Genomic DNA, 109,963 nt, shown 5'->3' with positions numbered 1-109,963 from the left:
TGGAGGAAACAAGTAGTCATGCGTTCGTTTAGCGTAAAAGCCGCCCTGCTGGGTGGCGTGTTCGGCCTCGCCGCGCTGCCGGCGATGGCGCAGCAGACCAAGGTCACCAATCAGGGCATCGCGCCCACCGAGATCGTGCTGGGCACCCATCAGGATCTCTCCGGCCCCATCAAGTCCTGGGGCGTTCCCGTCACCAACGGCATGAAGATGGCCGTCGACGAGATCAACACGGCGGGCGGCATCAACGGCCGCAAGCTGAAGCTGATCGTCGAGGATGTGGGCTACGACCCCAAGCGCGCCGTTCTCGCGACGCAGAAGCTCGTGGAGAAGGACAAGATCTTCGCCATGCTGGCGCCGCTGGGCTCGCCCACGGTGCTCGCCGCGCAGGACACCCTGCTCGAGGCCGGCGTCCCGCAGCTCTTCCCGGTCACCTCGGCCGAGTTCACCTACAAGATGGACCCGAAGAACCCGCAGGACCGGCTGAAGTTCAACAACGTCCCGCCCTACACCGAGAGTGTGCGCGCCGGCGCCCGCGACCTGATGAAGGAAAAGGGCATCAAGAAGCCCTGCGTGATCTACCAGGACGACGAGTTCGGCAAGAACGTGCTCGACGGCTTCACCCAGGCCGTGGCCGACGTGAAGCTGACCGCCGGTGCGACGACCAGCTACAAGCGCGGCGCGTCGGACTTCTCCTCGCAGGTCGCCAAGATGAAGTCGGAAGGCTGCGACTTCGTCGTCATGGGCACCGTGGTGCGCGAGACCGTGGGCGTCATGGCCGAGGGCCGCAAGATCGGCTTCTCGCCGATCTACTTCGGCAGCCCCGCCGCCAACGTCGTCGAGGTCCCGGCGCTGGGCAAGGACGTGGTCGAGGGCTTCTATGCCGTCGGCGGCATGGAGATCCCCTACCGCGACACCGCCACGGGCAAGGCCAAGGAATGGGCCGACGCCTACTTCAAGCTCTACAACATGGAGCCGAACACCCAGGCGGCCCTGGGCTACAACGACGTCATGACCTTCGCCCATTACGCCAGGCTGGCGGGCAAGGACCTGACCGGCGCCAAGCTCCTGACCGCCATGGAGTCGGGTGACGTCTTCCAGGACATCTTCAACTCGCCACCGGTGAAGTTCTCGCCCACCGAGCACCTGTCGGCCACGATCTTCCTGCAGCAGCAGATCAAGGACGGCCGCTGGGTCGTGCTGAAGCGCGACCTCAAGAACTGATCCCAACGCCCTCGACGGCAAAGGCCCGTGCTGTCCCGGGCCTTTTCTTTTGCCCTCCGGAATCCGCCGTTTCGCCGTGCATAACGGCTGCGAAACTGCTCTACTCCCGTATAAGTCGCAAAAAGCGACGACGGACCGGGTCGTGTGCGCCACCCGCCGGAGAGTCAAAGAGCGCAGCAGTGGAGGAAACGGACAATGCATCTCAAGGCATTCGCGGTGACGCTTGCCTGCTCGACGGCGCTGGCAGTCACGCCCGCGCTCGCGCAGACCAAGGTCACCAATCAGGGCATCACGCCGACCGAAATCGTCATCGGCACGCACCAGGATCTCTCGGGCCCGATCAAGACCTGGGGCGTCCCGGTCGCCAACGGCATGAAGCTCGCCGTCGAGGAGATCAACGCCGCGGGCGGCATCAACGGCCGCAAGCTCAAGTTGATCATCGAGGACAGCGCCTACGATCCCAAGAAGGCCGTGCTCGCCAGCCAGAAAATGATCGAGAAGGACAAGGTGTTCGCCATGATCGGCGGCATGGGCTCCGCTCCGGTCATCGCCGCGCAGGACATCCTGTTTGACGCCGGCGTGCTGCAGCTCTTCCCGCTGACCGCCGCCGAGTTCACCTACAAGTTCGACGCCGGCAAGCCGCAGGAGCGGCTGAAGTTCAGCAACCTTCTGCCCTATGTCGAGAGCACCCGCGCCGCCGTGAAGTACATGGTCGAGTGGAAGAAGCCCACGAAGCCCTGCCTGATGTACCAGGACGACGAGTACGGCAAGAACGTGCTCGACGGCTTTACCCAGCAGCTCGACGCCATGAAGCTGAAGCCCGCGTCCATCACGACCTACAAGCGCGGCGCCTCCGACTTCAGCGCCCAGGTCGCCAAGATGAAGTCCGACGGCTGCGACCTCGTCGTGCTGGGCACCATCCTGCGCGAGACGATCGGCGCCATCGCCGAAGCCAAGAAGCTCGGCTGGGACGTCACCTTCCTGGGCGCGACGCCGACCAACATTCCCGACACGATCACGCTCGGCAAGGACGTGGTCGAGGGCATGTATGCGGCCGGCGCCTTCGAGACGCCCTATGCCGACACGGCCAAGGGCAAGGTCAAGGACTGGGTCGAGGCCTACAAGAAGGCGTTCGGCACCGACGCCAACACGCAGTCGGTCATCGGCTACAACGCCGTCATGACCTTCGCCCACTATGCCAAGCTGGCGGGTAAGGACCTGACCGGCCAGAAGATGCTGGATGCACTCGAGTCGGGCGATCCGTACCTAGACATCTTCAGCTCACCGCCCAGCAAGTTCTCCAAGACCAACCACCTCGCGAACACGATCACGCAGGTGCAGCAGATCAAGAACGGCCGTTGGGTGGTCGTCAAAGAAGGCCTGGGCTTCTAGCCCTCGGCGCCCGCCACAAACACGAAACCCGGACGAGCAACCGTCCGGGTTTTTCTTTGGTCATTCCGTCGTCTCGACGACGGGCTAGACCGGCGGCACCGGCACCTTGTTGCGGCGGAGTTCCTGCTGCAGCACCGGGATCGCAACCCCGGTGTCGCCCTCGTGGCACTGGGCTATGGCGAGGCGTGCATTGATGTCGGCGTCGCTGCTGGTATCGCCGCCTGAGCTGTCGCCCAGACCGCTGGCGACATACTCGCCGTAAGCCCAGCTGAGCTTGGTGCAATAGGAAGCAGCCTGCACCGCCGTCATGCCCGGCGGCGGGCCGCTGGCCGTCTGGGTGCAGGCCACCGCGAGCAACGGCAGGAGAGCAAGCCCGGCAAGACGGGCGAGCGCATGGGATCGAAAGGTCATGGTGTGGATCACGGCGGCGGCACGTCGACCTTGTTGTCGCGCAGCTCACGCTGCAGCACCGGAATGCCGGCAGCGGTGTTGCCGTCCTGGCACTGGGCGATGGCGACGCGGGCGTCGATGTCGGACTGCCCGCCGCCCCTTCCAACGCCGCCCATCGACGAGCTGACCCCGGCGACATATTCGCTGTAGACCGTCGTGAGCTTGGTGCAATAGGCCGCGCCCTGGGCCGGCGTCATGCCCGGTGGCGGACCGCCAGCCGTCTGCGTACACGCCGCCAATACGAGCGGTGCCGCCATCAGTCCCAGAACATGCGTCAACTTCGCCATGCGATCCTCCTGCCGATACGCTAACGCACCGCGCGGTTAGCCGCTATGGTCGCATCGATATGAGCGATGAACTTTCCGGGAGAGTAGCGGTCGTCACGGGCGGCGCTTCGGGCATCGGCGCCGCATCCGCCGCCCTGCTCGCCGCCGCGGGTGCCGCCGTGATCGTGGCCGACCTGGCGGAGGGCTCGAAAGAGACGCCGGTCGGCCGTTTCGTGACACATGACGTGGTGTCGGAGGAGTCTTGGCAGTCGCTGCTTGCAGACGTCCTGCAGCGCGAGGGCCGGCTCGACATCATGGTCAACAATGCCGGCATCTCTGGCGGTCCGGGGAATCCCGAGAACACCACCGTCGAGAACTGGCAGAAGGTCCAGGCGATCAATTCCGAGGGCGTGTTCCTCGGCTGCAAATGCGCCATCCAGGGCATGAAGCACCTCGGCGCCGGCAAGACGGAATCGGCGGGCTCAATCGTCAACATCTCCTCGATCGCCGGCCTGGTCGGCGGCGCCGGCCCCACCGCCTACACCGCCAGCAAGGGCGCGGTACGGCTGCTGAGCAAGAGCGTGGCACTCTACTGCGCGGAACAGAAGTACGGCATTCGCTGCAATTCCGTTCATCCCGGCGGCGTCGACACGCCGATCTTCAATCCGCTGTGGCAGGCGGTCGGCCACGAGCAGGGCAAGGCGTTCCTGGGTTCCCGCCATCCGATCGGCCGAATGGCCGAGCCGCAAGACCTGGGCGAACTCGTGCTGTGGCTGGCCTCGGACCGCTCGTCCTTCGTCACCGGCGCGGAGTTCGTCTCCGACGGCGGCGTGACCGCCGGACTCCTGAGGAGGTCGCTCCTTGCCCCGTCTTGAGAACAAGGTCGTCCTGCTGAGCGGCGGCGCATCGGGCATCGGCGCTGCGACCGCCCGCATGGTCGTGCGCGAGGGCGGCAAGGCCGTGCTGGCGGATCGCGACGAGGCCAAGGGCCAGGCGCTTGCCACCGAACTTGGCGCGTCGGCGCATTTCGTGCCGCTCGACGTCATTCAAGAAGAGAGTTGGCAATACGCTGTTGCGGCTTCGGTCGAGAAGTTCGGCGCCTTGCACGGGCTGCTGAACGCCGCTGGCGTCGGCGTGCGCAACTCGATCGAGGATTGCACCTTGGCGGAATACCGCAGGGTCAACGACATCAACTCGCTAGGCACCTTCCTCGGCTGTAAGCACGCCATCCCGGCGATGAAGGCCGCGGGTGGCGGCTCGATCGTCAACATATCGTCGGTCCTGGGCCTGCGCGGCGCGTCCTACGCCATGGCCTACTGCGCCTCGAAGGGCGCCGTGCGCACGCTCACCAAGAACGTGGCGCTGCACTGTGCACAGCAGAAGTACAATATCCGCTGCAATTCAGTGCATCCGGGCTACATCGACACGCCGATGATCGCGCCGCGGCTCGATACCACCGTCGGCAACATGACCGGCCGCCAGTCGCTCGAAGACCTCCACCCGCTCGGCCGCCTCGGCCAGGCCGACGAGGTCGCGCACATGATCCTGTTCCTGCTGTCGGACGAGTCGACCTTTTCGACCGGGTCGGAGTTTGTCTGTGACGGCGGGCTGACTGCGTAGGTCGAAACAAAAGGTCCTTCGCTGCGCTCAGGATGACAATTGGGTGGAAGTGGCGCAGTGCGCCAATTCAGAAAATGCTGTCATCCTGAGCGCAGCGAAGGACCTTTCGTCTTCCTCGCTTAAGACTTCATCCCGGTAATCGATCCCGAGATCGCGCGCGGGTCGCGCTTGGGCCAGCGGCCGGCTTCGACCTGGATGATGAAATCGCCGACGATGCGGTTGAACTGATCCGGATCCTCGAGATTGATCGTGTGGCCGCAGTTCGGCATCACCACCAGTGCCGCCGACGGGATCTCGCGCTTCATCAGCATCGAGGGCGCAAGGCAGGGCCAGTCCTCGTCGCCCGTCAGCACCAGGGTCGGAACCGTCATCGCCCGCATCTTATCGACGAGATCGTAGAGCGAGGGCCGCTCGCCCTGGCAGCCGATCTGGGTGTTGGCAGAGCCCAGCGCCGAATGCTCGGCCAGGGCTGCCTTGAACTCGGCGAAGCCGCGCGGGTCCTTGTTCTCGAACTGAACGCGGGTCGGGCCATAGGCGTATTTTCCGGCGAAGGTCGCCATGCCCTCTTCCAGCAGCGACTTGGCGACGATGCCGACCTCGGCCTTGAACTTGGCCGTCTCGTGCTTCTCCGCGCCGTAGCCAACGCCGGCCACGACCAGCGAGCGTGCGCGCGTCGGATGGCGGAAGCCGAAGTGCAGGCTGGCGAAGCCGCCCATCGACAGACCGACGACATGCGCCTTGTCGATCTTGAGGTGATCCATCACCGCCAGGATGTCGTCGGTGGCGCGGTTCTGGCTGTAGCTCTCGGGCTTCTCCGGCACATCGGACGGCGGATAGCCGCGCGCGCTGTAGGTGATGCAGCGATAGCGCTGGCCGAAATGGCGCATCTGCATTTCCCACGAGCGGTGATCGGCCGCGAACTCGTGCACGAACACGATGGGCGCACCCGTCCCCGTCTCCTCGTAATAGAGCTTCACGCCATCGTCGGTCGTTGCATACGGCATCAATCAATCTCCCTGTCGGCGCCGACCAGCCCGCGCAGTTCACGGGCCAGGGCGACGAAGCCCGGCGATTGTGACGTACGCGGGCGCGGCAAATCCACCTTGATGTCAGCCGCGATGCGGCCCGGCCGCGGGCTGAAGACCAGAATACGGTCGGCGAGCAGCAGCGCCTCGTCGATCGAATGGGTGACGAACAGCACGGTCGTGCGCTGCTTCTCCCAGATCTGCAGCACCTCGTCCTGCAGCTTGCCGCGCGTCTGGGCATCGAGCGCACCGAACGGCTCGTCCATCAGCAGCGCCTTGGGCCGCGTCGTCAGCGCGCGCGCGATGCCGACCCGCTGGCGCATGCCGCCCGAGAGTTCGTGCGGATAACGGTCGGCGAATCCGGTGAGGCTCGTCATCTCGATGAACTGCGTGGCCGTCGCGCGCCGCTCGGCGGCCGGCACGCCGCGCGCCTTCATGTTGAACTCGACGTTCTTCTGCACCGTCATCCACGGGAATAGCCCGTGATCCTGGAAGACGATGGCCGCCTCCGGCGACGGACCGTCGAGCTCGCGGTTGGCGATCACGATCTGGCCCGAGGTCGGCGTCTCCAGTCCCGCCACCATCTGCAACAACGTGGACTTGCCGCAGCCCGAGCGGCCCAGCAGGCAGACGAAGTCGCCCGCGTCGCAGGTGAAGTCGATGCCGCGCAGCGCCTCCACCGGTTCGTTCTTGCCGGGATAGATCTTCCCGACGCCGATACATTCCAGGAACTTGCTCATTCGGGCGATGCCGTGAGGCCCTCCTGCCAGCGGCAGACATAGGCGCGGACCATGCGCACCGCCTGGTCGGCCAAGAGGCCGATCGCGCCGATGACGATGATGCCCGCGATGATGAGATCGGAGCGGAAGGTGAGCTGGGCGTTCAGGATCATGTAGCCGAGACCCGACTTCACCGCGATCATCTCGGCCGTCACCACAGTCAGCCAGCCGCCGCCGACCGCCAGGCGAAGCCCGGTGAAGATCGCCGGCAACGCGGCGGGCAGGATGATGTCCTTCATTACCAGGAACTCGCTGGCACGCGCCGCCTTGGCGACCTTCAGCAAAGTACGCTCGATGCCGCGCACACCGAAGATCGTGTTGATCAGCAGCGGCCAGGTGCCGGCCAGGAAGATCAGCGCGATCGCCGGCTTGTCGCCGATGCCGAGGAACAGCAGCGCCATGGGAATGAGCGCGATCGGCGGGATCGAGCGGAAGATCTGGATCGACCAGTCCGTCATGGTGTCGAGCAGCCGGTAGCGGCCGATCATCAGACCGAGCGGCACGGCAAAGAGAAACGATAGCGAAATGCCCACCGCGACGCGGCTGATGCTGGCCAGTGCGTTGCCCAGCACGGTGTCCCAATCGTCGATGAAGACCATCAGGACCTTGGCCGGCGGCGGCAGCAGGACAGGTGGATAGACCTTGGCCTGCACCGCCAGTTCCCAGGCGAGCAGCAGCAGCGCCAGGGGCAGAAGCCCCAGCGCCCTTCGGAACTGCATCAGACGTAGCCGAGGTTCAGGAAGTTATCCCAGTCGGGTTCCTTCTCGAGCATCTTGTCGTCGATCATCATCTTGGCCAGCGACTTGAGGCCGCTCACGAAGGTGGGACCGGAATCGGCGCTGAAGAACAGGTTCTTGGTCGAGAGCTCGGCCACTTCCTTCGTCATCTTGAACTGCTTGATCGTGGTCTCGATGGCGATCGACGGATTGGACGCCATCTCCTTCGTCGCCTTCACATGCGCCTGCACCATCTTCTTGGTGAGGTCCGGGTCCTTCTTCACGAAGGCCGAGGAGGCGACGAAGCCCAGGTTGGTCTTGCCCATGGGCGAATCGTAGGGAACCCACAGGCGCTTGCCCCAGCCGTTCACCTCGGCGAGCGCAGCGTAGGGCTCGAACACGCAGATCGCCGCGACGTCGCCGCGCATCAGCGGGATCGGCTGGTCCTGGTTGTCCATGAAGGCCAGCTCGACCTTCCCGAACACGCCTTCCTGCTTCAGCTTCCAGTTCAGCGACACGAGGCCGATCGAGCCGTTCTGGACGGCGATCTTCTTGCCGACGAGATCCTGGAAGCTCTTGATCGGGGGCTGCGCCAGCACCATCCAGCCGCCATCGCAGCCATTGGCCAGCACCTGCATCGGAAAGCCCTTGGTCGCGACCTGCATGGTGGCCGAGAGACCGCCATTGCCGATATCGACATCGCCCGAGGCGACGGCCTGCATGCGCTGCACCAGCGAGGGGAACATGACCAGCTCGAGGTCGATGCCCTCGGGCTTCAGCAGCGCCGGCATCAGAAAGGCCGCGTTGGTCGTGGTGGTAAAGGCCGAGCCCATCTTCACCTTGCGCAGGTTCTGGCCCAGCGAGGCGCGCGAGACGATGGCAGGCGCGGCAAACGAGGCGGCAGCGGTGGCGAGGAGCTTGCGTCGCAACATGTATGAATCTCCATGAGCCGCGAAGGCGGCGTAACGGAGCGCGATCTGCAATCCCCGCGCCAATCTGCGTTAATCCCTAGAAAGCTTCATGCCCGCCGGATGACGAATGATGGATATGTGATGTTAGAGTTACTCTCATGAGCGAAATCGGTACCGGTCTGCAAAACGCCTCAGGCATTCGCACCGCCATTGCACGCGCGGGTTATGCCTTCGTCGAAGCTTCCGACATGCGCACGGCGTTCGCGCGCTTCGGTACGCTGGCCGACTGGCCTGCCTTCGCCGAGAGCTGGAACGATCTCGACGTCGACACCTACATGGGCGACGGCGGCCGCTACCGGAAGCGCCGCTTCGGCGTCTACGCGGCCGAGCGTCAGGGCGCCATCGTGCGCGGGCCGCACCAGCCGCACTACCAGGGCCTCAGCTACAACAACCTGAACGGTGGCATCGAGCGCTGGTTCAAGCCGGTGACGGACGAGATTGGCAACGGCGCATCGATGCGCACCATCCTCGAATATTGCCGCGCTCTGTTCGGCCGCCTCGCGCCTGATGCCGCCAAGTGGCACATCGAGGTCCACCAGTTCCGCATCGAGGCCAAGACCGGCGTCCAGGGCAAGCCCACGCCCGAGGGCATGCATCGCGACGGCGTCGACTATGTGCTGGTGCTGCTGATCAACCGCCGCAACATCGCCAGCGGCACGACCACGGTGCACGACCTCGACAAGCGCGCGCTCGGCAGCTTCACCCTCACCGATCCGCTCGACGCGGCGTTGGTCGACGATGCCCGCTGCTATCACGGCGTGACCCCGGTCGAGCCGGAGAACCCGGCCCTCCCCGCCTATCGCGACGTGCTGGTGGTGACGTTCAAGAAGAAGCCCTGACGGTATCTCTCACGCCGCGATGTGCATGTGTGCGAGCGTGCAGCTCACGGCGAAGATCGGGACCGGCTCGCAGAAATCGACCGTTCCTTTTGCTCCCTTCGCCGCAGCGGCCGCCGCAATGAACGTCCTGATCTCGAAACCACCCTGCCCCGCCTCGCGATAGGTCTCGGCGTCCGTATAAGAGAGCAGCGCCTCGCGGTCATTGGCCGACCAGCGGCGCAGGAATTCGCGGTCCCAGTCCTGGTTGATCTTCCCGGAGTCCGGCGTCGCCGGCCAATGCGAGAGGCCGCCGGTGCCGATCAGCGCGATGCGTTCGGGCACCGCATCGGCCGCGCGCCGCAGCGCCTCGCCGAAGGCCCAGGCGCGCGCCAGCGGCGCGAGCGGCGGGCCCTGGCAGTTGATGTTGGCCGGCACGATCGGCAGGTCGTAATCCGGCGTCAGGAAGTGCAGCGGCACCGAGATGCCGTGGTCGAACTTCCATTCCTCGGCATAGGCCACGTCGACCGTCTGCATCACGGTCTCGATCAACTTGCGCGACAGTGCCTTGTTGCCGGGCACGGTCGTGCGCCTGATGCGCAGGAAGGCCTCGTCCTCGATCGGCCCTTCGTAGCTGTCGGCCATGCCGATGGCGAAGGCCGGCATGTTGTTCATGAAGAAATTGGCGAAATGCTCGGCCGCGATCACGACCAGCGCATCGGGCTTCGTGGCGCGGATGTCGTCGCCCATGCGGCGGAACGCGCTCTCCAGCGCCTGCCGCGTCTGGGTATCGGCGCGCTCGGCGCGGCCGGTCATGCCGGGGGCGTGGGAACAGGCGCCGCAATAAACCAGGGGCATCAGCGTGTCTCCCGTTCGGTCTTGAGGCGGGCATCGTGTGCCTCGACGCCTTCGTAGCCGGTGGCGGCATAGACGCCCTCGCGCACCGGACCGTGCTCCACCAGCCCTCGCCGCATCCGCTCGAGATAGTCGGTCCACTCGATGCGATGCAGCGCCGCGAAGTGCATCAGGAGCTGGCCGTTGACGCCCAGCACGTAGAGAAGCCCGATATCGGGCTTCGCCAGCGCGCCGGTCTCCTCCGGCGTGAGATCGTACTCGACGAGAACCGCGTCCCGCTCCTCGGCATAGCGCTGCCGCGTGTGCGGGTCGCGGTTGAGCTGATAGATCAGCTTCTGGACCTGATAGAGGCTCATCCGCCCCTCCTCCCGAGGCCGCGGGCTAAAAGATCTTCCTTAGCCGCCGCTCGTGGTGCCGCCATCGGCGATCAATGTCTGGCCAGTGATGAACGCACCACCTTTGCCGGCCAGCAGCACCGCGAGGCCGGCAATGTCGTCCGGCTCGCCGATACGGCGCAGCGGTGTGCCGGCTTCGCGCTTCTCGCGGTTCTTCGGGTCTTCCCACAGCGCGCGCGCGAAGTCGGTCTTCACCAGTCCCGGCGCAATGGTGTTCACGCGGATATTGTCAGGGCCGTACTCGGCGGCGAGGTTGCGGGCCATCTGCATGTCGGCTGCCTTGGAGATGCAGTAGGCACCGATCACCGTGCTGGCGCGCACGCCGCCGATCGACGACACGATCATGATCGAGCCGTCCTTCTTGGCGCGCATGTCGGGCAGGCACTGGTTGATGAGCCACATGTTCGACAGGATGTTGTTCTGCATCACCTTCATGAACACGTCGTCGGGCAGCTTCTCGTTCGGCCCGTAATAGGGGTTCGAGGCGGCGTTGCAGACCAGCACGTCGACCGGGCCAAGCTGCTTGCGCGTCTGGGTGATCAGGTTCTCGATCTGCGCCTTGTCGGAAATATTGCAGGGAATGACGATCGCCTCGCCGCCGGCCGCCTTGATCTCGGCCGCGGCTTCTTCACAGGCTGGCGCCTTGCGCGACGAGACGACGACCTTGGCGCCGGACAGCGCGAGATGCAGGGCGATCGCCCTACCGATTCCTTTGCTCGAGCCGGTGACGACGGCGACCTTGCCGGTAAGGTCGAAAAGCGGCGATGCCATGGAACTGTCCTCCTGAAGATTTCAGCTTCATGTGTCGCATGAAATGCGGAAAACAGAAAACGGCACCGAGGGAGATATCTAACTTTATAAAATAATCATAACTTATTGAAATGTATTAATAAAATATGCGGTTTCAATAAGAAATGTCAGCTATCCGCAGAGCAATATTACGCGCTCCTTCATCCTGACGTCCAACCTCAGAACACGCTGCTAAGCGCTACTTGAAGTGTTCCATGGACTGCGACGAGCGTATCGTCGGTCCAACGAATATTCACTCCCGGAGGAGTACGCCCATGAACCGGATCGTCTCGGCCCTGCTGGCCGCCTCGGTGTTCTCGACCGCCGTTCCCGCCGCCGCCGAGGTCGTGCGGGTCGAAGTTACGTCGAAGGCACCCTATGGAATCTTCCGGCCGGGCGAATACGTGCTGTGGCGCGGCAAGATGCATGGCGAGTTGGCGCCGACCGAGGCCATTCCCGACATCGACAAGGCCAAGCGCAATGCGCGCGGCAAGGTCGAGTATGTCTCCGAGGTCATGCTGCTGCTGCTGGCCGATCCGGCCAAGGGCAACGGCACGCTTCTGGTCGACGTGCCCAATCGCGGCCGCGTCTACGGCATCGCGCTCTACAACGGACCGCGCAACGAGCCGTTCAACTCGGGCAACATCCAGCAAGGCACGGGCTTCCTCCAGGATCGCGGCTATGCCCTCGCCGAAGTCCAGTGGGAGCTGGGCACCGGCGTCACCCTGCCGAGCTTCGACGGACCCGACGGCAAGCCGCGCTACGTCGAGGGGGCGGGTTTCGCCATCATGCGCGACGTGTCGGACTTCCTGGCGCGCCGGGCGAAGGATTCCGCCGGCACGGCCAATCCGCTGGCCGGCTCGATCGAGCGTGTGCTGGGGACCGGCAAGTCGCAAAGCGGCCGTTTCCTCAAGACCTACCTTCTCAACGGCTTCAATCAGATCGACGGCCGGCGCGTCATGGATGGGATGCACGTCTTCGTCTCCGGCTCCGGCCTGCTGCCGATCCTCACTTCCTCGGCCGGACCGAAGTCGAGCGGCGACGCCTCGCCCTCCTTCGCCGATCCCGAGTTCCGCGGCGTCCATGAGAGCCCGCTGACCATCGGCGAGATCGTGACCGCCGTTGAGAAGCGCGGCGAGATCGCGCCGAAGATCGCCATGGTGAGCAGCACGACCGACTTCCTGTCGCTGCGCGCCTCGCTCGGCCGCACCGGCGCCGAGGGCACGCAGGAACAGCCGATCCCGGCCAACGTACGCATGTACGATATTGCCGGTGCGTCGCATGTCGTGCAGCCAAGCCTGCCGAACTGCAAGCTGCCGCCCGCCCATCTCGACTGGGCGCCGGTATCGCGCGCCACCTTGGTGGCGCTCGACCAATGGGTCGCCACCAACGCGACGCCGCCCGCCAACCGGCTGATGCCGCTCGAAACGACGACCGACACCGATGTGCTTGCATCCCCCAAGCATCTCGCAAAGGCTGCAATGCAGCGGCCGAAGCGCGACGCCGACGGCAACGTCATCGGAGGCGTACGCCTGCCCGACATGGAAGCGCCGCTGGGTGTCCATGCCGCGCAGCAGGAGCCCAAGTCGTTCGCATGCTCGTTGGCCGGCGCCTACCTCGCCTTCGCGCCCGAGAGGATCGCCGCGCTCTACAAGAGCCGCGACGACTATGTGCAGAAGATCCGCACAGCCGCACGGGCCCTGCAGGTCGAGCGGCTGCTGTTGCCCGAGGATGCGGCGGTGATCATCGATGCCGCGGCGTCGATCCCGTGGCCGCCGGCAGAGAAGAAGTAGCGCAAGGTTCACGAAGGCCTGATTTGCGGGTGTGAAGATCGCGACCCTAGTTTGGCACTCAGCCACAGGAGTTCGCGATGCGTCTCACCTCCAGGATCGGCGTCTTCCTCGCCAGCCTCGTAATATTCCCGGTCCTCGCGGCCGCGGCGACGATTGGCGGCGTCTATTACGCGCCGCAGTATGACTATCGCGACTTCTTCGCCGCGACCGACGGCAAGAACTTCCCGGTCATTCTGGCAGGCAATGCCTTTCCCGGCGTCGATCCGGGCGTCGTCGCCCGCGACCTGCTGCCCGCGATGCAGCGCGCCAAGCCGCGCCCGGCCCTCACCTTCACCTACGACCGCCTGATTCCGCCGGCCAGCCCCGACTATCGGCTCGTGCTGGTGTTCGATCCCGCCAACAACCTCAACGCCGATCCGGTCTGTGCCGGCGAGCCCGCGCGCTTCAAGCCGGGCACGCCCGGCCGCTTCTATGTCTACGCGATCTACTGCCGGAACGACCGGGCCATGTCCTTTACCACCGCATGGACACAGGCGACCGGTCCGACCGATCTGCGCATCGAGCAGCTCTTCCGCGAGCTGTTCATGGTCATCTTCACCGATCAACAGCGGCGTTTTGCCGAGCTCGACCCGAGCCTGGTCCCGTGATGAGTCATGATGGACGGCCGGCCACGACGGAATAGTGGCCGGCGGGAGGCATCCCTTTCCACCGCCGCGCGTTGTATGGCTTGCGTGGCATGGTGTCTGTAAACCACGAGTTCCTTCGCTGGGTGCGCATATGCTGCCTCGTCTCTCTGGCGTGGGCATGCATGGCGAGCCTTTTGACGCGCGTTGCCGAAGCGCGAACCGGCAAGGTCGCCCTCACAGTGACTGGGGACGAGCGCATGAGCGCCGATCTCAAGGAACTGTCGGAAGATTTCGAGAAGCAGCAGCCTCTGGAAGGTGATGCTTTGGGCGTTTTGCAGGGTGCCCAGGCCGTCGCTTCCCGCCTCAATACCGCGTTGCGGTCGCGCGGCTACTATGACGCGACGCTCAACGCCACGATCGACGGCAAGCCGATCGCCGACGCCTCCGCGCTGGAAGCTCTCGAATCGCGGCCCGACACCGAGGCGACGACCGTCAACATCACCATCGATACCGGCCCGCGCTATCGCATCGGTACCATTGCCATCCGGCCGCCCGGCGCCCAGCAGTCCCTGCCCGGGATCGACCGCGCCGAGCTTGGCATCGCGCCGGGCGACCCGGCCGACGCCACAGCAATCATCGCCGCGCAGAACAAGCTCCTCGACGAATTGCGCAAACAGGGCCATGCGCTGGCCGCCATCAAGGACCGCGAGGTCATCATCGACCACGCGACGCGCGAGGCCGAGATCACCTTCGTGGCCGAGCCCGGCCCGCTCGCCAAGATGGGCCCGGTGCGCTTCACCGGCACCGAGAAGGTCGACACGGTCTGGCTGCAGCGCCGCGTGCCTTTCAAGGAAGGCGAGCCTTACAGTCCGGCCAAGGTCGAGGAGTTGCGAGGAAAGCTCACCTCACTCGGCACCTTCAACGCGGTACGGCTGAAGCCCGCGACCGAACTCGATGCCAATGGCGAGTTGCCGATCGAAGCCGAGTTGACCGACCGCCTGCAACGCTCGTTCGGCTTCGGCATGAGCTACGAGACCCAGCTCGGCTTCGGGGTCGAGGGCTTCTGGGTCCATCGCAACTTGTTCGGCCAGGCCGAGAGCCTTCGCCTGTCGGGCGAGATCAACCATATCGGCCAGGGCTACGCGATCCTCGACACGGGCTTTGCGTTCCGGGCCGCCTTCCGCAAGCCCGACTGGTGGCTGCCGGGACAGGATCTGCGACTGGAAGCGGCGGCGCTGCGCGAAGTGGTCCCGGCTTATACGAGGAAGGCCGCCACCTTCTACGGCGGCTTCGACCGCACCTTCTCGCCCCGCTGGCAGGCCCGCGTCGGCTTCGCCGCCGAGATCGCCGACATCACCCGCAACGGCGTTACCCAGAGCTATCGCATGCTCGGCCTGCAGGGGACGGTGCTCTATAATCGCGCCAACAGCGACCTCGACCCGACGCGCGGCTATCGCATCGAATTCAACGTCCAGCCATGGGTCGACACCGGACCGGGCGGCGACATGTTCACCATCCTGCGCCTGACAGGCCGCCACTACTGGGACATCGCCGAGCCCGGTCGCACCGTGCTGGCGACCCGCGCCTCGTTCGGTATAGAGCCCGCCCTCAGCATCGGCGGCATCCCGCCCGACAAGCTCTTCTATGCCGGCGGTGGCGGCTCGGTGCGCGGCTTCGTCTACCAGACCGCCGGACCGCTTGATGCCTGGGGCAACCCGCTGGGCGGCCCGAGCGTGGTCGAGGCCAACATCGAATTGCGCCAGAGAATCGGCAAGTCGTTCGGTGCCGTGGCTTTCGTCGATGCCGGCAGCGCCTACCCTGATCTCCTGCCGAACTTCTCGCAGCTCCCGCCGAGAGTCGGCGCCGGCGTCGGCATCCGCTACTACACCGACTTCGGGCCGATCCGCGCCGATGTCGGCATCCCGCTGAACCGCCGGCCAACCGATCCGCCGTTCGGCATCTATGTCAGCCTGGGGCAGGCCTTCTGATGCGCGCACTTCGCATCGTTGCCTATGTCCTCGTCGCCTTCGTCCTAGTGCTAGGCCTCGCCTTCGCCGGCGTGCAGACGGAGGCCGGCAAGCGGTTCCTGGCCTCCACCGCCTCCGACCTCGCGTCATCGCCCGATCAGAAGATCACGATCACCGGCATCGATGGCTTCGTGCCGACCGACCTTCACGTAGCACGCATCGAGATCGCCGACCGTGCCGGCCCGTGGCTGCAGGTCGAGGATGCGCGTGTCGCCTGGTCGTTCGGATCGCTGCTGCAGCGCAAGCTGCGCATCGAGATCGTGTCGGCGGCGAAGATCGGCGTGCTGCGCGCGCCGCAGCCCGATGAAAAGAAAGACACCAAGCCCAGCAGCGGCGGCGTCCGGCTCCCGTTCGACATCGACCTGCAGGCGCTGCGGATCGACGATCTTCATCTCGCCGCCGCTCTCGGCGGCATCGATTCGCACTGGAAGATCGGCGGCAGTGCCGCGGTCGCCGGCGATCTCGGCGAAATACGGGCCAAGCTCGCCGCGGATCGTCTCGAAGGACCGAAAGGCAAGCTGACCGCCGACATCCGCGTCGACCGCTCGCCGCGCATGATCGCGGCCGACATCACGCTCGACGAGGACCCGGGCGGCATGGTCGCGGCGCTGATGCAGCGGCCGGACCTGCCGGACATTTCGCTGAAACTCTCCGCACAGGGCGATCAGCGTGATGGAACGGCGGAACTGACCGCCAAGGCCGGCGACAAGGCGAATGCGAAGGGCAATCTGCGCTGGATGCCGGACGGCAACGACACCGGGTTCCAGGCTGCCCTCGAGGCCGGTCCTATCGACGTGCCTGCGCAAGGCGTCGCGTGGAAGGGCCTGCACCTCAAGGCCGACGGCAAGCTGACCGACAAGATCCGCGTGCAGGGCAATGTCGAGGAGCTGAAGCTCGCCACGCTCGATCCGCGCCTGCCGCAGCCGGGCACTGTCACCGTCGATGCCACGGTCGCGGGACTGACCGGCGGCAAGATCACGATCCAGTCGTTCGACGTCGGCATGCCGCTGGTGCACGTGAAGGGTGACGGCGACTATGTGCCCGCCGACGACAAGGGCGAGGTACGCGCGACCGTCGACCTGCCGAGCCTCGAGCCGCTGTCGGCGATGGCCGGCCAGGCACTCACCGGCAAGGCGCAGGTCCAGCTCACGGCCAGCATCGACAAGGGCAACCTCACCGCAAGCTGGCAGGGCCGCATCGACAATTTCGGTTCGCCGAGCGTGCCGCCCGGGCTGATCGCGACGGTCAACCTCGCCGGCAACGCGACGCTGGCGCCCGACGGCAACTGGACGATCCGCGACGTGAAGGTTGGCAGCGACAGCGGCACCCTCACCGTGTCCGGCCGTGGCCGCGAACAGGCGGGTACACTCGACCTGCTGGTCGACCTGCCTCGCCTCACCGCCTTCCGCGCCGAGGCGGCCGGCGCAGCGACCGCCAATGCCACCATCGGCTTCGGCGGTCCCGAGACGTCGCTAAAGCTCAAGGTCGAAACGCGCGACGTCGCCTATCAGGTCCCCGGCCAGACCATCGCCTCGCGGCGTCTCGTGCTCGACACGACCGTGTCGCTGGCGGCCGACGGCAAGGTCGGTGGCACGATGCAGGCCGAGGGTGACGTGCAGAACCAGCCGCTGACGCTGAACGGCCGCTTCGCGCACGACGCGACGACGGGCCTCGCCGTGCCGAACTTCCAAGGCCGCTGGTCGAGCGCGGTGCTCGACGTCGCCAACCTCGTCGTCGCCCAGGCGCGCACCACGGGGCATGCGCGCCTTGCCGTCACGCAATTGAAGGACATCGAAGCGCTGAAGGCGTTCGGGCTCGAAGGCTCGCTCGTCGCCGAGGTCACGGCCGACCCGAACGCACCAGCGGGCCGTCTCGACATCTCCGTGAAGGGCAACGACCTCGCGGGCCAAGGCGCGGGTGCCGGCACGCTCGATCTCAATGGCCATGTCGACGATCCGGCCGGCCGCGCCGCCGCCGACTTGACCCTCAATGCTACTCGTCTGCGCGGCGTCGGAGGGCTCTCGACCCTGAAGGCGACCGCCAAGGGCGATCGCGAGAGCGGAATCGACGTCACGCTGCAGAGCTCGGGGCCGGAACTGGCGGCCGACCTCGCCGCGAAGATCGATTTCGCCGCCGCGGAAATCCGTGTCGCGCTCTCGAAGTTCACCGGCCGCTACCTCAACATCCCGATCGGCCTGAACGCGCCGACGAAGATTGCCGTCGCCGGCGCGCGTATCGTGATCGATCCGACCAACCTGCGGGTCGGCGCCGGCCGCGTGGCGCTGCGCGGCACGCTCGATCCGGTCGCCAGCGATCTCCAGACCGACATCGCCGGCCTGCCGATGGCGCTGATCGACACGTTCGCGCCGGGCACCGGTCTCGAAGGTACGCTGCAGGCCAAGGTGCGTGCGACGGGCGCGATGGCCGCGCCGCGGCTAGAGGCGAGCTACACCGCGACCGGCGTGAGGGTCCGCCGGCCCGACACGGCGCTGGTTCCGTCGCTGTCGCTGCAGGGCACGGGCTCCCTCGTCGGCCAGCAAGCGAGCCTCGACGCGCGGCTGTCGGCTGGGGCCAACACGAACTTGACAGCGAAAGGCACGGCCACCCTGCCCCGCGGCGGCGGGGCTGTCGCTGCCCAGATTGCCCTGGGCGGCGCGGTCGACATCGCGCCCTTCGCGCCGCTGCTGGGCAACGACATCCGCAACATCACCGGCCGGCTGCGGCCCAACCTCACGGTCAGCGTGGCCGGCCCGAGGATCACCGGCACCGGGACGGTCGATTTCGAGGGCGGCGCGGTGGCGATGCCGGAATCCGGCCTCAAGCTCAGCGGCGGCCAGGGCCGGCTCGTCCTCCAGGGCGACACGCTGCAGATCCAGCGCCTCACCTTCCAGGCCGGCACGGGCACCGTGAACGGCAGCGGCTCGATGCGTTTCGACGCCGAACGCGGGCTGGTGCTCGACATCGGCCTCGCCACTCAGCGCGCCCTGCTGGTCAGCCGGCCCGATCTGGTGGCGACCGTCAGCAGCACGCTCAAGATCACCGGCGCGACCTCCTCAGGCATCGAGGTCTCGGGGCCCATCACCATCGACCGCGCCGAGATCTCGGTGGGCGGCGGCCAGACCGCCTCTTTCCCCACCCTCGAAGTGCGCGAGATCAACAAGCCGGGCGCCGCCGTGGCCGCCACCCAGCCGACGCCGGCCCGGAAACCCACGAAGACGCCGCCACCGCCCACGGCGACGCCGATCAAGCTGGCGCTCGACGTGCGCGCGCCGCAGGCGATCTTCGTGCGCGGTCGCGGCCTCGATGCCGAGATGAGCGGCCAGCTCACCGTCAGCGGCACCCCGGCGGCCCCGGCCGTCATCGGCGGCTTCACGATGCGGCGCGGCACGTTCAGCCTGGGCGGCCGCCGTCTTACCTTCTCCAAGGGCATCGTCAGCCTCGACAATCTCGACACGATCGATCCCAGGCTCGACTTCCTGGCCTCCGTGCCGGCGCAATCGGCCACGGTCAGCATTGCCGTCACCGGCACCGCCCGCGAACCCAAGATCGAGATCACCTCGAGCCCCGCCATGCCGCCGGACGAGGCGATGGCGCTGCTGATCTTCGGCAAGCCGGCCTCCCAGCTCGGCGCCTCGGAGCTGCTGCAGGTGGCGCAGACCATGGCGGAGCTGGCCGGCCAGTCGCCGGGCGAGGGCGTGCTGGGCCGGCTGCGCAAGGGGCTGGGTCTGGACCAACTCAGCATCGGGTCGTCATCCTCGAAGGGAGAGCCTACTGGGCAGAGCGCCCAAGGCGTGTCCCTGGAGGCCGGCCGGTATGTGGCGCCGGGCGTCTATGTCGGGGCCCGCCAGGGGGCCCAGGGCAATTCCAGCCGGGGCGTCGTGCAGCTCGACGTCTTCGACAACATCAAGGTGGAGGGCGATATCGGCGCCAATTCGAACGGCAGGGTCGGGGTCAAGGCGGAGTGGGACTACTGAGCCAAGCCAGTGTCCGGATCGCCATCCGGACAGTAGAAAGTTCTTTATGCACGGGAATGGAACTTCTTGCAGGGCCGTGCGTTTAAGCCCTCGGACGGACCCACCGTGGGTTTAGATCCGGAAATCGAGGGAAACCATCCATGCTTAGAAAACTCCTGGTCGTCGCCGCGGCGACATTCCTCTTGGGCGCTTGCGCGTCGGAGCCGCCTCCGCCGCCGCCTCCCCCGCCGCCGCCGCCGGTCCAGGCGCAGACCTTCATGGTCTTCTTCGATTGGGACCGTTCCAACCTGACCACCCAGGCCGTCGACACGGTCCGTCAGGCCGCCCAGGCCTATAAGACCCGCGGCAGCGCCAACATCGTCGCCACCGGCCACACCGACACGTCGGGCTCGCCGCAGTACAACATGGCGCTGTCCCTGCGCCGCGCGAACTCGGTCAAGCAGCAGCTCGTCCGCGAGGGCGTGCCGGCCACCGCGATCACGGTCAACGGCCGTGGCGAGGAAGGCCTGCTCGTGCAGACCGGCGACAACGTCCGCGAGCCGCAGAACCGTCGCGTCGAGATCGTGATCGGTGGCCAGACGACGGTGAGCACGGTGTTCTCCGACCCGCGCTCGTACTGCAAGGCACTGAGCGACAAGTGGCGCCAGTACAAGACCTCGCAGGTCGACACGATCGAGCAAGCCGCGATCGCGAAGTGTGAAGCGGGCGACTATGCCGCCGGCATTCCGACCCTCGAAGACTCGATGATCCGCGACAAGATCCCGCTGCCGGCTCCTGGCTATCGCTGGCCCGGCCGCCCGGTCGGCCCGACCTAAGACCTAGACCTCAATCACGACAGAAGGCGGCCCCTCGCGGGGCCGCCTTTTTCGTTGTAGGCAGGGCCGATGTTCGCCGGCGACCTTGCCTCCTTTCTGGATTTCATCCGCCAGCACGGCGACGCCGTCTACGCGTTCCTCACTATCTATTCGATGGCCAACAGCCTCCTGCTGGCCCTGTTCGCGGGCTATGCCGCCCAAGCCGGCGCGCTGGGCTACGAGCAGGCGTTGGCAGCCTGCTGGGCCGGCACCTTTGCCGGCGACATCATCCGTTTCTGGGTCGGCCGGCGGTTCGGCACGCGCTGGCTGCGCGGCATCCCCCGCCTGCAGCGCGCCGTCGAGACCGCCGCAAGGCTGGCCGACCGTCACCACGCCTGGATGATCCTGATCCATCGCTATCCGCGCATCATCCGCAACGTCGCGGGCTTTGCCTACGGCGCCTCGACCCTGAGCTGGCCGCGCTTCCTGGCGCTGAACTTCGTCGCTGCCGGCCTGTGGGCGGGGATCGCCGTCTCGGCAGGCTATGGCTTCGGCTTCGTCTCCGAGAAGACCATGACCGACGCGCTCTCGGTCTTCGGCATCGCCATGCTGGTCGCCTTCCTGGCACTCGGGTGGTTCCTGACAAGACGGCTGGAGCGCGTGATGGAGCGAAACTAGGATGAATCCCTTCTGGAGCCAGCTTGCCCGCGACCTGTCGCCCTACACGCCGGGCGAACAGCCGCGCATCGCCAACCTGGTGAAGCTCAACACCAACGAGAGCCCCTATGGTCCCTCGCCGCTCGCCGAGGAAGCGATGCGGATGGCGGCTTCCGACTCCCTGCGTCTCTATCCCGATCCCGAGGCCGTGGAGCTGTGTCAGGCACTGGCCGACCATCACGGTGTGAAGCCGGAGCAGGTGTTCGTGGGCAACGGCTCCGACGAGGTGCTGGCGCACGCCTTTGCAGGCTTGCTGAAGCAGAAGCGGCCGCTTCTCTGCCCCGACATCACCTACAGTTTCTACCCGGTCTGGGCACAGCTCTTCGGCATCACGCTCCAGACCGTCCCGCTCGACGACGAAATGGGCGTGCGCATCGAGGACTATCGCGAGGCGGGCGCGATCGTGATCGCCAATCCCAATGCGCCGACCGGCATCGCCCTGCCGCGGGCCGCCATCGCCCGGCTGCTCGAGGCGCATGCCGACATTCCCGTCCTGATCGACGAGGCCTATGTCGATTTCGGCGGAGAAAGCGCCGTGCCGCTGATCGCCGACCATCCGAACCTGCTGGTCGTTCAGACCATGTCGAAGTCGCGCGCCCTGGCCGGCCTGCGCGTCGGCTATGCGCTGGGCGATGCCGGTCTGATCGAGGCGCTGCGCCGCGTGAAGGACTCCTTCAATTCCTATCCGCTGGGCCGCATCGCCCAGGCCGGCGCCACGTCCTCGGTGCGCGACGATGCCTGGTTCCGGGAGAGCTGCGCCAAGGTCGTGGCGACGCGCGAAGCGATGACGCACGAGCTGACGGCGCTGGGCTTCGCCGTCCTGCCCTCCAGCGCCAACTTCGTCTTCGCCCGGCATCCGTCGATGGGCGGCGGTGCGTTCGCTGCTGCCCTGCGCGATCGTGCGATCCTGGTCCGGCACTTCAACAAGCCCCGCTCCGCACCCTACATGCGCATCACCGTCGGTACGCCGGATGACGTCCGGAAGCTGATCGCGGCGGCAGCGGATATCGTCAAGAGCGCCTGACTCGGCCGATGCGACGGCGACGCATGTTGAAGGCATGGTCCCGATTGCTATGGTGGCGCCCAGCCCGCGTACCATAACCAGCAGTCTGGACACATGCCTTCTGGGCCCACTTTCGAAGACGAAATCACCTTTCTCGTCGGCGTCGACGATGCCGGAACAGTCGTCTCCCCGAGCTTCCAGAGCTGGGATTTCAGGATCCCGCCTGCCTATCGCACCGAATCCTATTCCATCAAATGGGGCGATCCGGCGCCCGGCACGTACGGTGGCGACGTTACCTACTGGTTCACCGACGCCTCCAACTGGTCGAACACCGAGAAGGCCGCCTGGGAAGGTGGTCTCTCGCTCTGGTCCGCGGTTGCCGACATCGACTTCTCTCTGGCGACCGATGCGGGTTCGGCCAACTTCGTCATCACGCGCGGCAGCGACGGCGGCGCCTATCAATATTTCGGCAGGCCGCGGACCGTCGTCGAGATCGGCAGCGATGTCCTGAACACGCCGAAGCCCACCGGCTCGGGCCTCTCGATCGACCCCGTCTTTCCCTTCGGGCCCATCGGCGAGGGCCTCGGCGTCGCCGGCGGCTATCCCTATTCGACGATCCTGCACGAGATCGGCCATATGCTCGGGCTCGGGCATGGCGGCAACTACAATGGCGGCACCAACGTCACGGCCCAGCAGTACAGCGCCTACGACACGACGATGTGGACGATCATGTCCTACATCTCGCCCTGGGACGTAAGGGCGACCTATTATTCGGATTACACGGTCGCCGGCACGAACTGGGGCACGATCCTCCCCAATACCCCTGCCAACGTTCCCGCGAACATCAACTATGAACCGCTCACCCCGATGATGCTCGACATCCTCGCGGCGCAACGGCTCTACGGCACACCGGACGATGGGCCCTTCGACGGCGGCGAAGTGTTCGGCTTCAATGCCAACATCGATGGCTACATCGGCAAGTTCTACGATTTCACCATCAACACCCATCCCGTCGTCACGCTGTGGGACGCCGGCACGGGCAATACGCTCGACCTTTCGGGATTCACCCAAGGCGCTGTCGTCAACCTGACGCCCGGCACCTTCTCGAGCGCCGGCGGACTCAGCAACAACATCGCCATCGCGCTCGATACCGTCATCGAGACGGCGGTCGGCGGCAGCGGCAACGATGCCATCGTGGCGTCGGATGTCGACTCGTCGCTGACTGGCGGCGAAGGCGGCGACCTCCTTGTCGGTGGCGCCGGGGACGACACGCTGATCGGCGACAATGGCAACGACGTGCTGGTCGGCGGCGCGGGAGACGACCGGCTGTTCGGCGATCCGGGCAACGACATGCTGAACGGCGGCGCCGGTGTCGACGAGCTGACCGGCGGACTCGGCACCGACACCTTCGAATTCGGCGCCGGCGAAAGCAACGGCGACACGATCGCTGATTTCTCCGGCAGCGCCGGCCAGGGCGATCACCTTGTCTTCTTCGGCTATGGCCTGGCCAGCCAGGGGGCCACCTTCACGCAGGTCGACGCCACGCACTGGAGCATCAATTCGTCGGACGGCGCCGTGCACGACGTGCTGACGATCGAGAATGGCGCGTCGATCGCCGCCGGCGATTATGAGTTCGCGCCGGAATATGTCGAACTCGAGAACTCGAGCTACCTCGATTTCGCGAGTTGGGGCACCAACGCCACTGCACCCAGCGGCGGCACACCACTGGAAAGCTTCTCCTTCAACGTGGCCCTGGTCCTCGACCGGGCGAGCGATCCGACCGAGCTGCTGGCCTCGAACTGGGCGACGCGGCAGGCCGCACTGTCCGACCAAGACACCATCTGGTCGACCTATGGCGCCGATGCGACGGAATACAGCAACGTGGTGAGCTACCTCGCCGATCTCGGGATCACGACCTACTACACGCCCGACGCACCGGCGAACCAGCAGTACGTCTCCTCGCCCGAGTCGCGCACGATCTGGGTCAACGTCAACGAGGGAAACTTCACGACGCTGTTCGGCCCCGGCGCGACCCTGATGACCACGGAAGTGCCGTCGCCTCTTCCCGGCACGACGACCCAGACCGTCCACTACTGGAACGGCAATCTGTCGCTGCCGGTCGAACTCGCGAACAACGACGTCACCGGCCTGTGGTTCGACTACGGCGATTTCGGCCAGTATACGGACAACACCCCTCCGCGGACGCCGGGCGGCGCCCTGCCGCAAGGCTGGCAAAGTCCGGGGAACGCCGCGGGGGCCGCGACGGTCCATGCCGATCCGCAGACCATCGCGCAGGACTACTACAATTTTCCGCTCCAGGGCGCGCTGGCATCGGTGGCCACCGGCGCCATCGGACTTATCGAGCCTGGTGTCGGCACGGCCTTGCCCGACGATCCCACCGGATCGGGCTTCCTGGCCGCGCTCAACGCCTATCGCGCCTCGATCGGCATCTCGGGCTCGGCCGACGTGATTTCGATCGCGGCGGGCGGGCAGGAATATCCGAACGTCACGCCCCCCGCCTTCAATCCCGCCGGCGAACGCTCGCTCGACGTCGGCATCGTGACGGCGATCAATCCGCAGAGCCAGCTGATCGTCTATGCCGGCTCCGGCACCGACGACGACGCCCACTTCAACGCCTTCACCGCCTACCAGTCGGCATTCTGGGACACGGCCAACAATCCCGGGGTCATCACCTCGTCGTTCAGCTATGCGACGCGGTCGGCGCCCGGCTCGCCGTTCCAGATCGCGTCCAACGGGCTGTATGTCGACGCCGCCCTTCGCAACATCTCGGTCTTCAACGACGCCGGCGACGGCGGCTCGGGCGAGACGTTCGCCAACGGACTGCCCAATGCCAGCTCCACGCACAACAGCCCGTATGTCGTCTCGGTCGGCGGTACATCGATCAGCACCGTGTCCGCCGCGCGGGCGGACAGCACGCTGAACGGTTGGATCGCCAATGCCGGAGCGGGCAATCTCCCGACGCTGTGGCAACTCATCGCCGGCGGACTGACCCAGCTTCCGGCCAGCGGCGACATGAACCGGCTCATCGAGACGGTGTGGAACCGTTACTACGTCGACGGCACCACGATCGCCAATCCAGGGGGCACCGGCTACCTCCATAACAATACCGGCGCGAGTGGCGTCGACACCAGTCAGTCCACGCCCGGTTACCAGATCGATTACGGCCTCGATCCCAGGACTTCCGATCCCTCGCGCCAGCCGGGCCGCGGCATTCCCGACGTAGCGGCCAACGCCGGTGGGAACATGCTGTATGTCGTTCCCAATCCGGAGATGACGGCGAACCAGAACGACGACGGCACGAGCGCGGCGACGCCGCTGTGGGCCACGCTCGCCTCGCAGATCAACGCCATATTCAACGATCAGGGCCTGCCCAACCTGGGCTATATGAACGACCTTCTGTACATCGCCGCCGTGATCGCGCCGGGATCGTTCAGCGACATCACCATCGGCAACAGCACCTCGTCGTTCCTGTACGGCGGCAGCTACACCAGCGACGGCGTCTACATCACACCCACCGGCTACGGCTATTCGGCCGGCACGGGCTACGATCTGGTGACGGGGCTGGGCACGCCCAACGGCACGCTTCTCGCGCGGGCGCTGACGGAGATCGCGCACACCCAGACCTCTTTCTCGACCACGCCGGACCTCATCGACTCCGACGGCGCCGGCGGATGGACGGCCGGCACCTACCAGAGCCTGCTCATCCAGAGCAGCTCGGGCGCCAATGCCGGCGTGCACGTGACGCTCGGCGGCGAGGATATCGGTTTCTCCACCGGCGTCAGCTCGAGCTTCGCCTGGACGGCCCGCATGGCGCAGCAGGTGCTACAGGCAGATTTCGATCCCAACCTCGTGCGCATGTTCGACAAATACGGCCAGGGCTCGCTTGCCCAGGCCGATGTCGGCATGGGCGACATTGTTTCCGTCTCGATCGGCGGCACCGATGCCACCGCCACCCAGGCCGGCCTCAGCGCCTCCTACGGTTTCGCCGACTTCAACCAGGGCGGCAGCACGGTGCGGCTGGCGCTGCCGGTCGCCATCGCCGAGACGGCCAACGGCGCCGAGGACCAGAACGCCGTCGTGCGCATTCGCCAGAACGGCCAGGACAGTCTCGCGGTCAGCTTCTACAAGGTCGACGATCTTGCCGGCACCATCGGCGGCCTCGCCCCGGGTGCCGCGGGTTATGCCGCAGCCGCCGCGGCCCGCGCCTACGAGACCATCGCTGGCGGGACCGTGATCGGCGGCCCGGGCTACGGCAACTACACCCAGACCGAGCTCACCCACGTCGACGCCGGTGACTTCGTCGCCATGCAGCTCATGAACGGGAGCCAGGGTCAGGTCTACTACGCCTTCTCGCAGGGCAATTCCGACGGCCTTGCGCACCTGTGGAACTACGGCTCGAACACCTGGGGCTGGGAAGACACGCGCGGCGGCGGCGATCGCGACTTCAACGACCTGATCGTCCAGCTCGACTTCACCAGCGCCTCAGGCCACCACTTGCTCGTCTAGGCTAGGCTGCGGCGGCATGCGATGAAGGTGTGCGGAACATGATCACGCGACGACGGACTCTTCTCGCAGGCACTTTGTTGGCCGTCGCCGGTCCGGCCCACGCCCAGGAGCCGCGAGTGCTGGACTCGGCCCCGAAGGCGGATGCGGTGATCGGCCGTCGCAGCAGCGCCTTCTATGTCCGCTTCGACCGTCCCGTCGATCACGAGGATTCCCGCCTCGCCGTCAAGCAAGACGGCAGGATCATTGAGGTCCTGCATCCGCGGCTGGAATCGACGCCTGACGTACTGTTCGCTCGCGCGCCCACCCTGCAGCCGGGCAGTTACAAGCTGCACTGGCTGATCGGCGGCTCGCCACAATTCGACGGCGAGATCCCCTTCACCGTCGGCAACGATTAGAGGCTTTCCGAGCCGCAAAACCCGGAATCTCTCCTTGGGGGTGAGTCCGTTTCATTTGTTGCGTTTATTTCGGTTATTTCGTTTATGCGCCCCGGCGATATTGCCGGGCGTTTCAGTCGAGCAGCTCGCGCAGGACGCGGCCGGTAGCGGTGATTGCCAGCAGGGTCGGCACCTTCACTTCGGCCTTTACGGCCGCCTTGGTGGCGGGCCCGTAACTCATGCAGTCTAGCGCCACGAGGTCGGGTTTGGAAGACGCGAGTTTCTGCGCGACCGCCGCCGCCTCGTCCGGCCCGGCGCTCGGCACCAGCGCCTCGACCGTGACGGCGACGCCGCTGCGCGCCCATTTCGTCGCGAGCTTCTCGCCCTGTTCGGCAAACGGCACCAGCAGGCCGAGCCGCCCACGGGGCAGCAGGCCTTCGGCGATGCCGCTCAAGACTCGCGATGGAAACAGCACACCGGCATCGCCTTCCATCGCCGGGAATTCGCCGGTGCAGGCATAGACGATGGCGTCGCAGCCATCGGCGCGCAGCTTTGCCAAGGTCGCCGGCGAACGCGCGATCACCGCCTGCTTGGAAATCTTCACGTCGCGGCCGCCGCGCAGACGCGTGTAGAGCGTGTCGGCGCCGCTCAGCGGCGGCACCGCGTCGACCTCGGCGTCAGTCATCCCATCGAGCGCGCCACGCAGGATCACCTTGGTGCCGGCCGGCGCCTGGGCCGCGAACAGTTCGACGATGTCGTCGCGCGGCGCCTGGCCGATGGTAACGATACCCAGCGTGCTCATAGCTCAGCCCTCCAGCGCGACGGTGTCGGTGTCGTTCCAGGCGAGCCCCACCGCGTCGCCCGGCGCGCGCGAGGCGCGTTCGCCGGCATGCGTTTCGCGTACCAGCATCGAGGGGCCCGCGACCGGCCGCACACGCAGCAGGGTCGAACCGCCGAGATAATTCGCGGTCTCGACGGTGCCAGCCATGCGCGCACCATCGGGTGCCACGAGCCGTATCTTCTCCGGTCGCAGCGCGCTGAGGCCGCCACTCTCTTCCAGGATGTTGATCTCGCCGATGAAGTCGGCGACGAAGCGTGTCTTCGGCCGCTCGTAGATCTCGGTCGGCGTGCCGACCTGCTCGACCTTGCCGCCATTCATCACGGCGATGCGGTCGCTCATGGCCAGCGCCTCTTCCTGGTCGTGGGTCACGAACACAAGCGTGACGCCAAGGCGCTTCTGCAGCTCCTTCAGCTCGAACTGCATCTGCTGGCGCAGCTTGCGGTCGAGCGCGCCCAGCGGCTCGTCGCAGAGCAGCACCGGGGGCTCCACGACCAGCGCGCGGGCGAGCGCGACGCGCTGCTGCTGGCCGCCCGAAAGCTGGCCGGGCTTGCGGGTCTCGAAGCCGGTGAGCGCCACCTGCTCCAGCGCCGCCGCGACCCGCCGCTCGATCTCGGGCTTCGGCACCTCGCGCATGCGCAGGCCGAAAGCCACGTTCTCCGCCACCGTGCGGTGCGGGAACAGCGCGTAGGACTGGAAAACCATGCCCATGTCGCGCCGATGCACCGGCAGGTCGGTGATGTCATGTCCGCCGACATGCACGCGCCCCGAATCGGGATGCTCGAAACCCGCGATCATGCGCAGGCTCGTCGTCTTGCCGCAGCCCGACGGTCCCAGCAGCGAGAAGAACTCGCCGGCGGCGATATCGAGCGTCACCGCATCGACGGCCATCACGCGGCCGTCGAACGTCTTGGTTACCTGGTCGAGTTTGATGGCGGCAGAAGTCATGAGTCCGCGTTGTCATCCCGAGGCCGTAGGCCGAGGGATCCTTCCTGATCCGTAAGGATCCCTCGCTGCGCTCGGGATGACACGCTCAACCTTTCAGGATCTTGGTGACGCGGGCGTCGATGTCTTCGCGACGCGCATTGTACCACTTCCAGTCGGGCTGGATCAGCGTCGCGACCTTCTCCGGCGTGGTGAGCAGCTTCGCGTCGTACTTGGCGTCGAGCTTCACCTTCTTGTTGGCCGGCGAATACCACACCGCCTCGGCCAGCAGCTTTTGCACGTCGGGCCGCAGCATGTAGTCGATATAGGCGAAGGCAAGCTCCTTGACCTTGGAGCCCGGGGTGACGTTCAGCACCTGCTCCAGCGCCAGCACGCCCTCGGAGGGGCTGGCGAAGTCGACGGGCTGCATGTTCGCACCCTCGTAGCGATAGACGCCCGAATCGTGGATGACGCCCATCGACACCTCGGCCGATAGCAGCATTTTCTCCATCTGGCCGGTAAAATCGACCAGCTTGATCGGCTTCAGCGCCTCCAGCGCCTTATAGGCCGCGTCGAGGTCGGTGAGGCCCTTGCCGTACACCTTGCCCAGCATCATCAGGTGCGCCTGACCGAGGCTGTTCACCGGGATGAGATAGCCGCCACGGGCGCCGGCCAGCTTGGGATCGGCCAAGTCCTTCCACGAGGTCGGCTTGGTCAGGCCCTTGTCGGTGCGATAGCCCAGGCCGATGGCGCTGGTGAAGATCGTGACGCCCACGATCTTGTCGCTGACCGCATAGGGATAGACGTCGGCGATGTTGGGCACTTCCTTGGTCGTGATCTTGTCGATCACCAGCCCCTCGGTGACAGCGTTCCACTGCTCGTTCGAGTTGGCATGCAGCACGTCGTAGATCGGGTCGTTCTTCGGGCTGACCTGCAGCTTGGGCAGGAACGGGAAGGCCTGGTCGGCCGACACCGTGCACTTGAACTCCTTCTCGAAGGCCGGCAGCACGGTGGCCTTCATGACCTCGCCCCACTTGCCGCCCCAGGTCGTGATCTTGAGCGTCTTGGTCTGGGCATGAAGGATCGACGGCGCACCCACCGTGGCCAGGGCCGCGAGGCCAGCACCGCTACGCAACGCTTTGCGACGTGAAATCATGGCAACCCCCTTGTTCGTTCCCATCAGAGCTTAACGTAGGCCTTGAGGCCGATCAGCCTCTCCAGCACCAGAACCACCGAAAGTGCGAGCAAGATCGAGACCATCGAGGCGGCCGCGATGGCGCCGTCGAGGTCGAATTTCATGTAATTGAACAGCACCACCGGCAGGGTCTCGCCCTTCGGCACGACCAGGAACAGCGACACCGGGAACTGGTCGAACGACACGATGAAGGCGAAAACGCCGCCCGCGAACACGCCCGGCCGGATCAGCGGCAGGGTGACCTCGAAGAACACCCGGACGGGGCTGGCCCCCAGCACGGCGGCAGCCTCCTCGATGCGGCGGTCGAAATTGTGCAGCACCGCCAAGGTCGTGCGGATGACATAGGGCACCGCGACCAGGGTATGGGCCGCAATCAGCCCCCAGACCGGCCGGCCGATTCCGGACAGGAGATAGGCCTGGAACAGCGCCAGGCCGGTCAGGATCGCCGGCACCATCAGGGGCGACATGAAGAAGGCGGTCATCACCGCCCGCCCCGGCAGGTTGCCGCGCGCCAGGGCGAGGGCGCAGGCGGCGCCGATCACGATCGACAGGATCAGCACCACCGTCGCCACCCAGAGCGACAGCCAGAGCGCGTTCATGAACTCGGCGCTCATGAAGAACTTCTCGAACCAGCGCAGGCTGACGCCAACCGGCGGGAAGGAGATGTAGGGCGTCGGGTTCAGCGCGAACACCAGCACGATGGCGATCGGCAGCAGCAGGAAGACGAGCAGCAGCGCGTTCAGCGCCAGATAGGCCGCGCGGCCTGCGTCGAACGGTCGGCGGTTCGGAGCGGCGCTCATGCCATGCCCTGCCCGCCCGCCAGCCGGGCCAGGATGCGATTGTAGGCCACGACGATGGCCAGCGAGACCAGCAGCAGGATGACGCCGAGCGCACCTGCAAAGTTCGGGTTGAAACTGGTGCCGACCTGCTGGGCGATCAGCATGGGCAAGGTCAGGACGTCGGTGCCACCCATCAGCGAGGGCGTGACGTAGGCGCTGATCGACAGGGCGAAGACCAGCAGCGAGCCCGCCAGGATGCCGGGCAGGCTGAGCGGCAGGGTCACCTCGACGAAGGCGCGAATGCGGCCGGCGCCCAGGCTGCGCGCCGCCTGCTCCAGCCGCTCGTCGATGCGGCCGATCACGCCGGTCAGAGTCAGCACCATGAACGGCACGTAGATATGGACCAGCGCCACGATGGTGCCGAATTCATTGTACATCAGCGGCAGCGGCTTCTCGATCAGGCCCCACTGCATCAGGGTCGTGTTGATGACGCCCTTGTCCTGCAGGATGGTCATCCAGGCGAAGGTGCGCACGACGATGCCGGTCAGCATCGGCGCGATCACCGCCATAAGGACCAGCGCGTGCCCCAGCCGTGACTGCATGCGGGCCATCCAGTGCGCCAGCGGATAGCCGATCAGCAGCGCGATGACCGTCGTGATGAGGCCGATGCGCAGGGTCGACCACAGCGCATCGTGGAAGATGCCGGCCGGGTCGAAGATGAAGCGCTCGTAGTGGCGTGTCGTCAGGAAGGCGTTCGGATTGGTGACCGGATTGCCGGAATAGAACGACATCGCCGTCATCACGGCGAACGGCAGCACGAAGAACAGGACGAACAGCAGCGCGGCCGGCGCGATCAGCCAGGCAATCGGGGACGGGCGCGCGGCGTTCGTCATTTCGTGGAGATCACGAGGTGGCCGCGACGTCGCCCACGACGCGGACGCGCACGCGGACCGAGTTGCCGGGCAGGTAGGCGAGCGGCATGTCCTCGCTCTCGATCGTGTGGAGCGTCGCGCGGTCGGCGCCGGCCGCGACGGCGCGGTCGTTGGCGATGGCTTGCGCCGCCTCGATCGCCTGGACGCGGGTCATGTCCTTGAAGATCTGGTCGCACTCGCCCGAGACCTGCGCAATGGCGGCGCCCACGGCGTTGGCACAATCGCCATGCTCGACATGGATGACCTGCGACACGCCCGCCATCTTGTCGGGGATCAGGAAGGCGCCGCCGCCGACCGCGACCAGCGGCACGTCGCCCGCCTCGGTCTTCATGCGGTCGATCGCCTCTTCGGCAAGCCGTGCGGCTTCGGCGAAGACCTTGGCGCAGGTCTCGGCGTCGAGATGGGCGACCTTCGACTTGTCGCCGAGGTCGAGCACGCCGGCCGCGATCGCGACGTCCGTGGTCGTGAGCTGCTTGCCGCCGAAGGCGATGCCGTCGGTCAGCAGGCGATAGCCCACTGAAACAGGCCCGATGGAGAGCGGATCGAGCACCACGTGGCTGCCGCCGCCCAGGCCGATCGACAGCAGGTCGGGCATGCGGAACAGTGTGCGCACGCCGCCGACCTTGACCACCGAATTGGCCTCGCGCGGGAAGCCGAGCTTGAGTTGGCCCACGTCGGTCGTGGTGCCGCCGACATCGATCACCATCGCGTCGCTGAGGCCCGAGAGATAGGCCGCGCCGCGCATCGAGTTGGTGGCGCCCGAGGCGAAGCTGTAGACTGGCAGGCGCCGCGCCTGGCTCGCTTCGGCAACGGTGCCGTCGTTCTGGGTGATGAACAGCGGCGCATCGATGCCGGAATCGCGGATCGCCTTCTCGAAGGCCGCGATCGTGTCGCGCGACAGGTCGGCGAGCGCCGCGTTCAGCAGCCCGGCATTCTCGCGCTCCAGAAGGCCGATACGGCCCAGGTCGGACGAACAGGTGATGGCGGCGTCCGGGATCACCGAAGCGACCAGCTCGGCCGCGCGCTTCTCGTGGCTGGGATCGAGCGGCGAGAAGACCGATGAGATGCCGACAGCGGTGAGACCTGCCGCCTTCATCTCCTGCGCCGCCTTCAGGACGGCGGCTTCGTCGAGCGGCATGAACGGGCGGCCGTCATATTCGTGGCCGCCCTCGACCATCCAGACGCCGCCGCGCACCAGCGCCGCGAGATCCTCGGGCCAGTCGCAGAATGGCGGCAGCGACGCGCCCGACGGCAGACCGAGCCGCAGCGCCGCCACCTTGGTGAGATGCCGGCGCTGGACCACGGCATTGATGAAATGCGTGGTGCCGATCATCACACCGTCGACCTTCTTCGGCGTCCCGTCGGCGCCCTTCAGCACCCCCGTCCCGCCGAGCTTCTTCAGCGAATCGAGGATGCCCGTGGTCACGTCCTGGCTGGTCGGCGCCTTCACCGCGCCCACGACCTTGCCTTCTTCGATCAGGACGGCATCCGTATTGGTGCCGCCGACGTCGATACCGATCCGCCTCATGATGCGAACACGCTCCTGAATTCAAGATCATAGCCAAAGGCCCGCGGTCCGACATGGGCCAGTCCCGCAGGCGTGAGAAAGATGTCCGGTCCGGGCAGCGCGATCACGGTGACCCTCTGACCGTAGCGGATGGTTTCGGTGCCGACCGCTTCGCCTGACACGGAATCGAGGACGCAGATCAGGTCCGGCGTCATGGCGATCGGCTCGCCGTCGCGATTCGCCACGATCCATTCGTTCTGGAAATTGATCTGCAGCGCCGACCCACGGCACTCGTCCATCCCCTCGAACCGCGCGACACCGCGCAGAAAACCTTCGGTCGCGCGACGCTCCACGTCGACGACCTTGCCCTTGTAGAGGAGCTTTCCCGGTTCGACGGAGAGGATGGCCGCGACCGGATCATCATGCGTCCGCTGCGCTTCGCGCACGGCGCGGCCGATGGCGATGGCCTTGGTCGTGGTACCGTGGATGCCCCACGCCTTTACCTCGGCGCCGGTGCGGGGCGGCTGGCAGGTCGGCGCCGTCGAGCCGTACTCGACACAGATTTTGCGCACGATCCTCTCCGCCCACTTCCAGCTCGGCACCGTCTCGACGATGGATTCAAGGCCGCGCACGTCGACCGCGGTGAGAGGACAGGGCTTCAGGCCACCGACCGCAACCGACGTCATCTGCGCCTCGGGATAGGCCCGGCCCATCGTATCCGAGTCGACGACCGGCACGCCGAGATGCGCCGCCACCATCAGCGGACGGACGCCGTTGCCGCCGCCGATCTCCATGCCCATCACGGCGTCGAACCTGCGTCCGGTATGCTCTTCCATCAGCCGCGCCGCGCGGGCGATGGTCTGGTGATCGGTCAGGCGCTCGATGCCGACCAGCGGCGCACCCATGTTGGCGATCACGCCGACCCAGTCGTCGTCGTCCAGTTCGGAGGCCGGCATGAGCTGGACGCGCCGGCCCTCGCGATAGAGCACCCGCATGTTGAGCAGCGACAGATACGGGTTGCCGCCGCCGCCGGTGCCCAGGATCCAGGCGCCGACGGCGAGCGATTCGATATCGTCCTCGCTGATGTCCCGTCGGCTCAAGCGAAAACGCTCTTGAACTCGATGTCGTAGCCGAAAGCCTTCGGCCCCACATGCTGCAACCCCTTGGGGCTCAGGAACACCGGCGGCGGCGGCAACGCGATGACCGTCACGCGCTGGCCGTAGCGAATGGTCTCTGTGCCGACCGCCTCGCCCGACACCGAATCGAGCACGCAGATCAGGTCGGGCGACATGGCGATGGGCTTGCCGTCGAGCCACGCCACGATCCATTCGTTCTGGAAATTGATCTCCATGGCCGAGCCACGATACTCGTCCATGCCATCGAAACGGGTGCGGCCACGCAGGAAGCCTTCGGTCGCCCGGCGCTCCACGTCCATGACCTTGCCCTTGTAGAGGACCTTGCCCGGCTCGACGGAGAGAATGGCCGCGATCGGATCGCCGTGCGTGCGTTGCGCCTCGCGCACGGCATGGCCGATGGCGATGGCCTTGGTGGTGGTGCCGTGGATGCCCCACTTCTTCACCTCGGCGCCGGAGCGCGGCGCCTTGCAGGTCGAGGCGATGGAACCGTACTCGACGCAGATCTTGCGGCTGACCCGCTCCATCCACTTCCAGGTCGGCACCTTCTCGACGACCGATTCAAGACCGCGCACGTCGACGGTGGTCAGCGGGCACGGCACGAGATCGCCGACCGCGACCGACGTCATCTGCGCCTCAGGGTACGCGCGGCCCATCATGTCGGAATCGATCACGGGCCGCTTCAGGTGCGCCGCCGCCATCAGCGGCTGGATCGAATTGCCGCCGCCGATCTCCAGCGACATGATTCCGCGGAAGCGATAGCGCGTGTGGCGCTCCATCAGGTCGACGGCCCGGGCAATCGTGCGACTGTCGGTGAGACGCTCCTGCCCGACCAGGGGCGCGCCCATGTTGGAGACCGCGGCTACCCAGTCGTCATCGGCGAGTTCGGACGCCGGCATGAGCTGGACGCGATAGCCCTCCTTGTAGAGGGCGCGCATGTTGAGGAGACCGAGATAGGGACTGCCGCCGCCCCCCGTCCCGAGGACCCAGGCGCCAACGGCCAGCGATTCGATGTCGTCTATTGTGATGTCGGTCAGGGGCATGGTCCGATGCTTCGAGCGAAGTCGCTCTTGTCAGGGTCGACGAGGGTCCGCCGGAGCGAGGCCTTGCAAGATCGGGACCACCGAAGCGGCGTGTTTCGTCGCGCGATGAGTTCCTGCCGGCATGACATCTTGCCCCGTATTCAGGCATGACTATGGAATAAACAGGAACGCCATCAATACGTGCGAGCACGTATGGGGAGAAGACAGGTGGAGACCAGGCGCACGCCGCGCATCGCCGTGATCACCATGGGCCAGGCACCGCGTCCCGATGTCATGCGGGAAATCCGTCCCCTGCTCGGCGACGCCGAACACGACGAGTTCGGTGCTCTCGACAACGACTCCGATGCGCTGATCGAGAGCATGGCGCCGCGCGGCGATGAGCTGCGCTATACGACGCAATTGCGCGACGGCCGTCACGTCATCGTCGATGCCGGCTTCGTGACCAGCCGCGTCGAGGCGCTGGTCGCCGATCTCGACGGCCGCAATTACGACCTTCTCATCCTGGCGATGACCGGCATGCGCGCGCGGCTTTCGACCCGGACTCCGCACATCCACGGCCAGGACACGCTCGATGCCTGGATCTCCGCGCTGACCGCCAGCAACTCCCGGATCGGCATCATCTTCCCCCTGGCCAGCCAGCAATCCGCGGCCAGCGAGAGCGACTACGGCACGATGCTCAAGAGCTCGCTGGCGACCATCGGCGGCGGCCAGAGTTCCGACCTGACCGAGGCCATCGACCGCGTGTCGGGCGCGGACCTGATCGTGATGAATTCGGTCGGCTACACCGGCGAAATGGCCCAGCAGGTCGCACGCACCAGCGGCAAGCCGGTCGTCACCGCCTGCCGCATCATCGGCAGCACGGCGCGGCTCCGATTGTCCGAGATCGCCGGCAAGCCGCTCGATCTACAGGCCACGACCTATACCGGCACCGAACTGCTGCGACGGCTGCCCCAGGTAGCCCTCGACCAACTCACGCGACGCGAGACCGAGGTGCTGGTCCAGGTGCTCGAAGGCGCCGCCAACAAGTCCATCGGGCGCACGCTGGGCATCAGCCATCGCACCGTCGAGATCCATCGCGCCCGCGCGATGCTGAAGCTCGGCGCGACGTCGACGCCTGAACTCATCCGCCGCGCCTTGAGGCAGTCGTAACGTCTCAAGGCGTGAGCGGCGGCAGCGCGGTGCGGATCGACGAGCTCGATATCTGCATGAAGCCGCTGAATGGTTCGCCCATTTCGAGGATCAGGAACAAGGCCGCCGAGGCCGAAAGCGCGACCAGGACCAGCGCGACGGCCGATGTCGGATTGACCGGCGAGAACAGGCAGTAGCTGGCGAACAGCACGGTGAGCCAGAAGAGCAGCACGATCAGGATCGGCGCCGGCAGCCCGGACTTCGAGCGTTCGTAGAGCATGAGGCGGGCCTGCGAGATCGGGATCGCCATGTGCAGGGCTTGCGTGACGAGCGCTTTCTTGACCTCCGTCTCCGCCTGCAGGCCATGGATATCGGTATAGACCCGGGCGCCCATCGTTCCCACGCCGTAGGTCACGGCAAGGCTTCCCGACGCTCGATCGCTCCAGATCCTGTCGACCATCTGGGCAACGGCTTCGCGAAGCCGCACCCGGACCGGATTGGCCTCGGGTCCGAATTGCTGCAGCAGGTCGTCGAGCAGGATGATGTCGGTCGCGATCTGGCGCACGTCGTTGCGCTGGGCCTCGTAGCTGCTGCTCGCCGAGGTGATCAGCAGACCGAGGACCAGCGCCGCGATGGTGCCCACCAGTCCAGCGCCCAGCCGCACGATGTCCCTTGTATGGTCGTTCAGGTGATGGTCCGGCAGCCATCGGCGCAACAGCACGCCCAGCACGGCGCCGAGGAGCATGACCGCGCAGGCCACGAGCGAAATCCAGATGGGCTGCACGGGTTCGACCTTTCATGGGAGCGCCGGACGGCGGCGGACCGCGAAATCCTAGCATCTGCGAAACCGGGACGGCTTGGTTTTTGCAGAGGCTCCGGCGCACATGTTAAGCGTTCGCGCAGCGTATTCTGGAGGTCGACCGATGCAGCCAACTATCCAAACCGTGAGCCGGCAGCCCGTCGCCCCGCCCCTCATCGGTGGCGAGATCCCGCTGATCGACGTCGCAGACTATCTGGCCGGCGTGCCCGGCGCCGCCGAGAAGGCTGCGGCCGAGCTGCGTTACGCTTTCGAGAATGTCGGCTTCTACTATCTCGCAGGCCACGGCGTGCCGCAGAAGCTGATCGACGACACCTATGCCGCGGCTGCGCGCTTCCATGCCCAGCCGATGGACGCCAAGCTCGCGGTCAAGGTCGACGAGCACAATATCGGCTACATGCCGATCGCCCAGAAGGCGCCGCCCAATGCCGCCGCGCAGGGCAAGAAGCCCAGCCAGAACGAAGCCTACTTCCTGCGCCGCGAGCGCGAGGCCAGCGATCCCGACGTCATCTCGGGCCGCCGCTTCCATGCGCCGAACAAGTGGCCGGCCGATCTGCCGGGCTTCCGCGAAACCACGCTCGAATACATCTCCACCCTGGAGAAGCTCTGCCAGAAGCTGGTGCGCCTCTACGCGCTGGCGCTCGACCTGCCGGAAACCTACTTCGACGCCTGCTTCGCCAAGCCGCACATGATCCTGCGCATGTCGCGCTATCCGCAGATCGACGGTGCCGACGAGAGCGTCGAGAGCCTGGTGCCGCACACCGATTCCGGCTTCATGACCCTGCTGCCGCCCAACAAGGTGCAGGGTCTCTCGATCCTTCTGCCCAACGGAAACTGGATGGACGCGCCCGGCCTCGAGAACGCCTTCGTCGTGAACGGCGGCGACATCCTCCACCGCTGGAGCAACGAGCGCTTCCTGTCGACGCCGCACCGCGTGCGCAACGTCTCGGGCCAGCTCCGCTACGCGATCCCCTTCTTCTGCGATCCCGACCACGACACGATGATCGAGTGCCTGCCCTCCTGCCAGTCGGCGGAGAAGCCGGCCAAGTATCCGCCGATCAAGTTCGGCGATTACGCGCTGTGGTTCGCGGCCCAGCGCTACGGCCACATGTCCAAGGTCGCCGCGCCGACCGAAGAAGAGATCGCGCCGGGCGAACGCGCCACCTCGCGCTGGCAGGCCTGATCCCCATGCGTTTGCGTACCCTCCTCGCGGCCGGTTCCGCCGCAGCCCTGCTTCTTGCCCCTCTTGCGATCTCCACACCCGCCTTCGCCCAGACGAAGACGATCAAGGCGGTCATGCACTCCGACCTCAAGGTCCTCGACCCGATCTGGACCACGGCCAACATCGTGCGCAACCACGGCTACATGGTGTGGGACACGCTGTTCGCGATGGACGAGAAGCTGCAGCCGCAGCCCCAGATGGTCGACACCTGGACGGTCAGCGACGACAAGCTCACCTACACCTTCACCCTGCGCGACGGCCTCAAGTGGCACGACGGCAAGCCGGTCACCTCGGAGGACTGCATCGCCTCGCTGAAGCGCTGGGGCGCGCGCGATTCGACCGGCGTGAAGCTCTTGAGCTTCGTCTCTTCGTTCGAGCCGGTGAACGACAAGACCTTCAAGATCGTGCTGAAGGAGCCCTACGGCCTGGTCATCGATTCGCTGGCCAAGCCCGGCGGCTCGACGCCGCTGATGATGCCCAAGCGCATTGCCGATACCGATCCCGCCAAGCAGATCTCCGAATATGTCGGCTCCGGCCCGTTCATCTTCAAGGCCGACGAGTGGAAGCCCGGCGAAAAGACCGTCTATGTGAAGAACCCCGACTACAAGCCGCGCGCCGAGCCCGCGTCGGGCCTGGCCGGCGGCAAGATCGCCAAGGTCGACCGGGTCGAATGGCTGGCCATCCCCGACCACCAGACGGCCGTGAACGCGCTGCTGGCCGGCGAAATCGACTATATCGAGGCGCCGCCGCACGACCTGAAGTCGCTGCTGCAGGCCGACAAGAACGTGAAGCTCGAGGTCTACAACAAGATCGGCGCGCAGTACGTCTTCCGCTGGAACACCGTCGTGCCGCCCTTCGACAACGAGAAGGTGCGCCGCGCCGCGGAGTATGCCTTCGACCAGAAGGCCTTCCTGCAGGGCGTGATCGGCGACGACAAGTATTACCAGACCTGCGATGCCATGTTCGTCTGCGGCACACCGCTCGAAACGAATGCCGGCATGGAAGGCCTGGTGCGCGGCAACTTCGCCAAGTCGAAGGAGTTGCTCAAGGAAGCCGGTTACGACGGCACGCCGATCGTGATGCTGCACACGACTGACATCGCCGTGCTGACCAATGCCGGGCCGATCGCCAAGGACCTGCTCGAGAAGGGCGGCTTCAAGGTGCAGATGGTGCCGCTCGACTTCCAGGCCATCGTCTCGCGCCGCCTGCGCAAGACGCCGCCGCAGGACGGTGGCTGGAACGGCTTCATGACATCGTGGCTGTCGGTCGACATGATGAACCCGCTGACCAACAGCATGCTCACCGCCTCGTGCGACAAGGCCAATTTCGGCTGGCCGTGCGACGCCGAGGTCGAGAAGCTGCGCGACGCCTTCGCCCGGGCGCCCGATCTGGAGAGCCGCAAGAAGATCGCAGCCGATCTGCAGGCCCGCGCCATCACCTACGGCACGCACGTGCCGCTCGGCCAGTACACGCTGCCGACCGCGACCCGCTCGGACCGTCTGAGCGGCGTCGTGACGAGCCCCATTCCGGTTTTCTGGAATATCGAAAAGAAATAGAGGCGTGGCATAGTCGGGAGAGATGAACCCGACCAGCACTCGCCGCATCGTAGCGGCCGGTACCATCGGCAACCTGCTCGAATGGTACGATTTCGCGATCTACGGCTACTTCGCCGCCACTATCGGCCGGGTGTTCTTCCCGGCCGCGGATCCGGTGGCGCAGGTCCTGGCGGCCTTCGGCATCTTCGCCCTGGGCTACCTGATGCGGCCGCTGGGCGGCATGGTGGTCGGCCATATCGGCGACCGCTACGGTCGCCGCGCCGCCCTCACCTTCTCCATTGCCGCAATGGCGGTGCCAACCTTCCTCATGGGCCTTCTTCCGGGCTACGAGACGCTCGGCATGGCCGCCCCCATCCTGCTGACCCTGCTGCGCATGATCCAGGGCCTGTCGGTCGGCGGCGAGGCGACGACCTCCATGATCTTCCTCGTCGAGCAGGCACCACCCGGCCGGCGCGGCCTGGTCGGCAGCTTCTGCTCGCTGGCCGCCAACGGCGGCTTCCTCCTGGGTTCGGCGATCGGCGCGACCTTCGCCGCCCTCCTGCCGGCCGATGCGCTGGTGGCCTGGGGCTGGCGCGTTCCGTTCCTGCTGGGGATCGTGCTCGGTGTCGTGGGCTGGTGGATCCGCAAGGTCATCGTCGAGGAAGTGCCGGCGCGGTCGCACCAAGGCTCACCCCTGGTCGAGACGATGCGCCATCACGGGCGGGCGGTGGCGCGCGTCGCCGGCATCACGATCTTCAATGCCGTCGGCTTCTACCTGATGTTCCTCTACGTGGTGACCTGGCTGCAGACGGTCGACGGCGTCGCTCCGGCGCGCGCGCTGGAGATCAATACGGTGAGCATGTTCTTCCTGCTGCCGGTGATGCTCCTGTCCGGCTGGCTGTCCGATCGCTTCGGGCGCCGACCGCTCATGTTCACGGCGATGATCCTGGGCTTCGTGGCCGCGGTGCCATGCCTCTGGCTGATGCACCATCCCAACCCGGCGCTGATCCTGGCGGGCCAGCTCGCTTTGGTGATCCCTGCCGGCATGGGTCTCGGCATCATCCCCTCCATCCTGACCGAGGCAGTGGCGGGCCGCGTCCGCTGCACGGCGGTGTCGCTGGGCTACAACATCGCCTTCGGGGTGATCGGCGGCCTGACGCCGCTCACCGCCGCCTGGCTGATCGCCCGCACGGACATGGACCTGAGCCCGGCCTGGCTGTTCATGGGGGCCGCCGCCATCTCCATCGCCACGCTGCTCACCTTCCGCGAGACGTCGCGCGACGCGACCCTGCCGCCGTGAAGATCGGGCGTCGTGCCCTCGCACCGATGGCGCTCGCGGCTGCTGCGCTGCCGGCGCGCGCGGCGCCGTCGCTGTGGGTCGACGCCCACGCGCATGCCTTCGTGCGCGGGCTGAAGCTCGCCGTGGATGCCCGCTACGCGCCCAACTACGACGCCTCATGGCAGACATTGCTGGCGCTGGCCGAAGCCAACGGCGTCGGGCGCGCGGTCCTCCTGCAGCCCTCGTTCCTGGGCTACGACAATTCCTATCTGTTCGGCGCACTGAAGGCCGAACCGCAGCGCTTCCGCGGCGTGCCATGGATCTCGCCCTCGGTCGAGACGAAACCCGAGGACTGGGAGGAGATGGCACGGATCGGCGTGCGCGGTCTGCGCTTCCCGATCTTCGGCCTGCCGACGCCGCAATGGTCGGCCTATCACGAGATGCTGGGCGAGGCCTTGAAGCGCGACTGGCCGATCCATCTCTATGTCGAGAGCAAGCGCCTGCCCGAGATGCTGCCGTTCCTGCTCGATGGCGGCCACAAGGTGGTGATCCCGCATTACGGCATGTTCGACCGCACGCTGGGCCCGGCGCGCGATCCGGGCTTCAAGGTCCTGCTGGAGAGTGCCCGCACCGGCCGCGTCTTCGTCGTGATGTGCGGCGCCTATCGCGTCGGCCCTGAACGCGCCCGGATGGCCGCGCCGATGCTGCTCGACGCTTTCGGCCCCGAGCGCCTGATGTGGGCCAGCGACTGGCCGCACACCGATACCGACCTCAATCGCGTCACGACCTATCCGATTACACTCAAGACATTCGAGGACTGGGTGCCGAACGAAGCGGCGCGGCGCACCATCCTGGTCGATACGCCGTCGAAGCTTTACGGGTTCTGAATTTAAGTCGGCGCTCCAATGAACTAAGCCGTGTCGCCCTCTACAGCGCGGCCTTCGGCGCGCCAGCGCAGCATGCCGCCGGGGAGGTTGGCGACGTCGGTGATGCCGGCCTTGTTCAGGATCGCGGTCGCATGCGCGGAGCGGCTGCCGGCGCGGCAGACGGCGACGATCGGCTTGTCCTTCGGCAGATCCTTCGCGCGCGCCGCCAACTCGCCGAGGGGAACCAGCGTCGCGCCACGGATATGGCCCAGCGGGCCTGAGAATTCGGCGGGCTCCCGCACATCGACGACATTCACCCTGGCGAGATTCTCCTCGAGCCAGTGCGGCTCGACTTCCCAGACGCCGCCGAAGGTGAAACGCAGCGGCGCCCAGCCGGGTTCGGCCGGCGCGCTCGCCCCGTTGCCGGGCTGGCCGCAGCGCAGGTTGGCCGGCACCGCCTCGTCGATCTTCTTCGGGTGCGGCAGGTCGAGGTTCTTCATGTAGCCGACATAGTCGTTCTCGCCGACCTCGCCGCCGAGGCGCGGATTGAACCGCTTCTCCTCGATCACGCTGCTGACCGTGAGGCCGCGATAGTCGTGCGCGGGATAGAGCAGGCAGCCCTCGGGCAAGGCGAAGATGCGCGAGCGCACCGAGCGATAGAGTGCGCGCGGATCGCCCTGCTGGAAGTCGGTACGGCCCGAGCCGCGGATCAGGAGGCAGTCGCCGGTGAAGGCCATGCTCTCGTCGTCGAGCACGTAGGTGACGCAGCCCGACGTATGACCCGGCGTGGCGCGCACTTCGAGCGCGCGGCGGCCGAACTCGATCCGGTCGCCGTCCTGCAGCAGCCGGTCGGCGCCGGCCGCGCCCGACGCGGCCGACAGTGCGATCCCGCTGCCCAGCCGCTGCTTCAGCAGCCAGGCCCCGGTGACATGGTCGGCATGGACATGGGTGTCGAGCGTCCATTTGAGCACGAGGCCGAGCTCGCCGATCAGCGCCGCATCGCGCCGCGCCTGCTCGAACACCGGATCGATCAGCAGTGCCTCTTTCGAGACGCTGCAGCCGAGCAGATAGGTGTAGGTCGACGAGGTCGGGTCGAAGAGCTGGCGAAAGACGAGCATCGGCCCCTCCGTGCTCAGGCTGGTGCGCTGGCCTTGTCGATGGCGGCGATCGACTCCGGTTCGAGCTCCAGGGTCGTCGAGTTCAGCACGTCATCGAGCTGTTTCAGGCTGGTGGCGCTCACGATCGGCGCGGTGATCGACTTGCGCTGCAGCAGCCAGGCGAGAGCCACCTGGGCCAGCGTGGCACCGCTCTTTCCGGCCGCATCGTCGAGTGCCTTCAGCACCGCCATGCCCTTGGGGTTGATGTACTTCTTCACGCCGGCGCCGCGCTGGGCGCTGCCGACATCGGCCTCGGACCGGTACTTGCCCGTCAGGAAGCCGCTGGCCAGCGAATAGTAAGGGATCACGCCAATCCCCTCCTTCAGGCACTCGTCTTCCAGCGCGCCCTCGAACAGGCCGCGCTCCATGAGATTGTAATGCGGCTGCAGGCTCTCGTAGCGCGGCAGGCCTTTCTCCTTGGAAATCTTCGCGGCCTCGGCGAGGCGCGGCGCATCGAAGTTGGAGGCGCCGATGACGCGCAGCTTGCCGGCCTTGATCAGGTCGCCATAGGTCGAGAGCGTCTCCTCCTGCGGCGTGTCCTTGTCGTCCTTGTGCGACTGGAAGAGATCGATGCGGTCGGTGTTGAGACGCTTCAGCGAGGCGTCGACCGACTCGGTGATGTTCTTCCGCGACAGCGCCCCGCTCGGCAGGCCCATGCCGCACTTGGTGGCGAGCACGATCTTGGCGCGCTTGGACGGGTCCTTCTTCAGCCAGGTGCCGATCACCGTCTCGCTCTCGCCGCCCTTGTTGCCCGGGAACCAGCGCGAATAGACGTCGGCCGTATCGACGAAGGAGAAGCCGCCATCGACGAAGGCGTCGAGCAGCTTGTGCGACGTCGCCTCGTCGGCCGTCCAGCCGAAGACGTTGCCGCCGAAGGCGATGGGGACGAATTCGAGATCTGACTTTCCGAGTTTGCGCTTCTGCATGGTTATCTCCTCTGATCCTCTGAAGGTCTATTCGGCGGCCTTGGTCGGCACCTCGGCGGGCGCTTCGGCAAGAGTCTCGGCCGGCAGGGCGGCCGGCGCCTCGCTCGACAGGGCGGCGAGCGCGACGGCCGAGGCGGCAGCAACCGTCGCCGCCGCAGCGGGAGCAGCCGGCATCGTGCGCGGCTCGGCCGGCTCGTTGGCCTGCGGCGGCACGGACGGCGTTGCCGGCAGCGGAAACGGGTAATTGTTGCCTGTGGCGAACTGGATGCCCAGCGCCGGGAACTGCTCGTACATGCGCCGGATCACCATGCGCTGGACCAGGGTCGGGTTCTTCGGGCGCGCCATGAACTTGAAGCGCACGATCACCGAATTGTCCTTGATGTCGACCACCCCCTGCATCTTGGGCGGATCGATCAGGATGGGCTTGTAGGCAGCCTCCTCCATCATCGCGAGGCCGATCTTCTTCATCGTCTTGCGCAGCAGCTCGATGTCGGTGCCGTTGGCGAAGGCGATGTTGAATTTCACCACGGTCCAGTCGCGGCTGAAATTGGTGATGTGGCCGACCTGGCCGAACGGCACGATATGGAGCTGGCCGTTCTGGTGGCGCAGCTTCAGCGAGCGCACGCTGAAACCCTCGACCGTGCCCTTTACCTTGCTGCAATCGACATATTCGCCGATGCGGAACGAATCCTCGGCCAGGAAGAAGACGCCCGACACGATGTCGCGCACCAGCGACTGGCTGCCGAAGGAGACGGCGAGGCCGAACACCGAGGCGCCGGCGATCAGCGGCGTGATGTTGACGCCGAGTTCCGACAGGACCAGCAGGCCGCCGACGACCGCAATGGTGGAGCCGGTGACGACGCGCAGCAGCGGCATCAGGGTGCGCAGCCGCGAGGCCGAGATCTGCACCTCCTCCTCGGAATCGCCCGACACGTCGGCCGAGGGCAGCGGGTTGGAGGCGATGTAGGAGTCCATGCGGTACTTGATGAAGCGCCAGCCGGCATAGATCGCCACCGCGCTCAGGGCCGCGAACTTGGCGCCACGATCATGGACCGTCCATTGCTCCGGCGTCGCGGCCGCCAGCACGCGCACCATCAGGGCCTCCGCGATCATGATCGCGACGTAGAGGCGGACGATCAGGCGCACGCAATCGGCGACAACGTCGCCTGCCATCGGCAGCTCGGAGATGATGTGGCGCGTGATCCGGTGCATCAGCGTCTCGAACAGGAGAAGCCCGATCAGCGCCGACTCGATGGTCGCCATGCCCTGGGCCGCCATCCCGCTCTCGGTCAGGGCGGCATAGACCGCCGCGAGGCCCAGCAGCGCATAGAAGGCGAGACCGGCCATCCACCAGTTGCGCGCCGCGTCCAGCTTGAGCTGGCGACTGAAACCCGTCGGCGGCACCATGGCCGTCAGCCAGGCCGCCATGTCGAAGCGCCAGCGCCAGACGACCCAGAGCGACAGCAGGGCGATCACCGGCACGTAGAGCATGATGGCGGCGCTCGTCATCTCGCGGCTGGCGTCGGTCGCACCCAGGCCTCGCGCCAGGAGGCCGCCCAACAGAGGTAGGAGAACCACGAGATTGAGCGCGACCAGCAGGCGCCCCGCCGTCCCGTCGTCGACCGGCGCGATGCGCCCCTCGGGCGTGCCCGGCCTCAGGAAGGCGCGGAATATGAGGTTGAAGCCGCGCCAGTAGACCAGCGCATGCAGCACCAGCTGACCGAGTTTGGCGCCGAGACTGTCGGAGGGACCCAGTTGGCCCAGCACCAGCCGGCCGGCGACGGCCAACGCGACCAGGGCGAGTACGTCGAGCAGAAGGGCGCGGAAGAAGGCGCGCAGCGGCGTCTTGGCCACCAGGTGATCGAAGGCGCTGACCCGGGCGCGGCTCAGGGCCAGCCGTGCGATGGCCTCCGCGACGAGGCCGGCCACGATGATGCCGACCAGCAGCAGCGCCGTGCGGCCGCCGACCGCCTCCGGCAAGCTGGCGAGATGCGCGCCGAGTGCGGGAAGTTGCGCGACGGTGAATTCAAACCGCTCGGTCATCAGCGTCAGGAAGCTGGCGGCAGCGCTCTCGCCGCCCGTCACGGCCTGCGCCGAGGCGGGGAAGGCCCAGACGCCGGTCAGGCCGCTGATTGCAGAGGCGCTGCCGCAGCTTGACCGTTTCATCGATTCTCCCCCAAAGAAATGCGTCACAAACCTAAGCCAATTGGCGCCCAGCCGCCAGACGACACGACAGGAGAGACGCCCCGATGCTCGGCCTCATGCAGGATCGCCCGCTTCTGATTTCGCAGCTCATCGAGCATGCCGCGCTGAACCATGGTGACACCGAGATCGTCTCGCGCACCGTCGAAGGCCCGATCCACCGCTATACCTACCGCGATGCGAACAAGCGCGCGAAGAAGATCGCCGAGGCGCTTCTGGGTCTCGGCATCAAGACCGGCGACCGGATCGGCACGCTCGCCTGGAACGGCTACCGCCATTTCGAGCTCTACTACGGCATTTCCGGCATGGGCGCGGTCTGCCACACGATCAACCCGCGGCTCTTCCCCGAGCAGATCGTCTACATCGTCAATCACGCCGAGGATCAGCTCCTGTTCGTCGACCTCAACCTGCTGCCGGCCGTCGAGAAGCTGCTGCCGCAGATGAAGGGCGTGCGCCATGTCGTGGCGATGACCGACCGGGCGCATCTTCCCAAGGATTGCAACATCCCCAACCTGCTGGTTTACGAGGAGCTGATCGCCGACAAGCCGGGCACCTACGAATGGCCGGAATTCGACGAACATACGGCCTCGTCGCTCTGCTACACGTCGGGCACGACGGGCAACCCCAAGGGCGTGCTCTATCACCATCGCTCGACCATCCTGCACGCCTATGGCGCGGCACTGCCCGACACGCTGAACCTCTCGGCGCGCTCGGTGGTGCTGCCGGTGGTGCCGATGTTCCATGTCAATGCCTGGGGCCTGCCCTACTCGGCCGCGCTGGTCGGCGCCAAGCTGGTCTTCCCGGGCGTCGCGCTCGACGGCGCCAGCCTGCACGAGTTGTTCGAGAAGGAGCGCGTCACCTTCACGGCCGGCGTGCCGACCGTGTGGCTCGCCCTGATCAATCACATGAAGGCCAACAAGCTGAAGCTTTCGACGGTGAAGCAGGCGGTCATCGGCGGATCGGCCGCGCCGCCCGCCATGATCGAGACCTTCGACAAGGATTACGGTGTCGAGGTGCTGCATGCCTGGGGCATGAGCGAGATGAGCCCGCTCGGCACGGTGAACCATCCGAAGGAGAAGCATCGGGATTTCTCGGCCTCCGACCTTCTGGAAGTGCGCCTGAAGCAGGGCCGCCCGCCCTTCGGCGTCGACATGATGATCGTCGACGATGCCGGCAAGGAACTGCCGCGCGACGGCAAGGCGTTCGGCGACCTGCTGGTGCGCGGTCCGTGGATCACCTCGGGCTATTTCAAGGGTGAAGGCGGCGAGGTGCTGCGCGAGATCGAGGGCAAGGGCGGCGGCTGGTTCGCCACCGGCGACGTCGCCACGATCGATCCCGACGGCTACATGCAGATCACCGACCGTTCCAAGGACGTGATCAAGTCGGGCGGCGAATGGATCAGCTCAATCGACCTCGAGAACGCCGCGATGGCGCATCCCGGCGTCGCCGAGGCGGCGGTGATCGGCATCGCGCACCCGAAGTGGGACGAGCGGCCGTTGCTCATCATCCACAAGAAGCCGGACGCCGAGATCGACAAGAAGGAGCTGGTCGAGTTCCTCGCGACCAAGGTCGCCAAATGGTGGCTGCCCGACGACGTGCAGTTCGTCGAGGCGATCCCGCACACCGCGACCGGCAAGATCCTGAAGACCCGCCTGCGCGAGGACTTCAAGGACTACAAGCTGCCGACGACTTAGAGGCAGCATCTGTCGTCCTGAGCGCAGCGAAGGACCTAGCGGAGCGAACGACGGACTCTCTGGCGAACGTGAGATCCTTCGCTTCGCTCAGGATGACAATTTGCCCGGATCGACATCCTGCTAGCGGTCAACGACTCAACACCGCCCACATGAACAGGAGCGTCGCGCCGATGCCGAGCATCGTGCGCTTGAGGTGGAGCTTGCCCCAGCGGTGCAACAGCACGGCGCTCGTTTCGCCGGCATCGTCGAGCTCGATCGCCTTCAGCTCGTTGTTGACCGGCATGATCATCAGCGCCGTGTAGGCCCAGTTCGAGCCCAGCATGATCGCGCCGACGATCCATAGCTCGTCACGCGTCTGCCACCACGCGGCCAGGCCCAGCAAGAACCCAATGGCAGCAAGGCTGCCCTGCATGATCGTGCCGCGCTGGTAGGACATCTTCCACTGCTGGAGCTGCGCGCGGTCCTCGAGCTGGGATCGCGCCGGATGCTCGGCAAAGCTCACATAGAAGGCCGCGCCGGCAAAAAGCGCCGCCGTCACCAGGGCCAGAATTCCGAAGATCATGACTTTCCTTCCGCGCGCGCTGGACCGAGGCGCTACAGCGGCATTATCGTCCGTCCCGGGCCAAATAGGGAGCCCGAGAAGGAGTAGACCGTGGCCACCGAAACCATTCCCGTCATCGACCTCGGCCCCTACCTCGCGGGCGAGCCTGGCGCGATGGACCGCACGGCCAGGGAGCTGCGCTTCGCCCTGACCGAGATCGGCTTCTACTTCATCGTGAACCACGGCATCGCGCGCGAGAAGATCGCGGGCATGTTCGCCGAGGTGAAGCGCTTCCACGACCAGCCGGTCGAAAAGAAGCTGGAACTCAAGCTCGACCAGCACAATACCGGCTATCTCCCCATGCGCGGCAACACGCTGCGCACCTCGACCATCCAGACCGGCACCAAGGCCAATCTCAACGAGGCCTTCTTCGTGAAGCGTGAGATGGCACCGGACCATCCCGACGTGCTGTCGGGCCGCCGCTTCCGTGGCCTCAACCGCTGGCCCGACCTGCCGGGCTTCCGCGACACCGTCGTCGACTACTGCAACGAGATGGAACGGCTGGTGCAGAAGATGGTGCGGCTCTACGCCCGCGCGCTCGACCTGCCGGCCAACTATTTCGACACGGCCTTCTCCGAGCCGATGTTCTCGATGCGCATGACGCACTATCCGCCGCAGGATGGGCCCGTCGATGACGAGTTCGGCCTGGCGCCGCACACCGACACCAGCTTCCTCACCCTGCTGGCGCCCAACGAGGTGCAGGGCCTCTCGATCCGCAGCCAGAGCGGCAGCTGGATCGACATGCCCGCGATCGACAATGCCTATGTCGTGAACGGCGGGCAGATGCTGCAGCGCTACACCAACGACCTCTTCCTGGCGACGCCGCACCGCGCCATCAACAAGACGACCGGCGCGCGCTATGCGCTGCCGTTCTTCTGCGACAGCGGCATCGACTGGCCGGTCGCCGCCGTGCCGACCACAGTCGGCCCCGACAAACCGCCAAAGTACCCGACCACCTGGTACAGCGACTACATGACCTGGTACCTGAAGCGGAACTACGACGTGCTGAACGAAACCGCCCAGCAGGCCGCCGAATGAGCGCCGAGATCAAACTCGGGCCGGTCGTCCCGATCCTGCGCATCTTCGACGTCGCCAAGGCCAAGGAGTTCTACGTCGACTTCCTCGGCTTCACCTGGGACTGGGAGCATCGCTTCGACGACAATGCGCCGGTCTACGCGCAGATTTCCCGCGCCGGCGTTGTGCTCCATCTCACCGAGCATCACGGCGATGGTGCGCCGGGATCGGCCATGATGATCGAGATGAAGGGCATCGAGGCGCTTCATCGCGAACTCACGGAAAAGAAGTATCGCTACGCGCGCCCGGGCCTCGAGGACCAGCCGTGGGGCGCACGCACGGTCAAAGTGGCCGACCCGTTCGGCAACAAGCTTACGTTCAGCGAACCGAACGATTAGACTTCCCGCGTCACCGGCAGAAAGCCGGGGCTCGGGAGGAACATGCGACATATCTGGATCGGCCGGCTGATCGCCGCGGGACTTGCACTTTCGTGGACGGTCGCTGCGAGCGCACAGACCTTTCCGCAGCAGACCGTCACGATGATCGTGCCCTTCCCGCCGGGCGGCGGCACCGACACGGGCTCGCGTTTGCTCGCACAGAAGCTCTCGGAGAAATGGGGCCAGCAGGTCGTCGTCGACAACAAGCCGGGCGCCGCCGGCATCGTGGGCCTCGAGATCGCGTCGAAGGCCAAGCCCGATGGCTACACCATCGTCATGGGCAATATCGGCACCCAGTCGATCAACCCGTCGCTCTACAAGAAGCTGCCCTACAACGCCGACACCGCCTTCACGCCGATCACCCTGGTGGCCGAGCTGCCGCTGGTCCTCGTCGTCAATCCGGCGACCCCCGCGAAGAGCACGGCCGAGCTGATCGCCGCGGCCAAGGCCAAGCCCGGCGACTTCACCTACTCGACCTCAGGCAACGGCAGCTCGATGCATCTTGCCGCGGCGTTGTTCGAGAACCAGGCCGGGTTGAAGCTGACGCATGTGCCCTACAAGGGCGGCGGACCGGCGATCCAGGACCTGATCGGCGGCCACGTCACCATGTCCTTCGCCACGGTGCTGGAGACCAGCGGCCAGATCAAATCGGGCAAGCTGAAGCCCATCGCCGTCACCAGCGACAAGCGCTCGCCCGCGCTGCCCGACGTGCCGACCGCGGCCGAGACCGGCCTGCCCGGCTACAACTCGATCTCGTGGATCGGCCTGCTGGCGCCCGGCGGCACGCCGCAGCCGATCGTCGACAAGATCGCGGCCGACGTGAAAGCCGTGCTCGCCGATCCGGCGACGCGGCAGCAGTTCATCGACCAGGGCGCGCTGCCCGTCGGCAGCACGCCGGCCGAGTTCAAGGCGCTGATCGACACCGACCGCACCCGTTACGGCAAGATCATCGTCGAGAAGGACATCAAGCTCGAATGAGTATCCGCACATGAGCGGGCCCACCCTGGCCCGCGTCGAAGCCCACGTTTTCCGCACCCCGATCAAGGATCTCGTTCGCACCTCCTTCGGCACCATGACCGAACGGGCTGCCGTGTTCGTCAGGGTCGAGGACTCCGACGGCGCGCGCGGCTGGGGCGAGATCTGGTGCAACTTCCCCAACGCCGCCGCCGAGCATCGCGCGCTGCTGTTCGCCGACATCGTCGCACCGCGCGCCCTGGGCAAGTCGCTCGACGATCCCGTCGGCCTGTGGGGCGAGATCGACCGTGCGCTGCATGTGCTGCGCGTGCAGAGCGGCGATGCCGGCGCCTTCTCGGCCGCAGCCGCCGGCCTCGACCTCGCGATCCACGACCTGCGCGCCCGCAAGCGCGGCCTGCCGCTGTGGCGCGCGCTGGGCGGCACCGACGACTCACCGGTCCCCGTCTATGCGTCAGGCCTCAATCCCGGCCGCGCCGCCTACGACACGGTTGGTCGCATGCGCGCCGCTGGCTATCGCGCCTTCAAGATCAAGGTCGGCTTCGGCGAGGAGACCGATCTCGGCTCGCTGCGCCCCGTCGCAAAGGAGCTGCAGGACGGCGAGCGGCTGATGGTCGACGCCAACCAAGGCTGGGACCTGCGTACCGCCTGCGTCATGGCGCCGAAGCTCACCGAGTTCGGGTTGGGCTGGATCGAGGAGCCGCTGATGGCCGACCGGCCTCTGGCCGAGTGGACCCAGGTGGCGGCTGTGACGCCGACCCGGCTGGCCGTCGGCGAAAACCTGCGCGGCGCCGGTCCCTTCCAGGAGGCGATCGATAGCGGCCTGTTCGGCGTGATCCAGCCCGATGCCGCCAAGTGGGGCGGCCATTCCGGGTGCCTGCCGGTCGCCCGCGCCGCTCTCGCCGCCGGCCGTACCTTCTGCCCGCACTATCTCGGCGCCGGGATCGGCCTCCTCCATTCGCTGCACCTGCTGGCGGCCGTGCGTGGTCCCGGCCTGCTGGAGGTCGACGCCAATCCCAATCCGCTGCGCGAGGATGTACTGCAGGATGCTTTTTCGGTCCGTGACGGAAGCGTCGGCCTTCCCGGCGGGCAAGGACTCGGTCTAGAACCGGATATCAAGCCGCTCCTAAACCTAAGAAGCCTTCATATCGAGCGGCACGCGTAAAAGAGGGAACGCCATGCAGGGTTTGATGCAAGACCGTCCGCTGTTGATCTCGCAGATCATCGACTATGCGGCCGCCTCCTATCCCGAGGTCGAGATCGTGACGCGTACCGTCGAGGGTCCGATCCATCGCTACGGCTACAAGGACGCGCACAAGCGCGCCAAGCAGCTCGCGGAAGCGCTGCAGGGGCTGGGCATCAAGCTCGGCGACCGGGTCGGCACCATCGCCTGGAACACCTATCGCCATTTCGAGCTCTACTTCGGTATTTCCGGCATCGGCGCCGTGCTGCACACGCTGAACCCGCGCCTGGCGCCCGAGCATGTGGCCTACATTGCCAACCATGCCGAGGACCAGATCATCTTCGTCGACCTGAACCTGGTGCCGATCGTCGAAGGCGTGTTCGATCAGCTCAAGACCGTGAAGCATGTCGTGGTCATGACCGACCGCGCCCATATGCCGACCTCGGCCAAGATCCCCAACCTGCTCTGCTACGAGGAGCTGATTGCCGACAAGCCCGGCACGCTCACCTGGCCGGAGTTCGACGAGAAGACCGCCTCCTCGCTCTGCTACACGTCCGGCACCACCGGCAACCCTAAGGGCGTGCTCTACTCGCACCGCTCGACGATGATCCATTCGATGATGATGTGCTCGGGCCCGGTGCTGGCGCTCGATCCCGACACGACCATTCTTCCGGTGGTGCCGATGTTCCATGCCAATGCCTGGGGCCTCGTCTATGCCGGCCCCTTCTGCGGCACCAAGCTGGTCTTCCCGGGCTTCAAGCTCGACGGCGCCAGCCTCTACGAGCTTTTAGACAAGGAGAAGGTGACCTTGTCGGCCGGCGTGCCGACGGTCTGGCTGGCGCTGCTCGACTACTGCAAGCAGAACAATCTCAAGATGGACTCGGTCAAGCGCACGCTGATCGGCGGCTCGGCCGTGCCCTACGCCATGATCGAGCGCTTCTGGAAGGAGCATGGCGTCGAGGTCGCCCAGGGCTGGGGCATGACCGAGATGAGCCCGCTCGGCACCCTCACCCGCTTCAACAAGGGCGAGCGCGACCTGCCCGATGCCGACCGCTTCGCCATCACCGCCAAGCAGGGCCGGCCGGTATTCGGCTGCGAGATGAAGATCATCGACGATGCCGGCAACGACCTGCCGCTGGACGGCAGCGTCTCGGGCAACATGGTCGTACGCGGTCCGTGGATCGTGAAGGGCTACATGAAGGGCGACGGCAGAACCCAGTTCCTCGAGAACGACTGGTTCCATACCGGCGACGTCTGCAAGATCGAGAGCGACGGCTCGGTCGTCATCACCGACCGCTCGAAGGATGTGATCAAGTCGGGCGGCGAGTGGATCAGCTCGATCGACCTCGAGAATGCGGCCATGGGCTGCGAGGGCGTGGCCGAGGCCGCGGTGATCGGCGTCGCTCATCCCAAGTGGGACGAGCGACCCCTTCTGATCATCGTCCGCCGGCCCGAGGCCGACGTGACCAAGGACGATGTGCTCAAGTATCTCGACGGCAAGATCGCCAAGTGGTGGATGCCGGACGACGTGCAGTTCATCGACGCCATCCCGCACGGCGCCACCGGCAAGATCCTTAAGACCGCGCTCCGCAAGCAGTTCGAGAGCTACAAGCTCCCGACCGCGTGAGCGTCTGCCTTCCGGGACTGACGCAGCTCGGCAATCGCCTGGCGCGTCACCTGGAAGGCGCCGACCAGGGCCAGGCCGGACATGATCGCGGCGACGAGATAGTCCGGCCAGCCGGTACCCGAGCCGAACACGCCCGCGGCGGCGGCCAGCACGGCGAGATTGCCGATCGCGTCGTTGCGCGTGCAGATCCACACCGACCGCATGTTGCTGTCGCCTTCGCGCCAGCGATAGAGCAGCAAGGCCACGCCGAAGTTGGCCGCCAGCGCCAGCGCACCGACGATGCCCATCACCGGCGCCGCCGGCACGGTGCCGGCCATCGCGTGGTTGATGGTGGTGATCGCGACCCACAGGCCGAAGGCGCCCATGCTGGCGGCCTTCAGCAGCGAGGCGCGGGCGCGCCACTGGATCGCCATGCCCAGCACGAACAGGCTGATGCCGTAATTGCCCGCGTCACCCAGGAAGTCGAGCGAGTCGGCCAGCAGTGACACCGACTGCGCGGCAACACCGGCGCCGATCTCGACCACGAACATGGCGAGGTTCACTGCCAGCGCGATCCACAGGATGCGCTTGTAGGCGGGCGAGTTCGCCGCCGCACTGGCATGCTCGTGTCCGTGATCGTGGCAATGGGCGCTCATTTTCAGTGCTCCGCTATGTGAGAGACCATGTCCTCGACCATGCGACGGACATGGAGGTCGTCGGCCTCGTAGTAGACCTGCTTGCCCTGCCGGTCGGCCCGTACCAGCCGCGCGCCCTTCAATAGCCGCAGGTGATGACTCACCAGCGACACCGAGAGGCCAAGCCGGTCGGCGATGTCCGACACCGCCAGCGGCGTGCGCAGGCAGGAGACCACGATCTTCAGCCGGGTCGGATCGCCCAGCAGTCGGAACAGGTCGGCCAGCGCCACCGCATGGTCGTCGGTCAGGAGGGTTTTCTTGGTCTTGGACATTTGAACAACTGTTCAAATGTAAGCATGATGCTCCTGCCCGTCAATCCGCTTGAATCGTTACGTTATCTCCTCCTGTGGACGCCGGATCGCGATGTCGCAAACCACCGCCCCGACCACGATCGCGCCGCCGATCAGGGTGATCCAGCCCGGCGTCTCTGCGAAGGCCAGCCAGACCCAGAGCGTGCCGAGCGGCGTCTGCAGCACGCCGATCAGGGCGCCGCGCGTCGCGGAGACCAGCGGCGTGCCCAGCGCCAGCAGCAACAGGCCGAGGCCGAACTGGCTGATGCCGAACAGCGCGAGCAGGAGGAATTCCCCGCCGCTCACCGCCAGCGGCCGCGCGAACGGCAGCACGATCAGGGCACACAGAAAGGCCGAGAGTCCGACAGCCGGCAGCATGCTGACGCCGGGATTGCGCCGGATCAGCACCAGCACGAGCGACATCAGCACGGCCATGCCGACGGCCAGCAGGTTGCCCGACAGGCGTCCGCCGGCCTCTGCCGCACCCATCATCACGGCCACGCCGACCACCGCCGCGACCGTGGCGGCCAGCGTGACCCAGTCCTCGCGCTCACGCAGTACCAGCCAGGCGATGCCCGCCGTCACGAACGGGATCGTGGCGTCGATCACCAGCACGTCGGCCACCGTGGAGAGCCGCAGCGCATTCAGGAAGCACACGGTTGCCAGTGCCGAGCACAGCGCGATCAGGAGGCCGTCGCGGCCGATGGCGTGCACGGCCTGCATAACCCTCCCCTGCTCGCGCCACAGCAGCATGCCCGCCAGGAACAAACCGCCGAACAGCCCTCGCCAGAACAGCATCGTCCAGGCATCGACGTCGATCAGCCGCGTATAGAAGCCAGCGCTCGAATAGGCGACGGCCGAAGCGGCGAGCAGCGCCGTGCCGACCCACGCCGCCCTACTTCGCGAGAGCGACACAGTCGATCTCGAGATCGAACGGGCCGAACCATCCCGCCGTGCAGACGAAGATGCGCGCGGGCTTATGGTCGCCGAAATACTCGGCATAGACCGTGTTGACGGTCGCGAAGTAGGCCGGGTTCGAGCAGTAGACGTTGCACTTCACGACCCTGTCGAGCGCCGAGCCCGCCGCCTCCAGGCAGGATTTCAGGTGATCGAGCACCCGCCGCGCCTGCGCGTCGATCGGCAGGATATCGTAGCCGCCAGTCTCGGGATTGACCGGCGGCAGGCCGGAGACATAGACCCAGTCGCCGGCGCGAACGACCGGCGAGGTCGGCACCGTGTTGCGTTGAGCGAACTTGGCCAGCGCCGGCACGTGCGGCATTGTCATCTCGATTCGGGACATCGATTTCTCCTCGGAAGTTGGATGCCCTGACCCTAGAGACCTCCTACTGACAGCGTTGTGTCAGCAGTAAAAGAGGCCCATAAATTGAGCCTCATGCGCCGCTCCGACCGCCTGTTCGACATCATCCAGCACCTGCGGACGGCCACCGCGCCGGTCACCGCCGCGGCGCTGGCGGCCGAACTGGAAGTGACGCCGCGCACCATCTATCGCGACATCGCGACCCTGCAGGCGCGGCGCGTGCCGATCGATGGGGCGGCCGGGGTCGGCTACGTGCTGCGCAAGAGCTTCGACCTGCCGCCGCTCATGTTCACGGCCGACGAGGTCGAGGCCATCGCCATCGGCGCGCGCCTCGTCCGCCGCCTGCGCGACGCCAAGCTGCAGGAGGCGGCCGACAGCGTCTTCTCCAAGGTGACGGTGGTGCTGCCCGAAGCACTGCGCCGCCAGCTCGTTTCGACGCCCTTCTTCGTCTCGCCCGGCGACACGGTCGAACCGCGCGGCGTCGATCTCGCCGACGTGCGCGCCGCGATCCGCGACAGCCGCAAGCTCCACATCTCCTACGCCGACGAACAGGGCCGCCGTACCAACCGCACGATCTGGCCGATCGCCATGGCCTATTATGTCGACGTCACGCTGGTCGGCGCCTGGTGCGAGCTGCGCAACGGCTATCGCAACTTCCGCGTCGAGCGCATCCAATCCTCGAAGGTGCTGGACGAGCATTTCGACCAGGACAATGGCCGCCTGTTCCGCGAATGGTCGGAGCTGCCGAAGGTGCGGCCGCCGCTTACCTAGAAAACGTGCAGCGCCGCCATGTTGACGATTGCGCCGCTGGCCAGTGCCCAGAGCGGATTGCGCCGGGTCGTATAGACGAAGGCGGCCGTCGCGAGGCTGATCAGCACCGTGACGACGTCGCGGTCGACAGTGCGCATCATCGAGACGCCCGACGCCAGCATCAGGCCGAGCGCGACCGGGATCAGTGCGTCGCGCAGCGCCGCCACGAACGGGTGATGGGACCAGCGCGTGAGGGCGCGGCCGGCGAAATAGGCGAGCGTGCTGGACGGGATCAGGATGGCGAGCGTCGAGACCACCAGGCCGGGCAGGCCCGCGACCTGCCAGCCGATCAGGCTGACGAAGATGATGTTGGGACCGGGCGAGGCATTGGCGATGGCGAAGGCGCTGGCAAAGGCCTGGTCGGTCATCCAGCCGTGGACATCGACGATCTGGCGATGGATCTCGGGCAGCAGCGCATTGATCCCGCCGATCGAAACCAGCGAGAGGAGCGCGAAGGTCCGCGCCAGTTCGACGAGCACCCCGGTCATCTGCGGCGCCTCATCAGGGTCGCGACGATAGCAAGCGGCACCAGCACGACGACAACGGGGACCAGCGGCCAGCGCAGCAGCCCGATGGCCGCGAAGCCCGCCGCACCGATGCCGAATGCCAGCGGCGTCGGCCGGATGTTGCGCACCATCTTGAGCGCTGTCCCCAACACCAGACCAGCGGACGCGGCCGCCGCTCCGATCAACGCGGCATTCACCTCGGGGATGGACGCGACCCGTTCATAGAAAACCGCGAGCGCGACCACGATCAGCAGCGGCATCACCAACTGCCCCGTGAGGCAGAGCAGCACGCCGATCAGGCCCTGGTTGCGGTCGCCGATGATGATGGAGGCGTTCATGACGTTCGGCCCGGGCAGCACCTGCCCGACGCCCAGGACTTCGGCGAACTCCCGGTCGGTGAGCCAGCGTTTCTCCTCGACGATGATGTGGCGGGCCCACGGCGCAATGCCGCCGAAGCCTAAAAGGCCGATCTTGAGGAAGCCGAAGAAGAGCTCTGCCTTGCCTATGTTGCGGCGCGGCGAAACGGACGAGTCATGTTGCATTGCGAGCCAAGATAGCAAATTGCCGCCGTCCCGCCTCGCCGTTCGCGGCCTTCCGCGCTAGCCTGTAGGCACCATGACCAAATCCATCCGCCCCCTCGATCCGCAGAACCGCCCGTTCTTCGCTGGCGAAGTCTCGGGCATCGACCTCACCCATCGGCTGAGCGACGAGGAAGTCGCCTTCATCCATGACGGGATGAACCAGTACGGCGTGCTGGTGTTCCGCGACCAGAAGCTCGACGACGAGAGCCAGCTCGCCTTCAGCAAACAGCTCGGTCCGCTCGAGCAGGCGACCGGAGACATCATGCCGCCCGAGGAACGGCGCATGAGCATGGACCTCAACGACATCTCCAACCTCGACCGCAACGGCAACGTGCTGGCGCGCGACGACCGCCGCCGCCTGTTCGGCCTGGGCAACCAGCTCTGGCATTCCGACAGCTCGTTCAAGGAAGTCCCCGCCCTCTATTCGCTCCTGTCGGCGCGCACCATCCCGTCGGCCGGCGGCAACACCGAGTTCGCCGACATGCGCGCGGCCTACGATGCGCTGAGTGACGCGGAGAAGCGCGAAGTGCAGGACCTGATCTGCCTGCACAGCCAGATCTTCTCGCGCGGCATCCTGGGTTTCGAGGATTTCACCGACGCCGAGCGCCTGAAGTGGGCGCCGGTGCGCCAGCGCCTGGTGCGCCGCCATCCCGGATCCGGCCGCCTGTCACTCTACCTCGCCAGCCATGCCGGCGGCATCGAGGGCTGGCCGATGCCCGAGGCGCGCGCCTTCCTGCGCGATCTCACCGAGCATGCGACGCAGCGCCAGTTTGTCTACGCCCATGTCTGGCGGCCGCACGACCTGGTGATGTGGGACAACCGCGCCACCATGCACCGCGCGCGGCGCTTCGATTCCAAGGAAGTGCGCGACATGCGGCGCACCACGCTCACCAACTCGGTCTCGAGCCTGGAGCAGGCGCCTTAGTCGATGCGGCTGCAGTTTCTCGGATCCGGCGATGCCTTCGGCAGCGGCGGACGGTTCAACACGTGTTTCCACATCGAGCGCGCCGACCACGGCAACCTGCTGGTGGATTGCGGCGCCTCGTCGATGGTCGCCATCCGCAAATGGGAAGTCGAGCCCAACGCGATCTCGACCGTGCTGGTGAGCCACCTGCACGGCGACCATTTCGCCGGCCTGCCCTTCTTCCTGCTGGATGCCCAGCTCGTCAGCCGCCGCACGGCTCCGCTGCTGCTGGCGGGTCCGCCCGGCTTTCGCGAGCGGTTGATGATCATCATGGAAGCAATGTTCGCGGGCTCGACCCACGTCCAGCGCAAGTTCGATCTGGAGATCCGCGAGCTCGAACTGCACGAGCGCGTCGAGATGAACGGCCTCGCCGTCACGCCCTACCTGATGAAGCACTATAGCGGCGCCCCCTCCTACGCGCTGCGCATCGAAACCGAAGGCAAGGTGCTGACCTATTCAGGCGACACCGAATGGGTGGAGGAGCTTGTTCCCGCCGCGCGCGACGCCGACCTCTTCATCTGCGAGGCCTACTTCTTCGACAAGGTGATGAAGTACCACATCGACTACACGACCCTGGTCAACCACCTGCCGCAGATCGGCGCCAAACGCACCATCGTCACCCACATGAGCGCCGAGCTTTTAGGTCGCGGCTCCGAGATCGCCCTCGAAGCGGCGCACGACGGGTTGGTCGTCGACTTCTAGCCCTTCGGCACCCACTCCTCGACCCGCGTGTTGGTCGCGGGGTCGAGCATGCGGGTCTCGCGCAGGACCATGCCGTGCTTCTCGAAGATCTCTTCCGGTGTCGCATTCCGGCCGACGCCGGGGAAGACCGGCCTGCCGTGCGGCACGCTGGCATCGGCGCGCGTCAGGAAGAAGGAATCGTAGCCGATGTTGAGGAACAGGCCGAACACGTCGGTACCTCCCACCACGGCCAAAGTGCCGCCCGGAAGGTTGAGCTTCAGCCAGGCCTCCTCGAACGGCGCCGAGGCAGGGTTCCAAAGCACGGCATTCGCATTGTCCGGACAGACGACCACGCGCTCGACGCGCCGGGTCAGGATGATGCGCCGGCGCGCCGCTTCCTTTGGCCCGCCTTCCGACGAATGCCGTCCATTGGCGACCGCGGCCGCCCGGTCAACCGAGTCCTGGTAGAATTTCTGGTCCGCCGGAATCTTGAGGTTCTCCGGGAAGGATCCATCAGACGCCGCAATCATGCCCTCGGCGGAAATGATGGCGAATCCCTCGATGCGCGGTCGCCTGCTGGTCATGGCCTGCCCCTGAAAACATCCCGTGAGCCGGGTAACGAATGCCCCGACCAATGGATGCAGCGCACCCTAGCGCAAATGAAAGCAGCGGGGAAAATCCCCGCCGCTCCCATTCATCAGGAAAGATGGGTCGTTTAGCCCTTCGGCAGGAGAACCGTGTCGATCACGTGGATGACGCCGTTCGACTGCTTCACGTCGGCGATCGTCACCGTGGCGACGTTGCCGTTCTCGTCGGTGAGCGTGATCTTGTCGCCCATCATCTTGGCCTGCAGCACGCAGCCGCCGACCGTCTTGACGGGATGCGTGCCCTTGTCGTCCGCGATCATCTTGGCGATCGCAGGCGACATGGCATTGGCCGACACGACATGGCAGGTCAGGACCTTCGTGAGCTTGGCCTTGTTCTCGGGCTTCACCAGCATCTCGACCGTACCCGGCGGCAACTTTGCGAAGGCCGCGTTGGTCGGTGCGAAGACGGTGAACGGGCCCGGGCCCTGCAGTGTCTCGACGAGACCGGCGGCCTTCACGGCGGCGACGAGCGTGGTGTGATCCTTGGAATTGACTGCGTTGTCGACGATCGTCTTGTTGGCATACATCGGTGCGCCGCCGACCATCGGGTTGGCCGGGGTCGACGCGGCCGGAGCCATCGTCTGGGCAAAGGCGGGAGCGACCGAGAGCACGCACAGGGCCGCAGCCGCGATCAGCGTATGACGCTTGAGCATATGTTTTCTCCAGTTGGATGCTTGTTCGTGTCTTTACGACCGACGACGGCGCGCTCGTCACCGGCCCAAGAGGACTGCGGGTATTGCAGCCTCTTCACCGTGTGGTACGCCCTTGCTCCAAAGCCGGTTCATCGCGCTGCTCGCACACTTTCGTGACGCGGCCGGCGACGATTACGGTGATCCAAGGGAGAGACAGGCATGCGCGTTACCGATCTCAGGACAATCGTCGTCGAGGTGCCGCTCGACCGGCCGACGCGCAATTCGAGTGGTGTCAGCAACGATCGCATCGGCGCCGTGCTGATCTTCATCGACACTGACATTGGCGTGACCGGCGAGAGTTTCCTGTTCACCCTGGGCGGACGGCGTATCGAGGTGCTGCGCGCCATGGTCGACAGCCTGAAGCCCGCCCTCGTCGGGGAAGACATCCGCTATGCAGAGCGCTTCTGGGAGCAGATGTGGCGCGAGCTCTATTTCCTCGGTCACAAGGGCGTGACGATCTTCGGCTTGGCCGGCGTCGACACCGCTTTGTGGGACGCCAAGGGCAAGGCGCTGGGACAGTCGGTCACCCACATGCTGGGCGCCGCGCACGACCGCATCCCCGTCTATTCCAGCGCTGGCCTTTGGTTGTCGGCGACGCCGGACGAGCTGGCGAAGGAAGCCGCTGGTTATGTCGCCGAGGGCTTCCGCGGCGTGAAGATGCGGGTCGGCAAGAAGCACGTCGAAGAAGACGTCGAGCGGGTCGCGGCGGTGCGCAAGGCGATCGGCCCCAGGGTCTCGCTGATGTGCGACGCCAGCCGCGGCTTCACCGCCGATCACGCGATCCGCCTCGGCCGTAAACTGGAAGACTTCGATCTCACCTGGTTCGAGGAGCCGGTCGCGCCCTACGACCATCGCGGTTCGGCTAAGGTCGCCGCCGCCCTCGATACCCCGATCGCCAGCGGCGAGACCGAGGCGACGCGCTACGGCTTCCGCGAGATGCTGGCGCATGGCGCGGCCGACATCTGGATGGCCGATCTCGGCCGCGTCGGCGGCGTCAGCGAGTTCGTGAAGGTGGCGCATCTCGCGGCGGCGCACGACATCGCCATCTCCAACCATCTCTTCACGCAGCAGAGCATCGGCATCCTCGGCGCCTTCGCCAACACGACCTGGCTGGAATACATGCCGTGGACGTCGAAACTCTATCGTGAGTCCATCTCCGTCGAGGACGGCTGCATCTCGGTGCCCGACCGGCCCGGCCTCGGCTTCACCTTCGATCCCGACGCGATCGAGCGCTATCGGGTGCGCTGAGATCATCGACCAGGATCGAGGTAACGCGACAGAAAAGCGATCTGGTCGCCGACGATGCGGTCGATGAACGGCGGGTGATAGACATCGAAATGGTCCGTCGGATAGCGGATTGCCTCGCCGCGAGGCGCCTTGCGCGCGACCTCGAGCGCGATCGCCGGGTCCATCAGGTCCTCGCGTTCGCTGACGCAGACCAGCAACGGGCAGCGCACGCGGGACGCCTGCGACGCGGCGTCGTAGAACAGCATGCCGATCGCGGCCCCGGCCGGAACGCGGCCGTCGAAAACGACGCCCTCGGGCACCACCGACATCCAACCTTCGTAAGCACCGGGCCGGTTGACGAAGGCGAGTTCACCCGGCCGGCCGACGATCTGCACGTAGCGCCGGCCGAGCCCCAACGCGGCGCGCATCAGGTCGGACATAATCGGCACCGTGAATCGCATCAGATGGCCGAGGCCGGACGCTAGCGCCGGCGCACGCCCCTTGAGAATGGGACACTGCACCACCGCCGCCGCGATGCCGGGCCGGCGCGCCGCCGTGGCCACGACATGGCTGGCGCCGAACGAGGTGCCCCACAATGCGATGCGCGCCGGGTCGAGTTCGGGCCGGCTGCGGATAAAGCGGATGGCGGCGTCGATGTCCTCGAAGTAGCGGCCGAGGTTCATGAGCTGGCGCGGCGAGCCGCCGGACTCGCCGAGATGACGGAAGTCGAAGGCCACGACGGCGAAGCCTGCCGCCGAGAAGCGCCGCTCGTACTGGTCGAGCATCATCGAGTGGGTGGCACCGCCACCGTGGATCAGCAGGACCACCGGATGCGGCCCCTCGCCTGCCGGCAGGGTAAGCCAGGCGGCGCAGTCCTCCGCACCGGAGCGGAACGATGTGCGGATGGTCATGACCTTTTCCTTAAGGTACAGTGTACGTGTTGAATCGGAAATAATACGTACACTGTACGTTGTCAAGGAGTGCCATGCCGCCCAAGGCCAAGTTCACGCGCGCCCAGCTCCAGGAGGCCGCGCTCACGATCGTCGACCGCGACGGCCTGCCGGCCCTCTCCATGCGGTCGCTGGCCGGCGCGCTGGGGACCGGACCGATGACGCTCTATAACTACGTGAAGGATCGCGACGACCTCGACGCGCTGGTGGTCGAGGCCGTGATGGGCGAGGTCCGGCTGCCGCGTGAGCGCGGCGACTGGCGCGCCGATGTGACGGCGATCGTCGAGGTGACGTGGCGCACCGTGCGCCGCCATCCCAACGTGATCCCGCTGGTCCTGACACGAAGGACCCTGCACGAAACGACATTGGTCTGGGCGGAGGCGCTGCTGCGCGCGCTGGCGAGGAGCGGACGCTCCGGCGCCGATCTCCTGGTCGCCTTCCGCACCGTCTCGGGCTTCGTGATGGGCTTCGCGCAGGCCCAGCTCGCCGATCCCCTGGTGCCCGACGAAGGCCGCGAGGATATCGCACGCGCCCAGGCTCTGCCGGCGGACCGCTTTCCACGGCTGATCGAGATCGCCGACGCGGCGGCGAAGCTCGGTGCCGACAGGGAATTCCGCGCCGGCCTCGACATCGTCATGGCGGGGCTCGCACGCTGAGATGCTATGGTTCGCGCACCATCATCCGGAGACTCGTGAATTCATGACCGCGTACAAGGATTTCAAGCCGCTCACCTTCCACGATGCGACGAAGCGTTTCGCCGACGGCAGCGACACGCCGCGTGCCTATCTCGAACGCTGCCTGGAGACTGTGGCTGCGCGCGAGCCGGTGGTGAAGGCTTTCACCGCGATCAACGAGGCGGGCGCCCGTGACGCGGCCGACGCCAGCGCCGCGCGCTGGAAGGAAGGTAAGCCGCTCTCATCGATCGACGGCATGCCGCTCGCCATCAAGGACCTGCTCGAAACCAAGGACATGCCGACGCAGATGGGCTGCGAGGCGTTCAAGGGCAATTTCCCCAAGCGCGACAATGCCGCCGTCTGGGCCCTGCGCCAGGCCGGCGCCGTGATCCTCGCCAAGTCGGTGACGGCCGAGCTGGGCGGCTCGCATCCCGGCCCGACGACCAACCCGTTTGACGCCACGCGGACGCCGGGTGGCTCCTCCTCCGGTTCGGCGGCGGCGGTGGGCGCCAACATGGTGCCGGCCGCCATCGGCACGCAGGTCGGCGGCTCCATCATCCGCCCCGCCGCCTATTGCGGGAACTACGCGCTGAAGCCGACGCAGGGCGGCATCAATCGCGGCGAGCGCCAGGCGACCAGCCAGAGCACGCACGGTCCGCACGCCAACTCGCTGCAGGACATGTGGCAAGCGGCGATCGAGATCGCGCAGCGCGCCGGCGGCGACCGCGGCGAGGTCGGCCTGATGGGTCCCTCGACACTTCCGGCGGCCGTGAAGCCCAATCGCTTGGTCGTGCTGGAGACCGAGGGCTGGGTCGAGGTCGACGACGCGACCAAGGCCGCCTTCGAGGGCGTGCTGAAGCAGCTCCGCGATGCCGGCATCGAGCTGATCCATCGCAAGGATCATCCCTGGGTCGAGGCGCTCGAACGGTCGATCGCCAACGGCCGCAATGTCTGCGGCGGCGTCACCAGCTGGGAGAATCGCTGGGGCCAGCGCGGCATCGTCGACAACAATCCGGCCGGCGTCAGCGAGCGCGCGAAGGCGACGCTGGCCAAGGCCGAGAAGATGAGCCTGGACGACTATCGCATGGCGTTGCTGGCGCGCGAGAACGCCCAGCGCATGCATGTGACGATGGCGCCCTTGGCCGACGCCGCGATCACGCTCGCCTGCCCCGGCCCCGCCCCGGTCTGGTCGGGCGACGTGCCGGGCCAGCCGCTGGCGCCGCGTCCGACCGGCGACTTCGTGTTCAACGCGCCGAGCTCGATGCTGTTCGCACCGGTCGTCACCCTGCCGCTGATGAGCGTCGGCGGCATGCCGGTCGGCCTGCAGCTCATGGGCCAGAAGCACGAGGACGCCCGCATGACCGGCCTCGCGCGCTGGTTCGACGAGACGCTGAAGCGGGTCTCGGCCTAAGGATCCTTCGCTGCGCTTCAGGGCGGGGATTACCCCGCCCGCGATGACACCCATTTTAGGATCGACGCACAGCGCTCACCCCGACAATAGTGTCATCCCGAACGAAGTGAGGGATCCTTTTACTCGGGCTTCATGCCGAGGGCGACGATGCGCGGGATGAGGGTCAACTTCAGCCGCTCGTAGTCGGCCATGACTTCCTCGTGGCCCATCGGCTTCTCCACGAGGGCGAAACTGTCCATCATCTTCTTGCCGGGCTCGGAGTCGGCCGCGGCGACCCACAGGTCGGACATCCTCTTGATGATGTCCTTGGGCGTCGCGGCAGGTGCTGCCAGCGCCAGCCAGCCCGACACGGTGAAGGCATCGTCATCGAAGCCCTGCTCGCGCGAGGTCGGCGTGTCGGGCAGCGCACGGGCACGCACCCGGGACGGCGCTGCAATGCCGCGAACGTCACCCTTCAGGATCAGCGCGTTCATCGCCTGCGGGCTGCCCATGGCGGCCTGCAGCGAGCCCGCGCCCATGTCCTGCCACATCGGCGCTTCGCCCTTGTAGGTCACGATCTCCATCGTGAGCCCGTACTTCTCGTTCAGCGTCTGGGCGAAGATGTGGGCCGAGGAGCCCATTGCCCACGAACCGAAGTTCACCTTGTTCTTCTTGGCATACTCGATGAACGACTTGAGGTCCTTGACCTCGGCCGGCAGCGACTTGTGCACGACCACCGGCAGCACGCCCGACGAGGTGCCGGACACGACGGTCAGGTCCTTGTCGGGATCGAAGCCCAGCGTCTTGAACATCACCCGGTTCTGGATGAGCGTGCTCGAGACCGAGTGCAGGAAGGTGTAGCCGTCGGCCGGCGCACGGGCGACGAGGGCCGCGCCGATATTGCCGCTGGCGCCCGGCTTGTTGTCGATCATCACCTGCTGGCCGGTGGCCTGGCTGACAGATTGGCCGAAGGCGCGGGCGATGCCGTCGGTGAGGCCGCCGGCGGGGAAGTTCACGATGATGGTGATCGGCTTGTTGGGCCACGTGGCAGCTTGGGCGCGCACGATGGACGGAGCGGCGATGAGCAGGCTGGCGCCGGCACCGGCCCGAAGCAGGCCGCGACGAGTGGTGATTACTTTGCTCATTTTTCTCATAGCCTCCCAATTTCGTTTTTAGGGGGCGATGCATAGCGGCTGACTTTCGGAGCGGCTAGGCTGTGTACCTGCACCTTTCTCCGCAAAGCGAAACGCGAGGTCGCTGGGCGGCGCAGGCAGAGATTGCTAAGACCACCCGTCCGAAACGGGTCTCACCAGGGAAGAACGTCCATGTCCGACGCTGTCATTCGCTCCAAAGAGGGGCGCATCGGAATCCTCACCGTCAACAATCCGCCGGTGAATGCGCTGGGCGCCGCTGTGCGCGACGGCATCAAGGCGGGCATCGAGGCGTTCGGCAGCGACCCCAGCGTCGATGCGATCGTGCTGATCGGCTCGGGCCGCACCTTCATCGCCGGCGCCGATATCCGCGAGTTCGGCAAGCCGCGCACCGGCGCCAACCTGAACGACGTCATCAAGGCGATGGAAGACTGCCCCAAGATCGTCGTCGCCGCGCTGCACGGCACGCCGCTGGGCGGCGGCCTCGAGACGGCGCTCGGCGCACACTATCGTGTGTCGGTCGCGACCACGCGCGTCGGCCTTCCCGAAGTGCATCTCGGCATTCTTCCCGGCGCCGGCGGCACGCAGCGCCTGCCGCGTCTCACCGGCGCCAAATATGCGCTCGACGCGATCCTGTCGGGCCGCCACATCCCCGCGCCCGAGGCCAAGTCCAAGGGCATCATCGATGCGATCGTGGACGGCGACCTGCTGGCGGGCGCCGTGGCCCATGCTCAGATGCTGGTGGCGCAGAATGCGCCGCGCCGGCGCGTGCGCGATCTGACGGCGACGCTGGAATCGCCCGATCTGTTCAAGGAGACCGAGAAGGCGATCGCCCGCAAGGCGCGCGGTTTCAAGGCGCCTTGGAACATCATCAAGTGCGTCCAGGCGGCCTGCGAGCTTCCCTTCGACGAGGGCATGAAGCGCGAGGGCGAACTGTTTCAGGAACTGCTGGTCTCCCAGGAGTCCGCGGCGCAGCGCCACTACTTCTTCGCCGAGCGCGAGGCCGCCAAGGTCAAGGACGTGCCGGCCGACACGCCGCAGCGCGAGATCAAGACCGGCGGCATCATCGGCGCCGGCACGATGGGCGGCGGCATCGCCATGAACTTCGCCAATGCCGGCGTGCCCGTGACGATGCTGGAGACCAGCCAGGAAGCGCTGGACCGCGGCCTTAAGACCATCCGCACCAACTACGAGAACACCGCCAAGCGCGGCGGCATGAAGGCCGAGGATGTCGAGAAGCGCATGGCGCTGATCACGCCGACCCTCGACTACAACGACCTCAAGGACGCCGATGTCATCATCGAGGCGGTGTTCGAGACGATGGAAGTCAAGGAAACCGTCTTCAAGAAGCTGGACGAGGTCGCCAAGCCCGGCGCCATCCTGGCGACCAACACGTCGGGCCTCGACGTCAACCAGATCGCCTCCTACACGCAGCGTCCCGGCGACGTGATCGGCATGCACTTCTTCTCGCCGGCCAACGTCATGAAGCTGCTGGAGAACGTGCGCGGCAAGGCGACAGAGAAGGACGTCATCGCCACGGTCATGTCGTTCTCCAAGAAGATCGGCAAGATCCCAGTCCTCGTCGGCGTCTGCGAAGGCTTCGTCGGTAACCGCATGCTTCGCATGAGGGGCATCCAGTCGGCCTACATGATGGAGGAAGGCGCCCTTCCCCAGCAGATCGACAAGGTGGTCTACGACTACGGCTTCCCGATGGGCCCCTTCGCCATGAGCGACCTCGCCGGCAACGACGTGGGCTGGCGCATCCGCCAGGGCAAGAAGGAAAAGGAAAAGCGCAACGTGCGCTACACCGGCTACGTCGCCGACGCGATCTGCGAGCTGGGCCGCTTCGGCCAGAAGACCGGCGCGGGTTACTACAAGTACAATCTGCCCGACCGCACGCCGATCCCCGACCCCGAGGTCGAGAAGATCATCGAGGAGACCTCGAAGAAGCTCGGCATCACCCGCCGCGCCATCTCCGACCAGGAGATCCTGGAGCGCGCCCTCTATCCGATGGTGAACGAAGGCGCCAAGATCCTCGAAGAGGGCATGGCCCAGCGCTCGCTCGACATCGACGTGATCTGGGTCAACGGCTACGGCTGGCCGGTCTATCGCGGCGGCCCGATGTGGTGGGCCGACAACGTGGTCGGCCTCAAGACCATCCACGACGCGCTGCTGAAGTACCGCGACGCGTCGGGCGACCCGTTCTGGGAGCCTGCCCCGCTGCTCAAGAAGCTGGTGCAGGAAGGCAAGAAGTTCTCTAGCGTCTGAGTTTGAAAACGCTGTCATCCCGAGCGTAGCGAGGGACCTTTCCGGAACAGTAAAGGTCCCTCGGCCTTCGGCCTCGGGATGACAATTGTCGGAAGTCAGTGCCGTGCCATCCGGGCGGCAATCGAGGAGGAAAGAAAAATGGCTGATGCAGTAATCGTCTCCACCGCCCGCACGCCAATCGGCAAGGCGTTCCGCGGCGTCTTCAACGACACGCACGGCGCCGACATGGGCGCGCACGTGATCAAGCACGCCGCCGAGCGCGCCAAGGTCGACCTGGCCGAAGTCGAGGACGTGATCCTGGGCTGCGCCGCGCCGGAAGGCACCACGGGCTCCAACGTCGCCCGCGTCTCGGCGATGCGCGCCGGCGCGCCGGTCAGCGTCTCGGGCGTGACCGTGAACCGCTTCTGCTCCTCGGGCCTGCAGACCATCTCGATGGCGGCCCAGCGCGTGCTGGTCGACAAGGTGCCGGTGATGATCGCGGGCGGCCTCGAGTCGGTCTCGCTGGTCCAGGGCCCGCCGGGCGGCAACAAGAACCGCCTCGTGAACCCCTGGGTGCAGGAGCACGTGCCGGGCATCTACCACGCCATGATCACGACGGCCGACACGGTCGCCGCGCGCTACGGCATCAGCCGTGAGGCGCAGGACGAGTACTCGCTGCAGAGCCAGCTCCGCACCGCGGCGGGCCAGCAGGCCGGCAAGTTCGACGACGAGATCGTGCCGATGGAGACCACGATGCTGGTCACCGACAAGAACACGAACGAGACCAGCAAGAAGACGGTGAAGCTCACCAAGGACGAAGGCAACCGTCCGGAGACGACGCTCGAGGGCCTGGCCAAGCTGCAGCCGGTCGCCGGTCCCGACAAGTGGATCACCGCCGGCAACGCCAGCCAGCTCTCCGACGGCGCCTCGGCCGCGGTCATCATGAGCGACGCCGAAGCCGCCAAGCGCGGCCTGAAGCCGCTCGGCATCTACAAGGGCCTGGTCGTCGCCGGCTGCGAGCCGGACGAGATGGGCATCGGCCCGGTCTACGCGATCCCGAAGCTGCTGAAGCGGTTCGGCCTCAAGATGGACGACATCGACCTCTGGGAGCTGAACGAAGCCTTCGCTGTGCAGGTCCTGTACTGCCGCGACAAGCTCGGCATCCCCAACGAGAAGCTGAACGTCAACGGCGGCTCGATCTCGATCGGCCATCCGTTCGGCATGACCGGCGCGCGCTGCACCGGCCACGCCCTGATCGAGGGCCGTCGCCGCAAGGCCAAGAACGTCGTCGTGACCATGTGCATCGGCGGCGGCATGGGCGCCGCCGGCCTGTTCGAGGTCGTGCAGTAAGCGGACAGGCCCTGCGCCATCCGTTCCTGATCGGTGAGTCCGGCGGTGATGTCGATATCGAGATCACCGCCGATGGGCTCTGCTTTGTAAATGACGACGGCCGATCGGCCGTCATGCCTTTCAGCCGGATCCGAGCGATCCGGCTTTTTTGTGAGGTGGCGGAGCAAAGCAGCTACATTGCGCGCGGTGACATCTTCACCGTCTTCTTCTGCGAGCTGAGGCTTCGCGATCGGCAAACCATTCTGTTGTCGAGCAACATGGCGGGCCGATACCTCTATCGTGATTTCGTGCAGCTATTGCACCAGCGCCTCGTGCCGATCCGCCGCCGCATCAAGTTTCGCGGTGGATGGAAGTGGCTCCGCTTTATAGGCTGGGTCCTCCTGGGCGTCGGGGAATCACATTTCCACTTCAACTCGTACATTGTGCCGCTGTTTCCGCTCTTGTCGGAAGAACGCCTCGCCCTCCGACAAAATCGTCCACGGCGCTATCGGCCGGACCGAGTTCCGAATTACCTCCTGCCCGACGTCGGCACGATCAGCCCAGCATGACGTCGAGGAACATCATCACCACCAGGCCGATCATCAGGCCGACCGTTCCGTGGTTCTCGAAGCCGCGGCGGTGGGTCTCGGGGATGATCTCGTCGCTGATGACGAAGATCATCGCGCCGCCGGCATAGGCAAGTCCCCAGGGCAGCAGCGATTGCGCGATGGTGACGGCGCCCGCCCCCAGGAGGCCGCCGATCGGCTCGACCAGCCCGGTCAGAAGCGCGACGAAGAAGGCCTGTCCTTTGCTGTAGTTAAGCGTCAACAATGCGACGGCGACGGCCAACCCCTCGGGCATGTTCTGCAAGCCGATGCCGATCGCCAGCGCAACGGCTTTGCCGAGATCGTCACCGCCGAAGCCGACACCCACCGCTAGGCCCTCGGGGAAATTGTGTAGGGTGATGGCGATGACGAACAGCCAGATGCGCCGGACACGCTGCGTCAGCGGCCCCTGGCGTCCCAGCACGAAATGCTCGTGCGGCAGGTAGCGGTGGACCAGCCACAGGCTCGCCGCCCCGAACAGGATGCCGGCGATCACCAGCGTCACGGCCCCGAGCTTGGTGGCACCCTGCACCTGTGCGACGTCGATGCCGGGAATGATCAGGGAGAAGAACGAGGCCGCCAGCATCACGCCGGCGGCGAAGCCCAGCATGACGTCCTGCGCCTGATCGGAGAGTTTCCGGATGACCAGGATCGGCAGCGCGCCGACGGCCGTGGCCAGGCCCGCGCACAGGCTGGCGAGTGCGCCTGCCAGGATCGGCGACGATGAAGCAAAAGCGGAAAGCATCGAGACTCCCTCACCAGAACGAAACCCGGTCTGGCGAGAAAGCGCGACCCGGCGCCGAAGCGCAACTTGGCCTTGAGTATAACCCGGATCAGCGCCGGTTGCGGCGCAGATCCTCCTCGTCCTTCCACATCATGAATTGCGGGCCGAGATCGGCGATCTTGGTGGCGCCGATCTGCGCCATGCTGATGTCGACCTCGCGCTTGAAGATCTGCAGCGCCTTGGCCGCGCCCGGAATGCCGCCCGCCGTGACGCCGTAGAGGGTCGGGCGACCGACAAAGACGAACTTGGCGCCCATGCAGAGGGCGATGATGGCGTCGAGGCCGCGGCGCACGCCGCCGTCGAACATCACCGTCATCTTGTCGCCGACCGCGTCGCGGATCGCCGGCAGGACCTCGAGCGGCGACGGCGCGTTGTCGAGCTGGCGGGCACCGTGGTTCGACACCATGATCCCGTCGACGCCCAGTGCATGGGCGCGAATCGCATCGTCGGGATGCATGATGCCCTTCAGCACGAAGTTGCCCTTCCACAGCTCGCGATAGCGCTCGACATGCTTCCAGGTCATCGGCGCGCGGTTCTGGTAGGCGACGAGGTCGGCCACCTTATCGGCCGTCGCGTCGGGGCCGGCATACTTCGCCCAGTTGGAGAAATAGGGCGTGCCGTGCTGCAGCCACTGCATCATCCAGGCCGGATGCATCAGCGCCTCGAACTTGGTCTTCCAGGTGAGCTTGAGCGGGCGCGCCCAGCCGTTGCGCGTATTGCGCTCGCGGTTGGAGCCTTCCGGGACGTCGACGGTGAAGACCAGCGTCTTGAGGCCGGCATCGGCGGAACGCTTGATGAGGTCTTCCGAGACGGCCGGGTCCTTGGCGGAATAGAGCTGGTACCAGCCATGGTCGGGCGCCAGCTTGCCGAGATCCTCGATCGAGCCGGTGCTGGAGCCCGACATGATGAACGGCACGTTGGCGTCGCGGGCGGCCTCGGCCAGCATCAGGTCGGCGCCGTGGCGGAACAGGCCGGCGAGGCCGGTCGGGGCGATGCCGATCGGGCTGGAATAGGTCCGGCCGAACAGGGTCGTGGACTGGTCTCTTACCGAGACGTCGACCAGGTAGCGCGGGACGATGCGCGCCTTGCGGAAGGCCTGCTCGTTGGTGACCAGGCCGACTTCGTCGTCGGTGCCGCCCTCGATGAAATCATAGGCGATCTTGGGCAGGCGCTTCTTGGCGAGCTTGCGCAGATCCTCGATGTTGACGACGTCTTTCATTGATTCTTACTCCCGCGTGACGCCAATTTTGCCGTTCTTTGATGCTGCAGGCCAGCGGTGTTAGACGGACGGTCATGCAAATCAGGCACGCAAAACCGGGCGACGAGGCCCAGCTCGCCCGCCTCCTGGAGGAACACGAGCATCACTACGGCAACCCGGTCGCTGACGGATCAGGCGCGGCGGGCGCGTCCTTCCTGACCGCCGCCCCGCCTGGCGGCACGATGTGCCTGGTTGCGGAACGGGACAGCCAACTCTTGGGCTTCGCCATCCTCAATCCCTACTTCCCCGGCCCCAACCTCACCCACGGGCTGTTCCTCAAGGAACTCTATGTCAGCGGCACTGCACGCTCGGCCGGCGTCGGCGAGAAACTGATCGAGGGCATAAGGGCGTTGGCCAGGGAGCGCGGCGACACGCGGGTCATCTGGACAACCGGCGAGGGCAACTCCGGCTCGCAGCGCTTCTACGACCGTCTCGGCATGCGACGTGAGAAAAAGGTCTACTACGTGATGGACCCTTGAGTTAGCGTCGACAAAACGAACTGGAGGATGCGCCATGGAATTGACCGACCAGCAGATCGAACAATTCGACCGCGACGGTTTCCTCGTGTTTCCTGATCTCTTCGACCGCAATGAAGTGGCGGTCCTGCGCCGCGAGGTCGCCCGGCTCTCCGGCGTCGAGAGCGAAGAGGTCGTCCGCGAGCATACCGGCGGCGTCCGTACCATCTTCCGTGTCCACGAAAACGACGGCGCCACCCGCTCCAAGCCCTTCCATGCGCTGGTCCGCACGCCGCGCCTGCTCAGGCCCGTGCAGCAGGTGCTGAAGGACGACGGCGTCTACGTCTATCACACCAAGATCAACACCAAGCCGGCCATCGAGGGCACGGTCTGGCAGTGGCACCAGGATTACGGCTCGTGGATGCGCGACGGCTGCCGCCGGCCCGACATGGCGACCTTCAACCTGATGATGACCGACACGACGGAGATGGGCGGCGCGCTCTACCTCATCCCGGGCAGCCACAAGATCGGCCGCATCGAGCCGGTCTACGACGAATCGACCTCCTACAAGTTCTGGGCGATGCCCAAGCAGCGCATGATCGAGATCCTGAAGAGCTCGCCCGAGCCCGTCGCCGTCACCGGCCGGGCCGGCACCTGCGTGCTGTTCCATTGCAACGTGCTGCATGCGTCGGGCCACAATCTCTCGGCCGACGACCGCTGGCACATCTACGTCTCCTGCAACACGGTCGCCAACAAGCCGCAGCTCGGCGACAATCCGCGGCCGGACTGGGTCGTGTCGCGAAACTGGAATCCCCTTCCCCTCGAGGCGGACGACGGCGTACTCAAGGCGGCATGACGCCGTCCCAGAACTCTCTCATCCTCCACCAGTACGACTTCTCGAACTTCGCCGAGAAGGCGCGCCTGATGATGGGCTTCAAGGGCCTCACGTGGCGAGCCGTCGAGATTCCGCCGATCGCCCCCAAGCCCAAGCTGACGCCGTTGACCGGCGGCTATCGCCGGACGCCGGTGCTGCAGGACGGCGCCGATGTCTGGTGCGACACGAAGCTGATCGCGCGCGAACTGGAACGGCGGGTGCCGCAGCCGACCTTCTACCCATCGAAGACGTCCGGTGCGGCGGAAGCCATCTCGTGGTGGGCCGAACAGCAGTTCATGCGGCCGACCGCGCTCTACGTGTCGGGCATCAATGCCGATCACATGCCTGAAGGACTGCACGCCGACCGCGCCAAACTGCACGGTCTGCCGATGCCGTCGATCGAGGCGGTACGCAAGGCGGCCTACCGCAACCTTCAACTCGTGCGCCCGCAGGTCAGATGGATCGCCGACATGCTGGCGGACGGACGGTCTTATCTGCTGGGCGACACCCCCTGCATCGCCGACTTCGCGACCTATCATGTCGTCTGGTTCTTCCGCGGCCGTCACATCGATTGCCGCGAGGTGCTGAATGCCTATCCGCGCCTGCTCGACTGGCGCGACCGCATGGAAGCGATCGGCCACGGTAACCGCATCAACATCGACGCGGATGAAGCCCTGGCCGAGGCGCGCGCGGCAACGCCTGCAACACCGCGTCCGTCGCAGCCGCAGGAAGGCGATCCCCTGCCCGGCCAGCGTGCCCGCGTGCGCGCCTCCGACAATGCCAAGGACTGGATCGAGGGCGAGGTTCACTTCATCGACGCCGACGAGATCGCGCTCCTGCACGAGAACGACGAGGTTGGCCAGGTCGCGATCCACTTCCCGCGGCTGGGCTATGACTGGCGCCCGATGAGCTAAGGGTCCCTCGCTTACGCTCGGGATGACAACGTTGTTGGTCGTTCTGTCGTGCGTCAGCGCGCACCTGGCGTTCCACCAAAATTGTCATCCCGAGCGTAAGCGAGGGACCCTTGCTTTTACTTGGCGGCAAACCGCTCGATGCCCAAACCATCGATCGGCGTGTTGGTTGATCCCGTCGCGACCAGTTCCGCCATCACCGCGCCGGTGCCCGGCCCGAGCTGGAAGCCGTGGGTCGAGAAGCCGAACTGGTGGAACACGCCTTCCGAGGTCGAACTCTTTCCCACCACCGGGATGCTATCAGGCATGTAGGCCTCGATGCCGGCCCAGGCGCGCACGATGGTGGCTTCGTGCATCGCCGGGAACAGCTCCCACACGGTGCGCGCGCTGATCGCGAGCTTCTGCCAGTCGAGCACGGTCTCGTTGCTGTCGCGATAGGGCGTCGCGAGATGACCGCCGCCGATCACCACGGTGCCGTTCTCGAGCTGCTTGAAGGAGAGCTTGCGGCCGCGCAGGATCACGACAGGCTTGATGAAGGCGGGCAGCCGGCTGGTCACCATCAGCATCGGCGCCACGACGGCAAGCGGCACCGGCTCGCCCAGCATCGCGGCGATGCGGTCGGCCCAGGCGCCGGCGGCGTTCACGATCTTCGGTGCCTCGAAATCACCGTCCGTCGTCTCGACCCTCCAGTTGGCTCCGACGCGCGTAAGGCCGGTGACGGTCACGCCCTCGATCACCTCGGCGCCCTTCTCGACGGCGCGGCGGCGAAAGGCCTGCGTGGTCCGGAATGGATCGGCGGCGCCGTCGCGGCGCGAGACCACGCCGCCGGGACAATGCTCGGACACCGCGGGCACGAGGCGGCGTAGCTCGGTGGCGTCGATCAGCTCCTCGTGCACGAAGCCGCGCAGGTTGAGATCGTCGACCCGCTCGCGAAAGCCCGCCAGCTCGGCCGCGCTTTCAGCCACCAGCACGGTGCCATGGGCCTCGAAACCGCAATCGTCGCCGACCAGCTCCTCGATATGCTCCCAGATGTCCATCGACGAGATCGACAAGGGGATCTCGTGCAGGTCACGCGCGAGCTGGCGCACGCCGCCGGCATTGACGCCCGAAGCATGGCGGCCGGCATAGTCCTTCTCGATCAGGATCGGCTTCAGGCCGCGCAGGGCCAGGTGCAGTGCCGTCGAGCAGCCATGGATGCCGCCGCCGATGATCACCACATCGGCCGTGCGCGCCATCCTAGCGCTCCACGGCCTTGCGCTCGGCCTCGCTGATCGGCAGCGAGGCGAGCTCCGCCAGGGTGATCGGCTTCACCGGCGGGCGCAGGCGGTAGTAGCCGACCTCGTCCGGCGTCGTGTCGCGCTCGGCGGCGATCAGCTCGGTAACGGTGAGGCCGCACAGGCGGCCCTGGCACGGGCCCATGCCGCAGCGCAGGAAGGCCTTCATCTGGTTCGGCCCTTCGCAGCCCATCCTCGCCGTGTCGCGCACCTGCTTGGCCGTCACCTCCTCGCAGCGGCAGACGATCGTGTCGCCCTCGGGCTGGCGGAACGAGTCGGCCGGCCGGTTCAGCCAGTCGAGGAAGGAACGCCCCATCTCCTCGCGTTGCAGTCGCTGCCGGATCGCCTGCGTATCCGGCAGCGCCGCCTCGGGTCGCAGCGCGCGCACCGCCGCGATCGCGGCGATGCGGCCGCGCTCGGCGGCGGCGGTGCCACCCGCGATGCCGGCGCCATCGCCCGCCACGGCGATGCCGGGCACTGAGCTGCCGAAATCCGCGTCGAGCACTGGCACGAAGCAGAGCTGGCGCTCGTTCCAAACGTGTGCGACGCCCGCGGCATTGGCGAGATTGACGTTGGGCACGACGCCCTGGTGCAGCAGCAGCAGGTCGACCGGCAGGCGCCGCGTCTCGCCGCCGCTGGTGAACACGACCTCGCGCACCTTGTCCGTGCCGACGGCCTCGATCGTGTCGGCGCGATGGATCGGCACCTTGGCACGGACCTCGCGCAGCAGCGCCAGTCCCTTGGCGAAGTACGGCGACAGCACGAAGTCGGGCAGATGTAACATCGCCTGCAGCCAGTTGCGCCGCGGCGTGGTGTCGAGGATGGCATCGATCTTCCCGCCGGCGCGCAGTGTCTGCGCCGCCAGCAACCAGAGCAGCGGGCCGCCACCGGCCATGACCGTGCGACCTCCCACCACGAGCCCTTGTGCCTTGAGCGCTGTCTGGGCGGCGCCTGCCGTCATGACACCGGGGAGGGTCCAGCCGGGGATCGGGAACGGCCGCTCCTGCGAGCCGGTGGCGATGATCACGCGCGCCGCCTCGATCATGCGCGCCTTGCCGCCGATCGAAACGCCGACGATGCGCTGACGGTCGAGGCTCCATACTGTGGCACCATTCACGATCAGCGCGCCGCTGGCCTTAGCCTCGTCGGCGAGCTTCGTGCCATCCCAGTAATCCTCGCCCAGGATCGCGCGATCCTTTACCGGCGTCGACGTGATGGCGCGATAGATCTGGCCACCAACGCCCGGGTTCTCGTCGAACAGCACCGTCGACACGCCTGCGCGTGCGGCCAGCGCCGCCGCGGCGAGACCCGCGGGACCGCCGCCGATGACGACGAGATCGTAGGAAGGTGCCAGATCGGCAGCCACGGTCATCGTCCCGCCTCCCGGCGACCGAGCTGTGTCTCGACCTTCATGCCTTCGCGTACCGGGATCAGGCAGCCCTGTCGGCTACCGACGCCATCGACCGTCACGAGGCAATCGAAGCACACGCCCATCAGGCAGTAAGGCGCCCGCGGGGCGCCGGTGACGGGCGTGGTGCGGCAATGATCGATGCCGGCGGCCAGAAGTGCCGCGGCGACGGTGTCTCCCGCGCGCGCCGCGATGGGTTTGCCGTCGACCGTAATGCCGACTGCCGGGCTGCTGTCAGCCAGCCGCTTGAACATGGAACCTCCGGGCACTGAAGGGTGCGACGAGCGAGGCGTCGAGCGCGCCGCGCGCGATCATCGGCGCGATGGTGAGCGCGTGGTTGGCGGCCAGGGTCACGCCGGAATGGCAGCACACGGTGAAGGCACCGGGATGGGTCTGCGACTCGTCGTAGATCGGGAAACCGTCCTGGGTCATGACGCGGATGGCACTCCAGGTGCGCACGACGTTGACGTTGGCGAGCAATGGGAACTGGCGCACGGCGCGCTCGGCCTCGGTGGCGCTGACGCCGATCGTCAGGCCGCTCGGGTCGACGCTCTCTTCCTTGGAATCGCCGATCATCACCGTGCCCTCGTCGGTCTGGCGCAGGGTGACGACGGGATGGTTCAGGAACGGCCGCAGCCGCTCGGTGACGACGATCTGGCCGCGCTCTGGCTTCATCGGCGCCTCGAGCCCGACCATGGGCGCCAGCCGCATGTTCGCGTTGCCGGCGGCGAGTGCCACCTTGGCGGCACGGATCTCTCCGTGCGGCGTCGCGAGCCGGAACTCGCCACCTTCCTTGGTGATGGTCTCGACGCGATGGCTCGGCAGGTAAGTCACGCCCCGCGCATTGAGCGCAGTGTGCAGCGTGCGGAACAGGCGCAGCGAGTTCACGTGACCGTCGAGTTCGCAGAAGCTGCCGCCCACCACCTCGGGACCGATGTCGGGCAGCATCGCCTTCACCTGATCGTGAGTCAGGATCTCGGTCTTGTAATCGACGATGCCGGGCTGGGCGTGCAGGCGCTTCAGATTGTTGGCCCGCGTCTCCAGTTCCTTCTCCGACAGGCAGAGATGGAAGCCGCCCGACCGCTGGAACGAGACGTCGAGACCGGTCTCCTGCTTCAGCAGGTCGGAGAAACCGCGCCACGCATTGGACGAGCGGATCGTCCAACCGGCATAAGGTGCCAGCCCCAGCCCCTTGCTCTGCACCCAGACCAGCGCAAAGTTGCCGCGGCTGGCGCGTACCGCGCGGTCGCCCTCGTCGAGCACGACGACCTTGCAGCCCTCGCGAGCCAGGCCCCAGGCCGTGGCGACGCCGACCAGCCCGCCGCCCACCACGGCGACATCATATTCGTCACCGACCATGGCTGGCGCTCCTCCCCACGAGCATGCGCTCCAGGCCGAACGCTCGGTCGAGAACCACCAGCGCCACGACGGTGACGGCGATCACGCAAGCCGACACCGAGGTCACCAGCGGATCGATATTGTCCTGGATGTAGAGGAACATGCGGACCGGCAAGGTCTCGGTGCCGGGTGCCGCGATGAAAACGGTCATCGTCAGCTCGTCGAAGGAATTGATGAAGGCCAGCGCCCAGCCGCTCACGAGGCCCGGCAGGACCAGTGGCAGCGTGATGCGCCGCAAGACTACGCTCTCCGAGGCGCCGAGCGACACGGCGGCATGCTCGATCGAGCGGTCGAGGCCGACGGCCGAAGCGAGCGTCAGGCGCAGCGCGAAGGGCAGCACCACCACGATGTGCGAGAGCACGAGGCCGGTGAAGGTGCCGCCGAGCCCGATCTGGGTGAAGAAGCGCAGGAAAGCGATGCCCAGCACGAGATGCGGGATCATCAGCGGCGACATGAAGAGCGCCGTCATCGCCTCACGGCCGGGAAAACGGTAGCGGCCGATGGCGAGCGCCGCCGGCACCGAGAGCGCCACGGCAATCGCCGAGGAGATCGCGCCCAGCCACAGGCTGCGCCAGAAGGCCGAGATGAACTCGGGATAGCGTCCGATCGCTTCAAACCAGCGCAGCGACCAGCGGTCCGTCGGGAACGACAGGTAGCCCTCAGGCGTGAAGGCCACGAAACAGACGACCAGGATCGGCGCCAGCATGAAGGTCACGAACAGCGCGTGATAGGCGAGCGCGATGGGGCCGTTGCGGCTCATGCAAAAACCTGCGCGTAGCGGCGTTCAACCAGCCGGTTGGTACCCCAGATGATGGCGACCAGCGCCGCCAGCAGCAGCACCGCGACGGCGGCGCCCAGCGGCCAGTTGAGCGTGTTCAGGAACTCGTCATAGGCCAAGGTGGAAGCGACCTTGAGGCGGCGGCCGCCGATGATGGCGGGCGTGGCGAAGGCGCTGGCGGCCAGCGCGAAGACGATCACCGCGCCGGACAGGATGCCCGGCATGACCTGCGGCAGCACGATGCGGCGTAGCACGGTGAAGGGTCCCGCGCCCAGCGCCACCGCGGCATTCTCGACCTGTGGATCGAGACGCTGCAGCGAGGCCCAGACGGCCAGCACCATGTAGGGCATCAGCACATGCGCCAGCGCGATCACGATGCCGGTCTCGGTGAACATGAAAGGCAGTGGCGCCGAGATCAGGCCCATACCCATCAGCGCCTTGTTCACCAGTCCCGAATTGCCACCGAACAGCAGCGCCCAGCCCAAGGTGCGCGCGACGACCGAGATCAGCAGCGGGCCCAGGATCACCAGCAGGAAGATGCCGCGCCACGGGCTGCGCATGCGGTTCAGGATATAGGCTTCGGGCGCACCAAAGACCGCCGCCAGCAGGGTCACGAAGAAGGCGATGCGGAAGGTGCGGGCGAACATCTCGTGGAAGTACGAATCGCCCAGCACCTCCTGCCAGTTCTTAAGGATGAAGACCGGCTCGATGCCCTTGTACTGGCCCCAGTCATGGAACGAGAGCAGCACGGTCATGCCGAGCGGCACGATCACGACGCCGGCGAACAGGACCAGAGCCGGCAGGCAGAGGAGATAGGGCGCGGCCTTCACGCGCGCCCCTCCCAGGCGAGATGCACGGCATCGCCCTCGCCCGGCATCGCCTCGCCGGTGTTCTGGCGGATCACCGTGACGAGACCGGATGCGGTGTCGACCTGATAGAGCCAGTGATTGCCCTGGAAGATGCGCGTGCGAACGGTACCCGCGAGACCCGTCCCCGTGAAGGAAATGCGCTCGGGCCGCACACTGGTGCCGTTCACCAGGTTGGTCTTGCCGAGGAAGTTGGCGACGAAGGGCGTGGCCGGCCGCTCATAGGCCTCGTGCGGCGGGCCGATCTGCTCGGCCTTGCCCTGGTTCATCACCACGATGCGGTCCGACAGCGCCATCGCCTCGGCCTGGTCGTGCGTCACCAGGATCGTCGTCGTGCCGACCGTGCGCTGGATCTGGCGCAGCTCGATCTGCATGCCCTCGCGCAGCTTGGCGTCGAGGTTGGAGAGTGGCTCGTCAAGCAGCAGGATCTGCGGCCGGATGACGAGCGCGCGCGCCAGTGCCACCCTCTGCTGCTGACCTCCGGACAGTTGCCGCGGGAAACGCGTCGTGAAGGCGCCGAGCCCGACCAGCTCAAGCGTCTCGCCGACGCGTGTCTTGCGCTCAGCGGCGGCCACGCCCTGCATCTCCAGCCCGAAACCGACATTCTCCGCCACGGTCATGTGCGGGAACAGCGCATAGCTCTGGAAGACGATGCCGAGGCCGCGCTTCGCCGGCTTCACCGCCAGCAAGTCCTTGCCGCCGAGCCGGATTGCCCCCGAGGTCGGCTCGACAAAGCCCGCGATCATCTGCAGGGTCGTGGTCTTGCCGCAGCCCGACGGACCGAGCAGCGCCACGAACTCGCCCTTCTCGACACCAAGGGTCAGTCCATCGACCGCGTTGTGTGTGCCGAACGCCTTGGTCAGTTTCTCGAGTTCGAGAAACGCCATCTAGTCCGTACCATGCGAGACGATGCGCGCCGCTTCGTCGCGATGCAGGCGATAGAAAGCATCCTGCGGCTGGTCCATGTCGAGGATGTCGGACTGGGGCAGGCGCAGGAACAGGCCCCGCAGCACCCGGCCGATGGCTCCATGCGCGAACACCGCGACCGGCCGCTCCATCGCAAGAGCCGCGATATCGTCCAGCGCCGCCTGGGCGCGGGCGGCGGCCATGATGTAGTTCTCGCCGCCCGGCGGCTCGTAGGTCCACCGATCGAGCCGCCGCTCTGCCATCGCGCCGGGCCAGCGCGCCTCGATCTCCGGGCCGGTCAGCCCGTCCCATTCGCCCCAGCTCATCTCGCGCAGACGGTCGTCGAAAGACTGCTCGTCATGCGTCAGGCCCGCCTCTGCGGCAGCGAGCGCCAGGGTCTCGCGGACACGACCGAGCGGGCTCGCCCGCACGATGACGTTCGCGGGCTCATGCCCCGCACTCTGCAGGTCCTTCGCCAGCGCCCGGCCCATGGCCCGGGCCTGTTCACGCCCCGCTTCGGTCAGGGGCGAATCGAGAAAGCCCTGCGCGCGCTTCTCGGCGTTCCAGACGGTCTCGCCGTGGCGAAACACATAGACGGGATGATGCACGACAACTCTCTCTGAAGCTTAGCGCTCGACCTCGCGGTTCCAGCGCTTGGTCCAGTCGTCACGGGCCGCGTTGATTGCGTCCCAGTCAGGCGAGATGATCAGCTTCGCGCGTTCGCCGACCGGCGCCATCTTGAGCTCCGGCATGTTGACGTCGACCTTGGTGTTGACCGGGCCGTTGCCCATCTCCTTGGCCATGCCGGTCTGGATCGGCGCCGACACCAGCAGCTTGATCATCTCGTGGGCGAGCGGATTGACCGAGGCCTTGGCGACCGGGCAGGCCGAGGCGAGCAGGATCGGCGAGCCTTCCTTGGGATAGATGAAGTCGACCGGGAAGCCGGTGTTGGCGAAGGCCTGGACGCGGCCGGTGCCCCACACGGCGATATTGGCCTGCCCCGACTGGAACAGCTCCGTCATCTTGCCCGGCGAGGGTTCGTAGACGAGGACGTTGGGATTGATGTCGGCCTTCATCACCTTGAAGCCCGGTTCGATGTTCTTCTCGCCGCCGCCGTTCATGCGGGCGTACATCATCAGCGTGTAGAGCCCGTAGGTGTTGTTGATCGGCGGGATCACCAGCTGCTTCTTGAACTTCGGGTCCTTCAGGTCGTTCCACGAGGTCGGGACCGGCCAGCCCTTCTCCTTGAAGACCTTGGTGTTGATCATGAAGCCGGTGCCCGTCTGGCCGACGGCGACCGCCTTGTCGTCCTTGAACAGGGCCGACGGATAGAGCTCGGCCTTGTCGAGGCCCTGGATCGGCGCGCAGAAGCCGAGCTGGATGGCCTGGTACATCACGCCGTCGTCCATGATGGCGACGTCGATCACCTGGTTGCCCTTCTGCGCCTGCAGCTTGGCGAGCGTGTCGGTGGAGTTGCCGGCGACATATTCAACCTTCACGCCGTGCTTCTTCTCGAACTCGGGGAAGACCTCCTTGCGCAGGTGGCTGTCCCAGACGCCGCCATAGGCCGCGACGGTAAGCGTCTTCTGCTGCGCGAGCACCGGTGTTGCGAGCACCATCAGCGCGGCGGCGATGCGAATGGACTTCAGCATTCCAGGCTCCCTCAATTCCCTTCGGAAAAGCATAGCATGAACGTCAGCTCGTGCTTGTTGTAATGCAGATGCACGACTCGTGCCCCCGGCAACCCGGCGAAGGCAGCTGCCGTCTCGTGGTCGGTCTCGCCTTGGAATTTTATGGTGCAGACGAAGTTCTTCACCAAGCCGGAGGCCCGCCAACGCTCAACTAGTTTGAACAGCCGCGCCGGGTAACAGATCACGTCGGAGAACAGCCAATCGACAGGGCCGATGCCGGCCGGTTCGAGCGCGAACGCACTCTCGCCCCGCCACTCGACGCCCGGCATCGCCGCGACCTTGGGATCGAGCGGCGCCTTGTCGATGGCGATGACGTGCGCGCCCAGCTTCGCCAGCACCCAGGTCCAGCCGCCGGGACAGGCGCCGAGATCGAGGCAGCGCTCACCGGGCTGCGGCCAGCGGCGCAGGCGCACCAGCGCCTCCCACAGTTTCAGATAGGCGCGGCTCGGCGGTCCGACCTTGTCCTCGACCAGCTCGACCTCGCCGTTGGCGAAGGGCGAGCTGCACTGTGCGGCGGCCAGCATCCGGTCGGGCGCCAGCAAGGTCCATGAGCCGAGCGGTGCCGTCGGCGCTGCTGTGGGAAAGACGACCGGCTTGGCGGAGACGTGCGGCAGCTTTTCCTGGACGAGCGCTGCACGACGATGATGCAGCGGTGCGTACATCGCCCAATTACGCTGGATGTCGCGCAGCGATTTCGCCGCCGTGCCGATCGAGGCGACCGGCAGCTCGCTGCAGTCGCGCCAGATGTTGGCGGCCCACGCGGCCTCATGCTCCGGTGCGTCGGACAGGAGCAGGCGGCCATGTTCGGCACGGATCCCGACACCGGCGCGGGCCAGTTCTTCGCGCAACTGGCTTTCGAATCCGTCGGCGGCAAGATAGGCGGTGGTCACGGCGTCGCTCTGAGATTGAACATATTCAACGTCACCGTAACAGGCCGGCCATGGAAAATCCGGCAAACCTCATGCTAGCGTCGCGTAACAACGGAGGGAGAGTTTCATGTTCACCAAACGGTTCCTGATCGCCGCAGTGCTCGCCGGGTCGATTGCGACCACCGGTGCCGCATTCGCGCAGAGCCAGCCGATCGTCGGCATCTCGACGGTCACCACCTACTCGGTCGACGCGACGATCACCGCCATCGATCCGGTCAAGCGCACCGTGACCTTCACCGGCCCGGCCGGCCGTTCGCTGACCGCCAACGTCGGCCCCGGCGTCAAGATGGACACCAGCAAGGTCGGCGACGCCGTATCCGCGGCGTTCGAGAACAAGCTCACCTTCGTGCTGTCCGGCCCCAATGCCGCAACGCCGCGCGACCGCGACCTGAACGTCACGGCAGCGGCTACGTCCGGCAACCGCGCCGCCGGTGTCATGGCCGACCAGACCGTCGCCAACTGGTGGGTCACGGGCGTCAATCCCTCGGCCGGCACGATCTCGGTCGTGAATCCCACCGGCGGGGAGGTCCAGACCTACTCGGCGGCCACCGCGGAAGGCCGCGCGCAGCTTCCCCGCGTCAAGACCGGCGACAATCTGACGGCCATCGACACGTCGGTGCTGGTCGTCGCGATCTCGCCGAAGAAGTAACGACTGGATAATGGGCGCCGGCGCGGATCGTCAGCCGCCTCGGCGCCCCAGGCTGCCGCGCATCGCGCCGCCCGTCGTGCGCAGTTCGAGGGTGACGCGGTCACCGGACGCCTTGCCGGCCGCGGTGAAGCCACCCATCGAACAGTCCTGACCTTCATAGATTCGGCCACTGCCCGAAATGTCGCCGCTCGACGAGACGGTAAGCGAGACGGCCGAGGTGCCGCAACCGGGCTGGATTACCCGGCCGATCAGCTGACCGCCGGAAATGCTCAGTTCTGCCGACACGACTCCCGGCAATTCGGCAAAGCCCGTGGTGGACATGCCGCCGCCGTAGACGCCGTCATAGGCGCCAGCGCCGGTCCTCGGAGACGGCGACATCGCATTGTGCGGCGCCGGACTCGACGCCGCAGGTCGGCCAGCGGCTGCCGACGGTGCATCGCGCAGCAAGGCCGGCATCTGCGCTGCGGTGAGGTAACCGGTCCCCGTATGCCCCTTCGCTTTCTGCCAAGCGGCGATCATCTCGCGCGAGCGTTGACCGAACGTGCCGTCGGTGCCGCGCGTGTCGTAGCCCAGTGAGGTCAGCACGGCCTGGATCCGCTGCCGGTCGGCGGGAATGAGCTGCAGCGCCTCCTCGCCTTCACGCGCGGCAACGGCCGGATCGGCCTCGGCGGTCGGTGCGGCCGCCGGCGCGGCGGCAACGGCCTCGGTCGACTGCGCCTGCTGTTGAGGTGGCGGCGTCAGGAAGTAATAGCCGCTCGCCAGTGCCAGCAGCGCTACCGCGATGACGCCGATTGCGATCGGCTTCCAGCGGGAGCGCGGCTGTGGGGCAATCGCGAGCGCCGCGGGCGTGCTGGGCGGGGTCGGCGGTGTGGGTGGCGTCGGCGGTGTCGGAGGCGTGGGCGGCGCCGTTGGCTGCGGCATGACCATCGTCGCATTGGCATCGGCCATCGGCCCGCCCAGCAAGGCACGCCAGGCAGCGATCGTCTGCGGCCGCTCGTCGAAGCGCACCGCCAGTCCGGCATCGATGCCGGCCAGCAGCTGCGGCGAGAAGCCAGGGAGCTGCAAGCCGCTCAGCGGCTGGTACGTATCCTCGAGCAGCCGATCGAAGGCACTGGGCGGCGCCTTGCCGGTGATGGCGTGATGCAGTGTCGCCGAGAGGCCATAAATGTCCGTCCACGGCCCCTGCTTGCCGGTGGTGAATTGCTCAGGCGCGGCGTAGCCCGGCGTGAAGATCGCCGTCATGGTCGACGAGCGCCCGGCAATGGCCAGCCGCGCCGCGCCAAAATCGATCAGTGTCGGGACGCCGGCCTCGCTCAGAAGGATGTTGCCGGGCTTGATGTCGCGATGAAGGAATCCCGTCTCGTGGACCTGCTGCAATCCCTCGAGCAGTGGCGGCAGAAACGTGTCGACCTCATGCGGTGACAGTGGGCCCTTCGCCTTTACCCGTTCCTCGAGCGTGCCGCCGCGCACCAGCTCCATGACCATGTAGGAGGTGCCGTTGGCCTCGACGAAGTCGAACACCTTCACGATGGCCGGCGCCTCATGGAGGCTGGCCAAGGTCCGGCCTTCGGCCACGAAACGCTCGCGACCCCAGGAGAAATCCTCGGCCACTTCGGTGGAGCGCGGCAGGACCGAGGCGCCGTCCTGGCGGATCGCCAGCGCCGGCGGCAGGTATTCCTTCAGGGCGACTTCGCGATCGAGCTGGGTGTCGCGGACGCGATAGGTGATCCCGAAGCCACCCTGCCCCAGCACCTCCAGTACCTCGTAGCGGCCGACCACGCGGCCGGGCGCCAGCGCCACATAGTCGACGAAGGCCGCCGGATCGGCGGCCCCCTGATCGGCCGGTTCGGCAGGCTTTTCGCCGGTATCGTCGTCTTTGACATGCATCTCGCACCTGCCCCACCCGGCAACGTTCGGACGGGGCCGGCGTTCCTCAGACAGCGCCAGAGGAATGGCAGTGCAGCGAGGTCTCCATGGCACGGGCTTTCAAGATCCTCGATGAAGAGCCGACTCCCACCGTCTACGAGTCGGAAATCCGCGTGCCCACCGCAGGAACCTGGCTGGGTCTAGGCGCCGGCATCCTCGTCGTGGTGGTCGGTTTCGTCTGGACGATCCTGTAGCGAGCCCCCTCATGGCGGGCTAACCTCCGGACAACACGGAGGAATTTCATGGCGAAGTTCGGCATTGGTCAGTCAGTACGTCGGGTCGAGGACCCGCGGCTCCTCACTGGCGGCGGTCGCTATACCGACGACACCAAGCTCTCGGCGCCGGCCGCCCGGGCCTATGTCTTGCGCTCACCGCATGCCCATGCCGACATCAAGAGCATCGACACATCGGCTGCAAAGAAGGCGCCCGGGGTCCTGCTGGTCCTGACCGGCGAGGACGTGAAGGCCGCCGGCTACGGCGACCTGCCCTGCCTTGTTCCCATCACCAACCGCGACGGCACCCCGAGGGGCGAGACACCGCGGCCGATGCTGGCCCAGGACCGCGTGCGCCATGTCGGTGATCCGGTGGCGCTGGTGGTGGCAGAGACGCTGGAGCAGGCCAAGGACGCCGCCGAACTGATCGAGGTCGACTACGAGGCTCGTCCCCACACGGTCGGCACCTTCGAATCTTCCCAACCAGGAGCGCCGCTGGTCCACGACCATATCAAGGGCAACCTCGTCTTCGACTGGGAGATGGGCGACCGCGCACGCACCGAGGCCGCCTTTGCCAAGGCCGACCGGGTCGTGAAGCTCGAGATCGTGAACAACCGGCTGGTCGTGAACTCGATGGAGCCGCGCGGCGCCATTTGCGAGTACGATCCGACCGACGACCGCTCGACCCTCTGGGTCTCCTCGCAGGGCGTCAGCGTCATCCGCCCGGTCGTCGCCGACATGATCCTGAAGATCGGCCAGCCCAAGCTGCGCGTCCGCACCGGCGACGTGGGCGGCGGCTTCGGCATGAAGATCTTCGTGCACCCGGAATATCCGCTGGTCGTCTGGGCGAGCCGCGAGCTGAAGCGCACAGTGAAGTGGATTCCCGATCGCCAGGAGGCCTTTCTCTCGGACGTGCAGGGCCGCGATCATGTCTCCCTGGCCGAGATGGCGCTCGACAAGGATTGCAAGTTCCTCGGCCTCCGGGTCACGACCCATGCCGCGCTCGGCGCCTATCTCAGCCATTTCGGCGCCTTCATCCCGACCATGGCCGGCAGCGGCATGCTGGCCGGCCTCTACCAGACGCCCGCGATCTACGTGAATGTGAAGGGCGTGATGACCAACACCGTGCCGACCGACGCCTATCGCGGCGCCGGCCGGCCCGAGGCGGCCTACCTGCTGGAGCGCTTCGTCGACCATATCGGCCGCGAGACCGGGCTTGGACCGGCCGAGATCCGCAAGCGCAACCTCGTGAAGCCGAACCAGATCCCCTGGAATACGGCGCTGGGCGACACCTTCGATTCGGGCGACTTCGACAATGTCATGCTGAAGGGCATGGAGAAGGCCGACTGGAACGGCTTCCCCGCCCGTCGCGCGGCGTCGCTGGCCAAGGGCAAGTGGCGCGGCATGGGCATGGCCACCTATGTCGAGAAGTGCTCGGGCGGCGCGCCGGAAAGCGCCATCGCCAAGTTCAACGAGGACGACACGATCACCGTCTTCGTGGGCGTCCAGACCAATGGCCAGGGCCATGAGACGGCCTTCACGCAGATCATGTCGGCGCGCCTCGGCGTCGACGCCGACCGCATCCGCATCGTGCAGGGCGATTCGGACTTCACGCCCGAGGGCATGACCGGCGGCAGCCGCTCGATCCCGGTCGCAGGTGCTGCCGTGCTGGGCGTCAGCGACAACATCATCGAAAAGGGCAAGCTGGTCGCCGCCTCGGCGATGGAAGCAGCGGCCGGCGACATCGAATATGCCGACGCGACCTTCCGCATCGTCGGCACCGACCGCACGATGAGCCTGTTCGACGTGGCGCGCGCCGCCAAGGATCCGAAGCACGTGCCGGAAGGCGGCAAGCCCGGCCTCGACGACGCCTTCACGCGCACGCCTGAGGCTGCGACCTTCCCCAACGGCTGCCATGTCTGCGAACTCGAGATCGATCCCGACACCGGCACGCTCGAGATCCTGAACTACTCGATCATGGACGATTTCGGCACGGCGCTTAATCCGCTGCTGCTGCAGGGTCAGGTCCATGGCGGAGTCGGCCAGGGCGTCGGCCAGGCGCTGACCGAGAAGACCATCTACGATCACGATTCCGGCCAGCTCATGAGCGGCTCGTTCATGGATTATGCCCTGCCCCGAGCCGACGTGGTGCCGCACGTGAAGTTCGACATGCACAACAGCCTGTGCACGACCAATCCGCTGGGCGTGAAGGGCGCGGGCGAGGCCGGCGCCATCGGCGCTCCACCCTCAGTCATCAACGCCATCGTCGATGCGATCCATCCGCACACCGGGCTGAAGCATATTGATATGCCTGTCACGGCGTCGTCTCTGTGGGCGGCTATCGACGCCCATCGCACCAGGAAAGCAGCGTAGAGAGTATGACCGACCAGACGAACGACCCGAATCTCGCCACCGCCCTCGCCAACTCGGTGAAGGCGATCGATGCCGACTACAGCGAGGAGATGCGCGAGCTGCGCGCCCTCTTCGAGGAGGCGCGGCTGGAAGCGGAGAAGGACGAGCCGAGCGACGTCAAGCTCAAGGCGCTCCTGAACGACGCCAACGAAATGGCCCGCACCTTCGCGACGCTCGACCCGGCCTGGCAGGCCGTGCAGCGCGTCGCCCGCCTGTTCGGCATCCTCTGATCCGGGGCTTCCGGTGTCGGTCGAATTCCTGATCACGACGCTGGTCATCGTGGCCTCGCCCGGCACCGGCGTGCTCTACACGCTGGCGGCCGGCCTGTCGCGCGGCCCCCGGGCCAGCATCGTGGCGGCGTTCGGCTGCACATTGGGCATCGTGCCCCATCTCGCTGCAGCGATCCTGGGGCTGGCGGCGCTCCTGCACGCCAGCGCACTCGCCTTCGACCTCTTCAAGTAGGCCGGTGTCGCCTATCTGCTCTACATGGCGTGGAGCGCGTGGCGTGAACGCGGGCCTCTGAGCCTCGAGAACGACGAGGCGCCGCGCTCCGATCTACAGGTCACGGTCCATGCCGTACTGATCAACCTGCTCAATCCCAAGCTTTCGATCTTCTTCTTCGCCTTCCTGCCCCAGTTCGTCCACGCCGACGATCCTCACGCCCTGCCCGACATGCTCGCCCTCAGCGGCGTGTTCATGCTGGTGACTTTCGTCGTCTTCGTGATCTACGGACTGTTCGCCGCTTCGGTGCGTCGCCAGGTCCTGTCGCGCCCGGCAATCGTCACCTGGATGCGGCGGACCTTCGCCGCCGCCTTCGTAGCCCTGGGTGCCAAGCTGGCCCTGACGGAGAGATAGGATCTCCGGCCCCGCGGAGTATCAGAACTCCAGCAGGTTATCCCGTAGGTGCTTGTGGGCGTACTGCTTGCGCGTCACGCCACGGCGCTGCAGTTCCGGCACCAGACCGTCGCAGACTTCCATGATGTAGCGGCGGTCGAAGTAGCTGTTGAAGATCAGGAAGCCGTCGCCGCCCACTTCCTGCATGATCTCCTCCATCAGGCCGCCGACATAGTCGGGGGTGCCGGTGAAGTCGATGCCGCCCTTGCGCGAGTAGCTCTGCAGGATCGAACGCGGCGTCTTGCCGATCCATTTGGCGAGCGACGACTGGTGGCCGTTGGTCGTGAGATGGGAAGGCAGCGGCTCGTCGAGGTCGAACTTCGAGAAATCGATGCCGGTCAGCCGCGACATGCCCGACAGGTGCAGGTCGAGATGCTTCTCCGCCTCGGCCGCTTCCATCCGTCCGCGGTCGCGGGCCGCCTCCATGCTGACGTCGATGATCGGATGGGCCAGGAACAGAACCTTTATGTCGTCGGGATTGCGGCCGTACTCGGCAGCCTGCCGTCGAACCTTGTCGCGATAGGCCTTCATGCTCTCGATGCTGCCGCCGCCTTCGGTGATGATGGTATCGGCCCAGCGCGAGGCGAATTGCTGGCCGCGCGGAGACCCGCCGGCCTGGCAGATCGGCACCCGTCCCTGCGGCGAGCGCGGCGCGTTGATCGGCCCGCGCACCTTGAAGTACTTGCCCTCGTGGTGGATGGCATGGACCTTCGAGCCGTCGGCGAACATCGGCTTCTCGCGGTCGAGCACGACCGCGTCCGGCTCCCACGCCTCCCAGAGCTTCGTCACCACGTCGGCAAACTCGTCGGCCACGTCGTAACGCTCGTCGTGCGGCCGGTGCTTGTCATGGCCGTAATTCTGCGCCGCGCCGTCGTTGCTGCCGGTCACACAGTTCCAGCCGATGCGGCCCTCGGTCGTATGGTCGAGCGAGTTGACCAGGCGCGCCAGCAGGTAGGGCGGATATTCCGACACCGACAGCGTGGGCACGATGCCGACCGTCTTGGTCGCCATCGCGAGATAGGGCACCAGCACGGCGGGATCGAGCTTGGGAGCGCTCGCCGCGTACTGGAGATAGGAATTGTGCGAGCCCTGGTAGGTATAGGGCACGTTCGAGGAATCCTCGATGATCATGTAGTCGAAGCAGGCCCGGTCCATGCCCTTGGCGAGGTCGACGAAGATGTCGGGCATCATCCAGCGATTGAGGTCGCTGCCGGGAAATTCGCTGCGCCAGCTCTTCGGGCCATAACCCTGGGACAGGAACCACGCCAGATGGAACGGCTTCTTCATGACTGAGACCTCACGCTACGATGTTTGGTGGTCGCCGCCTCCGGACCGGCCGGCACTGGACGCGCCAGCTCGACCTGCTGGCGGTGGCGGAAAAGCTCGATCTTGTGAACGAAGCGGTCGGACCGGACGTAGAGGTCCGAGTAGTAGATCGCCACGCCCTCGACATCGAAGTAAGTGCGCTGGAGCAGCAGCAGGGGGGCGCCGGTCTCGACTTTCAGGCGCTTGGCCAGCTCGGCATCGGCGGCGACCGCCGAAGAGGCCTGCTGCACGCGGAAGGCCTGGACGCCGCAATATTTCTCGATCAGCGGGATGACCTGCGCCGACAACATCTGCTCGGCAATGTCGGACGGCAGCCGCTCCGCCAGGCCTTGCGGCAGGTACGCCCTGCAGAAGGCGATCGGACCGGTTGGCCGCACGCGGCTCCAGGAGATGCGCAGGATACCCCGGCTCGACGGCGCTTCCAGAAGCGCCGCCACCCGATCGTCACCATGCTCGGGCAAGCGGTCGATGCCATGCAGGTCGAAGCGCGCGTCGGGATCATGGATCCTGAGATCCTCCAGCGCGCGCGCGCTCCAGTCGCGGCTCTCGGGGTCGCTTTCCAGCACGAAGGTACCGCGGCCCGGGAAGCGGCGCGCCAGCTTGCGCGACACCAGTTCCTCCACCGCCGAGCGCGCGGTGTGACGGCTGACGCCGAACTCGGCCATCAGCTCGGCGTCGGTCGGAAGTTGGGAGCCCAGTCGGTAGACGCGCGTGGCGATGCGCTCGCTCAGAACCTGGTAGATCCTGTAGTAGGCCGGAACCGGATCTCGACGCATTTCCTCTCCTTGTTTTTTATCGCCGGTCCGCGCGCCGCGGATCGAGCGTTTCGCGCAGACCGTTGCCCAGCAGGTTCACGCCCAGCACCAGCAGCACGATGGCGATGCCGGCGAGGTTGGCGATCCACGGCGCGACCAGCAGCCGGTCGCGCCCTTCGGCCAGGATATTGCCCCATGTCGCGGTCGGCGGCGGCAGGCCGAGGCCGAGGAAGCTCAGTGCCGTCTCCTGCAGGATGAGCTGGCCGACCTGCAGGGTCGCGATCACCGTCAGCACCGGCGACATCTGCGGCAGGATGTGCCGCCACATCACGTAGCGCCCGCCCGCTCCCGACGCCACCGCCGCCTCGACGAACGGCCGCTCGCGCAACGATCGCGTCAGGTTGAAGGCGACGCGCGTATAACTTTCCCAGCCGGCGAACCCCAGCACCAGGACCAGCACGACGACACCGCCGCCGAACACCGCGACCACCACGATCGCCAGCAGGATCTCGGGGATCGCCTGGTAGCCATCGGCAAAGCGCATGATGACCTGCTCGGTGCGACCGCCGAGATAGCCTGCGACCAGGCCTAGCGTCGTGCCGAACGTGAGCGCCACCAGCATCGCCATCAGGCCGACGGCAATGGAGAGCCGCGAGCCGTAGATCAGGCGCGACAGCAGGTCCCGGCCGAAATTGTCGGTGCCCAGCGGATAGGTCCAGCTTCCCTTCGCTTCCCAGACCGGCGGGCGCAGCCGCAGCATGAGGTTCTGCGCATAGGGATCGTGCGGCGCCAGCAACGGCGCGAAGACCGCCAGCACGCACATGACCAGCACCAGCGTGACGCCGATCTGGATCTTCAGTTTCGGACCGAACCACTTCATCGCATCACCGCAGCCGGATGCGCGGGTCGATGGCGGCCTGCACCAGATCGACCAGGAGGTTGGCGAAGACGATGGTGACGGCGACGATGAACACGGCGGCGATCACGATCGGTACGTCGCGCTGGAAGATGGCGCTCACCATCAGCCGGCCGACGCCCGGCCAGGCGAAGATCGATTCGGTGACCACCGCGCCGCCCATCAGGCGACCGAGCTGCAGGCCGACCAGGCTCACCACCGGATTGAGGGCATTGGGCAGGATGTGCAGCCAAAGCGCCCGGACGGGCCCCGCGCCGCGGGCACGCGCCGTGACGACGAACTGCTCGCGCATGGTCTCGAGCACGCTCACGCGCGTCACCAGGATGAAATTGGGCACCAGGAATGTCGCGAGGGTCACCACCGGCAGGACCATATGCTCCCAGCCGCCCTGCCCCGAGGTCGGGAGCCATTGCAGGTCGAGCGCAAAGAGCTGGATCAGCAGGATGCCCAGCCAGAAGCTGGGCATGGACTGGCCGACGACCGCCAGCATCGAGATGACGAAGTCGGGAATCTTGTCCTTCCGCACCGCGCAGGCGACGCCGCCCAGCACGCCGAGCACGATCGCGAGCAGCAGGCTCAGGGCGAGCAGCTGAAGCGTCGATCCCAATCGCTCGGCCACGATCTCCATGGCCGGCCGCTTGAACTGGATCGACGTTCCGAAGTCGCCCTGCACCAGGCCCAACAGGAAGTAGCCGAACTGCACCGGAATCGGCTTGTCGAGATGCAGTTCGGCGCGCAGCACGGCCTCCTGCTCGGGCGTCGCGTCGAGCCCGAGATAGATCGCCACCGGATCGCCCGTCAGCCTCAGCACGACGAAGACGAAGGCGATGACGAAGACCAGCGGGACCGGCACCAGCAGGAGGCGTCGCATCAGGTAGCGCATGTCAGCTTCCTGCGGACATCACGGCTTCACGCTCACCTTGTGCAGGCGCAGCAGTGAATCGCGCGAAGGCTGCCAGCCGGAGACCTTCTCGTTGCGGCCCGAGATGCGCGGCAGACCGACCAGGAAGATCGACGGCAGCTCCTCGTGCATGATCTCCATCATGCGATTGTAGGCCTTCAGCCGGGCCGCCTCGTCCATGGTCGAGCGCCCCTCCAGCCACAGCCTGTCGAACTCCGTGCTGGTCCAGTAGTTGCGCTTGCTCGCCTCTGTGTACCAGACGGTATTGAAATCGGCGTCGCCGACACTGAACCAGCCGACCTGGTACATCGGTCCCTGCTCGCGCGAGCGGTCGAGCTGGGACCACACGCCCCCCTCGACAACGTTGACGCTCGTCTTGACGCCGACCGCCGTCATCATGCCGGCGACGGCATTGGCGATGTCGACGTCGGAGAGATAACGACCGGAGAGGGTGTTGATCTTGTTCTCGAAGCCCTTGGGAAAGCCCGCCTCCGCCAGCAGCGCCTTGGCCTTGGCCGGATCGTAGGGACGAGACTTGAGGTTGGGGTTGTAGCCGAACGTGGCCTTGGTCACGAGCTGACCGTCCAGCACCGAGCCGTAGCCTCCCAGCATCTGCTTCAGCAGTGCCTGCTTGTCGATGGCGTAGTCGAGCGCCAGCCGCACGCGGACGTCGTTGAAGGGCGGCTTGCGGGTGTCGAACGTGTGCACGAGGCTCACCGACGATTCGACGGCGTCGATCTTGAGGTTCCTGCGCTTCTCGACCGACGGCAGGAGGTCCACCGGAATCTCCTCGATGATGTCGGTCTCGCCCGCGACCAGCGAGGCGACGCGTGTCGCACCTTCTGGGATCGCGCGGATACGCAGCTTCTTCATCGCCGGCGCACCGCCCCAATAGGCGTCGTTGGCGGCCAGGTCATAGCGGTCGCCGGCCACCCAGTTGACGTACTTCCATGGGCCGGTGCCCATCGGCTTCTTGTGTGCCTCGCCCTGTCCCACCTTCTCGGTATGGGCCTTGGATTCGATCGGAATGTCCGCGAGGCCGCGCAGCAGCAGCGGCGCCGGCGAGCTGGTCTTGATGTCGACGGTATGATCGTCCACGACCTCGGTGCTCGTGACGCCGGCGATGCGCGTCTTGCGCGCGTAGACCTGCTTCGGATCGATGACATAGTCGATCGTGAACTTGACGTCGGCGGCCGTGAACGGCGTGCCGTCATGCCACTTCACGCCCTTGCGCAGGAAGAAGCGCCAGTGCGTCGGACTGATCGCCTCCCATTTCTCGGCCAGTGCCGGCACCAGCTGGTCATCGTTGTCGCGCGCGACCAGCGGCTCCCAGGTCTGGTAGCACAGGCTCAAGGTGATATAGGCGCCGCCCGTGGGCGCGATCGAATCGGTGAAAAGCGAGGCGCCCACCACCAGCATGTCCTTGTCCTTCTGCGCCTGCGCGGAAGACGCGCCGACGGCGACGGCAAAAAATGCCGCCAGAGCTGTTCTCAGGACCTCACGCATTCACACCTCCTCTTCGATGACTCCCTGTTTTTATTTCCTCCGCTTTATTTTTCCTGCTGATCGCGCCAGCGATCATCCCGCGGCAGGCGCGGGTTGTAGGGTCGCTCGCTGTAATAGGGCAGCAAGGGACGGAACCATTCGAAGATCCGGCGCAGCTCGCCGATCGGCTCTTCGTGCACGTCGACGCGCAGGTCGATATAGGCGAAAGGCTCGTCACCGTAGACCAGGATCGAAGAGGAGAAATGCCCATCGGCCTGGCCACCGGCGCGCCCGCCCGCCTCCACCGCACGCACCAGCCGCTCCTCGAGCAATTCCTCGCCGGTCGTTCGCATCGACTCGGCCATTGCCTCGGTGACCTGTGGGCCGACGATGCCGTTGCCCATCACCAGCCAGCCCTTGCCGATGATGTGGCCGGCATAGCTGCCGTTCTCCGAGCCGGTCATGGCTGCCGCGTTGCCCCAGGCGTCGACGACGCCGATCTGGCGCAGCGGCGCGTTGGGGTCGCTGCTCTCGAGCTCGTGGATGATCTTACCGGCATGGTATCCCAGCCCCATCAGCTTGGTGCAGAGCAGGGTGAGCCTCGGATCGGCGATCGACTGCACCGAGGCGGCCGCCATGCGCGGGATGACGACGGGGCAACGATTGCCCACGGCCGGCGCGTGCGTCGCCATCGCGACGCCGAGCATCTTGGTCCGTGGGCAGCGGCCGACGACGGTGAAGGTCATGGCTTGCCCCCGGCCGCCTTTGCCTTGGCGCGTGCCTCGACCCAATCCTCGACGACACCCAGCGCCGTCGGCTGCCAGGGCCGCGTCTCGTAGTATTCGATCTGCGGGCGATAGAGATCGAAGATGCGGCGCAGTTCCCCGATCGGCTCGTCGTGCTCGTCGACGCGCAGGTCGACCAGCGGATATTCCTGCGTCCGATAGACGATGAGCGCCGCCGAATGCTGGCCGCCATGCTGGCCGCCGGCATCTCGGCCCGCTTCGAGCGCCGACATCAGCCGCGCCTCGAGATCGTCGCCCTTCATCTTCCTGAAGGTCTCGGCCATCGCCGAAGCTGTGCGTTCGGAGATCAGGCCGTTGCCCATCGCCACCATGCCGGGCTCGCAGAAATGGCCCGACCAGTCGCTGTTGGCCGCGCCCGTCCTGGCAACGGCATTGCCGTCGCGATCGATCACCGAGATCTGGCGGTGCTCGATATGCGGATCGCTGGCCGCGATTTCCTCGAGCGTCCTCGCCGCCGAATAGCCGAGGCCGAGCAGACGCAAGCCGAGCGGGCCCAGTCGCGGATCGGTGGTGGCCATGGTCACCACGACGCCGAGGCCGGGCCGGACGAAGGGGCAGCGCGTGCCGACGGCCATGGGCCGCGTCGATATCGCCACGCCGAACTTTCCCGTCTCCGCGCAGCGCGCCGAAATCGCGAACGTCGAGAACTCTTCGCCCAATGGCCCCAACATTGCTTCTCCTGTTCGTGCCTTGCTCCAAGCCTAAAGCGCCCTATTGTACGACTCAATGTCTAATTGTCCGGTCATTTAGACATTCTGGCTTGTAGAACCCCGAAGGGAGCCTTTCTTCTTCATGGCGCTGCTGGAAATCGAAGACCTCGCCGTCACCTTCGGGCCCGCGGAGAACGCGACCACGGTCGTCGAGGGCGTTGGCTTCACCGTCGATGCTCACGAAACCGTCGCCCTTGTGGGTGAGAGCGGCAGTGGCAAGAGCGTCACGGCCTTGGCCATCATGCGGCTCCTGCAGGAACCGGGCCGGGTGACACGCGGCGCCATCCGCTTCGAGGGCCGCGACCTTGCGCATTTCGGTGAGCGCGAGATGGCCGCGATCCGCGGCAATCGCATCGCCATGATCTTCCAGGAGCCGATGTCCTCGCTCAATCCGTTGCTGTCGATCGGCGCCCACGTCGCCGAGCCGTTGCGGCTCCATCGCGGCCTTTCCCGGCGTGATGCACGGACACGCGCCATCGCGTTGCTCGACCGCGTCGGCATTCCCTCGGCAGCGCGGCGCTACGACGACTATCCGCACCGCATGTCGGGCGGCATGCGCCAGCGCGTGATGATTGCGGCGGCGCTCGCCTGCGATCCTGCGCTGTTGATCGCCGACGAACCGACGACCGCGCTCGACGTGACCATCCAGGCGCAGATCACGGACCTTCTCGCCGACCTGCAAGCCGAATTCGGCATGGGCGTCCTGTTCATCACCCACGATCTCGGTGTCGTCGCCGAGCAGGCCCATCGGGTCGTGGTCATGTATGCAGGCCGGGTGGTCGAGCACGCCGAGACCACGAAGCTGTTCGGCGCGGCGGCGCACCCCTACTCCGCCGCCCTGCTGCGCTGCATGCCGAGCGACGATGACGACGCAGGCGACCGGCTGGCCGTCATCGAGGGCTCGGTGCCCATGCCGGCGACATTGCTCCCCGGCTGCCGCTTCGAGCCGCGCTGCCCGCAGGCCATCGCGGCCTGCCGAGCCGAGGAGCCTCCTCTGCTGTCGCTTGCGCCCGACCATGCCGCCGCCTGCCTCAAGCCGCTGGCGGTCGCACGATGACCGAGCTCCTGGCGGCCCGCGGCCTCACCAAGCATTTTCCCGTCCTGGGCGGACCGCTGGGCATTGCCCAGGTCGGTACGGTGCGCGCGGTCGAGGATGTCGATCTCTCGGTGGCGCGCGGCGAGGTGCTGGGCCTGGTGGGTGAAAGCGGATGCGGCAAGTCGACCTTGGGTCGCCTGCTGATCCGGCTGCTCGAGCCGACGGCAGGCTCGGTGGTCTTCGACGGCAAGAATGTCGCCTCAGCGGAAGGCGCCGAGCTTCAGGCGTTGCGGCGGCGCTTCCAGATGATCTTCCAGGATCCCTACGGATCACTCAATCCGCGGATGCAGGTCCAGGAGATCGTCACCGAACCGCTCCGGCTGGCCGGCGTCTCGCGCAAGGAATGCCGCGAGCGTGCTCCCGCGCTCCTCGCCATGGTCGGGCTCGCTCCCGAGCATGGCACGCGCTACGCACATCAGTTCTCCGGCGGCCAGCGCCAACGCATCGGCATCGCCCGCGCGCTCGCCCTCGATCCGGCCCTGATTGTCTGCGACGAGCCGGTGTCGGCGCTCGACGTCTCCGTCCAGGGCCAGGTCGTCAACCTGCTGCGTGATCTGCAGCGGGACCGCGGCTTGAGCTACGTCTTCGTCTCACACGATCTCAGGATCGTGCGACACATCGCCGATCGCGTCGCCGTCATGTATCTCGGCCGTATCGTCGAGATCGGCGACAAGGAGACGATCTACCGTCATCCGTTGCATCCCTACACAGAGGCGCTTCTAGCCGCCGTTCCGGTTCCTCGCCCGGGCCGCCCGCGCCGCCGCGCCGCCATGCAGGGCGAGATCCCGAGCCCGATGGACCCGCCTTCCGGCTGCGCCTTCCATCCGCGCTGTCCGCTGGCCACCGACCGCTGCCGGATCGAGATGCCGGTCCTGCGTCAAGTCGACGGTCGTAACGTCGCCTGCCATCTGGCAGCCTAAAGCGTCGTAGCTCTAGGTTCGGCGGTGTTCGAGTGCGCGGCGTATCTTGCGTGTGGCTGTCTCGTCGAGAAAGAAGGCCCGTTCGCTGCGATAACTCTCATAGCGTGCAACTTCGATTGCCCCCACCGTCGCGGCCAGTCGATCCGCATCGCTCTTGCGCTCGAAGGCACAATGGATGGCCGGACCGCATTCATCCTCGACCGTGCGGACCGAGTAATGGCCCTGCGGGGGAAAGGTGACGATGAGATCGTGCAGCGCGCGCGCCGTTTCCACGATCGGCTGCCCAACGTCGTCGGCCTGGCCAAGAACCAGGTAAGGACTGATATCCTCCAGAGTGGTGCTGTCGCTCATGCAGGCTCAACGATGGGTGCGCTGCAATAGTTGCGTCTATCTTGTGACTCGAACACCCGGCGCAACCATTTGCAGTGGCGAGCGTTTCTTGGCCACACGAGTTGAACCGCGGATGTACCGGTGAGCTCGTAAAGGCCCGCCCGGCATCTGCCCGAGCGGGTCTTTTCGCGTTGGGCCGGAGACTTTCCTAGTCCTCTCCTCTATGACTGCTCCCCCAAACCGGAGCGTCGCCATGATTGCCCTCTATCGTTACAGCATCATTGCGCTCCTCCTCGTCCCCGCCCTGCCCGCGACCGCTCAGAACACCGCCAGGACGGCGCAGACCTCGTTCTGCACGCCGGGCGAGACGACCGTCTTCTCCTGCCGCACCGGCGCCACGCGGCTCGTGTCCGTCTGCGCCTCGAAGGATGCCGCTCCGGACAAAGGCTACCTGCAATACCGAAGCGGCAAGCCCGATTCGAGCGAGGCGCTCGAACTGGTCCTCCCGGCGTCTCAGGTTCCTCCGCCTCGGGCAGCGACCGGTGAGACCCTGGCCTTCTCCGGCGGCGGCGGCGCCTGGCTGCGCCTCCCGGCAAAGCCGTACGCCTACGTCGTCTATACCGGCATCGGCAAATGGGGGCCGCGCGGCGAGACGCGCGAGAAAGCCGGCATCGCCGTCGAACGCGACGGCAAGCAGATCGCCAATCTGAAGTGCACCGGCAAGCCGGTCAGCCTGCTCGGCCCGGACTGGTTCGAGCAGGCCGGCATCAAGACCGATGACCAGGGCTTCGATCTGCCCGAATGACGACCGACTGATGACGACCCGATTGAAGAAGGATTCCCGATGTCTCGCCCCCTGAAGGCTCTTGCGGCAATTCTCTCGCTTTGCCTGTCCGCGCCAGCCGTTGCGCAGGCGCAAGAGCCATGGCGCACGTATGAAGGGCTGGAGGCGATCGAGATCCCCTTCGCCAACGGCCCCATCTCCCTGCACCATGTGCCGCAGATCTGGCTGGGACTGAACGGCGCGCGGCCGCGCTGGTTCGGCATGGATACGGGCTCGACCGGCATCGTCGTCTCGGCCGAGCACTTCATTCCCGGGCCGAGGGACGTATCGCAAGGGCCGGGACGGCTGGTCTACAACAGCAGCGGCCGGGTCCTGAGCGGCGAGCACTGGCTGACGGACGTCGTGATCCATCGCCACGAGCACACGCCGGTCGCCACGGCCCGCGTGCAGGTGCTGCGCGTCAAGGAGATCACCTGCCTCGAACATGCCCGCGACTGCCGGCCGGAATCCGAACCGCGCAATGTCGGCTTCATGGGCATCGGCTTCGATCGCGGTTCGGCCCAGGCGACCGCCGACAATACGTCACCGAAGAACCCCTTCGTCAGCCTCGTTTCACTGGCCTCCGGTCGGCCGGTGAGTTCGGTGCGCCAAGGCTACGTCATTACCCGCACCGGCGTGCATCTCGGCATGACGCCCAACCTCACCCGTCACATGGCCTTCGTGAAGCTGACGCCCAAGGCGCATCCGTCCGGTGTGCCGGACTGGAACGGCGCGCCCATGACAGTCTCGGTCGACGGGGTCGCGGGTCAGGGCACGATGCTGATGGATACCGGCCTCCCCTACATGTTCCTCTCGCCGCCGCCGGGCACGCGGCTCCGGCGCGGTGAGCGTGCGCCCGAAGGCACGCGCATCGAACTCTTCATGCCGGACCGCCAGCGTCCACAGCCTGCCTTCTACGAATTCAGGGTCGGACGGCGCGGCAACCCGCTCCATCCCGAGCGGGTCGAGGTGGTGCACGACGCGAACGTCTTCGTGAACACCGGCCGCATGTTCCTGGAGGGCTTCGATTACCTCTACGACGCAGCCGGCGGCTATATCGGTTATGGCTGGAACGGCCGGGTAAGCCACGAATATGGCGGCGTGACACCCGGCTCATTCAGCTCCCCCTGAACAAAATATCGAAGTCGATGTCGGGATGGGACGAGGTCGCTCGTCCTTGGGACAGAACGACCTCACTTGGAGCCTGAAATGACTGCCACGCCTGCCAACGCCCCGGAAAACGATCGTGAACTCGTCCTCACCCGCCTGATCGACGCGCCGCGCGAGAAGCTCTATCGCTGCTGGACGGAGCCGGCGCTGATGAAGCAGTGGTTTGCGCCCAAGCCCTACGAAACGCCGGTGGTCGAGACGGATGTGCGGCCCGGTGGCTCCAGCCTGATCGTGATGCGCGGGCCCGACGGCCAGGACATGCCCAATCGCGGCATCTATCTCGAAGTCGTGCCCAACGAACGGTTGGTCTTCACCGATGCCTTCACCGAGGCGTGGCAGCCTTCGGCCAAGCCGTTCATGACCGTCATCCTCACCTTCGAGAAGCAGGGCGACAAGACGCTCTACACCGCCCGCGTCCGCCACTGGACGGTCGAGGACCGCGAGACCCACGAGAAGATGGGCTTCCATGTCGGCTGGGGCATCTGCACCGACCAGCTCGCCGCCCTGGCTGCGACCCTCTGACCACCGATGCAACGCCGGCGTCCTCCAGGGGTTTAGTCAAAAACCCCTGGAGGACCCGATGATCAGGAAGACACTCCTCGCCATTGTCGCCTGCGGCACCATCGCCGGCACGGTTCACGCGCAGTCGGGCGGTGCAGGCGCCAGCAGCGGCGGCATGTCGACCTCGCCGGCGCCGGCCGGTACCTCGCCGACCGTTCCGTCGCCGACGCCCTCGGCTCCTTCACCCAGCACCGCCTCGCCTGTCAGCCCCACGCCGTCATCGCCCGGTGCGCCGAGCGCAGGGCAGCCCGGTGTCGGCTCCGATACGAGCCGTCAGGCACCGCCCGCCGGAACGCGGTGACGGGCGGCGTTATTCGACCGTCATGTTGGCTTCGCGCACGATCGCCTCGTAGCGCTTGCGCTCGGCCACGATGAAGTCGGCGAACTCGGCCGGCGTGCCGGCAACCATGTCGCCGCCTTGGGCAGCGACAACGGACTTGGCGCCTTCCGTCGCGCAGGCCTTCACGGTCTCGTCGGCGATCTTCTTCACCAGCTCCGGCGGCATGCCCTTGGGGCCAAGGAGCCCGTACCAGGCCACCGACTCGTAGCCAGGCACGCCCGCTTCGGCGACCGTCGGCAGCTCGGGATAATACTGGCTGCGCTTGGCCGAGCTGACGGCCAGGGCGCGCATCTTGCCGGTGGTGATCAGCTCCTTCGAGTTGGGCTGCGTGATCATCATGTTGACGTTGCCCGCCATCAGGTCGAGCTGGCCGGGATTGCCGCCCTTGTAGGCGACATGCGTCAGGTTCAGCTTGGCCATGTGGGCAAACAGCGCGCCGGCCAGATGCTGCGAAGAGCCGTTACCGCCCGAGGCATAGGTGAGCGGCGGCGATGCCGTCTTCGCGAGCTGGATCAACTCCGGCAGCGTGTTCGCCTTTACCGACGGATGCACCAGCACAAGCTGCGGGAAGGTCGCAAGCAGGCTGATCGGCGTGAAGTCGTTCACGCCATCGTAGGGCAGCTTCTTGTAGATCAGCGGATTGATGGCATGGCCCATCGCCACAACGGTGAGCGTGTAGCCATCGCCCGGCGCCTTGGCGACGATCTCGCCCGCAACGACGCCGTTGGCGCCGGCGCGGTTGTCGGCCACGACGGGTTGGCCCCAGGCCTGCGCGAAATGCTGGCCGACGGCGCGCGCCATCAGGTCAGTCGTGCCGCCCGCGGCAAACGGAATCACCATCCGGATCTGCTTGTCGGGATAGCTGCCCTGGGCGCGGACGATGGCGGGAGCCACGGCGGGAGCGAATGCGAGGGCGGCGGCGCCCCGCAGGAAGGAAGAGCGCTTCATTGCAGGTAATATCCCGACGGGGTGCCTTTGACGGTGGTGCGCTCGAGGTGGCGGATCTCGCCTTCCTGGTAGTCGCCCAGCGCGATGTGCATGGTGCAGCGATTGTCCCACAGGATGATGTCGTCCTGCTGCCACTGGTGGCGATAGACGAACTGCGGCCGCGTCGCGTGGCGCACGAGATAGTCGATCAGCGGCCGGCTCTCCTCCGGCGTCATGTCGACGAAACACGAGACCTTCTCGCCGATATAGAGCGCCTTGCGGCCGGTCTCGGGATGCACGCGCACCACCGGCTGGGCGATCGGCGGATTGATCTTGCGCTGCTCCTTCTCGCGGTCGGAGTTCGGGTCGTCGACTTTGCGGCTGCCCGTATGGATGCCGTGCAGCCCCTCGGCGATCTTCTTCATGCCGTCCGACAACGTGTCGTAGGCGAGGTACATGTTGGTGAACATCGTGTCGCCGCCGACCGGCGGGATGGTGATGCCGCGCAGCAGCGAACCGAGTGACGGCACCGGCGTGAACGACATGTCGGAATGCCACTGCTGGCCGGTGTATTTGGACGCCGACTGCTTGCCGTCCTTCTCGGGGATGTTCGTCACCAGCAGCAGCTCGGGATAATCGGGGTGCCGGTCGCGCGGCAGCGAGTCGTGATTGTCGAGCTCGCCGAAGCGGCGACTGAAGGCGATATGCTGCTCGCGCGTGATCTTCTGCTTGCGGAACAGCAGGATGCCGCTCTCGAGGAAGGTCCGGTGGATCTGGTCGAACTCGGAGTTGCTGAGCGGCTGGGCCAGATCGACTCCCTGCACCTCGGCGCCGAGGGCATGGGAAAGGGGCCTGATGGAAAGCGGCATGGGGCGGGTCCTCACCGGAAATGAATTTTCCGGAACCTGCGCCCGAGGCGGCTCGGACGTCAAGAAACCCGCCGCGATCTGCGGAACACACGACGCAAACACGCTATACAGGCCGGGAATGAATCAGCCCCTGCACAGAGCGATCGTAGGAACGATCAGGCGCCTGCCGCTTCCCGCCGCCCGCTTCGCGTTCCGCGCCTACAACAAGGCCCTGCGCATGCTGAAACCGGAACATCTCGCCACGACCTACTTCGGCGCGCGGATCCACTGCAACCCGCTCGACCTGATCCAGCGCATGATCCTCCACTTCGGCGTGTGGGAGCCGGACGTGTCGCGGGTCATCGAGCAGAACCTGGCGCCGGGCGACGTGTTCGTCGATATCGGCGCCAACATCGGCTACGACACGCTCCTCGCCGCCTCGCGCGTCGGACCACAAGGCACGGTCATCGCGATCGAAGCCTCGCCACGCACCTTCGCGCTGTTGCAGCGGAACATCGCGGCCAATCCGTTCGCCGCCAACGTCCGCGCGGTCAACGCCGCGGTCTCCGACAGGCCGGACACGCTCGATCTCTACGAAGTCAACGAGGCCAATATCGGCGCGGCGACCACGCTCGCGTCGCGCGGCGGCACGCTGATGGCCTCGGTCGAGGCGCTGCCGCTGGACCATATCCTGGCGCCGCACGAGCTGGCCCTGCTGCGGCTGATCAAGATGGACATCGAGGGCGCCGAGCCGCCGATCCTGCGCCACCTGCTGGGGCAGATCGCCATCTATCCGCCGACGATGGAAATCATCGTCGAGGCCAGTCCCGACGACGACTTCGATGCCTGGCGCGACGTCTTCGACCAGATGCGCGATGCGGGCTTCTCCGCCTGGGCGATCGAGAACGACTACGAACTCGACTGGTACCTGAAGTGGCGCCGGCCGGCGAAGCTGCAGCGCATCGACACCATGCCGACGCGTCAGCAGGACCTGCTGTTCACGCGGCGCCCGCTCTAAACCACGCTCGCCAGCACCGCCTCGCGCAGGACGCGCAGCGGCGGCACCCATTGGTCTTGTTCCCTCCCGGATCACAGCTTTTACCCAACCTCTGCAAGGGAACGCTCGCTACTTTTCGGTCGTTGGATACCGCAGCGAACCAGTTGAAGCAGCGTAGTGTACGGAGTGTGGCCAATGAAACGGGATCGAGATTGGCGGCGTAGGGGCGCCGCCACGTGCACTGCCATCCTTTTCGCATTCATGACACAAGCAGGAGCTCAGGCGCGCGAAAGCGACCAGCAAGCGGCTCTTGCCGCAGCCGCCCCCGGGCCGATCTGCGTAGACAAGGCGGATACACCACCAGCGACCCGCATCGTCGCCTGCACCCTCGCCATCGATGCAAAGAACCTCAAGGGTCGCGAGCTGGCGGCAGCACATCTCAATCGCGGACAGGCCTATCGCGCGGTGGGAGACCAGGCGCGGGCCTCTGCGGATTACAGCACCGCCATTGCCCTGTTCGACGAATCGACGAAGGCGGCGACGCTCAATTCCAGTCAATTCCTGCAGCGGGGCATCGCCCATCATGCAATGGACGATGTCGAGCGTGCGATGTCTGACTATGACGAAGCGATTCGCCTTGATACCGGCAATGCCCTCGCCCATGTCGATCGCGGCATCCTGATTGCGACGCGCAAGGCCGACATGCGCAAGGCGATCGGTGACTTCGATCGCGCCCTGGCGCTCGTTCCCGACAATGTCGACACGCTGATCCTGCGCGGCAACGCCTATACCTCGGTGGGCGAGCATGGCCGTGCCCTGTCCGACCTCGACCGCGCCGCCCAGCTGGCACCCGACAATCCCCGCGCCTTCATGGTACGCGGCCTCGTCAATGCGCGGCTGGGCGACATGCAGCGCGCCTTCACCGATTACAACATGGCGCTGTCCATCGACCCCAAATATGTCGACGCGCTGGTCAATCGCGCGGCGATCTACTCGATGAACGGCAACACGGAAAAGGCGCTCGCCGATCTGGATCAGGCGATCGAGTTGCAGCCCGATCATGCGCTCGCCAACTACAATCGCGGCTACGTCAACTTCGCACGGCAGGACTACGAGAAGGCCATCGCCGACTATACGCGCGCCATCAAGGCCGATGCGCGCATGAGCTGGGCATACAACAATCGCTGCCTCACCCGCATGGTGGTTGGGCAGGATCTCCCTGAGGCACTATCGGACTGCGACGAGGCCCTGAAGCTGCAGCCCGACAACGTCCAGACGCGCGAGACCCGCGGCTTCATCTTCCTGAAGCTCGGCGAGAAGGATATCGCGTTGCGCGAGTACGACGCGGCGCTGCGCAGCGATCCCGATCGTCCGCTCGCCCTCTATGGCCGCGGCCTGGCGCGTGTGGCCAAGGGCGATGTCAAGAACGGCGAGACGGACAAGGCCGCCGCCCGCGCCCTGATGCCCGGCGTCGAGCGTCAGTTCGCCAGCTACGGCGTGAAGTAAGCGTCACGCCCGTCGCCACAGATCAAGCATCGGACCCTGTGCGCCTGCGACGGGATCCATCTCCGGCAAAGGCACCGCCGCCACCGCGCGGCGGGCCGCTACCCCGTCCATCTCTCCCGGCCGCTTCTGATCGAAGCGGCCGTTGCGCGGGTAGGCGCCGACGACGAGCAGGTCGGCACTGGCGTCCAAACGCTGATGCCCCGTCCCGGCCGGCAGTACCACGACGTCACCGGCACGAACCTCGAGCGCACGACCCGAGGCACCACCGAACTGCACAGTAGCTTGGCCGGAGGCGATACCCAGCACTTCATGCGTACCGGTATGGAAATGCAGGAAAGGATAGATGCCGTTTCGCCAGCCGTCTGCCCACCCATGTCTGGCGAATAGGCGTTCGAACCAGGTCGCTGCGTCGCGTCGCTCTTCAGCCGGCACCACGTCGCGGTACACGAGTAGCGGCAGGGCCGGATTGTTCGGCACCTGACCGTCGTGCTCGAAGCGACACACCAGCGGATCGGTCTTTCTCATGCCCGGATTGCACACGCCTGGAGCGTGATTGGCAACCTTCCGGCCCCACGATGGGTTAACTCCGACAGTCCGAGGAGAACGACATGCGCCATCAGGTCCAACCCGCGACCTCCCAGGACGTCGCCTACCTAGCGACGCTGCTGGAGGATTCGCCTGGCTGCATGGACTGGCCGGAAAAAGACCCGAGCGACCGACTGCTGGAGGCTTGCGCCTTCAGCACGCAGATCTGGGCCGCGCGCCGGCTGAGCGACGGTGCGACCAGCGCCCTGTGGGGCGTCACGCCCAGGTTCGACAACCCCGAGATCGGCTATCTGTGGATGCTGACCTCGGCGACATTCGACGAGGACTCGAACGAATTCGCCCTGCTGTGCCGCCTGGTACTGGCCGAGATGCTCGACCAGTTCCCCCGGCTGGAGCAACACATCGACACGCGCAAGGATCGCACGCTCGATCTGCTGCGCGGCCTGGGCTTCACAATCGGCCGGGCCGAACGACAGATCGGCTCGCCGACGATCCTTCATCACGTATGGCTGGAGTCGGAGCAGCTCCGCCATCTATCGTACCATCGAACGGCCTCGATGGTTCATTGAATGGGGTGCTACGAACCCAAAAAAGAAAGCCCCGCTGCCATTTCAGGCGCGGGGCCGGTTGTTCGCCGTCCGGTCACCATTACATCCGTGGCTCACCTCGGCGAACGCCCGGCGATCGCTTGACCACCAAGACCGAATGAATATGGGGGGCGGAATCCGGACTTCAAGAGGCAGACGCACTGCAGATCTCTTTGACATCGTTTTTTGGTTTGCGAACGGATCGCAGGTCTGCCTAACGTACCGACGTTGGGGAGTTCACATGTCACAGAGTCGTCGTTCGTTGCCCGCGCTGGTCCGCTTGCTGCCCTCCGGTGCGCTGGGCCTATCGGCTGGTCTGGCCGCCGCCGATGCGGTGGCCATGCCCGTCGCTGAACCGGAAGGCCAGAAGCCTTCGGTTGCCGAGCGCCTGCAGTCGCTTCGGACGGACGTCTCAGGCGCCCTCGAGCAATATCGCAAGGATGGCGAGCCCTTCGTAGCGGTCGATCCCGAGCAGAAGCTCGCCTGGTGGGGCAATGGCGGTTGGCGCAACGGTGGTTGGCGCAACTGGGGCAACGGCGGCTGGGGCAATGGCTGGCATAACGGCTGGCATAACTGGTGACCATGACCACCACGCCTGAAATCGGCATGGTGGTCGTGCAGCCGACAGCCTTCTGCAATATCGCCTGCACCTACTGTTATCTGCCCGATCGATCGAACAAGCACGTCATTGCCCAATCGACGGTGACGCGGCTGTTCGAGCAGATCTTCGCGTCCGGCTGGTCCTGTCCCGAGATCACCGTGATCTGGCATGCGGGTGAGCCGCTCGTGGTGCCGGTTTCCTTCTATCGCGAGGCCTTCGCGACGATCGAGCGGATGCGGCCGGCCTCGGTCCATGTGAAGCATTCCTTCCAGACCAACGGCACGCTGATCGATGCCGCATGGTGCGATCTCTTCAAGGAATGGAGCGTCGGCGTCGGCGTCAGCCTCGACGGGCCACGCGAGTTGCATGACCTGCACCGCAAGAGCCGCAGCGGCAAGGGCACCTTCGACAAGACCATCGCCGGCATCCGGTCCTTGCGCGAAAACAACGTGGAGTTCCACGTGATCTCGGTGCTGTCACATACCAGCCTCGACCAGCCGGAAGAGCTGCTCGACTTCTACCTGTCCGAAGGCATCGACCAGATCTGCTTCAACGTCGAGGAGTCGGAGGGCGATCACGTTTCGAGCCTCTTTCACGGCCCTGAACTGCGAAAGCGTTACGCTGCTTTCCTGCGTAGTTTCTGGCACCTCGCCCGCCAAAGCGGCCGCGTCCGCTTCGTTCGCGAGATCGACCTCGCTTTGCCGCGCATGTTCCGGCCCGAGGGCGTGCCGACGCGCAACATCCAGACCGAACCGCTGGCGATGCTGAACGTCGACAGCCACGGCAACGTCTCGAGCTTCTCGCCCGAGCTGCTCGGCCTGAAGAACAAGGATTACAGCGACTATCTCCTGGGCAACATCAACTTCCAGTCGCTTCAGGAGATTCGCGATACCTGCCTCGCCTCGCCGCTCTATCGCGACATCACGGCAGGTGTGCAGGCCTGCAGCAGATCCTGTGACTACTTCTCGGTGTGCGGCGGCGGCGCGCCGGTGAACAAACTGTTCGAGAACGGCAGCTTCACCGGCACCGAAACGTCGTACTGCACGCTCACGCAAATGGTCCCGACCGACCTGATCCTGGAGGCCTACGAGCGCCTCGGACGCAGTCCGGCCGCGACGGCCCCGCAGGCCGCCCTTTCCCTTTCGCCCATCCAGAGCGGCGTCGCCGCCGCATAAGAAGTCGAGGACGCCATGAATCGTAAAAAGCTCTTTGCCCTCACCGCGCTGATGGCCGCAGGCTCGATGCTGGGCGCCGCCCAGTTGAGCGCCCAGCAGCAACCGGCACAGGCCACGCCGTCGACGCCCAAGGATG

At 66.3% G+C, this 109,963-nt stretch carries 109 protein-coding genes and 1 pseudogene (1 of these 110 only partly in view); 53 read left to right on the top strand and 57 right to left on the bottom strand.

The window, feature by feature from the left end:
• Window positions 1–18 precede the first annotated feature (18 nt).
• On the top strand, window positions 19–1,221 hold the full coding sequence (locus tag AC1ROX_RS15760) for an ABC transporter substrate-binding protein (protein ID WP_493126898.1): 1,203 nt from the start codon (window positions 19–21) through the stop codon (window positions 1,219–1,221).
• Between the two features lie 195 nt (window positions 1,222–1,416).
• Window positions 1,417–2,613, top strand: a complete 1,197-nt coding sequence (locus AC1ROX_RS15755; RefSeq protein ID WP_493126897.1) for an ABC transporter substrate-binding protein — start codon at window positions 1,417–1,419, stop codon at window positions 2,611–2,613.
• 84 nt (window positions 2,614–2,697) lie between these two features.
• On the opposite strand, the gene AC1ROX_RS15750 is transcribed toward AC1ROX_RS15755, so the two are convergent.
• Together AC1ROX_RS15750 and AC1ROX_RS15745 are read right to left on the bottom strand one after the other, a co-directional pair.
• On the bottom strand, window positions 2,698–3,024 hold the full coding sequence (locus AC1ROX_RS15750) for a hypothetical protein (protein WP_493126896.1): 327 nt from the start codon (window positions 3,022–3,024) through the stop codon (window positions 2,698–2,700).
• Window positions 3,025–3,032: 8 nt separating this feature from the next.
• Window positions 3,033–3,350, bottom strand: a complete 318-nt coding sequence (locus AC1ROX_RS15745; protein WP_493126895.1) for a hypothetical protein — start codon at window positions 3,348–3,350, stop codon at window positions 3,033–3,035.
• Window positions 3,351–3,409: 59 nt separating this feature from the next.
• Here AC1ROX_RS15745 and AC1ROX_RS15740 point away from each other — a divergent pair, with 59 nt between their 5' ends.
• Window positions 3,410–4,204, top strand: a complete 795-nt coding sequence (locus AC1ROX_RS15740) for an SDR family oxidoreductase (protein WP_493126894.1) — start codon at window positions 3,410–3,412, stop codon at window positions 4,202–4,204.
• Window positions 4,191–4,949 carry an SDR family oxidoreductase gene (locus tag AC1ROX_RS15735; RefSeq protein WP_493126893.1) on the top strand — a complete coding sequence of 253 codons (759 nt, stop codon included), beginning with the start codon at window positions 4,191–4,193 and terminating at the stop codon, window positions 4,947–4,949. The genes AC1ROX_RS15740 and AC1ROX_RS15735 overlap by 14 nt, the downstream gene beginning before the upstream one ends.
• A 119-nt stretch (window positions 4,950–5,068) precedes the next feature.
• On the opposite strand, the gene AC1ROX_RS15730 is transcribed toward AC1ROX_RS15735, so the two are convergent.
• Genes AC1ROX_RS15730 through AC1ROX_RS15715 form a run of 4 tightly spaced genes read right to left on the bottom strand, consistent with a single transcriptional unit; the run spans window position 5,069 to window position 8,401 of the window.
• Complete coding sequence (locus AC1ROX_RS15730) at window positions 5,069–5,953, bottom strand: alpha/beta fold hydrolase (RefSeq protein ID WP_493126892.1); 885 nt, start codon at window positions 5,951–5,953, stop codon at window positions 5,069–5,071.
• On the bottom strand, window positions 5,953–6,714 hold the full coding sequence (locus AC1ROX_RS15725) for an ABC transporter ATP-binding protein (protein ID WP_493126891.1): 762 nt from the start codon (window positions 6,712–6,714) through the stop codon (window positions 5,953–5,955). The genes AC1ROX_RS15730 and AC1ROX_RS15725 overlap by 1 nt, the downstream gene beginning before the upstream one ends.
• Window positions 6,711–7,472: an ABC transporter permease gene (locus AC1ROX_RS15720; RefSeq protein ID WP_493126890.1), complete on the bottom strand. Its 762-nt coding sequence runs from the start codon at window positions 7,470–7,472 to the stop codon at window positions 6,711–6,713. Before AC1ROX_RS15720 ends, AC1ROX_RS15725 begins: the two co-directional genes overlap by 4 nt.
• Window positions 7,472–8,401 carry an ABC transporter substrate-binding protein gene (locus AC1ROX_RS15715; RefSeq protein ID WP_493126889.1) on the bottom strand — a complete coding sequence of 310 codons (930 nt, stop codon included), beginning with the start codon at window positions 8,399–8,401 and terminating at the stop codon, window positions 7,472–7,474. The genes AC1ROX_RS15720 and AC1ROX_RS15715 overlap by 1 nt, the downstream gene beginning before the upstream one ends.
• Window positions 8,402–8,538: 137 nt before the next feature.
• Between AC1ROX_RS15715 and AC1ROX_RS15710 the strand changes: the two genes are divergently transcribed.
• On the top strand, window positions 8,539–9,279 hold the full coding sequence (locus tag AC1ROX_RS15710; protein WP_493126888.1) for a 2OG-Fe dioxygenase family protein: 741 nt from the start codon (window positions 8,539–8,541) through the stop codon (window positions 9,277–9,279).
• A gap of 9 nt (window positions 9,280–9,288) precedes the next feature.
• On the opposite strand, the gene AC1ROX_RS15705 is transcribed toward AC1ROX_RS15710, so the two are convergent.
• From AC1ROX_RS15705 to AC1ROX_RS15695, 3 genes are read right to left on the bottom strand one after another with little or no spacing between them, the layout of a single operon-like run.
• The gene (locus AC1ROX_RS15705; RefSeq protein WP_493126887.1) at window positions 9,289–10,113 is read right to left on the bottom strand and encodes a DODA-type extradiol aromatic ring-opening family dioxygenase; all 825 of its coding nucleotides are present in this window, start codon (window positions 10,111–10,113) and stop codon (window positions 9,289–9,291) included.
• Complete coding sequence (locus AC1ROX_RS15700; RefSeq protein WP_493126886.1) at window positions 10,113–10,466, bottom strand: hypothetical protein; 354 nt, start codon at window positions 10,464–10,466, stop codon at window positions 10,113–10,115. The genes AC1ROX_RS15705 and AC1ROX_RS15700 overlap by 1 nt, the downstream gene beginning before the upstream one ends.
• Before the next feature lie 39 nt (window positions 10,467–10,505).
• Window positions 10,506–11,276 carry an SDR family NAD(P)-dependent oxidoreductase gene (locus AC1ROX_RS15695; protein ID WP_493126885.1) on the bottom strand — a complete coding sequence of 257 codons (771 nt, stop codon included), beginning with the start codon at window positions 11,274–11,276 and terminating at the stop codon, window positions 10,506–10,508.
• Between the two features lie 293 nt (window positions 11,277–11,569).
• Here AC1ROX_RS15695 and AC1ROX_RS15690 point away from each other — a divergent pair, with 293 nt between their 5' ends.
• From AC1ROX_RS15690 to AC1ROX_RS15650, 9 genes are all read left to right on the top strand, one after another.
• Window positions 11,570–13,087 carry an alpha/beta hydrolase domain-containing protein gene (locus AC1ROX_RS15690; protein WP_493126884.1) on the top strand — a complete coding sequence of 506 codons (1,518 nt, stop codon included), beginning with the start codon at window positions 11,570–11,572 and terminating at the stop codon, window positions 13,085–13,087.
• Between the two features lie 77 nt (window positions 13,088–13,164).
• Window positions 13,165–13,734, top strand: coding sequence for a hypothetical protein (locus AC1ROX_RS15685; protein WP_493126883.1), 570 nt, complete (start codon window positions 13,165–13,167; stop codon window positions 13,732–13,734).
• Between the two features lie 236 nt (window positions 13,735–13,970).
• On the top strand, window positions 13,971–15,701 hold the full coding sequence (locus AC1ROX_RS15680) for an autotransporter assembly complex protein TamA (RefSeq protein ID WP_493126882.1): 1,731 nt from the start codon (window positions 13,971–13,973) through the stop codon (window positions 15,699–15,701).
• Window positions 15,701–19,714 (top strand): translocation/assembly module TamB domain-containing protein, encoded by a 4,014-nt coding sequence (locus tag AC1ROX_RS15675; protein WP_493126881.1) that lies wholly within the window; start codon window positions 15,701–15,703, stop codon window positions 19,712–19,714. Before AC1ROX_RS15680 ends, AC1ROX_RS15675 begins: the two co-directional genes overlap by 1 nt.
• 140 nt (window positions 19,715–19,854) lie before the next feature.
• Window positions 19,855–20,529 carry an OmpA family protein gene (locus tag AC1ROX_RS15670; RefSeq protein ID WP_493126880.1) on the top strand — a complete coding sequence of 225 codons (675 nt, stop codon included), beginning with the start codon at window positions 19,855–19,857 and terminating at the stop codon, window positions 20,527–20,529.
• A gap of 69 nt (window positions 20,530–20,598) precedes the next feature.
• On the top strand, window positions 20,599–21,186 hold the full coding sequence (locus AC1ROX_RS15665) for a DedA family protein (protein WP_493126879.1): 588 nt from the start codon (window positions 20,599–20,601) through the stop codon (window positions 21,184–21,186).
• A gap of 1 nt (window position 21,187) precedes the next feature.
• Window positions 21,188–22,249 carry a histidinol-phosphate transaminase gene (gene hisC / locus AC1ROX_RS15660; RefSeq protein ID WP_493126878.1) on the top strand — a complete coding sequence of 354 codons (1,062 nt, stop codon included), beginning with the start codon at window positions 21,188–21,190 and terminating at the stop codon, window positions 22,247–22,249.
• A gap of 93 nt (window positions 22,250–22,342) precedes the next feature.
• A complete protein-coding gene (locus tag AC1ROX_RS15655; RefSeq protein WP_493126877.1) occupies window positions 22,343–26,755 on the top strand; it encodes a M10 family metallopeptidase C-terminal domain-containing protein in 4,413 nt (1,470 codons plus the stop codon).
• A gap of 116 nt (window positions 26,756–26,871) precedes the next feature.
• Window positions 26,872–27,150 (top strand): copper resistance protein CopC, encoded by a 279-nt coding sequence (locus AC1ROX_RS15650; RefSeq protein ID WP_493126876.1) that lies wholly within the window; start codon window positions 26,872–26,874, stop codon window positions 27,148–27,150.
• Between the two features lie 112 nt (window positions 27,151–27,262).
• Here AC1ROX_RS15650 and AC1ROX_RS15645 read toward each other — a convergent pair whose 3' ends face one another.
• The 8 genes from AC1ROX_RS15645 to AC1ROX_RS15610 all read right to left on the bottom strand — a co-directional run bounded on the left by AC1ROX_RS15645 (window position 27,263) and on the right by AC1ROX_RS15610 (window position 35,480).
• Window positions 27,263–27,931, bottom strand: coding sequence for an AroM family protein (locus AC1ROX_RS15645; RefSeq protein ID WP_493126875.1), 669 nt, complete (start codon window positions 27,929–27,931; stop codon window positions 27,263–27,265).
• Window positions 27,932–27,934: 3 nt separating this feature from the next.
• Window positions 27,935–28,915 (bottom strand): ABC transporter ATP-binding protein, encoded by a 981-nt coding sequence (locus tag AC1ROX_RS15640; protein ID WP_493126874.1) that lies wholly within the window; start codon window positions 28,913–28,915, stop codon window positions 27,935–27,937.
• A gap of 85 nt (window positions 28,916–29,000) precedes the next feature.
• Window positions 29,001–30,047: an extracellular solute-binding protein gene (locus tag AC1ROX_RS15635; RefSeq protein ID WP_493126873.1), complete on the bottom strand. Its 1,047-nt coding sequence runs from the start codon at window positions 30,045–30,047 to the stop codon at window positions 29,001–29,003.
• Window positions 30,048–30,070: 23 nt separating this feature from the next.
• On the bottom strand, window positions 30,071–30,886 hold the full coding sequence (locus tag AC1ROX_RS15630; RefSeq protein ID WP_493126872.1) for an ABC transporter permease: 816 nt from the start codon (window positions 30,884–30,886) through the stop codon (window positions 30,071–30,073).
• Window positions 30,883–31,758: an ABC transporter permease gene (locus tag AC1ROX_RS15625; RefSeq protein WP_493126871.1), complete on the bottom strand. Its 876-nt coding sequence runs from the start codon at window positions 31,756–31,758 to the stop codon at window positions 30,883–30,885. The genes AC1ROX_RS15630 and AC1ROX_RS15625 overlap by 4 nt, the downstream gene beginning before the upstream one ends.
• Window positions 31,759–31,768: 10 nt before the next feature.
• The gene (locus AC1ROX_RS15620) at window positions 31,769–33,325 is read right to left on the bottom strand and encodes a hydantoinase/oxoprolinase N-terminal domain-containing protein (RefSeq protein WP_493126870.1); all 1,557 of its coding nucleotides are present in this window, start codon (window positions 33,323–33,325) and stop codon (window positions 31,769–31,771) included.
• Entirely contained in the window at window positions 33,322–34,404 is a 1,083-nt protein-coding gene (locus tag AC1ROX_RS15615; RefSeq protein WP_493126869.1) for an S-methyl thiohydantoin desulfurase family protein, read from the bottom strand. Before AC1ROX_RS15615 ends, AC1ROX_RS15620 begins: the two co-directional genes overlap by 4 nt.
• Window positions 34,401–35,480: an S-methyl thiohydantoin desulfurase family protein gene (locus tag AC1ROX_RS15610; RefSeq protein WP_493126868.1), complete on the bottom strand. Its 1,080-nt coding sequence runs from the start codon at window positions 35,478–35,480 to the stop codon at window positions 34,401–34,403. Before AC1ROX_RS15610 ends, AC1ROX_RS15615 begins: the two co-directional genes overlap by 4 nt.
• A gap of 207 nt (window positions 35,481–35,687) precedes the next feature.
• On the opposite strand from AC1ROX_RS15610, the gene AC1ROX_RS15605 reads away from it, so the two are divergent.
• Entirely contained in the window at window positions 35,688–36,629 is a 942-nt protein-coding gene (locus AC1ROX_RS15605; RefSeq protein ID WP_493126867.1) for an AroM family protein, read from the top strand.
• A 4-nt stretch (window positions 36,630–36,633) separates the two neighbouring features.
• Here the strand turns inward: AC1ROX_RS15605 and AC1ROX_RS15600 are convergent, their stop codons facing one another.
• Window positions 36,634–37,392: a bestrophin-like domain gene (locus tag AC1ROX_RS15600; RefSeq protein ID WP_493126866.1), complete on the bottom strand. Its 759-nt coding sequence runs from the start codon at window positions 37,390–37,392 to the stop codon at window positions 36,634–36,636.
• A 139-nt stretch (window positions 37,393–37,531) separates the two neighbouring features.
• Here AC1ROX_RS15600 and AC1ROX_RS15595 point away from each other — a divergent pair, with 139 nt between their 5' ends.
• The 4 genes from AC1ROX_RS15595 to AC1ROX_RS15580 are packed head-to-tail and all read left to right on the top strand — an operon-like array spanning window position 37,532 to window position 42,348.
• Window positions 37,532–38,608: an isopenicillin N synthase family dioxygenase gene (locus AC1ROX_RS15595; protein ID WP_493126865.1), complete on the top strand. Its 1,077-nt coding sequence runs from the start codon at window positions 37,532–37,534 to the stop codon at window positions 38,606–38,608.
• 5 nt (window positions 38,609–38,613) lie between these two features.
• Window positions 38,614–40,203, top strand: coding sequence for an ABC transporter substrate-binding protein (locus AC1ROX_RS15590; RefSeq protein ID WP_493126864.1), 1,590 nt, complete (start codon window positions 38,614–38,616; stop codon window positions 40,201–40,203).
• Between the two features lie 22 nt (window positions 40,204–40,225).
• On the top strand, window positions 40,226–41,482 hold the full coding sequence (locus AC1ROX_RS15585) for an MFS transporter (protein ID WP_493126863.1): 1,257 nt from the start codon (window positions 40,226–40,228) through the stop codon (window positions 41,480–41,482).
• Complete coding sequence (locus AC1ROX_RS15580) at window positions 41,479–42,348, top strand: amidohydrolase family protein (RefSeq protein WP_493126862.1); 870 nt, start codon at window positions 41,479–41,481, stop codon at window positions 42,346–42,348. The genes AC1ROX_RS15585 and AC1ROX_RS15580 overlap by 4 nt, the downstream gene beginning before the upstream one ends.
• A 23-nt stretch (window positions 42,349–42,371) precedes the next feature.
• Here AC1ROX_RS15580 and AC1ROX_RS15575 read toward each other — a convergent pair whose 3' ends face one another.
• From AC1ROX_RS15575 to AC1ROX_RS15565, 3 genes are read right to left on the bottom strand one after another with little or no spacing between them, the layout of a single operon-like run.
• On the bottom strand, window positions 42,372–43,445 hold the full coding sequence (locus AC1ROX_RS15575; protein WP_493126861.1) for an MBL fold metallo-hydrolase: 1,074 nt from the start codon (window positions 43,443–43,445) through the stop codon (window positions 42,372–42,374).
• Between the two features lie 14 nt (window positions 43,446–43,459).
• A complete protein-coding gene (locus AC1ROX_RS15570) occupies window positions 43,460–44,410 on the bottom strand; it encodes an aldo/keto reductase (RefSeq protein WP_493126860.1) in 951 nt (316 codons plus the stop codon).
• A 27-nt stretch (window positions 44,411–44,437) separates the two neighbouring features.
• Entirely contained in the window at window positions 44,438–46,576 is a 2,139-nt protein-coding gene (locus AC1ROX_RS15565) for a mechanosensitive ion channel family protein (RefSeq protein WP_493126859.1), read from the bottom strand.
• An 83-nt stretch (window positions 46,577–46,659) separates the two neighbouring features.
• Here AC1ROX_RS15565 and AC1ROX_RS15560 point away from each other — a divergent pair, with 83 nt between their 5' ends.
• On the top strand, window positions 46,660–48,306 hold the full coding sequence (locus AC1ROX_RS15560) for a 3-(methylthio)propionyl-CoA ligase (RefSeq protein WP_493126858.1): 1,647 nt from the start codon (window positions 46,660–46,662) through the stop codon (window positions 48,304–48,306).
• A gap of 127 nt (window positions 48,307–48,433) precedes the next feature.
• Here AC1ROX_RS15560 and AC1ROX_RS15555 read toward each other — a convergent pair whose 3' ends face one another.
• Window positions 48,434–48,868, bottom strand: a complete 435-nt coding sequence (locus AC1ROX_RS15555; RefSeq protein ID WP_493126857.1) for an anthrone oxygenase family protein — start codon at window positions 48,866–48,868, stop codon at window positions 48,434–48,436.
• Between the two features lie 90 nt (window positions 48,869–48,958).
• On the opposite strand from AC1ROX_RS15555, the gene AC1ROX_RS15550 reads away from it, so the two are divergent.
• Genes AC1ROX_RS15550 through AC1ROX_RS15530 form a run of 5 tightly spaced genes read left to right on the top strand, consistent with a single transcriptional unit; the run spans window position 48,959 to window position 54,140 of the window.
• Window positions 48,959–49,945 (top strand): isopenicillin N synthase family dioxygenase, encoded by a 987-nt coding sequence (locus AC1ROX_RS15550; RefSeq protein WP_493126856.1) that lies wholly within the window; start codon window positions 48,959–48,961, stop codon window positions 49,943–49,945.
• A complete protein-coding gene (locus AC1ROX_RS15545; RefSeq protein WP_493126855.1) occupies window positions 49,942–50,319 on the top strand; it encodes a glyoxalase superfamily protein in 378 nt (125 codons plus the stop codon). The genes AC1ROX_RS15550 and AC1ROX_RS15545 overlap by 4 nt, the downstream gene beginning before the upstream one ends.
• Window positions 50,320–50,361: 42 nt before the next feature.
• Window positions 50,362–51,336 carry a Bug family tripartite tricarboxylate transporter substrate binding protein gene (locus AC1ROX_RS15540; protein ID WP_493126854.1) on the top strand — a complete coding sequence of 325 codons (975 nt, stop codon included), beginning with the start codon at window positions 50,362–50,364 and terminating at the stop codon, window positions 51,334–51,336.
• Window positions 51,337–51,346: 10 nt separating this feature from the next.
• The gene (locus AC1ROX_RS15535; protein WP_493126853.1) at window positions 51,347–52,495 is read left to right on the top strand and encodes a mandelate racemase/muconate lactonizing enzyme family protein; all 1,149 of its coding nucleotides are present in this window, start codon (window positions 51,347–51,349) and stop codon (window positions 52,493–52,495) included.
• A gap of 13 nt (window positions 52,496–52,508) precedes the next feature.
• Window positions 52,509–54,140 (top strand): long-chain-fatty-acid--CoA ligase, encoded by a 1,632-nt coding sequence (locus AC1ROX_RS15530; protein WP_493126852.1) that lies wholly within the window; start codon window positions 52,509–52,511, stop codon window positions 54,138–54,140.
• Here the strand turns inward: AC1ROX_RS15530 and AC1ROX_RS15525 are convergent.
• The 4 genes from AC1ROX_RS15525 to AC1ROX_RS15510 are packed head-to-tail and all read right to left on the bottom strand — an operon-like array spanning window position 54,119 to window position 56,404.
• The gene (locus AC1ROX_RS15525; protein ID WP_493126851.1) at window positions 54,119–54,775 is read right to left on the bottom strand and encodes a cation efflux transmembrane domain-containing protein; all 657 of its coding nucleotides are present in this window, start codon (window positions 54,773–54,775) and stop codon (window positions 54,119–54,121) included. The genes AC1ROX_RS15530 and AC1ROX_RS15525 overlap by 22 nt on opposite strands.
• A gap of 2 nt (window positions 54,776–54,777) precedes the next feature.
• Window positions 54,778–55,086: an ArsR/SmtB family transcription factor gene (locus tag AC1ROX_RS15520; protein WP_493126850.1), complete on the bottom strand. Its 309-nt coding sequence runs from the start codon at window positions 55,084–55,086 to the stop codon at window positions 54,778–54,780.
• A gap of 57 nt (window positions 55,087–55,143) precedes the next feature.
• Window positions 55,144–56,019, bottom strand: a complete 876-nt coding sequence (locus AC1ROX_RS15515) for a DMT family transporter (RefSeq protein WP_493126849.1) — start codon at window positions 56,017–56,019, stop codon at window positions 55,144–55,146.
• Entirely contained in the window at window positions 56,000–56,404 is a 405-nt protein-coding gene (locus tag AC1ROX_RS15510; RefSeq protein ID WP_493126848.1) for a RidA family protein, read from the bottom strand. Before AC1ROX_RS15510 ends, AC1ROX_RS15515 begins: the two co-directional genes overlap by 20 nt.
• A gap of 93 nt (window positions 56,405–56,497) precedes the next feature.
• Between AC1ROX_RS15510 and AC1ROX_RS15505 the strand changes: the two genes are divergently transcribed.
• Window positions 56,498–57,193, top strand: a complete 696-nt coding sequence (locus AC1ROX_RS15505) for a helix-turn-helix transcriptional regulator (protein ID WP_493127036.1) — start codon at window positions 56,498–56,500, stop codon at window positions 57,191–57,193.
• Here AC1ROX_RS15505 and AC1ROX_RS15500 read toward each other — a convergent pair.
• A complete protein-coding gene (locus AC1ROX_RS15500) occupies window positions 57,190–57,720 on the bottom strand; it encodes a chromate transporter (protein ID WP_493126847.1) in 531 nt (176 codons plus the stop codon). The genes AC1ROX_RS15505 and AC1ROX_RS15500 overlap by 4 nt on opposite strands.
• Window positions 57,717–58,298, bottom strand: coding sequence for a chromate transporter (locus AC1ROX_RS15495; RefSeq protein WP_493126846.1), 582 nt, complete (start codon window positions 58,296–58,298; stop codon window positions 57,717–57,719). The genes AC1ROX_RS15500 and AC1ROX_RS15495 overlap by 4 nt, the downstream gene beginning before the upstream one ends.
• 55 nt (window positions 58,299–58,353) lie before the next feature.
• Between AC1ROX_RS15495 and AC1ROX_RS15490 the strand changes: the two genes are divergently transcribed.
• Both AC1ROX_RS15490 and AC1ROX_RS15485 read left to right on the top strand, forming a co-directional pair.
• Window positions 58,354–59,244, top strand: a complete 891-nt coding sequence (locus AC1ROX_RS15490; protein ID WP_493126845.1) for a TauD/TfdA dioxygenase family protein — start codon at window positions 58,354–58,356, stop codon at window positions 59,242–59,244.
• 3 nt (window positions 59,245–59,247) lie between these two features.
• Complete coding sequence (locus AC1ROX_RS15485) at window positions 59,248–59,985, top strand: MBL fold metallo-hydrolase (protein ID WP_493126844.1); 738 nt, start codon at window positions 59,248–59,250, stop codon at window positions 59,983–59,985.
• Here AC1ROX_RS15485 and AC1ROX_RS15480 read toward each other — a convergent pair.
• Both AC1ROX_RS15480 and AC1ROX_RS15475 read right to left on the bottom strand, forming a co-directional pair.
• Complete coding sequence (locus AC1ROX_RS15480) at window positions 59,982–60,548, bottom strand: dihydrofolate reductase family protein (RefSeq protein WP_493126843.1); 567 nt, start codon at window positions 60,546–60,548, stop codon at window positions 59,982–59,984. The two genes, AC1ROX_RS15485 and AC1ROX_RS15480, sit on opposite strands and share 4 nt — an antisense overlap.
• Before the next feature lie 131 nt (window positions 60,549–60,679).
• The gene (locus tag AC1ROX_RS15475) at window positions 60,680–61,189 is read right to left on the bottom strand and encodes a fasciclin domain-containing protein (RefSeq protein WP_493127035.1); all 510 of its coding nucleotides are present in this window, start codon (window positions 61,187–61,189) and stop codon (window positions 60,680–60,682) included.
• A gap of 273 nt (window positions 61,190–61,462) precedes the next feature.
• Here AC1ROX_RS15475 and AC1ROX_RS15470 point away from each other — a divergent pair, with 273 nt between their 5' ends.
• Window positions 61,463–62,551: a mandelate racemase/muconate lactonizing enzyme family protein gene (locus AC1ROX_RS15470; RefSeq protein WP_493126842.1), complete on the top strand. Its 1,089-nt coding sequence runs from the start codon at window positions 61,463–61,465 to the stop codon at window positions 62,549–62,551.
• Between the two features lie 2 nt (window positions 62,552–62,553).
• On the opposite strand, the gene AC1ROX_RS15465 is transcribed toward AC1ROX_RS15470, so the two are convergent.
• Complete coding sequence (locus tag AC1ROX_RS15465) at window positions 62,554–63,441, bottom strand: alpha/beta hydrolase (protein WP_493126841.1); 888 nt, start codon at window positions 63,439–63,441, stop codon at window positions 62,554–62,556.
• 74 nt (window positions 63,442–63,515) lie between these two features.
• Between AC1ROX_RS15465 and AC1ROX_RS15460 the strand changes: the two genes are divergently transcribed.
• Together AC1ROX_RS15460 and AC1ROX_RS15455 are read left to right on the top strand one after the other, a co-directional pair.
• Window positions 63,516–64,136: a TetR/AcrR family transcriptional regulator C-terminal domain-containing protein gene (locus AC1ROX_RS15460; protein ID WP_493126840.1), complete on the top strand. Its 621-nt coding sequence runs from the start codon at window positions 63,516–63,518 to the stop codon at window positions 64,134–64,136.
• Between the two features lie 43 nt (window positions 64,137–64,179).
• Window positions 64,180–65,565, top strand: a complete 1,386-nt coding sequence (locus AC1ROX_RS15455) for an amidase (protein WP_493126839.1) — start codon at window positions 64,180–64,182, stop codon at window positions 65,563–65,565.
• Between the two features lie 119 nt (window positions 65,566–65,684).
• Here AC1ROX_RS15455 and AC1ROX_RS15450 read toward each other — a convergent pair whose 3' ends face one another.
• The gene (locus AC1ROX_RS15450; RefSeq protein WP_493126838.1) at window positions 65,685–66,689 is read right to left on the bottom strand and encodes a Bug family tripartite tricarboxylate transporter substrate binding protein; all 1,005 of its coding nucleotides are present in this window, start codon (window positions 66,687–66,689) and stop codon (window positions 65,685–65,687) included.
• A 180-nt stretch (window positions 66,690–66,869) separates the two neighbouring features.
• Between AC1ROX_RS15450 and AC1ROX_RS15445 the strand changes: the two genes are divergently transcribed.
• From AC1ROX_RS15445 to AC1ROX_RS15435, 3 genes are all read left to right on the top strand, one after another.
• Window positions 66,870–68,963 (top strand): 3-hydroxyacyl-CoA dehydrogenase NAD-binding domain-containing protein, encoded by a 2,094-nt coding sequence (locus AC1ROX_RS15445; RefSeq protein ID WP_493126837.1) that lies wholly within the window; start codon window positions 66,870–66,872, stop codon window positions 68,961–68,963.
• Between the two features lie 138 nt (window positions 68,964–69,101).
• Window positions 69,102–70,292, top strand: a complete 1,191-nt coding sequence (locus AC1ROX_RS15440) for an acetyl-CoA C-acyltransferase (protein WP_493126836.1) — start codon at window positions 69,102–69,104, stop codon at window positions 70,290–70,292.
• Window positions 70,241–70,840, top strand: a complete 600-nt coding sequence (locus AC1ROX_RS15435; RefSeq protein WP_493127039.1) for a hypothetical protein — start codon at window positions 70,241–70,243, stop codon at window positions 70,838–70,840. The genes AC1ROX_RS15440 and AC1ROX_RS15435 overlap by 52 nt, the downstream gene beginning before the upstream one ends.
• Here the strand turns inward: AC1ROX_RS15435 and AC1ROX_RS15430 are convergent.
• Together AC1ROX_RS15430 and AC1ROX_RS15425 are read right to left on the bottom strand one after the other, a co-directional pair.
• Window positions 70,827–71,621 (bottom strand): ZIP family metal transporter, encoded by a 795-nt coding sequence (locus AC1ROX_RS15430; RefSeq protein WP_493126835.1) that lies wholly within the window; start codon window positions 71,619–71,621, stop codon window positions 70,827–70,829. The two genes, AC1ROX_RS15435 and AC1ROX_RS15430, sit on opposite strands and share 14 nt — an antisense overlap.
• A gap of 88 nt (window positions 71,622–71,709) precedes the next feature.
• Window positions 71,710–72,879, bottom strand: coding sequence for an alpha-hydroxy acid oxidase (locus tag AC1ROX_RS15425; protein WP_493126834.1), 1,170 nt, complete (start codon window positions 72,877–72,879; stop codon window positions 71,710–71,712).
• A gap of 74 nt (window positions 72,880–72,953) precedes the next feature.
• Between AC1ROX_RS15425 and AC1ROX_RS15420 the strand changes: the two genes are divergently transcribed.
• Genes AC1ROX_RS15420 through AC1ROX_RS15410 form a run of 3 tightly spaced genes read left to right on the top strand, consistent with a single transcriptional unit; the run spans window position 72,954 to window position 75,161 of the window.
• On the top strand, window positions 72,954–73,397 hold the full coding sequence (locus tag AC1ROX_RS15420) for a GNAT family N-acetyltransferase (protein WP_493126833.1): 444 nt from the start codon (window positions 72,954–72,956) through the stop codon (window positions 73,395–73,397).
• 34 nt (window positions 73,398–73,431) lie between these two features.
• Window positions 73,432–74,229, top strand: a complete 798-nt coding sequence (locus AC1ROX_RS15415) for a phytanoyl-CoA dioxygenase family protein (protein ID WP_493126832.1) — start codon at window positions 73,432–73,434, stop codon at window positions 74,227–74,229.
• Window positions 74,226–75,161, top strand: a complete 936-nt coding sequence (locus tag AC1ROX_RS15410) for a glutathione S-transferase family protein (RefSeq protein ID WP_493126831.1) — start codon at window positions 74,226–74,228, stop codon at window positions 75,159–75,161. The genes AC1ROX_RS15415 and AC1ROX_RS15410 overlap by 4 nt, the downstream gene beginning before the upstream one ends.
• 116 nt (window positions 75,162–75,277) lie before the next feature.
• Here the strand turns inward: AC1ROX_RS15410 and AC1ROX_RS15405 are convergent, their stop codons facing one another.
• From AC1ROX_RS15405 to AC1ROX_RS15360, 10 genes are read right to left on the bottom strand one after another with little or no spacing between them, the layout of a single operon-like run.
• Window positions 75,278–76,393: an NAD(P)/FAD-dependent oxidoreductase gene (locus AC1ROX_RS15405; RefSeq protein WP_493126830.1), complete on the bottom strand. Its 1,116-nt coding sequence runs from the start codon at window positions 76,391–76,393 to the stop codon at window positions 75,278–75,280.
• A 1-nt stretch (window position 76,394) separates the two neighbouring features.
• A complete protein-coding gene (locus tag AC1ROX_RS15400) occupies window positions 76,395–77,804 on the bottom strand; it encodes an FAD/NAD(P)-dependent oxidoreductase (RefSeq protein WP_493126829.1) in 1,410 nt (469 codons plus the stop codon).
• Window positions 77,801–78,094: a (2Fe-2S)-binding protein gene (locus tag AC1ROX_RS15395; RefSeq protein ID WP_493126828.1), complete on the bottom strand. Its 294-nt coding sequence runs from the start codon at window positions 78,092–78,094 to the stop codon at window positions 77,801–77,803. Before AC1ROX_RS15395 ends, AC1ROX_RS15400 begins: the two co-directional genes overlap by 4 nt.
• Entirely contained in the window at window positions 78,075–79,199 is a 1,125-nt protein-coding gene (locus AC1ROX_RS15390) for an NAD(P)/FAD-dependent oxidoreductase (protein ID WP_493126827.1), read from the bottom strand. The genes AC1ROX_RS15395 and AC1ROX_RS15390 overlap by 20 nt, the downstream gene beginning before the upstream one ends.
• Window positions 79,189–79,998, bottom strand: a complete 810-nt coding sequence (locus AC1ROX_RS15385; protein ID WP_493126826.1) for an ABC transporter permease — start codon at window positions 79,996–79,998, stop codon at window positions 79,189–79,191. The genes AC1ROX_RS15390 and AC1ROX_RS15385 overlap by 11 nt, the downstream gene beginning before the upstream one ends.
• Window positions 79,995–80,846 carry an ABC transporter permease gene (locus AC1ROX_RS15380; protein ID WP_493126825.1) on the bottom strand — a complete coding sequence of 284 codons (852 nt, stop codon included), beginning with the start codon at window positions 80,844–80,846 and terminating at the stop codon, window positions 79,995–79,997. The genes AC1ROX_RS15385 and AC1ROX_RS15380 overlap by 4 nt, the downstream gene beginning before the upstream one ends.
• Window positions 80,843–81,769: an ABC transporter ATP-binding protein gene (locus AC1ROX_RS15375; RefSeq protein ID WP_493126824.1), complete on the bottom strand. Its 927-nt coding sequence runs from the start codon at window positions 81,767–81,769 to the stop codon at window positions 80,843–80,845. Before AC1ROX_RS15375 ends, AC1ROX_RS15380 begins: the two co-directional genes overlap by 4 nt.
• Window positions 81,770–82,396, bottom strand: a complete 627-nt coding sequence (locus tag AC1ROX_RS15370; RefSeq protein ID WP_493126823.1) for a histidine phosphatase family protein — start codon at window positions 82,394–82,396, stop codon at window positions 81,770–81,772.
• 18 nt (window positions 82,397–82,414) lie between these two features.
• Complete coding sequence (locus AC1ROX_RS15365; RefSeq protein ID WP_493126822.1) at window positions 82,415–83,440, bottom strand: ABC transporter substrate-binding protein; 1,026 nt, start codon at window positions 83,438–83,440, stop codon at window positions 82,415–82,417.
• An 11-nt stretch (window positions 83,441–83,451) separates the two neighbouring features.
• Window positions 83,452–84,369: an SAM-dependent methyltransferase gene (locus AC1ROX_RS15360; protein ID WP_493126821.1), complete on the bottom strand. Its 918-nt coding sequence runs from the start codon at window positions 84,367–84,369 to the stop codon at window positions 83,452–83,454.
• 106 nt (window positions 84,370–84,475) lie between these two features.
• Between AC1ROX_RS15360 and AC1ROX_RS15355 the strand changes: the two genes are divergently transcribed.
• Window positions 84,476–85,057, top strand: a complete 582-nt coding sequence (locus AC1ROX_RS15355) for a hypothetical protein (RefSeq protein WP_493126820.1) — start codon at window positions 84,476–84,478, stop codon at window positions 85,055–85,057.
• Between the two features lie 30 nt (window positions 85,058–85,087).
• On the opposite strand, the gene AC1ROX_RS15350 is transcribed toward AC1ROX_RS15355, so the two are convergent.
• A complete protein-coding gene (locus AC1ROX_RS15350) occupies window positions 85,088–86,944 on the bottom strand; it encodes a serine/threonine protein kinase (RefSeq protein ID WP_493126819.1) in 1,857 nt (618 codons plus the stop codon).
• An 86-nt stretch (window positions 86,945–87,030) separates the two neighbouring features.
• On the opposite strand from AC1ROX_RS15350, the gene AC1ROX_RS15345 reads away from it, so the two are divergent.
• The 4 genes and pseudogenes from AC1ROX_RS15345 (at window position 87,031) to AC1ROX_RS15330 (ending at window position 90,462) form a co-directional block, all read left to right on the top strand.
• A complete protein-coding gene (locus AC1ROX_RS15345) occupies window positions 87,031–87,177 on the top strand; it encodes a hypothetical protein (protein WP_493126818.1) in 147 nt (48 codons plus the stop codon).
• Between the two features lie 48 nt (window positions 87,178–87,225).
• Complete coding sequence (locus tag AC1ROX_RS15340) at window positions 87,226–89,568, top strand: xanthine dehydrogenase family protein molybdopterin-binding subunit (protein ID WP_493126817.1); 2,343 nt, start codon at window positions 87,226–87,228, stop codon at window positions 89,566–89,568.
• A gap of 5 nt (window positions 89,569–89,573) precedes the next feature.
• A complete protein-coding gene (locus AC1ROX_RS15335) occupies window positions 89,574–89,837 on the top strand; it encodes a hypothetical protein (RefSeq protein WP_493126816.1) in 264 nt (87 codons plus the stop codon).
• A 13-nt stretch (window positions 89,838–89,850) separates the two neighbouring features.
• Window positions 89,851–90,462 (top strand): annotated as a pseudogene (locus tag AC1ROX_RS15330) (LysE family translocator).
• Between the two features lie 21 nt (window positions 90,463–90,483).
• Here AC1ROX_RS15330 and AC1ROX_RS15325 read toward each other — a convergent pair.
• The 7 genes from AC1ROX_RS15325 to AC1ROX_RS15295 are packed head-to-tail and all read right to left on the bottom strand — an operon-like array spanning window position 90,484 to window position 97,361.
• Entirely contained in the window at window positions 90,484–91,788 is a 1,305-nt protein-coding gene (locus AC1ROX_RS15325; protein WP_493126815.1) for an NtaA/DmoA family FMN-dependent monooxygenase, read from the bottom strand.
• On the bottom strand, window positions 91,785–92,603 hold the full coding sequence (locus tag AC1ROX_RS15320; protein ID WP_493126814.1) for a GntR family transcriptional regulator: 819 nt from the start codon (window positions 92,601–92,603) through the stop codon (window positions 91,785–91,787). The genes AC1ROX_RS15325 and AC1ROX_RS15320 overlap by 4 nt, the downstream gene beginning before the upstream one ends.
• Before the next feature lie 16 nt (window positions 92,604–92,619).
• Window positions 92,620–93,462 (bottom strand): ABC transporter permease, encoded by an 843-nt coding sequence (locus AC1ROX_RS15315; protein ID WP_493126813.1) that lies wholly within the window; start codon window positions 93,460–93,462, stop codon window positions 92,620–92,622.
• Between the two features lie 4 nt (window positions 93,463–93,466).
• A complete protein-coding gene (locus tag AC1ROX_RS15310; RefSeq protein ID WP_493126812.1) occupies window positions 93,467–94,381 on the bottom strand; it encodes an ABC transporter permease in 915 nt (304 codons plus the stop codon).
• Between the two features lie 18 nt (window positions 94,382–94,399).
• Complete coding sequence (locus AC1ROX_RS15305; RefSeq protein ID WP_493126811.1) at window positions 94,400–95,905, bottom strand: ABC transporter substrate-binding protein; 1,506 nt, start codon at window positions 95,903–95,905, stop codon at window positions 94,400–94,402.
• Between the two features lie 44 nt (window positions 95,906–95,949).
• Window positions 95,950–96,630, bottom strand: a complete 681-nt coding sequence (locus tag AC1ROX_RS15300; RefSeq protein ID WP_493126810.1) for a DUF1028 domain-containing protein — start codon at window positions 96,628–96,630, stop codon at window positions 95,950–95,952.
• A complete protein-coding gene (locus AC1ROX_RS15295; protein ID WP_493126809.1) occupies window positions 96,627–97,361 on the bottom strand; it encodes a DUF1028 domain-containing protein in 735 nt (244 codons plus the stop codon). The genes AC1ROX_RS15300 and AC1ROX_RS15295 overlap by 4 nt, the downstream gene beginning before the upstream one ends.
• Before the next feature lie 121 nt (window positions 97,362–97,482).
• Between AC1ROX_RS15295 and AC1ROX_RS15290 the strand changes: the two genes are divergently transcribed.
• Both AC1ROX_RS15290 and AC1ROX_RS15285 read left to right on the top strand, forming a co-directional pair.
• A complete protein-coding gene (locus AC1ROX_RS15290) occupies window positions 97,483–98,457 on the top strand; it encodes an ABC transporter ATP-binding protein (protein ID WP_493126808.1) in 975 nt (324 codons plus the stop codon).
• The gene (locus AC1ROX_RS15285) at window positions 98,454–99,416 is read left to right on the top strand and encodes an ABC transporter ATP-binding protein (protein ID WP_493126807.1); all 963 of its coding nucleotides are present in this window, start codon (window positions 98,454–98,456) and stop codon (window positions 99,414–99,416) included. The genes AC1ROX_RS15290 and AC1ROX_RS15285 overlap by 4 nt, the downstream gene beginning before the upstream one ends.
• 12 nt (window positions 99,417–99,428) lie before the next feature.
• Here the strand turns inward: AC1ROX_RS15285 and AC1ROX_RS15280 are convergent, their stop codons facing one another.
• Entirely contained in the window at window positions 99,429–99,767 is a 339-nt protein-coding gene (locus tag AC1ROX_RS15280) for a hypothetical protein (RefSeq protein ID WP_493126806.1), read from the bottom strand.
• Window positions 99,768–99,999: 232 nt separating this feature from the next.
• On the opposite strand from AC1ROX_RS15280, the gene AC1ROX_RS15275 reads away from it, so the two are divergent.
• The 3 genes from AC1ROX_RS15275 to AC1ROX_RS15265 all read left to right on the top strand — a co-directional run bounded on the left by AC1ROX_RS15275 (window position 100,000) and on the right by AC1ROX_RS15265 (window position 102,261).
• Complete coding sequence (locus tag AC1ROX_RS15275) at window positions 100,000–100,551, top strand: hypothetical protein (protein ID WP_493126805.1); 552 nt, start codon at window positions 100,000–100,002, stop codon at window positions 100,549–100,551.
• 39 nt (window positions 100,552–100,590) lie between these two features.
• Window positions 100,591–101,700: a hypothetical protein gene (locus AC1ROX_RS15270; RefSeq protein ID WP_493126804.1), complete on the top strand. Its 1,110-nt coding sequence runs from the start codon at window positions 100,591–100,593 to the stop codon at window positions 101,698–101,700.
• A 78-nt stretch (window positions 101,701–101,778) separates the two neighbouring features.
• Window positions 101,779–102,261, top strand: coding sequence for an SRPBCC family protein (locus tag AC1ROX_RS15265; RefSeq protein WP_493126803.1), 483 nt, complete (start codon window positions 101,779–101,781; stop codon window positions 102,259–102,261).
• 114 nt (window positions 102,262–102,375) lie between these two features.
• Here the strand turns inward: AC1ROX_RS15265 and AC1ROX_RS15260 are convergent, their stop codons facing one another.
• The 3 genes from AC1ROX_RS15260 to AC1ROX_RS15250 form a co-directional block, all read right to left on the bottom strand.
• Window positions 102,376–102,513 carry a hypothetical protein gene (locus AC1ROX_RS15260; RefSeq protein ID WP_493126802.1) on the bottom strand — a complete coding sequence of 46 codons (138 nt, stop codon included), beginning with the start codon at window positions 102,511–102,513 and terminating at the stop codon, window positions 102,376–102,378.
• 97 nt (window positions 102,514–102,610) lie between these two features.
• Entirely contained in the window at window positions 102,611–103,588 is a 978-nt protein-coding gene (locus AC1ROX_RS15255; RefSeq protein WP_493126801.1) for a tripartite tricarboxylate transporter substrate binding protein, read from the bottom strand.
• Window positions 103,585–104,436 (bottom strand): TauD/TfdA dioxygenase family protein, encoded by an 852-nt coding sequence (locus AC1ROX_RS15250; protein ID WP_493126800.1) that lies wholly within the window; start codon window positions 104,434–104,436, stop codon window positions 103,585–103,587. Before AC1ROX_RS15250 ends, AC1ROX_RS15255 begins: the two co-directional genes overlap by 4 nt.
• A gap of 118 nt (window positions 104,437–104,554) precedes the next feature.
• Here AC1ROX_RS15250 and AC1ROX_RS15245 point away from each other — a divergent pair, with 118 nt between their 5' ends.
• Window positions 104,555–105,433 (top strand): FkbM family methyltransferase, encoded by an 879-nt coding sequence (locus tag AC1ROX_RS15245; protein ID WP_493126799.1) that lies wholly within the window; start codon window positions 104,555–104,557, stop codon window positions 105,431–105,433.
• A 240-nt stretch (window positions 105,434–105,673) separates the two neighbouring features.
• Window positions 105,674–106,918, top strand: coding sequence for a tetratricopeptide repeat protein (locus tag AC1ROX_RS15240; RefSeq protein WP_493126798.1), 1,245 nt, complete (start codon window positions 105,674–105,676; stop codon window positions 106,916–106,918).
• Window positions 106,919–106,921: 3 nt separating this feature from the next.
• Here the strand turns inward: AC1ROX_RS15240 and AC1ROX_RS15235 are convergent, their stop codons facing one another.
• Window positions 106,922–107,443 carry a hypothetical protein gene (locus tag AC1ROX_RS15235; RefSeq protein ID WP_493126797.1) on the bottom strand — a complete coding sequence of 174 codons (522 nt, stop codon included), beginning with the start codon at window positions 107,441–107,443 and terminating at the stop codon, window positions 106,922–106,924.
• An 83-nt stretch (window positions 107,444–107,526) separates the two neighbouring features.
• Between AC1ROX_RS15235 and AC1ROX_RS15230 the strand changes: the two genes are divergently transcribed.
• From AC1ROX_RS15230 to AC1ROX_RS15215, 4 genes are all read left to right on the top strand, one after another.
• Window positions 107,527–108,033: a hypothetical protein gene (locus tag AC1ROX_RS15230; protein WP_493126796.1), complete on the top strand. Its 507-nt coding sequence runs from the start codon at window positions 107,527–107,529 to the stop codon at window positions 108,031–108,033.
• Window positions 108,034–108,292: 259 nt separating this feature from the next.
• Complete coding sequence (locus AC1ROX_RS15225) at window positions 108,293–108,631, top strand: hypothetical protein (protein WP_493126795.1); 339 nt, start codon at window positions 108,293–108,295, stop codon at window positions 108,629–108,631.
• 2 nt (window positions 108,632–108,633) lie between these two features.
• The gene (gene grrM / locus AC1ROX_RS15220) at window positions 108,634–109,827 is read left to right on the top strand and encodes a cyclophane-forming radical SAM/SPASM peptide maturase GrrM/OscB (RefSeq protein ID WP_493127034.1); all 1,194 of its coding nucleotides are present in this window, start codon (window positions 108,634–108,636) and stop codon (window positions 109,825–109,827) included.
• Window positions 109,828–109,842: 15 nt separating this feature from the next.
• Window positions 109,843–109,963: the beginning of a hypothetical protein gene (locus tag AC1ROX_RS15215; protein WP_493126794.1), read on the top strand. The gene runs 605 nt beyond the window's last position; only the first 121 of its 726 coding nucleotides appear in the window; it begins with the start codon at window positions 109,843–109,845; the stop codon falls past the right edge of the window.

This window comes from Reyranella sp. GW821-FHT14A01, from assembly GCF_058803965.1.
Note: the sequence above shows the minus strand (reverse complement) of the source record. Positions and strands in the feature narration are given on the sequence as shown.

Excerpts from the sequence above, each read along its gene's own strand:
- AC1ROX_RS15480 (WP_493126843.1), bottom strand. The coding sequence starts at position 60,548 with ATGACCAGCAGGCGACCGCGCATCGAGGGATTCGCCATCATTTCCGCC.
- AC1ROX_RS15455 (WP_493126839.1), top strand. The coding sequence starts at position 64,180 with ATGACCGCGTACAAGGATTTCAAGCCGCTCACCTTCCACGATGCGACG.
- AC1ROX_RS15350 (WP_493126819.1), bottom strand. The coding sequence starts at position 86,944 with ATGCATGTCAAAGACGACGATACCGGCGAAAAGCCTGCCGAACCGGCC.
- AC1ROX_RS15325 (WP_493126815.1), bottom strand. The coding sequence starts at position 91,788 with ATGAAGAAGCCGTTCCATCTGGCGTGGTTCCTGTCCCAGGGTTATGGC.
- AC1ROX_RS15250 (WP_493126800.1), bottom strand. The coding sequence starts at position 104,436 with ATGCCGCTTTCCATCAGGCCCCTTTCCCATGCCCTCGGCGCCGAGGTG.
- AC1ROX_RS15620 (WP_493126870.1), bottom strand. The coding sequence starts at position 33,325 with ATGAGGCGGATCGGTATCGACGTCGGCGGCACCAATACGGATGCCGTC.
- hisC (WP_493126878.1), top strand. The coding sequence starts at position 21,188 with ATGAATCCCTTCTGGAGCCAGCTTGCCCGCGACCTGTCGCCCTACACG.
- AC1ROX_RS15445 (WP_493126837.1), top strand. The coding sequence starts at position 66,870 with ATGTCCGACGCTGTCATTCGCTCCAAAGAGGGGCGCATCGGAATCCTC.
- AC1ROX_RS15345 (WP_493126818.1), top strand. The coding sequence starts at position 87,031 with ATGGCACGGGCTTTCAAGATCCTCGATGAAGAGCCGACTCCCACCGTC.
- AC1ROX_RS15450 (WP_493126838.1), bottom strand. The coding sequence starts at position 66,689 with ATGAGCAAAGTAATCACCACTCGTCGCGGCCTGCTTCGGGCCGGTGCC.
- AC1ROX_RS15285 (WP_493126807.1), top strand. The coding sequence starts at position 98,454 with ATGACCGAGCTCCTGGCGGCCCGCGGCCTCACCAAGCATTTTCCCGTC.
- AC1ROX_RS15460 (WP_493126840.1), top strand. The coding sequence starts at position 63,516 with ATGCCGCCCAAGGCCAAGTTCACGCGCGCCCAGCTCCAGGAGGCCGCG.
- AC1ROX_RS15510 (WP_493126848.1), bottom strand. The coding sequence starts at position 56,404 with ATGTCCCGAATCGAGATGACAATGCCGCACGTGCCGGCGCTGGCCAAG.
- AC1ROX_RS15750 (WP_493126896.1), bottom strand. The coding sequence starts at position 3,024 with ATGACCTTTCGATCCCATGCGCTCGCCCGTCTTGCCGGGCTTGCTCTC.
- AC1ROX_RS15255 (WP_493126801.1), bottom strand. The coding sequence starts at position 103,588 with ATGAAGCGCTCTTCCTTCCTGCGGGGCGCCGCCGCCCTCGCATTCGCT.
- AC1ROX_RS15305 (WP_493126811.1), bottom strand. The coding sequence starts at position 95,905 with ATGCGTGAGGTCCTGAGAACAGCTCTGGCGGCATTTTTTGCCGTCGCC.
- AC1ROX_RS15625 (WP_493126871.1), bottom strand. The coding sequence starts at position 31,758 with ATGACGAACGCCGCGCGCCCGTCCCCGATTGCCTGGCTGATCGCGCCG.
- AC1ROX_RS15315 (WP_493126813.1), bottom strand. The coding sequence starts at position 93,462 with ATGAAGTGGTTCGGTCCGAAACTGAAGATCCAGATCGGCGTCACGCTG.
- AC1ROX_RS15730 (WP_493126892.1), bottom strand. The coding sequence starts at position 5,953 with ATGCCGTATGCAACGACCGACGATGGCGTGAAGCTCTATTACGAGGAG.
- AC1ROX_RS15410 (WP_493126831.1), top strand. The coding sequence starts at position 74,226 with ATGACGCCGTCCCAGAACTCTCTCATCCTCCACCAGTACGACTTCTCG.
- AC1ROX_RS15420 (WP_493126833.1), top strand. The coding sequence starts at position 72,954 with ATGCAAATCAGGCACGCAAAACCGGGCGACGAGGCCCAGCTCGCCCGC.
- AC1ROX_RS15365 (WP_493126822.1), bottom strand. The coding sequence starts at position 83,440 with ATGCTGAAGTCCATTCGCATCGCCGCCGCGCTGATGGTGCTCGCAACA.
- AC1ROX_RS15430 (WP_493126835.1), bottom strand. The coding sequence starts at position 71,621 with ATGCTTTCCGCTTTTGCTTCATCGTCGCCGATCCTGGCAGGCGCACTC.
- AC1ROX_RS15700 (WP_493126886.1), bottom strand. The coding sequence starts at position 10,466 with ATGAGCCTCTATCAGGTCCAGAAGCTGATCTATCAGCTCAACCGCGAC.
- AC1ROX_RS15440 (WP_493126836.1), top strand. The coding sequence starts at position 69,102 with ATGGCTGATGCAGTAATCGTCTCCACCGCCCGCACGCCAATCGGCAAG.
- AC1ROX_RS15560 (WP_493126858.1), top strand. The coding sequence starts at position 46,660 with ATGCTCGGCCTCATGCAGGATCGCCCGCTTCTGATTTCGCAGCTCATC.
- AC1ROX_RS15540 (WP_493126854.1), top strand. The coding sequence starts at position 50,362 with ATGCGACATATCTGGATCGGCCGGCTGATCGCCGCGGGACTTGCACTT.
- AC1ROX_RS15400 (WP_493126829.1), bottom strand. The coding sequence starts at position 77,804 with ATGACCGTGGCTGCCGATCTGGCACCTTCCTACGATCTCGTCGTCATC.
- AC1ROX_RS15760 (WP_493126898.1), top strand. The coding sequence starts at position 19 with ATGCGTTCGTTTAGCGTAAAAGCCGCCCTGCTGGGTGGCGTGTTCGGC.
- AC1ROX_RS15340 (WP_493126817.1), top strand. The coding sequence starts at position 87,226 with ATGGCGAAGTTCGGCATTGGTCAGTCAGTACGTCGGGTCGAGGACCCG.
- AC1ROX_RS15740 (WP_493126894.1), top strand. The coding sequence starts at position 3,410 with ATGAGCGATGAACTTTCCGGGAGAGTAGCGGTCGTCACGGGCGGCGCT.
- AC1ROX_RS15405 (WP_493126830.1), bottom strand. The coding sequence starts at position 76,393 with ATGGCGCGCACGGCCGATGTGGTGATCATCGGCGGCGGCATCCATGGC.
- AC1ROX_RS15755 (WP_493126897.1), top strand. The coding sequence starts at position 1,417 with ATGCATCTCAAGGCATTCGCGGTGACGCTTGCCTGCTCGACGGCGCTG.
- AC1ROX_RS15235 (WP_493126797.1), bottom strand. The coding sequence starts at position 107,443 with ATGAGAAAGACCGATCCGCTGGTGTGTCGCTTCGAGCACGACGGTCAG.
- AC1ROX_RS15505 (WP_493127036.1), top strand. The coding sequence starts at position 56,498 with ATGCGCCGCTCCGACCGCCTGTTCGACATCATCCAGCACCTGCGGACG.
- AC1ROX_RS15680 (WP_493126882.1), top strand. The coding sequence starts at position 13,971 with ATGAGCGCCGATCTCAAGGAACTGTCGGAAGATTTCGAGAAGCAGCAG.
- AC1ROX_RS15465 (WP_493126841.1), bottom strand. The coding sequence starts at position 63,441 with ATGACCATCCGCACATCGTTCCGCTCCGGTGCGGAGGACTGCGCCGCC.
- AC1ROX_RS15720 (WP_493126890.1), bottom strand. The coding sequence starts at position 7,472 with ATGCAGTTCCGAAGGGCGCTGGGGCTTCTGCCCCTGGCGCTGCTGCTG.
- AC1ROX_RS15630 (WP_493126872.1), bottom strand. The coding sequence starts at position 30,886 with ATGAGCGCCGCTCCGAACCGCCGACCGTTCGACGCAGGCCGCGCGGCC.
- AC1ROX_RS15525 (WP_493126851.1), bottom strand. The coding sequence starts at position 54,775 with ATGAGCGCCCATTGCCACGATCACGGACACGAGCATGCCAGTGCGGCG.
- AC1ROX_RS15415 (WP_493126832.1), top strand. The coding sequence starts at position 73,432 with ATGGAATTGACCGACCAGCAGATCGAACAATTCGACCGCGACGGTTTC.
- AC1ROX_RS15570 (WP_493126860.1), bottom strand. The coding sequence starts at position 44,410 with ATGCAGAAGCGCAAACTCGGAAAGTCAGATCTCGAATTCGTCCCCATC.
- AC1ROX_RS15670 (WP_493126880.1), top strand. The coding sequence starts at position 19,855 with ATGCTTAGAAAACTCCTGGTCGTCGCCGCGGCGACATTCCTCTTGGGC.
- AC1ROX_RS15710 (WP_493126888.1), top strand. The coding sequence starts at position 8,539 with ATGAGCGAAATCGGTACCGGTCTGCAAAACGCCTCAGGCATTCGCACC.
- AC1ROX_RS15375 (WP_493126824.1), bottom strand. The coding sequence starts at position 81,769 with ATGGCGTTTCTCGAACTCGAGAAACTGACCAAGGCGTTCGGCACACAC.
- AC1ROX_RS15295 (WP_493126809.1), bottom strand. The coding sequence starts at position 97,361 with ATGTTGGGGCCATTGGGCGAAGAGTTCTCGACGTTCGCGATTTCGGCG.
- AC1ROX_RS15310 (WP_493126812.1), bottom strand. The coding sequence starts at position 94,381 with ATGCGCTACCTGATGCGACGCCTCCTGCTGGTGCCGGTCCCGCTGGTC.
- AC1ROX_RS15475 (WP_493127035.1), bottom strand. The coding sequence starts at position 61,189 with ATGGCTCCGGCCGCGTCGACCCCGGCCAACCCGATGGTCGGCGGCGCA.
- AC1ROX_RS15395 (WP_493126828.1), bottom strand. The coding sequence starts at position 78,094 with ATGTTCAAGCGGCTGGCTGACAGCAGCCCGGCAGTCGGCATTACGGTC.
- AC1ROX_RS15240 (WP_493126798.1), top strand. The coding sequence starts at position 105,674 with ATGACACAAGCAGGAGCTCAGGCGCGCGAAAGCGACCAGCAAGCGGCT.
- AC1ROX_RS15645 (WP_493126875.1), bottom strand. The coding sequence starts at position 27,931 with ATGAGCACGCTGGGTATCGTTACCATCGGCCAGGCGCCGCGCGACGAC.
- AC1ROX_RS15545 (WP_493126855.1), top strand. The coding sequence starts at position 49,942 with ATGAGCGCCGAGATCAAACTCGGGCCGGTCGTCCCGATCCTGCGCATC.
- grrM (WP_493127034.1), top strand. The coding sequence starts at position 108,634 with ATGACCACCACGCCTGAAATCGGCATGGTGGTCGTGCAGCCGACAGCC.
- AC1ROX_RS15385 (WP_493126826.1), bottom strand. The coding sequence starts at position 79,998 with ATGAGCCGCAACGGCCCCATCGCGCTCGCCTATCACGCGCTGTTCGTG.
- AC1ROX_RS15555 (WP_493126857.1), bottom strand. The coding sequence starts at position 48,868 with ATGATCTTCGGAATTCTGGCCCTGGTGACGGCGGCGCTTTTTGCCGGC.
- AC1ROX_RS15355 (WP_493126820.1), top strand. The coding sequence starts at position 84,476 with ATGTTCACCAAACGGTTCCTGATCGCCGCAGTGCTCGCCGGGTCGATT.
- AC1ROX_RS15675 (WP_493126881.1), top strand. The coding sequence starts at position 15,701 with ATGCGCGCACTTCGCATCGTTGCCTATGTCCTCGTCGCCTTCGTCCTA.
- AC1ROX_RS15520 (WP_493126850.1), bottom strand. The coding sequence starts at position 55,086 with ATGTCCAAGACCAAGAAAACCCTCCTGACCGACGACCATGCGGTGGCG.
- AC1ROX_RS15655 (WP_493126877.1), top strand. The coding sequence starts at position 22,343 with ATGCCTTCTGGGCCCACTTTCGAAGACGAAATCACCTTTCTCGTCGGC.
- AC1ROX_RS15225 (WP_493126795.1), top strand. The coding sequence starts at position 108,293 with ATGTCACAGAGTCGTCGTTCGTTGCCCGCGCTGGTCCGCTTGCTGCCC.
- AC1ROX_RS15610 (WP_493126868.1), bottom strand. The coding sequence starts at position 35,480 with ATGCCCCTGACCGACATCACAATAGACGACATCGAATCGCTGGCCGTT.
- AC1ROX_RS15300 (WP_493126810.1), bottom strand. The coding sequence starts at position 96,630 with ATGACCTTCACCGTCGTCGGCCGCTGCCCACGGACCAAGATGCTCGGC.
- AC1ROX_RS15390 (WP_493126827.1), bottom strand. The coding sequence starts at position 79,199 with ATGGTCGGTGACGAATATGATGTCGCCGTGGTGGGCGGCGGGCTGGTC.
- AC1ROX_RS15320 (WP_493126814.1), bottom strand. The coding sequence starts at position 92,603 with ATGCGTCGAGATCCGGTTCCGGCCTACTACAGGATCTACCAGGTTCTG.
- AC1ROX_RS15485 (WP_493126844.1), top strand. The coding sequence starts at position 59,248 with ATGCGGCTGCAGTTTCTCGGATCCGGCGATGCCTTCGGCAGCGGCGGA.
- AC1ROX_RS15635 (WP_493126873.1), bottom strand. The coding sequence starts at position 30,047 with ATGATTTCACGTCGCAAAGCGTTGCGTAGCGGTGCTGGCCTCGCGGCC.
- AC1ROX_RS15280 (WP_493126806.1), bottom strand. The coding sequence starts at position 99,767 with ATGAGCGACAGCACCACTCTGGAGGATATCAGTCCTTACCTGGTTCTT.
- AC1ROX_RS15335 (WP_493126816.1), top strand. The coding sequence starts at position 89,574 with ATGACCGACCAGACGAACGACCCGAATCTCGCCACCGCCCTCGCCAAC.
- AC1ROX_RS15500 (WP_493126847.1), bottom strand. The coding sequence starts at position 57,720 with ATGACCGGGGTGCTCGTCGAACTGGCGCGGACCTTCGCGCTCCTCTCG.
- AC1ROX_RS15230 (WP_493126796.1), top strand. The coding sequence starts at position 107,527 with ATGCGCCATCAGGTCCAACCCGCGACCTCCCAGGACGTCGCCTACCTA.
- AC1ROX_RS15640 (WP_493126874.1), bottom strand. The coding sequence starts at position 28,915 with ATGACTTCTGCCGCCATCAAACTCGACCAGGTAACCAAGACGTTCGAC.
- AC1ROX_RS15705 (WP_493126887.1), bottom strand. The coding sequence starts at position 10,113 with ATGCCCCTGGTTTATTGCGGCGCCTGTTCCCACGCCCCCGGCATGACC.
- AC1ROX_RS15245 (WP_493126799.1), top strand. The coding sequence starts at position 104,555 with ATGAATCAGCCCCTGCACAGAGCGATCGTAGGAACGATCAGGCGCCTG.
- AC1ROX_RS15270 (WP_493126804.1), top strand. The coding sequence starts at position 100,591 with ATGTCTCGCCCCCTGAAGGCTCTTGCGGCAATTCTCTCGCTTTGCCTG.
- AC1ROX_RS15535 (WP_493126853.1), top strand. The coding sequence starts at position 51,347 with ATGAGCGGGCCCACCCTGGCCCGCGTCGAAGCCCACGTTTTCCGCACC.
- AC1ROX_RS15530 (WP_493126852.1), top strand. The coding sequence starts at position 52,509 with ATGCAGGGTTTGATGCAAGACCGTCCGCTGTTGATCTCGCAGATCATC.
- AC1ROX_RS15425 (WP_493126834.1), bottom strand. The coding sequence starts at position 72,879 with ATGAAAGACGTCGTCAACATCGAGGATCTGCGCAAGCTCGCCAAGAAG.
- AC1ROX_RS15290 (WP_493126808.1), top strand. The coding sequence starts at position 97,483 with ATGGCGCTGCTGGAAATCGAAGACCTCGCCGTCACCTTCGGGCCCGCG.
- AC1ROX_RS15685 (WP_493126883.1), top strand. The coding sequence starts at position 13,165 with ATGCGTCTCACCTCCAGGATCGGCGTCTTCCTCGCCAGCCTCGTAATA.
- AC1ROX_RS15470 (WP_493126842.1), top strand. The coding sequence starts at position 61,463 with ATGCGCGTTACCGATCTCAGGACAATCGTCGTCGAGGTGCCGCTCGAC.
- AC1ROX_RS15265 (WP_493126803.1), top strand. The coding sequence starts at position 101,779 with ATGACTGCCACGCCTGCCAACGCCCCGGAAAACGATCGTGAACTCGTC.
- AC1ROX_RS15595 (WP_493126865.1), top strand. The coding sequence starts at position 37,532 with ATGCAGCCAACTATCCAAACCGTGAGCCGGCAGCCCGTCGCCCCGCCC.
- AC1ROX_RS15585 (WP_493126863.1), top strand. The coding sequence starts at position 40,226 with ATGAACCCGACCAGCACTCGCCGCATCGTAGCGGCCGGTACCATCGGC.
- AC1ROX_RS15690 (WP_493126884.1), top strand. The coding sequence starts at position 11,570 with ATGAACCGGATCGTCTCGGCCCTGCTGGCCGCCTCGGTGTTCTCGACC.
- AC1ROX_RS15275 (WP_493126805.1), top strand. The coding sequence starts at position 100,000 with ATGATTGCCCTCTATCGTTACAGCATCATTGCGCTCCTCCTCGTCCCC.
- AC1ROX_RS15565 (WP_493126859.1), bottom strand. The coding sequence starts at position 46,576 with ATGAAACGGTCAAGCTGCGGCAGCGCCTCTGCAATCAGCGGCCTGACC.
- AC1ROX_RS15590 (WP_493126864.1), top strand. The coding sequence starts at position 38,614 with ATGCGTTTGCGTACCCTCCTCGCGGCCGGTTCCGCCGCAGCCCTGCTT.
- AC1ROX_RS15665 (WP_493126879.1), top strand. The coding sequence starts at position 20,599 with ATGTTCGCCGGCGACCTTGCCTCCTTTCTGGATTTCATCCGCCAGCAC.
- AC1ROX_RS15715 (WP_493126889.1), bottom strand. The coding sequence starts at position 8,401 with ATGTTGCGACGCAAGCTCCTCGCCACCGCTGCCGCCTCGTTTGCCGCG.
- AC1ROX_RS15725 (WP_493126891.1), bottom strand. The coding sequence starts at position 6,714 with ATGAGCAAGTTCCTGGAATGTATCGGCGTCGGGAAGATCTATCCCGGC.
- AC1ROX_RS15745 (WP_493126895.1), bottom strand. The coding sequence starts at position 3,350 with ATGGCGAAGTTGACGCATGTTCTGGGACTGATGGCGGCACCGCTCGTA.
- AC1ROX_RS15695 (WP_493126885.1), bottom strand. The coding sequence starts at position 11,276 with ATGGCATCGCCGCTTTTCGACCTTACCGGCAAGGTCGCCGTCGTCACC.
- AC1ROX_RS15575 (WP_493126861.1), bottom strand. The coding sequence starts at position 43,445 with ATGCTCGTCTTTCGCCAGCTCTTCGACCCGACCTCGTCGACCTACACC.
- AC1ROX_RS15490 (WP_493126845.1), top strand. The coding sequence starts at position 58,354 with ATGACCAAATCCATCCGCCCCCTCGATCCGCAGAACCGCCCGTTCTTC.